The following is a 110,503-nucleotide window of genomic DNA, read 5'->3' as shown; positions in this document are numbered from 1 at the left end:
GACGACAAGCGCGTGATGGACTCCACCGACGCGCTGGAGCTGGCCGAAGTGCCGGGCTCGCTGCTGGTCGTCGGCGGCGGCATTATCGGCCTGGAAATGGCCACCGTGTACAGCGCGCTGGGCAGCAAGGTCACCGTGGTCGAGTTCATGGACCAGCTGATGCCGGGCGCCGACAAGGACCTGGTCAAGCCGCTGGCCGACCGCCTGAAGAAGCAGGGCATCGAAGTCCACCTGAAGACCAAGGCCTCCGGCGTCACCGCCGATGCCAAGGGCATCACCGTGACCTTCGACGCCGCCGAGGAAGGCCAGTCGCCGGCCCTGGCGCAGGGCACCTTCGATCGCGTGCTGGTGGCCGTGGGTCGCTCGCCGAACGGCAAGAAGATCGATGCCGAGAAGGCCGGCGTGCAGGTCACCGACCGCGGCTTCATCCCGGTCGACCGCCAGATGCGCACCAACGTGCCGCACATCTTTGCCATCGGCGACATCGTCGGCAACCCGATGCTGGCCCACAAGGCCACGCACGAGGGCAAGCTGGCTGCCGAAGTGGCCGCTGGCCACAAGAAGGAATGGGTCGCCCGCGTGATTCCGTCGGTGGCTTACACCAACCCGGAAATCGCCTGGGTCGGCGTGACCGAAACCGAAGCCAAGGCCAAGGGCCTGAAGGTCGGCGTGGCCAAGTTCCCGTGGGCCGCCAGTGGCCGCGCGATCGGCATCGGCCGCACCGAGGGCTTCACCAAGCTGATCTTCGACGAAGAGACCCACCGCATCATCGGTGGTGCGATCGTCGGCGTGCACGCCGGTGACCTGCTGGCCGAGATCGGCCTGGCCATCGAGATGGGTGCCGAAGCTGAAGACATCGGCCACACCATCCATGCCCACCCGACGCTGAGCGAATCGGTGGCGATGGCCTCGGAAATCTACGACGGCACGATCACCGATTTGTACATGCCGAAGAAGAAGTAAGGCGCTTGGCCGTGGTAGCGCCGGGCCATGCCCGGCGGACTTGCCACGTCAACCGAAGAACCCGGCGAAAGCCGGGTTTTCTCTTGCCCGCCATCGTCGTATGACCCTGTCGATTCTGTCGTACATGGCCTGATGTGGCCCATGGCGACCCTTGCGCTCGGCGCGCGGTAGTGATTTTCATTGGGAGCCCATACGTGGCTCTCAATGCGCAGATAGGGGCATCGCGCTGTCAATCGCGGCGATGGATGTCGTGTACGGCCTCTGGCGCGTCTCGGTATCGCTTGCGGGCGCTTCGGATGGAGCGGCGAACCTCATCGTGGTGAAAGGTTGCTGTTTGATATGGCCGGAAATCAGGAACTATCTTCACCCGCCCAATCATCGGCCAACCGGGGCGACCCCAACCATGACGCATCCGCAATCTCCTCAGACCGGGGAGCTGATTGAAACGTTTAGATACAGCAAGTGGCCGCTTGCACTGATGTACGCATTGGCAGGAATATTTTTTCTGGCAGCTGCATTCCTGCTCGTACTGAAGAATCACGTACCGGTCGATGGCTACAGGACCATCCACATGGGCGTGGCACTTGTGCTGGTGTGTGGACTGGCTGTTCTGGGCCTGACGGTATGGCAGGGAACGCTGCGCAAGGCGCGGTATGAAGTCTATGAGCGCGGGATCACTGAGGTTGTCGGCAGGAAGCGCACCTATATCGCGTTCGCTGAGATGCAGGACCTCTACCTGTTTGGTACAGGCAAGCTGGGAGCGGCGGGGTTTCTTACCGATGTCGCCTACCGCCTCGCACCAACGACAGCCTTCCACTGGGCAAACCAACATCTTGGGCGGCATCTCGAATTCATGCAGCTGGTCTGCCAGCTGCACGTGCGGGAACGCCTCCCGGTGATGATCACGGCATTGAGCTCGGACTCAGTGGTTACCTTCAACTACGTCTCCAGCGCACAGGTCTGGAAAAAGCGCATCCTGGGGAAATACCTTGATGTCACAACCCAGCCCATCCTGCTGACCCGCACCCATATCGAGGTGGGTGGGCGCCGCATTCCAGCTGCAGCGCTGGCCCAGGTCGATATCAACCAGTGGAGCGAGCGCATCACGATCAAGGATGCATCAGGTGCCGTGGCGCTTTCCACGATAGCGAATGGGATCTTCAGTCTGGATCTCTTCCTGGAAACGTTGGCCTGGATCCTTCGAGATGAAAATCGCACCTGACTGAACGGGCAATAAAAAGCGCGGCCCCGATGTTCCGGAGGCCGCGCCAGGAGAGAGAGTGCCGTGGAAGGGGCGGGGGATCAGAACACGAAGCTGACGCCGGCCACCGGGCCCTTGAATTCCTGCTTCAGGCCGATGGTGCCGTCGCTGCCCTTCTTGTCCGCGTCGAGCTTGAACCAGTCGTAGCCAGCGAACACACCGAAGTTCTTCGTGAAGCGGTAATCGACGATGGCGTTGGCGCGGCTCAGGTCGCCCTTGTAGTCATCGAAGCTGCCCCAGCGGGTGTTGAGGTACTGGCCCTGCAGCGTGATCATCCACTTTTCCGACGGGGTGAAGCTCAGGCGCGCACCGACCACCGGCGCCACGCCGTCCGTCTTCTCATTGAGGAACTGGCCTTCGTAGACGGTACCCAGATCGGCGTAGGCCTTGGTGCTGACCTTGGCGTACTCGGCACCCAGCTGCAGGCCGAGGTCGAAGGTATCGGTGTCCACCACCGAGTAGTCATAGACCAGGCTGGCGACCTGGTACTTCAGTTCGCCCTTGACGAAGCTGCCGGATGGCACGTTGACGTCACCGAAGGAGATGTCCTGGCCGAGGGTCTCGCGGCGGTCCTTGTCGTACTTGAAGTAGTTGAACAGCAGGCGCTGGCGGTTGCTGATGCGGAACATGCCGTCGATGCGCGGTTCCCACTCCTTGCCCCCCAGCTTGAAGTCCTCGGAGAAGCCGATGTCCTGGCCGGCGACGTTGGTCTTGCCGCGAAGGGTGTTGTCCGAGTCGATGTTCATCGCACCCAGGCGCAGGGCGAAGCGGTCGTCGCCTTCAGCGGCGTGGGCGGCAGTGGCGAACGAAGCGCCGGCGGCGAGCAGGGAGAGGGCGAGCAGGGTGGGTACGGGGCGCATCGAAGAGTCCTTGCAGTGGTTCATCAGAATGAAGACCACTGTGCCGGACAGGCCCGTCCACCATCCGTGAACGTATGGTCCACGAAGTGTGCACGGTTCAGCGCTGTCGCGACGATGCAAAAAGATGGCCCCGGAGCCGGGCTTCGGGGCCATCGTGGGACCTGCGGGGCGGAGCGTCGACGAGGTTGCTGCAGGCAGGTCGAAAGATCGGACCGGCGCATTCGGCGAAAGTTCCGCGGCCTGCGACCAAAGTTCAATACTGCGCTGCAACATCATACGGACGTCATTGTCCCCTGGGTGGCACGCAAAAATGTAACCGTTACCGCAACTTGCGGCCTCCCGGGATGAACAGGGAGCGGTTGTCTCGCAAATTGTCCCATTGCTATAATTTGGCGGCTCGATGAGGCCCCCCTGCTGTAGTCGCCTCAGCCCTCCACTTGTAACCACGCGGGACGTCCTGTGCTGAACTCCGTTGATGCGGGTCGGCGACTGATGCTGCGCGCCGCGGTCTATCCGCTGGCCGCAGTGGCTGTCCTGGCCCTGGCCTTCCTGCTGGTAGGTCCGAAATATGCCCTCGGCGCGCTGGCGTCCGGTGTGGCCATTTCGGCCGGTGGCTGGGTGGCGGCACGGATGGCACTGGGCGGTGGGGCACTGGCCGCAGGTTCGGCGATGGCTCGCCTGATCATTGCGATCGTGGCCAAGTGGGTGGTGGTTTTCGGCGTCCTGCTGGTGGGGTTCCTGGTCTTCAAGCTGCCTGCATTGGCGCTGTTGGCCGGTATCGCCGTCGGCTTGATGTTCCAGGTCCTGGCGATGGCCAGGCGTTGACAGAATTCAATTAACTGAAGGTTCCGGACACATGGCGGGCGAGGCTCTAACCCCTACCAGCTACATCCAGCATCACCTGCACAACCTGACCGCGCCGGTCGGCAAGGGTGAGGGTATGTTCTGGCATATCCACGTCGATACCTTCCTCACCGCGGTCCTGATGGGCCTGGTGATCGTTGTCGCGTTCTGGTTGGGCACCCGCAAGGCCACCGCCGGCGTGCCGGGCAAGTGGCAGGCCTTCGTCGAGATCTGCCTGGAGTTCGTCGACCGCCAGGCCAAGGACACCTACCACGGCAAGAGCAAGCTGGTCACGCCGATCGCCATCACGATCTTCTTCTGGATCCTGTTGATGAATCTGCTGAAGATGATCCCGGCCGATTTCATCGCCAAGCCGCTGGAATGGGTGGGCGTGCACTACTGGAAGCCGGTCCCGACCGCTGACGTCAATGCCACCCTGGGCATGGCCATCAGCGTGTTCTTCCTGATGCTGTTCTTCGCGCTCAAGTCCAAGGGCCTGGGCGGCTTCATCAAGGAATTCCTGACGGCGCCGTTCGGCAAGTGGATGATGCCGTTCAACCTGATCCTCAACATCGTCGAGTGGCTGAGCAAGCCGATCTCGCTGGCGATGCGACTGTTCGGCAACATGTTCGGCGGCGAAATCGTGTTCCTGCTGATCTGGGTGCTGGGTGGTGCCGGTTTCTTCGGTGCCATTGCCGGTGGTGTGTTCGGCCTCGGCTGGATGCTGTTCCACCTGCTGGTGATCCCGCTGCAGGCCTTCATCTTCATGATGCTGTCGATCGTGTACCTGAGCCTGTCGGAAGACGCTCACTGAGTTTCAAGCTTCAACGCGTTTCAACCTTCATCCGTTTCATCACCCTTAGCAACTTAAGTTCCTGGAGATAACCATGTACTTCGCCGTCCTGACCAACTTCGCGCAGATTCAGAGCTCCACCGCCCTTGCCGTCGGCATCATGATCGGCCTGGCCGCGCTGGGCGCCGGTCTGGGTCTGGCCATCATGGCTGGTAAGTTCCTGGAGTCGGCCGCCCGCCAGCCGGAACTGATCCCGGTCCTGCAGGTCCGCATGTTCATCACCGCCGGCCTGATCGACGCCGCGTTCATCATCTCGGTCGCCGTCGGCCTGCTGCTGGCCTTCGCCAACCCGCTGTCGGCTGCCTTCGCTGGCGCCGTCACCAAGGCTCTGGCCGGCTGATACAGCGGTTTGAGACGACCGGGTGCTGATGCACCCGGTTTCGGATGAAGGCCGGATGCGCCGCTACGGCGGCGCGTCCACCCCGAAACCAGCGATCGAGCTAACCATGAATATCAATTTCACCCTTCTTGCGCAGGCGCTGGCCTTCGCTGGTCTGATCTGGATCATCGCGACCAAGATCTGGCCGCCGCTGATGAACGCGATCGAAGAGCGCCAGCAGAAGATTGCTGAAGGCCTCGCTGCTGCCGACCGCAGCCAGAAAGATCTGGCCCAGGCGCAGGAGAAGGTCAACGAAGCGCTGAAGGAAGCACGTACCAAGGCCAACGAGATCATCGATCAGGCCCACGCACGTGCCAACCAGATCGTTGATGCTGCCCGTAACGAAGCGATCACCGAAGCCACCCGTCAGAAGGAACTGGCCCAGGCTGAAATCGACGCCGCCGCCAACCGTGCCCGTGAAGATCTGCGCAAGCAGGTGTCTGCGCTGGCCGTGACCGGTGCCGAAAAGCTGCTCAAGCGCGAAATCGACGCCAACGCCCACAAGGCGCTGCTCGACGAGCTGGCCTCGGAGATCTAAGGATGAGCCAGGCCCTCACGCTTGCCCGCCCGTACGCCCGCGCCGCGTTCGCGACCGCGCGCGACGAAGGCGCGTTCGCGCCGTGGTCGGACGCCCTGGCGTTCTCCGCCCACGTCGCCGCCGATCCGCGCGTGGCGGCCCTGCTCGCCAACCCGGAGCTGGGTCGTGACGACGCCGTCGCCCTGCTGGCGCCGGTGTCCCACGGCGAGACCTACTCGCGCTTCCTGGCCATCCTGGCCGAATCGCATCGTCTGCCGCTGCTGCCGGAAATCTCCGGCATGTTCGACGCCCTGCGCGCCGAAGCCGAGCACGTGGTCAAGGCCACGGTGACCTCGGCTTCCGAGCTGTCGGCCGGAGAGCTGGACGCGATCAAGGTTGCGCTGCGCAAGCGCTTCAACCGCGAGGTCGACGTGACCACCGCGGTCGATGCTTCGCTGATCGGCGGCGCCGTGATCGACGCCGGCGACGTGGTCATCGATGGTTCGCTGAAGGGCAAGCTGGCCCGTCTGCAGACCGCGCTCGCTAACTGAATTCATTTAACGTCCGGCCCCGCTGCCGGCACTAGGACTTGACGATGGCAACCACGCTCAACCCCTCCGAAATCAGCGAACTGATCAAGAACCGCATCGAGAAGGTCAAGCTGGCCGCGGAATCGCGCAACGAAGGCACCGTGACCAGCGTGTCCGACGGCATCGTGCGCATCTTCGGTCTGGCCGACGTGATGCAGGGCGAAATGATCGAACTGCCGAACAACACCTTCGCCCTGGCCCTGAACCTGGAGCGCGACTCGGTCGGCGCCGTGGTCCTGGGTGACTACGAAAACCTGCGCGAAGGCGACGTCGCCAAGACCACCGGCCGCATCCTGGAAGTGCCGGTCGGTCCGGAACTGCTGGGCCGCGTCGTGAACGCGCTGGGCGAGCCGATCGACGGCAAGGGCCCGCTGGGCACCGACCTGACCGCTCCGGTGGAGCGCGTTGCTCCGGGCGTGATCTGGCGCAAGTCGGTCGACCAGCCGGTGCAGACCGGTTACAAGTCGGTCGACTCGATGATCCCGATCGGCCGTGGCCAGCGCGAGCTGATCATCGGTGACCGCCAGACCGGCAAGACCGCGATGGCGATCGATGCGGTGATCAACCAGACGGGCACCGGCATCAAGTGCGTGTACGTTGCGATCGGCCAGAAGGCTTCGACCATCGCCAACATCGTGCGCAAGCTGGAAGAGAACGGCGCGCTGGCCCACACCATCGTGGTGGCCGCGACTGCTTCCGAATCGGCTGCCATGCAGTACATCAGCGCCTACTCGGGCTGCACCATGGGTGAGTACTTCATGGACCGCGGCGAAGACGCGCTGATCGTGTACGACGATCTGTCCAAGCAGGCCGTCGCCTACCGCCAGATCTCGCTGCTGCTGAAGCGCCCGCCGGGCCGTGAAGCCTACCCGGGTGACGTGTTCTACCTGCACTCCCGTCTGCTCGAGCGCGCTGCCCGCGTGTCCGAGGAATACGTCGAGAAGTTCACCGAAGGCAAGGTCACCGGCAAGACCGGTTCGCTGACCGCGCTGCCGATCATCGAAACCCAGGCCGGCGACGTGTCCGCCTTCGTTCCGACCAACGTGATCTCGATCACCGACGGCCAGATCTTCCTGGAAACCGACCTGTTCAACGCCGGCATCCGCCCGGCCGTGAACGCCGGTATCTCGGTGTCGCGCGTCGGTGGCTCGGCCCAGACCAAGATCATCAAGAAGCTGTCGGGCGGCATCCGTATCTCGCTGGCCCAGTACCGCGAGCTGGCTGCGTTCGCGCAGTTCGCCTCGGACCTGGACGAAGCCACCCGCAAGCAGCTGGAGCGTGGCCAGCGCGTCACCGAGCTGATGAAGCAGAAGCAGTACGCGCCGATGTCGATCGCCAACCAGGCGCTGTCGATCTACGCCGTCAACGAGGGTTACCTCGACGACGTGCCGGTCAACAAGCTGCTGGCGTTCGAAGAAGGCCTGCACGCCCACTTCGCCAACACCCAGGGCGAGCTGGTCAGCAAGGTCAACGCCACCGGCGGTTGGGACAACGACATCGAAGGTGCCTTCAAGAAGGGCATCGCCGAGTTCAAGACCACCGGCAGCTGGTAATCGCGGTCCTGTAGAGCGGAGCCTCTGGCTCCGCTGGACCAGATGACAAACGGTTGAACAACGCGGGGCAGCAGCCCCGCGCCACGGGAAACAAGAGATGGCAAGCGGACGCGAAATCAAAACCAAGATCAAGAGCGTGCAGAACACCCGCAAGGTGACGCGCGCCCTGGAAATGGTCTCGGCCTCCAAGATCCGCAAGGCGCAGGATCGGATGAAGACCTCGCGTCCGTACGCGCAGGCGATGAAGCAGGTGATCGGTCACCTGGCCCAGGCCAGCACCGACTACCAGCATCCGTTCCTGGTCGAGCGCGAGCAGGTCAAGCGGGTCGGCTTCATCGTGATCTCCTCCGATCGCGGCCTGGCCGGCGGCCTGAACAACAACCTGTTCCGCAGGATGCTGGGCGAAGCCAAGGCATGGCAGGACAAGGGCGCGGAAGTGGACCTGGTGACCATCGGCCAGAAGGCATCGACCTTCTTCCGCCGCGTGAAGGTCAACATGGTCGGCAGCGTGACCCACATCGGCGACGTGCCGAAGCTGGAATCGCTGATCGGTGTGATCAAGGTCATGCTCGACGCCTTCACCGAAGGCAAGGTCGACCGCGTGTACCTGGTCTACAACCGCTTCGTGAACACCATGACGCAGAAGGCCAGCTTCGATCAGCTGTTGCCGCTGCCGCCGGCTGAGAAGCAGGTCGCTCACCACGACTGGGACTACCTGTACGAACCCGATGCCGCGACCGTGCTCGAGCACGTGATGACGCGTTACATCGAGTCGCTGGTGTACCAGGCACTGCTGGAAAACGTCGCCTCCGAGCATGCCGCACGCATGGTTGCGATGAAGGCGGCGAGCGACAACGCCAACAAGCTGATCGGCGAACTGCAGCTCGTCTACAACAAGGCGCGCCAGGCAGCGATCACCCAGGAAATCTCCGAAATCGTCGGCGGCGCGGCAGCAGTCTGACCGCGTTCGTTCAAAGCACACATTTAGAGGATGCAGCAATGAGTCAGGGCAAGATCGTTCAGATCATCGGCGCGGTCGTCGACGTCGAATTCCCGCGTGAGTCGGTGCCGAAGGTGTACGACGCACTGAAGGTCGACAACACCGAAATCACCCTCGAAGTCCAGCAGCAGCTGGGCGACGGCGTGGTGCGTACCATCGCCCTCGGTTCCACCGACGGCCTGAAGCGCAACCTGGTCGCCACCAACACCGACCGCGGTATCTCGGTGCCGGTCGGCGCTGGCACCCTGGGCCGCATCATGGACGTGCTCGGCCGTCCGATCGACGAAGCCGGCCCGGTGGCCGCCAGCGACAGCTGGGAAATCCACCGTGCGGCCCCGTCGTACGAAGACCAGTCCCCGGCTACCGAGCTGCTGGAAACCGGCATCAAGGTCATCGACCTGATGTGCCCGTTCGCCAAGGGCGGCAAGGTCGGCCTGTTCGGCGGCGCCGGCGTCGGCAAGACCGTCAACATGATGGAACTGATCAACAACATCGCCAAGGCGCACAGCGGTCTGTCCGTGTTCGCCGGCGTGGGTGAGCGTACCCGTGAGGGCAACGACTTCTACCACGAAATGAAGGACTCCAACGTCCTCGACAAGGTGGCGATGGTGTACGGCCAGATGAACGAGCCGCCGGGCAACCGTCTGCGCGTCGCCCTGACCGGCCTGACCATGGCTGAGTACTTCCGCGACGAGAAGGACGAAAACGGCAAGGGCAAGGACGTCCTGCTGTTCGTCGACAACATCTACCGTTACACCCTGGCCGGTACCGAAGTGTCGGCACTGCTGGGCCGTATGCCGTCCGCCGTGGGTTACCAGCCGACCCTGGCCGAGGAAATGGGCGTCCTGCAGGAGCGGATCACCTCGACCAAGAACGGTTCGATCACCTCGATCCAGGCCGTCTACGTTCCCGCGGACGACCTGACCGACCCGTCGCCGGCGACCACCTTCGCCCACCTGGACTCGACCGTCACCCTGTCGCGTTCGATCGCCTCGCTGGGTATCTACCCGGCCGTCGATCCGCTGGATTCCACCAGCCGCCAGATGGACCCGCTGGTCATCGGCCACGAGCACTACGACACCGCCCAGCGCGTCCAGCAGACCCTGCAGAAGTACAAGGAGCTGAAGGACATCATCGCGATCCTGGGCATGGACGAGCTGTCCGAAGAGGACAAGCAGGCCGTGTCGCGCGCCCGTAAGATCGAGCGCTTCTTCAGCCAGCCGTTCCACGTGGCCGAAGTGTTCACCGGTTCGCCGGGCAAGTACGTGCCGCTGAAGGACACCATCCGTGGCTTCAAGGCCATCGTCGATGGCGAGTACGACCACCTGCCGGAGCAGGCGTTCTACATGGTCGGCGGCATCGAAGAAGCGGTCGAGAAGGCCAAGAAGATGGCCGAGAAGGCCTGATCCGGGACGGGCGGGAGCGATCCTGCCCGACCTGACGCCGGCGCCGGGCAACCGCCTGCGCCGGTGGACTCCCACGGTGGCATTGCGCCGCCGCGAACAGCGAAGAGATTTGCATGAGCACGATCCGTTGCGACATCGTCAGCGCCGAGCAGGAAATCTTCCGTGGCGAAGCGACCCTGGTCGTGGCCACCGGTGAGCTGGGCGAACTGGGCATCGCGCCCAAGCACGCGCCGCTGATCACCCGCCTGAAGCCGGGCAAGGTGGTGGTGACCACGCCGAACGGCGAGCAGCTGGATTTCGCCATTTCCGGCGGCATCCTGGAAGTGCAGCCGCAGGTGGTGACCGTGCTGGCCGACACCGCGATCCGCGCGCAGGACATCGACGAAGCCTCGGTCCGCAAGGCCAAGGAAGAAGCCGAGCGCATCCTGGCCAACCGCGGCGAAGCGATGGAAGTGGCTGAAGCCCAGCAGAAGCTGGCCGAAGCCGTCGTCCAGCTGCAGGCGCTGGAGCGCCTGCGCAAGAACCTCAAGCACTGAGGTTTCTCGCGCTGCATCCACGAGAACGCCGGCCCTGTGCCGGCGTTTTTGTTTGTGCGGGGTAGAGTGCCGGCTGGGTAGAGTCGACTGTCAGTCGACTATCGCGCGCAGCGCGGGATTTCCGCAGTCTGATGGAAGAGCAGTCGACCAACAGTCGACTCTACCGATCCCGATCCCGATCCCGATCCCAGCGCCGTATCAGCGGTAGACCATGCAGCGCATCAGCAGGAAGGAAACGCACGCCAGCCCGCCTTCCACCAGCGGCTTGGCCAGCCAGGTGTACTGCAGGCCCAGCGCGTGGTCGACCAGGCTCACCAGCAACGTGCTTGTCGCGGTCAGCAGCAGCCACAGCCCGAAGAAGCGTGAAAATCGACGCCAGCCAAGGCGCGCGTCACCTGCGTTGGCAAAGGTGTAACGGCCGTTGAGCCAGAAGCCCAGCAGCATCCCGGCCAGGCGTCCGGCAATGTTGGCAGGCACCACCGGCAGGCCCAGCGCGGTCGCGGTGACGAACACCAGCCAGTCGAGCAGCAGCTGCACGAGCCCGATGATGAGATAGGTGCTTCCCTGGCGGACGAGGCCCATCAGTGCGGTGAAGGAGGTGGGATGCACATGTTAACGGCCCACGCTCTAGAATCATCGGCAACGAACCACGGACTGCCGTTTCCATGACCCAACCCCTGCACGTCATCATCCTCGCCGCTGGCGCGGGCAAGCGCATGAAGTCGGTGCTGCCGAAGGTGCTGCAGCCGATCGCCGGCCAGCCGATGCTGGCGCATGTGATCGATGCGGCCCGTGAACTGCAGCCCTCGGCGATCCACGTGGTCTACGGCCATGGTGGTGAAGCGGTGCGCCAGTACTTCGCCGACCAGCCCGACCTGCAATGGGCTGAACAGGCGCAGCAGCTGGGCACCGGCCATGCGGTGGCCCAGGCGATGCCGCAGGTGCCTGACGCCGCGCAGGTGCTTGTGCTGTACGGCGACGTGCCACTGATCCGCGCGCATACCCTGCGCGACCTGCTGGCGCAGCCGGGTCGCCTGGCGGTGCTGGTCGCCGATGTCGATGACCCGACCGGTTATGGCCGCGTGCTGCGCGATGCCGAAGGCAAGGTGGGATCCATTGTCGAGCAGAAGGACGCTACCGACGACCAGCTGCGTGTGCGCACGATCAATACCGGCATCATTGCCGCCGAGTCGACCGCGCTGCGGCGCTGGCTGTCGCAGTTGTCCAACAGCAACGCGCAGGGCGAGTACTACCTGACCGACGTGTTCGCCTTTGCCGCGCACGAGTACACCCCGGCCGAAATGGCACTGGTGGCCGACGCGCAGGAAGCCGAAGGGGCAAACGATCCCTGGCAGCTTGCGCAGCTGGAGCGTGCCTGGCAGCGCCGCGCGGTACGGGCCCTGTGCGCGCAGGGCGCGCGCGTGCGTGACCCGGCACGACTGGATATCCGTGGCACCGTCACCGTGGGCAGCGATGTGCTGATCGATGTCGACGTCGTTCTGGAAGGCCACATCGTGCTCGGCGACGGCGTCACCGTGGGCCCGTTCAACCGGCTGAAGGACGTCAATCTTGGCCCGGGCACCGAAGTACGTGCGCACTGTGATCTGGAAGGCGTGGTCACCGAAGGCGCAGCACTGGTCGGTCCGTTCGCGCGGCTGCGTCCGGGGACCGTGCTCGCCGACGGCGTGCACGTGGGCAACTTCGTCGAGACCAAGAAGGTCACCCTCGGTGTTGGCAGCAAGGCCAACCATCTGACCTACCTGGGCGATGCGGTGATCGGTAGCAAGGTGAACATCGGTGCCGGCACCATCACCTGCAACTACGACGGCGTGAACAAGTCGACCACCACCATCGGCGACAACGCCTTCATCGGTTCCAACAGTTCGCTGGTAGCACCGGTGACCATTGGCGACAGCGCGACGATTGCCGCCGGTTCGGTCATCACCCGCGACGCCCCGGATGGCAAGCTGACACTTGCACGTGCACGACAGGAAACCATCGATGGCTGGAAGCGCCCGCTCAAGAAGTCCTGAGCCACGCATCCCGCATGCCGACGAACTCGGCATGCTGCCGGCAATTGAACAACGTGCCGGTGAACTGCTGAAGGGTCACCAGGCCTACCCGGTGTTTGCCGGGCATGGTCTGGACCTGCCGACGCTGCAGGATGGCCTTCAACGTGGCCAGTTGTGGGTGGTGGATGCGGCTGACGGTGGTATCGCGGGTTACCTGCTGGCCGGTGAACTCTGCGGTGAATTCCATGTGCTGCAGATGGACGTGGATCCCACGCACGCGCGGCGTGGCCACGGCCGCGCTTTGCTGCGCCATGCCTTGGCGCAGGCGAGGGCGGGGGGTTACGCGGCCGCGGTGCTGACCACGCTGTCCGATGTGCCGTGGAATGCGGCCTTCTATGCCAGCGAAGGATTCGACGTAGTGCCCGAGGCGCAGTGGAACGATGGCCTGCGCGCGGTGATGGCCGAAGAGGCTGCGCTCGGGTTCCCGATGCACCTGCGGGTGGCGATGCGGCAGGTTTGGTAGGTGCCGACCTTGGTCGGCACATCCGCGCATGGCGTGGACCTACCCGCTCAACCCACCGGCAACAGGATCGACACGCACAACCCGCCATCGCCGCGATTCTGCAGTGATACCCGGCCGCCATGCGCTTCCACGATCTCGCGGGTCAAGGCCAAGCCCAGCCCGGTGCCATTGCGCTTGGTCGAATAGAACGGCATCAGCGCATTCTGCAGCACCTGCTCGTTCATGCCCTTGCCGCGATCCAGTACGTCCAGGCGCAGCCACTGCGGCAGCCGCGTGAGTTGCACCTGTACGTCGTCGTTGGGCGGTTCTGCTTCGGCGCAGGCTTCGTGCGCGTTCTTCAACAGGTTCAGCAGTGCCTGCCCGAACTGGGCGATGTCGATGCGGCTGCTCAGTTCCTCGTCCGGCTCACGTTCCATGCCGAATGGGATCTGCTGGCGCAGGCTGGACAGGAAGGGGGCCCAGTGCACGGTCTGCAACTGCGGTTGCGGCAGCTTGGCAAAGCGCGCATAGCCGCGGATGAAGCCTTCCAGGTGGCGTGCGCGATCCTCGATGGTGGTGAAGATCTCCGGCAGCCGGTCAAAGCGCTCACGCTGCACCAGCACACCGCCGGAATGGGCGAGCGATGCGATCGGCGCCAGTGAGTTGTTGAGCTCGTGGCTGATCACCCGGATCACCTTCTTCCAGGTCTGCACTTCCTGGCGGCGCAGCTCGGCGGTCAGCAGACGCACCAGCAGCAGGTCATGCGGTCGGCCGTTGAGCTGGAAGGCGCGCCGCGACAGGTGGTAGACCTGCTCGTCGTCCTCGTCGCCATCCTCTCCCTCGGCATGCACCGCGAACAGGCTGTCGCCACCGCGGGCGATGGCATCGCGCAGCTCCACCGGCACCTGTTCCAGCACGTCCTCCAGGCGCTGGCCTTCCAGCTTCCAGCCGCCATGCAGCAGCTTGCGCGCAGCCAGATTGGAGAACACCACGCGGGCGATGCCATCACCGCCCGAGGCGATCAGCAGCATCGCCACCGGCGTGTTCTGCACCATCGTGTCCAGCAGAAGTTCGCGTTGCACCAGGCCCTGCCGCTGTGCACGCAGCACATCGCCCAGTTCGCGGTGTGCCTGCACCAGGTCGCCGAGCTCGTCATTGCCGGGCCAGTGCACGCCGAAGTTGTATTCGCCGTCGCGATAGCTGCTGGTGGTGCCCGCCAGGGCCCGCATCAGTGACCGCACCGGGGCGGTAGCGCGACGCAGGGTCCACCACATCAGCGACAGCAGGATCAACGCCGACACCGTGGTCACCACCCAGCCATGGTCCATCCAGTAGGCCAGCAGCCACGGCAACGCGGCGGCCAGCGCCAGCACCGGCAGCAGGCGCAGGAACAGGCGGAAAGTGAACGAGCGCCGCTTCATTCGCGCGGGATACCGTGGCGGTCCATGCGCCGGTACAGCGCCTGGCGGCTCAGGCCGAGTTCGGCGGCGGCCTGGGCGATGACGCCATGGTTGCGCGCCAGTACCTCTTCGATGCGGGCGCGGTCGGGGTCATTGCCCGCACTGGGGGCCGGGCGCGGTGCTGCGGCTGCGCGCGGCAGATTGAGATCGGCCACTTCAATGCGGTTGCCGGTGGCCAGCAGTTCGGCGCGCTGGATCACGTTGCGCAGTTCGCGCACGTTGCCTGGCCACGGGTGCCGCTGCAGGGCGGCGGTGGCGGCGCTGGACAGGGGCTTGCCAGCTGTCAGGAAGCGCTCGGCCAGCGGCACGATGTCGCCCGGACGTTCGGCCAGCGGCGGCAGCACCAGTTCCACCGTGTTGAGGCGGTAATAGAGGTCTTCGCGGAAGGTGCCGTCGCGGATCATTGCCGGCAGGTCGGCATTGGTCGCGCTGACCACGCGGACCTTGACCTGGCGTTCGCGGTTGGAGCCCAGGCGCTCGAAGCGGCCGGTTTCCAGCACACGCAGCAGCTTCATCTGCCCGCCCAGCGACAGGTTGCCGATCTCATCCAGGAACAGGGTGCCACCATCGGCGGCCTCGAACTTGCCTTCGCGCGCCTTGTTGGCGCCGGTATACGCACCGGCCTCGGCACCGAACAGTTCGGCCTCGATCAGTTCCGAAGGCAGCGCGCCACAGTTGACCGCCACGAATGGACCCTTGGCCACCAGGGAATTGGCCTGGATGATCTGCGCGATCTTCTCCTTGCCGGCACCGTTCGCGCCGGTGATCAGTACCGGCAGTTCCGAGCGTGCGACCTGGCAGGCGAGAGCGATGACGCGCTCGCTGGCGGGGTCGGCGAAGACCGCGCCGCACAGGTCGTACTTCTCTTCCAGCGCATTGCGCTGGCGCAGTTCACGGCTGCGGCGCCGGTCCAGTTCGCGGCGCGCCTCGGACAGTTCCAGCAGGTTGTTGACCGTGGTCATCAGCTTGCGGTCGTCCCAGGGCTTGGCCAGGTAGTCGGCCGCACCGGCCTTGACCAGATCCACCGCGCTGCTGAGGTGGGTCCAGGCGGTCAGCAGGATCACCGGCAGATCGGGATGGCGCGCGCGGATCTGCGCGAACAGGGCCTCGCCTTCTTCGCCGGAGGTGGTGTCCTCGCTGAAGTTCATGTCCTGGATCACCAGGTCGACCGGCTGCGACTCCAGCAGGGCCAGCCCTTCGGACGGGCTCTGCGCCTGCAGGGTGTCGATGTCGTGCAGGGAGAACAGCACGTCCAGCGCGGTACCCACGCTGGCGTTGTCGTCGATGATCAGGATCGCAGGCATCAAGCGGTTCTGCAGAAAGGGATGGGCGGCGCCGTTGGAGCCGTTCGTGTCCACGCACCGGGAGAGCCCGGCGCCACCCATCAAGCATAGCCAAACCCGTGGCTGTGCAGGAGCGGCCCTCGCTCAGCGCCGGGGAGGCGCCGGGGGCCGTGGCGGCGCAGGTGGCGGCGGCACCTCCAGCGCCTGGCGCCAGGCTGCGGCGTCGACCGCCACCGTCAGTTCGCGCTTGTCGCGGCGCAGCAACAGATAGGCGGTGGCTGCGTTGGAATGACGCAGGGCCTCGGCAAGGTGTTCGACCCGGCGCACCGCCGTGTCGTCCACGCGCAGGATGCGATCGCCACTGCGCACGCCGAAGCGCATTTCCGGGCTGGCGGCCTCCACGCGCACCTGGCCCTCCGTTGAGCGCAAGGACAACCGCGCGGCATCCTGGCGCCACTCCAGTGTCTGCGCACTGCCACCGCCGGCCAGCGCCGGCAATGGCAGGAGCAGCATCAGGCACATCGCGCGGGCACGCATCTCACGCGCCCCGCGTGGCGACCGCAGGCGGCACCGCTGCCGCACGCCGCGCCGGCCCGAACACGGCGATCTGGCCCAGCACCCACAGCAGCAGTGCACCCAGCGGCAGGTAGTACAGCGGCATGCGCGGCAGCTCGTACAGGTTCATCAGCGCCAGGTTGATGGCGTAGGCCGCCAGCATGCCCAGCACGATGCCCAGCGTGGCCAGCAGGAAGTTCTCGGTCTGGAAGTAGCGCAGGATCTGCCCGCGGGTCGCGCCCAGCGCACGGCGGATGCCGATCTGCTTGCTGCGCTGCTGCACCCAGAAGCTGGCCAGGCCGATGATGCCCAGCGCGGTGACCACCAGCAGCGAGATGCTGACGGTGATCAGCAGGCCGACCATCGCGCGGTCGTTCTTGAAGAAGTCCTTGCGCTGGTCTTCATAGGTCAGCTTGTCGCGCATCAGCCGGTTGGGGTCGTTGCGTTCCAGCGCGGCGGCACCGGCATCGAGTACTTCCTTGCGGCGTTCCGGCGAAGTGCGCAGCACATACGTGCCACCTTCGTCGAAGGTGCGCCGCATGGGCAGCAGCATCGAGTTGGTCCAGTTGTCATTCCAGCCGTTGGGCGTGCTGAGCGTGTCGACGATGCCGACCACATGCAGCGGCTGCTTGCCCATGTAGTAGGTCTTGCCCAGCGCACTGCCATTGGGTTCCATCTTGGCGGCGGTGGCCTGGGTGAGGATGACCGGGATCGCGTTCTCCTTTGCGCCGCCCTTGCTGGCGTCTTCGAAGTTCTGGTACTCGTCGGGCAGGAAATCGCGGCCTGCGATCAGGTTGATGCCCATCGTGGCCAGCCCGTTCTCGGACAGGGTGTACATCGAGGCGTTGGTGGTCGGCCGTTCCTGGTCGATCACACGCGAAATGCTGCTGCTGGAGGAGCCGTTGCGGAAGGGGACCTGGTTGATGATGGTGACGTTGCTGACGCCGGGAATCGCGCGCAGCGATGCCAGGTCCTCGCGGGTGCGGGCCATGGCGTCGGTCTGCTTGCCGATGCCGCTGACGCGCAGCATGACCAGTTCGCTCTCGGCGATGCCGCTGGGCATGCTGATCTTCTCCACGCGCTGGCTGACCAGGAACAGCGCGTTGCAGACGATGGCGCAGGTCAGTGCGACTTCCAGCACGATCAGGGCAGCGGCGGTCTTGTGCCGGCGCAGCGTGCTGAGGATGGGGCGGATGTCCATGGGAGTCCTCGTTCGGGTGCTTACTGCGACTTGAGCTGGATGGCCGGGGTGACCTGCATGGCGCGCCAGGCGGGCAGGAACCCGGCGGCAAGACTGGCGAGCAGGGTCAGGCCCAGCGCGAGCAGCAGCATGTTGCCGTCCAGGTGGGCCAGCTTTGCGTATTCCACCGGTTGCTGGCGCACCGCGAACAGGCCAAGCAGGGCCAGACCGATACCCAGCACGCCACCGACAACGCCGACCGCACCGGCTTCCACCAGGCACTGCAGGAAGATCTGGCCACGGCTGGCACCGAGGGCGCGGCGCACGCCGATCTCACCACTGCGGCGCAGGAACTTGGCCAGCAGCAGGCCCACCGTGTTGACCAGGCAGACACCCAGGAAGCCCAGCGCCAGCCACAGCTGCAGGCGCACATCGCTGGGGACCGCGCCATTGAAGTCCAGCCATTCCATCACGGTGCGCAGGCGCACGTTCGGCGGATGCTTGAAGCGGCCGGCCTCGCGCTGCTGGGTCGAATAGTTCTCCAGGTAGCGGCGGTAGTCGGCGGCCTTGGCCGGGTCCATCTCCACCCAGTACTGCAGCCACGCGCACGGTGCGTTGAGCGAGTAGCTGTTGCCGTCGGGATTCTCGCCGAAGCAGTTCATGTTGCCGTTGTTGCCCAGCTTCAGGTCGAAGGAGGTGGAGATCGGCAGCAGCAGGTCCTCGTTCTTGCCGTAGCTACCCGTGGTCAGGTCGTAGAAGTGCGGCTCCGGACTCCATTCCTTCATCACGCCGACGATGCGGTAGCTCTGCCCTTCCATGCGCAGGTCGCGGCCCACGCTGTTGGCGCCCTGGTACAGCTTGTCATTGAGCGCCTTGGAGATGACCACCACGCGTGCACGGCCTTCATCGTCCTCGCGCGTCCAGGCGCGGCCGTACTGCATGGGCACCTCGAACATCGGGAAGAAGTCGGCCGAGGTCCAGCGGGTGTCGATGCTGAAGGGCTTGAGAGTGCTGTTGTCCGGTTCGATGGTACCGCCGCCGCCGCTCATCAGTGCCTGGCGCTCGCCCTTGGCTTCGCGCAGCAGGGCTTCACCGTCGAAGCGGGTCAGCTGGGTTTCCGGTTCCTCGCCAGCGACATAGGCGCCGGTCGCGGCATCAAGCTGCACATAGAACAGCTGGTCACTCTTGCCGGGAATCGGGTCACCGGACAGCACGTGGAACACGGTCAATGTGGTCATCGAGGCGCCGATGCCTAGCGCGATAGCGATCACCATCAACGCGGTCAGTACCTTGTTGCGGCGGAAGCTGCGCACCGCCAATCGGGCGTAGTAGGCGAACATGGTCGGGCCCTCACTCGTTGACGGCGACAATGTGGCGCGGCGGGGTGGCCAGCACCGGCTCGCGCACCAGGTCGGTCACCTGGCCATCGACGATGTGCACGTTGCGCTGCGCGCGCGCAGCCAGTTCCGGATCGTGGGTGACCATCACGATGGTGGTGCCGGCAGCGTTGATCTCCTCCAGCAGTTCCATCACGCCGCGGGCCATCTGTGTGTCCAGGTTGCCGGTCGGTTCGTCGGCCAGCAGCAGGCGCGGGCTGCCGGCAAGCGCACGCGCGATGGCCGCACGCTGCTGCTGGCCACCCGACAGTTCATTCGGATAATGCTTCATGCGCGAGCCGAGGCCGACCTGGCTCAGCGCCTTCTCGATACGTTCGCGGCGCTCGTTGGCGCTCATCTTCCGATAGCGCAGCGGCACGTCGACGTTGTCGAACAGGTTCAGGTCGGGGATCAGGTTGAAGCCCTGGAAGATGAAACCGATCTTCTGGTTGCGCAGGCGGCTGCGGGCATCATCGCCCAGCGTGCTCACGTCCTGGCCGTCAAGCATGTAGGTGCCGCTGGTGAAGGTTTCCAGCAGGCCGGCGATATTGAGGAAGGTGGTCTTGCCGGAGCCTGACGGGCCGGTGACGGCGACGAACTCACCTTCCTTGACCTGCAGTTCCAGCGAGCGCAGTGCGTGGGTTTCCACCTGTTCGGTGCGGAAGACCTTGGCGACCGAACGCATTTCGAGCATGTACATGGGGTGTCCTCTCTCCAGGATTCAGGTATCAGGTATCAGTTGACGGAGACGCGTTCGGCGTCCTTGAACAGGTCGCTGCCAGAGACCACGATGCGGTCGCCCGGCTGCACACCCGACTTGATTTCCACTTCGCCCAGGCTGCTGACGCCCAGTTCCACCGGACGCCGCACCGCAGTGCGGCCGTCCATTACGTAGGCGATGCCGTTGCCCTGTTCGACGAACGGGCCGCGCTCGACCTTGAGTACGTCCTTGCGGGTATCGAGCAGCACGCGTACCGACATCCGCTGGCTCTGGCGCAGGCCTTCCGGCTGCGCGCTGGCGAAGCGCACGCGGGCGTTGACCTCGCCGTTGACCACTTCCGGCGACACCGCACTGATCTCGCCCGGGAACGGCTTGCCGTTGCCGCCGGTCAGCTGTGCCGGCATGCCGATCGCCAGGTCGCGGGCGAAGCTTTCCGGCACCTTGATCTCGACCTCGAACTTGGACAGGTCGACCACGCCCAGCACGGGCGCATTGGCGGCCAGGTTGGTGGACTGGACGGCCTGCACCTGGCCGACCTGGCCGTCGAACGGTGCGCGCAGGGTCAGCGCGTCCACCTGGCGCTGCACCTCGGCCACCACCGCCTTCTGGCGGTCGGCCAGCAGGCGCTTGTTGCGGGCGTCCAGGTCCGCGCCCTGGCTCTGCAGGCGGGCATCGGTGGTGGCGTTGGCCAGGGTGATGTCGGCCTTCTTCAGCGAGTCCTTGGCCTTGGCCAGATCGATCTGCGGTACTGCACCGCCGTCGTAACCGCGCTGGTAGCGCTGCAGGTCGCGGTCGGCGGCCTGGCGCTCGATGGTGGCCTGGTCGGTTTCCTTGCGCGACTTGGCGCGGGCCAGAGTGGCGTCCAGCGCGGCGCGGCTGGCCTCGGCTTCCAGGCCGGCCAGGGTGGCCTGCTCCTGGGCCAGCTTGCTGCGCAGTTCCGGGCTGTCGATGACCGCCAGCTCCTGGTCCTTCTTGACCACGTCACCGGCAACGACTTTCAGGTCCACGGTACCGGCCGAGATGGCGTACAGGATCGGGCTGTTGGCGGCAATCACCCGACCGTCAGCGGCGATGTCGCGGACCAGGTCACCGCGCTTCACTTCGGCGATGCGCACGCGGCTGCTGTCGTAGGAGCGGCTGGCGTTGGACCAGGCGTACACGGCCCAGCCGATGCCGGCCAGCAGCGCGATGGCGCCCAGTGCCGGCCAGCGGTAACGCTGCCAGTTGGCGCGGGTGGTGCCGGCCGGGGCGGAGGAAACGATCTGGTCCTGTGCGGAGGTGTCGCGGATCATCGGGTGCGTGCCTGACGGTGGTAGTGGGTACCAAGCACGTAGCGTGCCAACTTTATTTCCTTGTGGGTCAATGGGTTGGGAGTCGCCCTGAAGTGTCCGGGTGTCCGCGGACACCTTTCCGGACACTTTCATTAAGCGGACAGGAGGGGGAGCGCGGGCCCGCAGGCTAGAATGCGGCGATCGTCTTCAAGGAAACGCGTGACATGTGTGGAATCGTGGGTGCGATCGCTGATCGCGACGTAGTGCCGGTGCTGATCGAAGGCCTGAAGCGCCTTGAGTACCGTGGTTACGATTCCTCGGGCATCGCGGTGATCGACCATGCCGAACGGCCGGATGTGCGCCGCGTGCGTCGTACCGGCCGTGTGTCGGAAATGGCCACTGCGGCCGAGGCCGAGGGCTTCAATGCAGTGCTGGGCATCGGCCACACCCGCTGGGCCACCCACGGTGGTGTCACCGAGGCCAACGCGCATCCGCACATCAGCCACGGCGTGGCGCTGGTGCACAACGGCATCATCGAAAATCACGAGGAGCAGCGCGAGAAGCTGCGTGCGCTGGGTTACACCTTCGAGTCGCAGACCGACACCGAAGTCATCGCGCACCTGATCCATCACCACCTGAAGGACGGCGACGACCTGCTGGTGGCGCTGCAGCATACGGTGAAGGAGCTGACCGGTGCCTACGCACTGGCCGTGGTCAGCCGCGCGGAGCCGGAACGCTTCGTCTGCGCGCGCATGGGCTGCCCGCTGCTGATCGGCCTGGGCGAGGGCGAGAACTTCGTGGCGTCCGACGTTTCGGCGGTGATCTCGGCCACCCGCAAGGTGATCTTCCTGGAAGAGGGCGACACCGCCGAGATCCGCCGCGACGGTGTGCGCATCTTCGACGAGCACGACCAGCCGATCGAGCGCGAGGTGCACCTGTCCGACGTATCGCTGGCATCGCTGGAGCTGGGCCCGTACCGCCACTTCATGCAGAAGGAAATCCACGAGCAGCCGCGCGCGCTGGGCGACACCATCGAGGCAGCGATCGATGCCGGTGGTTTCCCGGCCGAACTGTTCGGCAAGAATGCCGAAGCGGTGCTGTCCGGCATCGAAGGCGTGCAGATCATCGCCTGCGGCACCAGCTATTACGCCGGCCTGACCGCGCGCTACTGGATCGAAGCCATCGCCGGGCTGCCGTGCAGCGTGGAGATTGCCAGCGAGTACCGCTACCGCGCCGCGTATGCCAACCCGAAGCACCTGATCGTCACCATCTCCCAGTCCGGCGAAACGCTGGATACGATGGAAGCGCTGAAGTACGCCAAGTCGCTTGGCCACAAGCACACGCTGTCGATCTGCAACGTGCCGGAAAGCGCGATTCCGCGCGCCAGTGAGCTGGTCTGCTACACCCGCGCCGGCGCCGAGATCGGCGTGGCGTCGACCAAGGCCTTCACCACCCAGCTGGCCGCACTGTTCCAGCTGACCGTGGTGCTGGGAAAGCTGCATGGCCGCATCGACGCGGCGCAGGAAGCGGACTACCTGGAGCAGCTGCGCTTCCTGCCGGGCAGCGTGCAGCACGCGCTGAACATGGAGCCGCAGATCGCCGCCTGGGCCGAGCGTTTCGCCCGCAAGAGCAGCGCGCTGTTCCTGGGGCGTGGCCTGCATTACCCGATCGCGCTGGAAGGCGCGCTCAAGCTGAAGGAGATCTCCTACATCCACGCTGAGGCCTATCCGGCGGGCGAGCTGAAGCATGGCCCGCTGGCGCTGGTGGACGAGGACATGCCTGTAGTGGTGATCGCGCCCAACGACAGCCTGCTGGAGAAGGTGAAGTCGAACATGCAGGAAGTGCGCGCGCGCGGCGGCGAGCTGTTCGTGTTCGCCGACCAGGACAGCAACTTCAACGAGTCCGAAGGCGTGCATGTGATCCGCACGCCGCGCCATGCCGGCGTGCTCAGCCCCATCGTGCACACCATCCCGGTGCAGCTGCTGGCGTACCACACCGCACTGGCACGTGGCACCGACGTGGACAAGCCGCGCAACCTGGCCAAGAGCGTGACGGTGGAGTAACTCCGGGCAGATCCGCTGGCATCGCAGACGAGGGCGGCCCGATGGGTCGCCCTTTTTTCATGCCGGCATGGCATTCTCTGCACCCGAATCGGCGCATCACGGAGGATGCCTGTGCCACGCTGCAGTGCGGCGATCCATGCAATGCAGAGCGCAGCAGGCGAACCCGGAGGCGTCCGCATGTCCCGGCCGGGCCATGCCGGGAACCCATTTCACTGCTGGCAGTCCACACCCGCAACGGGTGTGCGTAGCCATGTCCATTCCGCGCGTGATGGCGCGCATTACAGGGGCTGTAGATGAAGAAGCTGCATGGAGTCGCGTTGGCAATGGCAATCAGTGCGCTGTCCGGTTGCGCGACTGTGCCTATGACCGAGAAGAGCGTGGTTGATACGGCGAAGACCTTCCCGGCACCGCAGGACGGCAAGTCCGGTGTGTATGTGTTCCGCAACAGCTTCGTCGGCAAGGCACTGAAAAAAGACGTCCTGATCGACGGAGAGTGCTTGGGCGAAACCGCCGACAAGGTGTTCTTCTATACCCAGGTCACGGGTGACAAGGAGCATGTGATCTCCACTGAGTCGGAGTTCTCGCCCAACGACATCAAGCTATTTACCGAAGCCGGTCGCAACTACTTCATCCAGCAGTCGATCAAGATGGGCGTTTTCGTAGGCGGCGCCAAGTTGACGGTGGTGCCGGAAGCTGAAGGCCGCAGCCAGGTGATGCAACTGAAAATGGCCCAGAACGGTCGTTGCTCGAAGTAGGGGAAGGTGGCCGGCGGGGCGAGATGCTCCGCCGGCCGGACCACAAGTGGGACAGCCACCGGGTGTTCTGTCCGCCGTCGGCAGCAGGCAATCAATCTTTAATGCGCGACATCGCCTGTATTCAGCGGCGGTTTCAGCCGCGGTGCCATTCTCTGGATCGTCAGTTGGTTCCCACGACGAACTGTCCTATCGATGCCGGTAGTGACCGATGGTCGCAGTCGTAGAATCGATTTGACCGAGGGCCGGGTTGAGCGGTTGAACCCACCTCGTTCGCGTTGCAGCACGTCGTCTGCCGATCCATTTCCACCGGCAGCCGGGTGCGCCAGACGTGCGCTGAAAGGTCTGTTCCCGGGGAGGGGGCGTATCGGAAGAGCACACTTTTTTGACTTCAGTGACCTGCACCAGGAAACAAGAATGAACGTCCGCGAACTCCTGCAATCCAAGAAAGAGGCTGTCATCACCATCGACGCCGAAGACACCATCGGTGCCGCCGCCCACAAGATGAGCGCGAACAAGATCGCTGCGCTGGTGGTGATGAAGGACGATGCCCCGGTCGGCATCATTTCCGAGAAGGACATCGTGCGCACCCTGGCCGACGACGGCCCGCAGGCCGGCCGCCGGGTGATTTCCAGCCTGCCGTCCACCGGCCTGGAAGGCATTGCGCCGGAAGCGACCCTGAAGCAGGCCATGTCGCTGATGACATACTCGCGGCGCCGTCATCTGATGGTCACCGAAGGCACCCGACTGGTTGGCATCCTCAGCCTGGGTGACATCGTGAAGAACCTGCTGGGCGAGCTGGAGCTGGAAAAGGCCGTACTGCAGGACATCTACATGGCCGCCCACTGAGGGCTGGACCCTTGGATGCAGAGAAGCCGGGCATTGCCCGGCTTCTTCGTTCACGGCTTCGGTGATATCAGAAAGTGACCTTCACCGAATCGGCGCTGTAGTTCGCCGGACCGTGATAGACCACTTCGATGTTGTTGCCATCCGGGTCGAGCACGAACGCGCCGTAGTAGCCCGGGTGGTAAGGGCGTTCACCCGGCGCGCCGTTGTCGGTGCCGCCGGCGGCGATCGCGGCGGTATGGAAGGCATCGACGGTGGCGCTGTCGCGTGCCTGGAAGGCCAGATGGTGGCGCCCGGTCAGCTGGCCGGCGGCGGCCTCGCTGCTGGCGCTGGAAATGAACAGCTCATCGGCCCAGAAGTAATCCTCGCCTTCGCCGGCGATCGGGATGCCGATCGTATCGAACACCGCCTGGTAGAAGCGCCGGCTGGCTGCCAGGTCACGCACCACCAGCTGCAGATGGTCGATCAAGCGCCCGCGGTGCAGTTCCATCGTTTCCATACGAACCTCGCAAAAAAGGGGACGGAGGGGATTAAGTCGCTTCCAGCCAATAGTGCCAGAAACGACTTAATCCCCTCCGTCCCCTTTTTGGGTCAGACGTTGGCGATGATCTCGACCCAGTAGCCGTCCGGGTCCTTGATGAAGGCCAGGTTCTTCATGCGGCCGTCGGTCAGGCGCTTCTGGAAGGTCACGCCCAGGTCCTCGAAGCGCTGGCAGGCGGCTTCGATGTCCGGCACGGACACGCAGATGTGGCCGAAGCCGCGCGGGTCGCTGTTGCCGTCGTGGTAGACCGCGCCGTCCTGGGTTTCGGTGCCGTGGTTATGGGTCAGTTCCAGCACGCCCGGCAGGCCGGCCATCCACACGCGGCGCTGGCTGTCGTCTTCCGGCACCACCGCGCCGGCCTGCACGTAGGCCAGGAAGTACAGGCTGAACTGGGCTTCGGCGAAGTCGCGCTTGTCGATCAGCTGGTAGCCGAGCACGCGGGTGTAGAAGTCCAGCGAGGCGGTGATGTCCTTCACCCGCAGCATGGTGTGGTTGAACACGAAGCCGGTGGTCTCGGCCGGGGCCTGGGCGGCGACGCCGGGGACATCGCGCAGGGCGGGAATGGTCATGGGGGAGGTCCTTCAGACAGGGCCGTTGCTGGCCGGATGGGGCCATTCTACCGGCCGTCACCTGACGGCACCGCGACGTACAATGGGCGGATCGCACCGTTCCGTTCTGAGCATTGCCCGCCATGTCGCAGCGTGAATGGGTGGCTGCCGCCATCCGCAAGATCGAAGCCGATTTCAACCGTTCCGCCGATACCCACCTTATCCCGCTGGCGCTGCCCGGGTTCGCGGGCATCGATGTGTACTTGAAGGATGAATCGAGCCATCCCACCGGCAGCCTCAAGCACCGGCTGGCGCGCTCGCTGTTCCTGTATGCGTTGACCAACGGCTGGCTGCGCGAAGGACGGCCGGTGATCGAGGCCTCCAGCGGCTCGACCGCCGTCTCCGAAGCCTATTTCGCGCGTCTGCTCGGCCTGCCGTTCATTGCGGTGATCCCGGCGACCACTTCGCCGGAAAAGATCGCCGCGATCGAGTTCCACGGGGGCCGCTGTCACCTGGTCGAGCGTGCCTGTGAACTCAACGGTGAATCGGAGAAGCTGGCCCGCGAAACCGGCGGCCACTTCATGGACCAGTTCACCTATGCCGAGCGCGCTACCGACTGGCGCGCCAACAACAACATCGCCGAATCCATCTTCAAGCAGATGGCCGAGGAGCCCAGCCCGGTTCCGGAGTGGATCGTGTGCAGCCCCGGTACCGGCGGTACCGCAGCGACGCTGGGCCGCTATGTCAGCTACCGCCGGCATGACACCCGCATCCTGTGCGCGGACCCGGAAGTGTCGGTGTTCTTTGATGGCTACCAGGCTGCCGTGGCCGGCGAGCAGGACTGGCGGGGCCTGACCTGCAGCGGTGGTTCGCGCGTGGAAGGCATCGGCCGGCCGCGGGTGGAGCCGAGCTTCATCCCGACCAGCGTCGATGCAATGGTGAAGGTGCCCGATGCACTGAGCCTGGCCGCGATGCGCCATGTCAGCCGCCAGCTCGGTCGACGCGTGGGTGGCTCCACCGGCACCAACTTCATCGGTGTGCTGCAGGCCGCGCAGTGGATGCGAGACGCGGGCCACCAGGGCAGCATTGTCAGCATCCTGTGCGACAGTGGCGAGCGCTACGCGCAGAGCTATTACGACCCGGCGTGGTACGCGCGCCAGGGCATCGATGTCGACGGCGCCGATGCACAGCTGGCAGCGGCGGTGGCTGGGCAGGGACTGCCCGAACTGCCGTGGTGCAGCCTGGAAGCGTTGTAGCCGGCAGGCGTTTCCGCCGGGCCATGCCCGGCGAGCGCAGCGGTGTGTCGTACCCCGATCAATACCCCGCCGCGGTGAACGCATCCAGCACTGCATCTCGCAGCGCATCGGGCAAGGCCTCGATGTCCATCGCGCGATCATCCAGATGCAGGCTTGGGTCCAGAATGCTGGCACGGCCCTGGGCCAGCGCCTGCAGCCACAGCAGCACGCAGATCACGAACTCGCGCTCATGGCCCAGCCGTAGCTGGCTGGCGCCACGTTCGATCACCTCGAACGGGTACCACTCCTGGGCATCGTTGAAGGTGCCGCCCTGCTGCAGCACTGCCTGCAGTTGATGCAGGTGACGCGGGGCGTCGTCGCCGGCATCGCACAATGCGGCGATCCAGGTCAGTTCGGCCGGGCTGGCGGACAATGCCAGTGACCGGGCCGGTGAGGCGGATGCAACTGCAGCCAGACCTTCCATGTAGGGCCTCGTTCGGTGCGTACCGCTGCGGACTCCCCCGCAGCCAGAGCTTCGATGCGTGACCGTAAGGCCGATGTGAATGCCGCGCCCCCTTGTCAGCCACGCCTGCCAGCGCCATATCTACCAAGCTGCCCGCCCGCCGGGCCCGTTCCCTGGAGATCTGCCGTGACCGTTGCCAACCCCCTGCTCGATTTTTCCGGCCTGCCGCGCTTCGAGGCGATCCGCCCCGAGCACGTGGCGCCGGCGCTGGACGTGCTGCTGGCCGAGGCCGAAGCCGCCGTCAGCGCGGCCGAGCAGGTGCAGCCGGTGCGCTGGGAGACCTTTGTGGCCCCGCTGGATGACGCCACCGAGCGCCTGTGGCGCGCCTGGGGCCTGGTCGGCCACCTGCAGGGCGTGGTCAACACCCCGGAACTGCGCGAGGCCTACAACAGCAACCTGCCGCGGGTGACCCGCTTCGCCAGCGCGCTCAGCCAGAACCTGGCGTTGTACCGGCAGTACCAGACGCTGGCCGCCAGCACCGAGGCGGCGCGCTTCGACGAGGCCCAGCGCAAGGTGCTGGACAACACGCTGCGTGACTTCCGCCTCGGCGGCGCCGAGCTGGCGCCGGAGGCGCAGCAGCGCTTCGCGGCGATCAAGGAAGAACTGTCGGCGCTGTCGGCGAAGTTCTCGCAGAACGTTCTTGACGCTACCGATGCCTGGTCGCTGATCGTCGAGGACGAAGCGCGATTGAAGGGCCTGCCGGAAGACGTGAAGGCCGCCGCGCATGCCGCAGCACAGAAGGACGGCAAGTCTGGCTGGAAACTGACCCTGCAGATGCCGTGCTACCTGCCGGTGCAGACCTGGGGTGAGGACCGCGACCTGCGCGAGATCCTGTACCGTGCCAGCGCACAGCGTGCGTCCGAATTCGGCGATGACACGCTGGACAACAGCGGCAACATCGACCGCATCCTCGCCCTGCGCGCGGAACTCGCCGCACTGCTCGGCTTCGGTTCGTATGGTGATTATTCGGTGGCGACCAAGATGGCGCAGGACCCGGCCGAGGTGCTCGGTTTCCTGCGTGACCTGGCCTCGCGCGCCAAGCCGTTCGCGGCCAAGGATCGTGCTGAACTGGAACAGTTCGCACGCGAGCAACTCGGTATCGACAGCCTGCAGGCCTGGGACCTGGCATTCGCTGCCGATCGCCTGAAGCAGGCGCGTTACAGCTATTCCGAACAGGAAGTGAAGCAGTACTTCACCGAACCGAAGGTGCTGGGCGGCCTGTTCTCGGTGATCGAGCAGCTGTACGGCCTGCGCGTGCAGGAGGACAGCGCGCCGGTGTGGCACGAGGATGTGCGCTTCTTCCGCCTGGTCGATGCGCAGGGTGCGCTGGTGGGCCAGTTCTACCTGGACCTGTACGCGCGCGAAGGCAAGCGCGGTGGCGCGTGGATGGATGATTGCCGTAACCGCCGCGAGCGTGCCGACGGCAGCGTGCAGACGCCGCTGGTCTACCTGGTGTGCAACTTCGGCCGTGGTGCCAACGGCAAGCCGGCGACCTTCAGCCACAACGAAGTAACCACGTTGTTCCATGAGATGGGCCACGGCCTGCACCAGCTGCTGACCCGCATCGGCGAACTGGGTGTGGCCGGCATCAACGGCGTGGAATGGGACGCGGTGGAGCTGCCCAGCCAGTTCATGGAGAACTTCTGCTGGGAATGGGACCACCTGCAGGGCATGACCGCGCATGTTGAAACGGGTGAGCCGCTGCCGCGCGCGCTGTACGAGCGCATGCTGGCTGCACGCAACTTCCACAGCGGCATGGCCACCGTTCGCCAGCTGGAGTTCGGTCTCTTCGACATGCTGCTGCACAGCCAGTTCGAACCGGCACAGGACAGCGTGCTGGCACTGCTCGACCGCGTGCGTGCGGAAGTGGCAGTGAACCATCCGCCGGTCTGGAATCGCTTCCCGCATCAGTTCAGCCACATCTTCGCCGGCGGCTACGCAGCCGGTTACTACAGCTACAAGTGGGCCGAGGTGCTGAGCGCCGATGCCTATGCGGCGTTCGAGGAGGCGCCGCAGGCGCTGGCTGAAACCGGCGCGCGCTTCCGCGAAGAGATCCTGTCGCGCGGTGGCAGCCGCCCGGCGGCGGAGAACTTCAAGGCCTTCCGCGGCCGCGCACCGCAGATCGACGCGCTGCTGCGCCACTCGGGCATGGCGTAAAGTGTTTGGTAGGTGCCAACCTTGGTTGGCACGTTACCGCGATCCACGCATGGCGTGGATCTACCGGAATGTTCGGACATGGCGTAACGCCTTGGTAGGCGCCAACCTTGGTTGGCGAAAAGCCCAGGCCAACCAAGGTTGGCCTCTACCGGGCGTCGCGCCTTGGGGTCATTCGGCGTAGATCATCTTCCTGGTCATGCCGCCGTCCACGATGAAGTCCTGGCCGGTGGTGAAACCGGACAGCGACGACAGCAGGTACACCGCCAGTGCACCGATGTCTTCGGGGCGGCCGACCCGGCCGACCGGGTGTTGCGCATGGTCGATGGCTGAGTATTCCGGCGCGTGGCGCCGTGAGGGTGCCTGCCACGCAGTGGTGCCGATCCAGCCGGGGCTGATGCTGTTCACCCGCACCGCCGGGCCGGCGCTGATCGCAAGTGCATGGGTGAAGGCCACCAGCCCACCCTTGGCTGCCGCGTAGGCTTCGCTGTGTGCTTCGGATTGCCAGGCGCGGGTGGAGGCGATGTTGATGATCGCACCGGCGGCGCTGGCGATCAGTGCTGGCAACGTGTGCTTGCTGCACAGGAATGCACCGTGCAGTGACGACAGCCGGCGCTGCCACTCGTCCCAGTCCATATCCTGCAACTCTGTGCCGTGTGGACCGGCGATGCCCGCGTTGTTCACCAGTCCGTCGATACGGCCGAAACGCTGCAGGGCCACGGCGATGAAGTCGCGCACGCTCGCTTCGTCGGTGATGTCCAGGCGCTGGAACGCGGCATCCTCGCCGCGCTGCCATTCCGCCAGACACGCTTCTCCGGCCTCCACGTCCAGGTCGCCGATCAGCACGCGTCCACCGGCACCAAGTACGGCCTGGGCAATACCACGGCCGATGCCGTTGGCACCGCCGGTGACCAGCACAACCTTGCCCGACAGTGGCGCGGCCGGCCATGCGGCGATCGGCGGCACCGTGCTCACGTCAGGTCTTCGCCGCGCAGGCGGCGATGCCAGCCGTCCACACCGATGCGGTCCAGGGTCTGGATGTTGCGCTCGACGATCACGTCCGGGTCCGGATAGACATCCACCGCGCGTGCCACGCTGTCTTCGCGCAGCAGGTGCAGGGTGGGGAAGGGTGCGCGGTTGGTGTAGTTGCTGGCGTCGTCCGCGGCCACTCCATCGAACTGGTAGTCCGGGTGGAAGCTGGCCACCTGCAGGATGCCCTGCAGGTCCAGTGCCTCGATCGCCGCATCGGCGTTGTCGAGGAAATCGTTGTAGTCGAGGAAATCGGTCAGCACCTGCGGATGCACGATCAGCGTCGTGTCGATCTGCTCGGCCGGCGTATCGCGCAGCAGCACCAGCTCCTCGGCCAGCTGTTCAACCAGCGCTTCCGGCGTGGTCGCATCGCTGAGCACGATGCGGACCTGGTCCTTCACGTACACCGCCTTGGCGAACGGGCACAGGTTCAGGCCGATGACGATGCGCTCCAGCCACAGGCGGGTGGCGGCGATCGGGTCATCGGTGGGCAGGTGGGAATCGGTCATGGCGGGCACGTGGGCTGGCGGGGCCGCCATTGTAGGCAGTGTGCCGGTGCTGCGCTGTCCACTGTGCAGGAACTGGACAGTGGCGAAGCTGGAAATTCCTGAAGATTCAAACCGTTGCGCGTTACCGATGGATGGCCGATTGCCAGTCCGGGGCGACGGGCGTGGAATGGATGCACGACACAGGAGGACACCCATGACTGCATCTTCCCCGTGGCTGCCGGACGCCCTCTGGGCCGGCGCCTTCTTTGATGGCCACTGGCAGGCTGCCCCGCAACGGCACCCGGTGATTGAACCGGCCACTGGCCGGGAGCTGGGCGAGATCGGCCTGGCCGACCCGGCGCAGATCGCGCGTTCGGCGGCTGCCGCGGCACAGGCGCAGCAGGCTTGGGCGGCGGCGCCCTACGAACAGCGTGCCGACGTGCTGCGCAAGGCCGCGCGTCTGGCCGAAGAGAACATCGACACCCTGGTCGAGTGGCTGGTGCGCGAAAGCGGCTCGACCCGCCTGAAGGCCGGCTTCGAGGCCAAGGTGACGATCAAGGCGCTGCACGAGGCCGCCGCACTGCCGTCGCGCAGCACGGGTGAGATCCTGCCCTCCGAGCCGGGCAAGCTGAATCTGGCGCGGCGCCGCCCGCTGGGTGTGGTCGGGGTCATTTCGCCGTTCAACTTCCCGCTCTACCTGGCGATGCGTGCGGTGGCCCCGGCGATCGCGCTGGGCAACGCTGTGGTTCTCAAGCCGGACCCGCGTACGGCAGTGTGTGGTGGCGCGGTGATCGCGCGCTTGTTCGAGCAGGCCGGCCTGCCGGCGGGCGTGCTGCACATGCTGCCGGGTGACGGTGCGGCCGGGGCCGCGCTGACCAGTGACCCGCACGTGGCGATGATCCAGTTCACCGGTTCCACCGCCGCCGGGCGCAAGGTGGGCGAAGCGGCGGGCAAGCACCTGAAAAAGGTTTCGCTGGAGTTGGGTGGCAAGAATTCGTTGATCATCCTGGACGATGCGGACCTGGACCTGGCGGTGGCCAACACCGCGTGGGGCGTCTACCTGCACCAGGGCCAGATCTGCATGGCGACCGGCCGCGTGCTGGTGCACCGGAAGATCCACGACACGTTCCTGCAGAAACTGGTGGCCAAGGCCAACGCGCTGAAGGTAGGCGACCCGGCACGTGAGGACGTGGCGATCGGCCCGCTGATCAATGCTGGCCAGCGCGACCATGCTGCACGCGTGGTCGAGCAGGCGGTGCAGGCCGGTGCCACGCTGGAAGCGGGCGGCACGCACCGGGAGCTGTTCTTCGCACCCACCGTGCTCGGCAACGTTGCGGCCGACAATCCGGCCTTCAGCGAGGAAATCTTCGCGCCGGTAGCGGTGGTGGTGCCGTTCGACGATGACGACGAAGCCGTGCGCCTGGCCAACGACAGCGAGTACGGGCTGTCGATGGCGATCGTGTCCAGCAACGTCGGCCGCGCGCTGAAGATCGGCGAGCGCCTGCGTACCGGTCTGCTGCACATCAACGACCAGACCGTGAATGACGAGGTGATCAACCCCTTCGGCGGCGTCGGCGCGTCCGGCAACGGCACCAGCATCGGTGGCCCGGCCAACGGCGAGGAGTTCACCCAGTGGCAGTGGTTGACCGTCAAGGGCGAAGCGCCCGCTTACCCGATCTGATCGAAGGAGCCATCACGATGAACGACAACAACGCAACGCGTGAGATCACCGCCGCCGTGGTACGCGGCAAGGAGCAGCCCTTCGTCATCGAGCAGGCGACGCTGCGCGGTCCGCAGGACGACGAGGTGCTGGTGAAGGTGGTGGCCACCGGCCTGTGCCATACCGACCTGATCGTGCGCGATCAGTACTATCCGGTGCCGCTGCCGGCGGTGCTGGGCCATGAGGGGGCGGGCATCGTCGAAGCGGTTGGCCCGAACGTGCGCGACCTCAAGGCGGGGGATCACGTGGTGCTGACCTACGGCGCCTGTGGTCACTGCAATCCCTGCCGGGGGGGACACGGTGCTTACTGCAGGGATTTCTTCGCCCTGAACTTCGGTGGCGATGATGGCCACGGCCATACCGCGATCACCGATGCGCAGGGCCAGCCGCTGCACGATCATTTCTTCGCCCAATCCTCGTTTGCCACCTACGCGCTGGCCCGCGAGATCAATGCGATCAAGGTGCCTGATGACGCACCACTGGAACTGCTGGGCCCGCTGGGGTGCGGCATCCAGACCGGTGCCGGTGCGGTGCTCAACTCGCTGCAGGTGCGGTCGGGCAGCAGCTTTGCAAGCTATGGTGCCGGTGCGGTGGGCCTGAGCGCGGTGATGGCGGCCAGGGTGGCCGGGGCCACCACCATCATTGCCATCGACGTGGTGCCTTCGCGCCTGGAGCTTGCTCTGGAGCTGGGGGCCACCCACGTGGTCAACAGCCGGGAGACCGATGTGGTCGAGGCGGTGCGTGCGATCACGGGTGGGGGTGCTGACTTCGCGCTGGAATCGACCGGTCGTCCGGACGTGCTGTCCGCTGGCGTCGAGGCGCTGGGTGGGCTGGGCATGATGGGCGTGGTCGGTGCGCCGAAGCTGGGCACCACCGCCAGTTTCGATGTGAACAACCTGCTGCTCGGCGGTCGCAGCATCCGCGGCATCGTCGAGGGCGACAGTGTGCCGCAGGTGTTCATTCCGCAGCTGGTGACCCTGTTCCAGCAGGGACGCTTCCCGTTCGACAAACTGGTGAAGTTCTATCCGCTGGAACAGATCAACCAGGCGGCCGAAGACAGCACCCGTGGCATCACCCTGAAGCCGGTGCTGCGCATCGCGGCGTAGTTTCCCTTGTTGGTAGTGCCGGCCGCTGGCCTGCATGGGGCAGATCCGTTTTCCATAACGGCTCTGCCCCTTTGTTTGAACGCGTCTTGAAACGGAAACGCTCCGTTGCCGAGACGTAACATGGCGTTGCCGCTGGCGGGTGTACGCTGCGTCCATGATGGCCACGACAGTCGGGCAGCAACAACTGGTGGCGGCACGTGCCGCTTTCGCCGACGGCGATGCGCGCTCATTGGGCGTGTTGCCGCTGCCGCTGCAGCAGTCATGGCTGCGTTCGCGCGCGGCGGGCCTGCAGCCGGGGCAGGAGCCGGACTATCGGCCGCTGCTGGGCGATGGCCGCCATCTGTCCCATCCCGATGACCGGCGCCTGGCGCGTTGCGTGCAGCCGGAGCTGGAACAGCTCTGGGCGGCCTTCGGTGGGCGTGGCTGGACGATGTTCTGCGCCAACCGCGACGGCCTGGTGATCGCGCAGCAGGCCCACGGGCTGGAAGATGCTCCCTTGCTGCGGCCGATCCAGGTCGGGCGACAGCTGGGCGAGACCGAGATCGGCACCACCGCGCCAGCGGTCAGCCTGGCCGACGATGTGCCGGCACTGGTGCGCGGCAACGAACACTACCTGCAGCGGTTCGCGCCGGTGTTCTGCCTGAGCGAGCCACTGCACGATCTCGACGGTCGGGTCTGCGGAGTGATCGACATCACCGGTCTTGGCGAGCGCGATCCCGCGCTGCTGCAGGGCTATTTCCGGCAGGCTGCGCTGGCCAGCGAAAATCGCTTGTTCCACAGCCTCACTGACGTGCACCTGCTGGCCGTGCAACATGATCCGCGCTGGCTGGCGTCACCGCTGCAGGGGCTGCTGGCGGTGCAGGAGGATGGCCAGCTGCGTGCAGCCAACCGCGTTGCACGGCGTCTGCTGGGCCTGCCACGGCGCGGGCCGTTGCCGCTGCTGGGTCTGGAAGCGCTGTTTGCCGGTGCCAGTGCGGCGCAACGGCGTCGGCTGCTGCAACCGGGCGCAGCGCATCGGGTCCGGCTGGGCGAGGGCAGTGCGGTCTACCTGCAGCGTCTGCAGGGGCCGCGGGGCGCGGCGCACCGGTCTACTGTGCGGAGCACCCCGGCAGATCCAGGCGCGCCGCTGCTGCGTGACCAGCAGCGTGAGGCCGCGCGTCGCGCGGCCCTGGCCGCTGACGGCAACCTCAGCCTGGCCGCACGCCAGTTGGGAATCTCGCGTACCACGCTGTACAAGCTGCTGCGCGATTGACCGCGTAGTCCACCGGGCAGGGCCCGGCGGGGGCATCAGTCGCGGAAGTTGTTGAACTGCAGCGGCAGTTCGAACTTGCCGGCCTTGAGCACGGCGATGGCGTCCTGCAGATCGTCGCGCTTCTTGCCCTGCACGCGCAGCTTGTCGCCGTTGATCTGGCTTTCCACCTTCAGCTTGGCGTCCTTCAGTGCCGCCGCGATCTTCTTGGCGATCTTCTGCTCGATGCCCTGCTTGACGGTGATCTTCTGCCGGGCCTGGGCCAGGTTGGTTTCGATGTCGCCGAACTCCAGGCTGAGCACGTCGATGCCGCGCGCGGCCAGGCGTGCGCGCAGGATGTCGTTCATCTGCTTGAGCTGGAACTCGGTCGGCGCCGTCTGGTTGATGACATCGCCATCGCGTTCGAACTTGGCGTCCACGCCCTTGAAGTCGAAGCGGGTGGCCAGTTCGCGGTTGGCCTGGTCGATGGCGTTGGTCAGCTCGTGGGTGTCGACTTCGGACACGACGTCGAAGGAAGGCATGGGCGATGCTCCGCAGGATTCAGTGGTGGCCATTCTATCGCGCCGGCCCGCATGCCCGCTTTCTGTAGAGTCGAGCCAAGCTCGACTCGCTCCCTCCCTTGTAGCGCCGAGCCATGCTCGGCGGCTTTGTGAAGAGCAGTCGAGCAAGCTCGACTCTACAAAACGGCCAGTCGAGCAAGCTCGACTCTACAAACCGGTGCTGTCGGCGATAATGGGCCATGAACGTGCAACGCTCCCCTTCGCGTGCGGTGGCCTGGATGGTCGCTGCGGTCGCCTGTTTCTCGCTGATGGACGCTGGCATGAAGCAGCTGTCGGCCAGCTATCCGACCTTGGAAGTGACCTTCCTGCGCGGCGCGGCCTCGTTGCCGTTCGTGCTGGTCTGGGTGCTGGCCAGCGCCGGCCCGCGCTCGCTGATCCCGCGTCGCTGGGGGCTGCACCTGCTGCGTGGCGCGCTGGGCATGGCGATGATCGGCTGCTTCGTGTTCGCCCTGCGCGACCTGCCGCTGTCCACCGCCTACACCATCTATTTCGTCGCCCCGCTGCTGATCGCCGCATTGTCGGTGCCGCTGCTGGGCGAGCGGGTCGGGCCACGGCGCTGGGTGGCCATCGGCATCGGCCTGGTCGGCGTGCTGGTGGTGCTGCGGCCGGGCGTGGACGGCTTCATTTCGGTGCCGGGGCTGATGGTGCTGGCCGCGGCCACCGCGTATGCCGTGGCGGCGATCACGGTCAGCCTGCTGACCCGCACCGATACCTCACAGTCGATGGTGGTCTGGTTCCTGGTGATCATGGCCATCGGCGCCGGCCTGCTGGCGATTCCGGGCTGGGTGCCGCTGCAGCTGGCGCATGCGCCGCTGATCGCCGGCATGGGACTGGCTGGGGCGCTGGGCCAGATCGCCCTGACCAAGGCCTTCCAGCTGGGCGAGGCGTCGATGATCGCGCCGTTGGAGTACAGCGGCCTGGTGTGGGTGATCGGCTGGGACCTGGCCTTCTGGGGCCAGCTGCCGGACAGCTATACCTGGGTGGGCGCGGCGATCATCGTCGCCTCGGGGCTGTACCTGCTGCACCGTGAGCGGGTGAACCGGCAGGAACCGCCGAAGCCGCTGGATCATCCGTAGAGTCGAGCTTGCTTGTATGTTCCTCCCGGCTCCTACGCGGTATGTAGGAGCCAGGGTGGAGGGACCGTCAAGCATGCATCTGCGGATACTAGCCGACAGACGAGTCGAGCGATCCCCATCCCGCACACGAACGTCGATAAAGGATCGTACGGCCCCCAAAGGGGATCGTCGATGTAGGCAAGCTAACGTCGGTGCGGTACCACCCCAGCCCCTTAAAGATAGCTGGGAGCCGTACAAATGTCTGATTCTCTCGATATTGGCGTGGACGTGGACTCCAAGGAGTTCGTACCGGCAGTGGCCGACCGCAAGGCCGGCGACAGGATCGCCAACACCCGGGCCGGCATAGCCCAGTGGCTCAACACCTTGCCCCAGCGATGCCGGATTGGCATGGAGGCGACGGGGCGGTACTACGAGTTGTTGGCTCGGATGGCTGGCCAGGCAGGCCACGTTGTCTATGTGATCAATCCACGTCTGATCAAGCACTACGGCCGGGCGACGGGCTCGCGTGGCAAGACGGACGCCATGGACGCCGAAGCGATCGCCCGGTACGTGAAGAAGGAGAACGATCGCCTGCGTGAATACGTACCGCGTACCGACGAGCAGCAGCAGATGCACGATTTGCTGCGCAAGCGGCAGACGCTGGTAAAGACACGCGCGCGCCTGGAGCAATCCTTCGGGGTAAGCAAAAGTGCCCCCGGGGAGCTGTCAGATCTGTTCTGCGCTCTGGCTGGGACGCTGTCCGAGCTGGAAAGCGAACTGCAGCGCTTGGGTCGCGATGGAGAGCATGGCACGCTCTACAAGCGCCTGTTGACCATCCCTGGTATCGGCCCCGCCGTCGCCGCTCACCTGATTTACTACATGACGCGCTGGCCGTTGGCCAACGCCAACGCGTGGATCGCCTGCACCGGCCTGGATCCCCGGCCCAACGAGTCTGGCGGCAGAACGGGACGGCGTCGGCTGTCCAAACAGGGCGCGCCAGTGCTGCGCCAGATGCTCTACATGGCCGCCATGGGGCTCAAGCGGTGTCGTCGGGGGCAACCGCTCTACGACGAGCTGTCAAAACGCGGTCACCCCAGCACCGCCGTCTTCAACATCCTGGCCAGAAAGCTGGCCAGGATCGCCTGGGGTGTCTTCAAAAGCGGCCGGGACTTCGATCCGGCGATGCTGAAGGTGGGTCAAGCCTGCTTCCAGCAGGCTTGACCACGAACATAGGATCTCGACTGCTTCGGTGGCCGGACGAAAAGCAGTCGAGCAAGCTCGACTCTACCGACCCCCACCGTCATCCCCGGTACACGCTGCTTAGAACCAAAAGGAATAACATTCTGGCCCATGGCGCGGGCGCGCGACCGCCTGCGCTGGTAGGCTGCACGCCCCCTTCCGTCACCCAGCCGGTGAGCCACGCCCGTGATCGAGTTCCAGCGCCTGCACAAATCCTATGCCGTTGCCGGCCGCGCAGTCAGCGCGCTGCAGCCGCTGGACCTGACCATCGAGGCCGGTGAGGTATTCGGCATCATCGGCCATTCCGGCGCCGGCAAGTCGACCCTGATCCGCATGATCAACCGCCTGGAAGAGCCCAGCGGTGGTCGCCTGCTGATCGGTGGCGAGGATGTCACCGCACTGGATGCGGACGGCCTGCGCGCGCTGCGCCGGCGCATCGGCATGATCTTCCAGCACTTCAACCTGTTGTCTTCGCGCACGGTGGCCGGCAACGTTGCCTTCCCGCTGGAGCTGGCGGGCACGCCGAAGGCAGAGATCGATGCACGCGTGGCCGAGCTGCTGCAGACCGTGGGCCTGGAGGCGCACGCGCAGAAGTACCCGGCACAGCTGTCCGGTGGGCAGAAGCAGCGCGTCGGCATCGCCCGTGCGCTGGCGACCCGCCCGCAGATCCTGCTGTGCGACGAGGCCACCAGTGCGCTGGATCCGCAGACCACGGCCTCGGTGCTGTCGCTGCTGTCGAAGATCAACCGCGAGCTGGGCCTGACCATCGTGCTGATCACCCACGAGATGGATGTGATCCGCCGTGTCTGCGACCGTGTCGCCGTGCTCGACGCCGGCCAGATGGTCGAGACCGGGCCGGTCACCCGGGTGTTCCTGCATCCGCAGCACCCGACCACGCGCCGTTTCGTCAGCGAATCGGAGCACGTGGATGAAGGCGCGCTGCATCGTGATTTCGATGCCGTCGGTGGCCGCATCGTGCGGCTGACCTTCCTCGGCGGAGACACCTACGAACCCCTGCTCGGCAGTGTCGCGCGGGAGACCGGGGTCGACTACAACATCCTGTCCGGCCGTATCGACCGGATCAAGGACACCCCGTATGGCCAGCTGGTGGTCGCCCTGGTGGGCGGTGACCAGTCCGCCGCGCAGGCCGCGTTCGTCGCCGCCGGCGTGCATGTTGAGGAACTGCGTCGATGATCATCGCTACTGCCGGCGGCTTCTTCCGCCACCTGGATGCGGGCAAGTGGGCCGACATCGGCCAGGCCACCATCGACACCCTGCTGATGCTGCTGGGTTCGCTGCCGCTGACCCTGGCCATCGGCCTGCCCCTGGGCGTTCTGCTGTACCTGTTCGGCGCACCGCAGATGAAGCGCCGTCCGTTCGCCTACGGCGTGCTGGCGTTGGTGGTGAACCTGCTGCGTTCAGTGCCTTTCATCATCCTGATGATCGTGCTGATTCCGGTCACGCTGTTCCTGATGGGGACGTCGCTGGGCGTGCGGGGTGCGATCGTGCCGCTGGTGATAGGCGCAGCACCGTTCTATGCGCGCCTGGTCGAGACCGCGCTGCGTGAAGTCGACCGGGGCGTGATCGAGGCGACCCAGTCGATGGGTGCCACCACCTGGCAGCTGGTCACCCGCGTGCTGCTGCCCGAGGCGCGCCCCGGCCTGATCGCCGGTGCGACGGTCACCACCGTGGCGCTGATTGGTTTCACCGCAATGGGCGGTGCGATCGGCTCCGGCGGCCTCGGCGACCTGGCGTTCCGCGATGGCTACCAGCGCTCGCACACCGACGTGGCCCTGGTCACCGTGGTCCTGCTGCTGATCCTGGTGCAGTTGCTGCAGATGCTCGGCGACCGCCTGGTCGCGCATTACAGCCGCAAATGACGAGGCGCCGGGGCGCTGCCCCCGGCGTCGCCCGGTGCATCGCGGCAGCCGGCCAGCGGCCGGCTCTACCCCATTGCCTGGAAACGGTAGTGCCGGCCGCTGGCCGGCAATCCCACCTGCAATCAACGCACGTTCGGTACTTCGTAGCCCAGCTTGCCGACCTGCTCCGGGTGCTGCGGCACGCGCTTGAGCTTGTCGGTGTTCACGCCGTACTCGTCACGCAGGCGCTCGGCCAGCTCCTTGTACAGGGCTTTGTCCATGTCCGGCGTACGCGAGAAGATCCAGGCCATTTCGCGGCCCGGGTAGCCGATCAGCGCCCACGAGTAATCCGGCGCTACTTCCAGCACCCTCGAATGCGTAGGCACGACACGGTAGAACCAGGTGCGCCAGCCGTGGTTGCCGCTGTCCGGGTCGACGCTGGCGCGGGCACGCACTTCCTGCAGCGGTTCGCCGAAGCCATCACGGTAGCGGTAGGTGATGCCGACCTTGTGCGCATCGCGCAACTCGTACTCGTTGACGCTGGCGACATGGCCACGTTCGATGAAGTTCGGCACGCGGCCGATCACATACCAGGTGCCCATGAAGCGCTTCAGGTCGATCGGTGCGTCCAGGGCAGCCGCACCAGAGGCGCTGCTACGGGGCGACGGCGGCTCACTGGCGGCCACGGCGGGGCCGGCCAGGGAAAGGGCCAGCAGCGCGGCGCAGAGCGGGCGGATCGAAGTCATGCGGGAGCGGGCTCCAGTGGGCTTGCACGCGCATGGTCGACTGTGTGCACGCGATCCGTCAATGGTGTCGCAACCTGTGAGAAGGGGGGTGCCCATGCTGTGTTGCATTGTCCACCGGAGAAGCCCCATGAACGCACGTTCCGTCCGCCGCTCTGCAACTGAACGCGTCATTCTCGAGCGTGCCGACCCGCGCCTGCTGCGCAGCGTGCAGCAGCTGGCCCTGGCCGGTATGGCGCTGGTACTGGTCTGGCCGGCCGCGCGCGGCAGCAGTGCCTGGCTGGGCTGGCTACCCATGTGGCTGGTGGGCATGCCGCTGGTGGCCTGGTGGGCGTTGCTGCGCTTTCCGTTGCCGCGCCTGTCGTGGCTGCGGCTGGCGCGTCGTACCGGTGGACAGGCGCGTCGCCGTAGCGGCGGGGCGGCGCGAGGCCGTCGCGGCTCCACCGCCGCGGCCTGACCTTCGACACGGGGGCGCCCGCGGCGATCCATGCTAGCGTTCCACGGCTTATGACTGCCTGGAGCTGCAATGTCTCGACTCGCTTCCGCCTGCCTGCTGGCCGGCATGATGACCGCTGCCTCGGTGGGGACCGCCGTGGCCGCTGAAGACACCGATCGCTACGCCTGGCTCGAAGACGTCACCGGCGACAAGCCGCTGACCTGGGTCAAGGAACAGAACGCCAAGTCCGAGGCGCGCCTGGCGCAGACCCCGGCCTTCAAGCAGATGGAGACCAGCATCCGCGAGGTGCTCGACTCCGATGCCAAGATCCCCGGCGTGCAGAAGATCGGCGACTACTACTACAACTTCTGGAAGGACCAGCAGCACGAGCGCGGCCTGTGGCGGCGCACCACCCTGGCCGAGTACCGCAAGGCCTCGCCGCAGTGGGAAACCGTGCTCGACCTGGATGCGCTGAACAAGGCCGAGGGTGAGAACTGGGTCTGGCACGGCGCCGATTGCCTGCGCCCGGATTACAGCCGCTGCCTGATCGCGCTGTCGCGCGGTGGCGCCGACGCCGACGTCACCCGTGAGTTCGACCTGGCCAACAAGACCTGGATCAAGGATGGCTTCTTCCGTCCCGAGTCCAAGGGCGGCCTCAACTGGGTCGACCGCGACACCGTGTTCGTCTACACCGACTTCGGTGCGGGCTCGATGACCACCTCCGGCTACCCGCGCGTGGCCAAGCTGTGGAAGCGCGGCACGCCGATGACCTCGGCCACCGTGGTGTACGAAGGCAAGCCGGAAGACATGTACATCGCGGCGATGCACGATGACACCCCGGGCTTCGAGCGCAACCTGGTCAGCCGCACGCTGGCGTTCTACAACAACGAGCTCTACCTGCGTGGCGACGATGGCACGCTGACCAAGATCGACGCGCCGAATTCGGCCGAGAAGGGCCTGCACAAGCAGTGGCTGACCCTGGAACTGCGCGATCCGTGGACCGTGGGCGGCAAGACCTACGCGTCCGGTTCGCTGCTGGCGACGAAGCTGGACGACTTCCTGGCCGGCAAGCGCGACTTCGAGGTGCTGTTCACCCCGACCGCGACCACCTCGCTGGCCAGCGCCACCTGGACCAAGAGCCACCTGGTGCTGAACGTGCTGGATGACGTCAAGAACCGCCTGTCGGTGCTGACCCCGGGCGCCGATGGCTGGCAGACCAGCCGCTTCGTCGGCGCGCCGGCCTTTGGCACGCTGGCCGTGGGCGCAGTGGACAGCAACGACAGCGATGCGGTGTGGCTGACCGCCACCGACTACCTGACCCCGACCACGCTGGCTCTGGCCGAGATCGGCCAGGCGCCGGAAACGTTGAAGACCATGCCGGCCTTCTTCGATGCCAAGGGCAAGGTGATCGAGCAGCACTTCGCCACCAGCAAGGACGGCACCCGCGTGCCGTACTTCGTGGTGCATGACAAGGCGATGAAGCTGGACGGCTCCAACCCGACCCTGCTGTACGGCTATGGTGGCTTCGAGATCTCGCTGACCCCGAATTACTCCGGTGGCATGGGCCGCGCCTGGCTGGAGAAGGGCGGTGTGTACGTGGTCGCCAACATCCGTGGTGGTGGCGAGTACGGCCCGCGCTGGCACCAGGCAGCGCTGAAGCAGAACCGTCACAAGGCCTATGAAGACATGGCTGCGGTGGCGCGCGATCTGGTCAAGCGCAAGATCACCAGCGCCAAGCACCTGGGCGTGCAGGGTGGCAGCAACGGTGGCCTGCTGACCGGCAACATGCTGACCCAGTACCCGGAACTGTTCGGTGCAGTGGTGGTGCAGGTGCCGCTGCTGGACATGAAGCGCTACAGCCACCTGTTGGCCGGTGCCTCGTGGATGGCCGAATACGGCAACCCGGACACCAGCGACTGGGAGTTCATCAAGACCTTCTCGCCGTACCATCTGTTCAACGAGAAGAAGAACTACCCGCCGGTGCTGTTCACTACCTCCACCCGCGATGACCGCGTGCACCCGGGCCATGCCCGCAAGATGGCGGCGAAGATGATCGACGCCGGCAAGGACGTGACCTACTACGAGAACATCGAAGGTGGCCACGGCGGCGCAGCCAACAACGCGCAGGCCGCACACATGTCCGCACTGGCCTACAGCTTCCTGTGGGAGCGGTTGGGCGGCAAGTAAGCAGAACGGAAAACGCCGCCCCAGGGCGGCGTTTTTCGTTGGGTTCACGTATCCACGCATGGCGTGGATCTACCTACGTATCGTGCGCTGGGTCAGTAGATCCACGCCATGCGTGGATGCCGTTCGCGCAGATCGATCAGGCGCCCCAGCTCTTCAACCCGCGTGCAATCCGCGCCACCGCCTCCTGCAGCCGCGGCACTTCCTGGGTATAGGCCAGGCGCACATGCTGGTTGGCGCGATGGAAACCGAAATCCAGCCCCGGGGTGAACGCCACGTGCTCGGTTTCCAGGAAGTGCGCGCAGAACGCCTGCGCGTCGTCAGTGAACGCGCTGACATCGGCGTACAGGTAGAACGCGCCCTGCGGCTCGACCTCGATGCGGAAACCCAGCTCGCGCAACGCGGGCAGCAGGAAATCACGGCGCTGGCGGAACGCCTCGCGGCGCTGTTCGAAGATCGCCATCGATTCTTCGCTGAAGCAGGCGAGTGCGGCATGCTGGGCGATGCTCGACGCGCTGATGTACAGGTTCTGCGCCAGCTTCTCCAGGTCCGGCACCGCCGCCGGCGGCGCCACCAGCCAACCCAGCCGCCAGCCGGTCATGCCGAAATACTTGGAGAAGCTGTTCAGCACGAACGCGCTGTCATCCACCTGCAGCACGCTGGGTGCATCCAGGCCGTAGGTCAGGCCGTGGTAGATCTCGTCCACCACCAGATGGCCGCCACGCGCGTGCAGGGCCTGCGACAGTGCCGCCAGTTCGTCGGCAGACAGCACGGTGCCGGTCGGATTGGCGGGGGAGGCCACCAGTGCGCCGACGCTGTCGGCATTCCAGTGCTGTTCCACCAGCGATGGCGTGAGCTGGTAGGCGGTGTCCGGGCCGACCGGCACCAGTTGCGCACCGCCTTCCACCAGGCGCAGGAAATGACGGTTGCAGGGATATCCGGGGTCGGCCAGCAGCCAGTGGCGGCCCGGATCGACCAGCAGGCTGCTGGCCAGCAGCAGCGCACCGGAGCCGCCGGGAGTGACCAGGATGCGTTCGGGATCGATATCCAGCCCGTAGTGGCTGCGATAGAAGCCACTGATCGCCTGGCGCAGGGCCGGCAGGCCACGTGCGGCGGTGTAGCGGGTATGGCCGGCGGCCAATGCGGCCTGGCCGGCACGCACGACCGGTTCGGCCGTGGTGAAGTCCGGTTCGCCGATTTCCAGGTGGATCACATCGTGGCCCGCCTGTTCCAGCGCCTGCGCGCGGGCCAGCAGGGACATCACGTGGAACGGAGCGATTTCATGGCTGCGCCGGCTGTAGCCCGGCGTGTGGGGCAGGGTACTCATGTGCCCATGGTACGCCGGGCGGCAAGGGTGCGCCGCAGCGGTGGTAGAGTCGAGCTTGCTCGACTGCGGTTGCGGTCAGTCGAGCAAGCTCGACTCTACCTATGCCACGGACGCCATTGCGTAACCGCACCAGGACCCCTATCTCATGAAATCCACCCTCTGCCTGTTGCTTGCGAGCCTGATGACCACCACTGCCACCGCCGCCACGCCGCCCGTTCCGCCGGATGCCGCCAAGCATCCGCATGTGGTCAAGGCGCCGTTCGGCGCGACCCGCAACGACGACTATTACTGGCTGCGCGACGACAAGCGCGAGAACAAGGACATGCTGGCCTATCTGCAGGCCGAGAATGCCTATGCCGACCAGTTGCTGGCGCCGCTGAAGCCGCTGGAAGACACCCTGTACAAGGAGATCGTCGGCCGCATCAAGCAGGACGATTCCAGTGTGCCGGCGCGCGAGCGCGGCTACTGGTACTACAGCCGCTTCGAGACCGGCCAGGACTACCCGATCCACGCACGCCGCAAGGGCGGCATGGATGCCGCCGAGGAAATCCTGCTGGACGTCAACACGATGGCCGCCGGCAAGGGCTACTTCAGCGTCGGCTCGATGGAAGTCAGCCAGGACAACCAGCTGCTGGCCTGGGCCGATGACGATGTCGGTCGCCGCCAGTACACCATCCGCTTCAAGGACCTGGCCACCGGCAAGGTGCTGCCCGATGTGATCACCGGCAGCTCCGGTGACCTGGTCTGGGCCGACGACAACCGCACCGTGCTGTACGTCGAGAACGATCCGGAAACGCTGTTGACCGTGCGCGTGAAGAAGCACGTGCTGGGCACCCCGGCCAGCGCCGACACCGTCGTCTACGAAGAGAAGGACGACAGCTTCTACATGGGTATCGGCCGTACCCGCGATGATCGCTTCATCACCATCGGCGTGCACAGCACCGTGTCCTCGGAAGAGCGCTACGCGCCGGCCAGCGACCCGACCACGTTCACCGTACTGGCGCCGCGCCAGCGCGATGTGGAGTACGACGCTGACCACTACGACGGCCGCTGGGTGATCCGCACCAACGACGGTGCGAAGAACTTCAAGCTGGTCACCGCACCGACCGATGCGACCTCGCGCGCACAGTGGAAGGACTGGATCGCGCATGACGATGCGGTTTTCATCGAAGGCTTCGAGCTGTTCGATGCGTACACCGCCATCGCCGAACGTTCCGAGGGCCTGGAACGCATCCGCCTGCTGTTCAAGGATGGCCGCAGCGACTACGTGAAGGCCGATGAGCCGGCGTACTCGATGGGCCTGGGCGACAACACCGAGGCCGATACGCCGTGGCTGCGCTACGTCTACACCTCGATGACCACCCCCACCACCGTGTTCGAGCTGAACACCGCCACCGGTGAGCGCCGTCAGCTGAAGGTGCAGCCGGTGATCGGCTATGACGCGTCGAAGTACGAAACCGATCGTGTCTGGATCACCGCGCGCGATGGCGTGAAGGTGCCGGTGTCGCTGGTCTACCGCAAGGGCTACCAGAAGGATGGCAAGGGCGCGCTGTTCCAGTACGCCTATGGCAGCTACGGCATGTCGATGGATCCGTACTTCAACCAGACCGCGGTGAGCCTGCTCGATCGTGGCGTGGTGTATGCCATCGCCCATATCCGTGGCGGCCAGGAGATGGGCCGCGACTGGTACGAGAACGGCAAACTGCTGCACAAGCAGAACACCTTCAACGACTTCATCGACGTCACCCGCGGCCTGGTCGCACAGGGCTGGGCGGCGAAGGATCGCGTCGCCGCGTCCGGCGGCAGCGCCGGTGGCCTGCTGATGGGCGCCGTGGCCAACCAGGCGCCGCAGGACTACCGGGTGATGGTGGCGCAGGTACCGTTTGTCGACGTGGTCACCACCATGCTCGACCCGACCATTCCGCTGACCACCAACGAATACGACGAGTGGGGCAACCCCGAGCAGAAGCAGTATTACGACTACATGCTGTCCTACTCGCCCTACGACAACGTGAAGCAGCAGGCGTACCCGGCGCTGTTCGTGGGCACCGGCCTGTGGGATTCGCAGGTGCAGTACTGGGAGCCGGCCAAGTGGGTGGCCAAGCTGCGTGACGACAACACCGGCCATTACCCGATCCTGTTCCGCACCAACATGGAAGCCGGCCACGGCGGCAAGTCGGGGCGCTTCCAGCGCTACCGTGAACTGTCCGAGTCGTACGCGTTCGTGCTGCAGCAGCTGGGCATCGCCCAGCCGTAATGGTGCAGGGGTGCCGGGCGTTGCCTGGCATCCCGAACCGGTATCCTTGCGGCCATGAGCCAGCCCGACCCCTCCGCACCCCGCGATGCTGCCACGCCACCGCGCGTGGTGCGTTTCCGCTGGGCGTGGTGGCTGCTGGCCTACGTCAGCCTGGGCACCGGTATCGTCGGAATCTTCGTGCCGGGCCTTCCCACCACCGTATTCATCCTGATCTCGGCCTGGGCTGCCTCGCGTGGTTCCGAGCGCCTGCACAACTGGCTGCTGCAGCACCCGCGCTTCGGCCCGGCCATTGCAAACTGGCAGGCACACGGGGCGGTCAGCCGCTACGGCAAGTGGATGGCCACGATCACCATGGCAGTGTGCGCCGGCATCATGCTGTGGTGCGTGCCGATCGCCTGGGTGAAGTGGTTCTCGATCGGCAGCATGACCGTGGTGGCGATCTGGCTGTGGACCCGGCCGCTGCCGCCGCCTGCAGATTGAACGCCTGCGGTGGTGCCGGCCGCTGGCCGGCAACCCGATCCCCTGCACCAACCGCTCAGCCGCCAATGGCTATACTCGGGGCATGAAGATCCCCCATCGAAACGCCATCCTGATTCCGCTGGCAGCGGCCTCGCTGCTGCTCCTCGCCGCTTGCGGCAACAAGGGCCCGCTGGTACTGCCGCAGAAGCCGGTGCCGGTGGAAGAAACCGTCGAACCGGTTGCCGAGCCCGCTACTGAAGCGACCCCGGCGGAGACCCAGGGCAGCGCCACGCCGGCCACGACCGTGGACCCGGCTGCACCGACCACGCAACCGGCGCCTGCACCTGCGAAGAAGGTGGGCGGCGGGAATGAGTAAGGCCAGTTCCAAGGCGCTGCGCTTCAGCAAGATGCATGGCGCGGGCAATGATTTCGTAGTGATCGACCTGCGTGACGGCACTGCGCCGCCCACGCCTGAACTGGCCGCGCGCCTGGCCGACCGCCACACCGGCGTCGGCTGCGATCAGATCCTGACTATCGAAGCGCCGCGCGCGGAAGGCTCGGTGGCGTCGTACCGCATCTGGAATGCCGACGGTTCCAACTCCGAGCAGTGCGGCAACGGCGCGCGCTGCATCGCGGCCTGGCTGGTGCGTGAGGGCAGTGCGCAGGGGGATCAGTTCGTCATCGACAGCCCGCTGGCCAGTCATGCGGTGAAGGCCCTGGGCGATGGCCAGTTCGCTGTGACCATGGGCGTGCCTGCGTTCGAGCCGGTCAACGTGCCGCTGGTGGGCTTCGCCCATGCACGCGAGGAGTACCTGCTGCCGTTGCAGGGCGAGAGCATACGCTTCGCCGCGGTGTCGATGGGCAATCCGCATGCGGTGATCGAAGTGGGCCTGATCGATGCAGCACCGGTCGAGCGCGTCGGTTCGCTGCTGCAGCAGCATGCCTCGTTCCCGCGCTCGGTGAACGTGGGTTTTGCCCAGGTGATGGGCCCGGCGCATGCACGTCTGCGTGTGAATGAACGTGGCGTCGGCGAAACCCTGGCCTGCGGCAGCGGCGCCTGCGCCGCTGCGGTGACCCTGATGCAGCGTGGCCGCCTGCAGCGCGATGCGCGCATCAGCCTGCCCGGGGGTGACCTGCGCATCCAGTGGCCGGGCGATGGCCAGCCGGTGGTGATGGCCGGCCCGACCGCATTCGTCTTCGAAGGGGAGTGGATCGCATGACCGAAACCGTCGACAAGCTCGGGGCCCATGAAGTCGCTGCGTGGTTGCGGCGACATCCCGGCTTCCTCAAGCAGTTCCCGGACCTGGCCCTGACCCTGGTGGTGCCACGCGACGACGGCCCGACCGCGTCGCTGGCCAGCTACCAGCTGGAAGTGCTGCGCGAGAAGAACCGCGAGCTGGCACGACGGTTGGCCGATCTGGGTGCCACCGCCCAGGTCAATGAACGCCTGGCAGTGCGCACGCATCAGCTGACCCTGGCGCTGATGAAGCAGGACAACGCCGCCGACACCCTGCGTGCGATGGCTGCCTCGCTGCAGGAAGATTTCGCCGGCGACCTGGTGCGATTGGTGGTGCACACACCGGTGGCCGGGCTGGAACAGGCCGACTGGCTGCAGGTGATCGCCGCCGATGATGCGCAGCTGGGCCCGTTCCGCGACTGCCTGAACGACGGCGAGCCGATCTGCGGGCGCCTGCAGCCGGAAAAGAATGCCGTGCTGTACGGCGTGCGCAGCGAAGAAGTGCAGACCACCGCGCTGCTGCCGTTGCCGGGCGTGGGCCTGATTGCTGTGGGCAGCCACGACCCGAACCGCTTCTACCCGGGCATGGGCACGCTGTTCCTGCGCATGATGGGCGATGCGTTGGCCACCGGCCTGAAGCGCTTCCCGGGCTGAGCAGGACACGACGATGAGCGCGGTACAGGCCTTCCTGCAGCATCTGCAGGTAGAGCGGCGGATGTCGGCGCATACGCTCGATGCCTACCGCCGTGACCTGGACGCGTTGTCGGTCTGGGCCGAGCCGCGCGGTGTTGCGGTGGACGCACTCGATGCCGAGGCGCTGCGCCAGTTCGTTGCCGATGAGCACCGCAGAGGCCTGTCGGCCAAGAGCCTGCAGCGCCGCTTGTCGGCGTGCCGCAGCTTCTACGCCTGGCTGTTGAAGCATGGACGCATCGAGGTCAGCCCGGCGGCGACGCTGAAGGCGCCACGCGCACCGCGCCGGTTGCCGCAGGTGCTTGACGCCGACGAAGCCGTGCAGCTGGTCGAGCTGGAGCCGGAAGGCGAACTCGGCCGCCGTGACCGCGCGCTGCTGGAACTGTTCTATTCCTCCGGCCTGCGCCTGAGCGAAGTCTGCGCGCTGACCTGGCGTGACCTGGATTTCGACAGCGGCCTGGTCAACGTGCTGGGCAAGGGCAACCGCCAGCGTCGCGTACCGTTCGGCCGGCCGGCACGCGAAGCGCTGCAGGCGTGGCGTGCGGAAAGTGGCGGCGGCCCGGCCTCGCCGGTGTTTCCCGGTCGCAACGGACCGATCAGCCAACGCGCGGTGCAGATCCGCATCCGCCAGCTGGCGCAGCGCCAGGGCCTGTTCAAGCACGTGCACCCGCACATGCTGCGTCACAGTTTCGCCAGCCACATCCTGGAATCGTCCGGTGACCTGCGTGGCGTGCAGGAACTGCTTGGCCATGCCGACATCGCCACCACGCAGATCTACACCCACCTCGATTTCCAGCACCTGGCCAAGGTCTACGACGCCGCGCATCCACGTGCGAAGCGCCGCAGCAAGGACGACAAGGCTGAATAGCGCGCCCTTGATCTGGATCAGGGCAGGGCGGGCGCTATCGGCGCATCGTGGCCGCAGGCCACGAGGACACCGCCACCATGGCGAAGCCCATACCGTTGCATCCCAAACACCCCGAGCGCATCTGTTGGGGCTGCGACCGCTACTGCGCGGCTGACGCCCTGGCCTGCGGCAATGGCTCCGGCCGCACCCAGCATCCGATCGAGACGCAGGGTGAAGACTGGTACCTCGCCTGGGGCATCGAGCCGAATCCGGATCGGCCGTCGCAGGCAAAACGCTGAACGGCAGGTGTTCCACGTTCGGGCGGCGGGGTCCGCGCGCATTGCGATGCGCTCGTCAGAAAGACGCCCTCCTGTCGATGGGGCGCGGCCAAGCGCTGAACGGCAGCCATCCGCACAGGCTTGATCGCACCCGGCGCTGTCCCCATGTCCCGGGAACAGCTATCGGAGGCCGCATGGACCCCAGTCAGAATCCCAACGTTTTCCACGCCACCACCATCGTCTGCGTCCGTCGCGGCGAGCACGTGGCCATTGCCGGCGACGGCCAGGTCACGCTGGGCCACACCGTGATGAAGGGCAATGCACGCAAGGTGCGCCGTCTCGGTCGTGATGGCCAGGTGCTGGCCGGCTTCGCCGGTGCCGCCGCCGATGCCTTCACCCTGTTCGAGCTGTTCGAGGCCAAGCTGGAAAAGCACGGCCAGCTGCAGCGCGCTGCGGTCGAGCTGGCCAAGGATTGGCGCACCGAGCGCCGCCTCGGCAAGCTCGAAGCCCTGCTGGCGGTGGCCGACAAGGAAACCTCGCTGATCATCAGCGGCACCGGCGATGTGATCGAGCCGGAGGACGGCATCATCGCCATCGGTTCCGGTGGTTCCTATGCACTGTCGGCCGCGCGCGCGCTGATGGCGCACACCGAACTGGATGCGCGCACCATTGCCAGCGAAGCGATCGGCATTGCCGGCGACATCTGCATCTACACCAACCGCAACGTGGTGGTCGAGGAGCTGTGAGGGGCGTGCCGGCCGCTGGCCGGCAACCTCATGATCCCCCGCACGCGTGCCTGGTTGCCGGCCAGTGGCCGGCACTACCGACAATGAATCCGTGAGCACATCCATGTCGAAGATCGAAGTTTCCTCCGCCACCATGACCCCGCGCGAGATCGTGCAGGAACTGGACCGGCATATCGTGGGCCAGCACGACGCCAAGCGCGCCGTGGCCATTGCCCTGCGCAACCGCTGGCGCCGCATGCAGCTGGTGCCGGAGCTGCGCAATGAAGTGATGCCGAAGAACATCCTGATGATCGGCCCGACCGGCGTCGGCAAGACCGAGATCGCGCGCCGCCTGGCCACGCTGGCCAACGCACCGTTCGTCAAGGTTGAAGCCACCCGCTTCACCGAAGTCGGCTACGTCGGCAAGGACGTCGAGCAGATCATCCGCGACCTGGCCGATACCGCGGTCAAGCTGTACCGCGAACAGGCCAAGGTGCGCGTGCGTACCCAGGCCGAGGAGCGCGCCGAAGACCGCATCCTCGATGCGCTGCTGCCGCGCCGCAGCGGTGGCATCGGTTTCGATCCGGAAGTCGCCCGCAACGAGCCGTCGGCGCAGGACAACGAGACCCGCATCAAGTTCCGCAAGATGCTGCGCAACGGTGAGCTGGACGAACGCGAGATCGAGCTCGATCTGGCCGCCAATGTCAGCATGGACATCATGACCCCGCCGGGCATGGAGGAAATGGGCCAGCAGCTGAAGTCGATGTTCGCCAACCTCGGCGGCGGCGCCAAGGCGCACAAGCGCACGCTGACCATCAAGGCCGCGCGTCCGCTGCTGATCGAGGAAGAGGCCGGCAAGCTGGTCAACGAAGACGACATCCGCACGGCGGCGATCGAGGCCTGCGAGCAGCACGGCATCGTCTTCATCGACGAGATCGACAAGGTTGCCAAGCGTGGTGACAACGTGGGTGGTGGCGACGTCTCGCGCGAAGGCGTGCAGCGCGACCTGCTGCCGCTGGTGGAAGGCTCCAACGTGTCCACCAAGTACGGCACGATCAAGACCGACCACATCCTGTTCATTGCTTCGGGCGCGTTCCACCTGGCCAAGCCCAGCGATCTGATTCCGGAGCTGCAGGGCCGCTTCCCGATCCGCGTGGAGCTGGGTGCGCTGAGCAAGGGTGATTTCGTGCGCATCCTGACCGAGCCGAAGGCCGCGCTGACCAAGCAGTACGAAGCGCTGCTGGCCACCGAAGGCGTCAAGGTCAGCTTCACTGCCGACGCCATCGATCGTCTGGCCGAGATCGCCTTCCAGGTGAACGAGCGCCAGGAGAACATCGGTGCCCGTCGCCTGCACACCGTACTGGAGCGCCTGTTGGATTCGCTCAGCTACGAGGCACCGGACCGCGACGGCGAAACCCTGGCCATCGACAGCGCTTATGTCGATGCGCACCTGGGTGAGCTGGTGCAGGACCCGGACCTGAGCCGCTACATCCTGTAACGCCCGACGCTGCAAAGCATGAGGCCGCAGAAAGGCGGCCTTCTGCTTTGGCAGTCAGCGCGAGTGCCGTGTGCGGTAGGCCTGCAGCACCTGGTCGATCACCGCACTGGTGCGGGCGGCGCTGATGCCGTTGGATGGTGAGTGGCCGCTGCCGCGCAGCTCATCCACCAGAGTGGCGATCAACGGCTGCTGGATCGACGGCGGGTTCGGGATGTCGAACGCCTGCACGCCCGCTTCCGTCTCCAGAACCACTGGAACGTCCTCGAAGGTGGCAAAGCGCAGTTGTCCGCGATCGCCGGTGATTTCGATTTCATCCTGGCGGCGGAACGCGCAGAAACTCCATTGCGCGATGCCGTGCGCCCCCGTCCCGGTGCGGAAGCACATCGAAACGCTGTCCTCGGCGGCGTAGGCGCCGGTCAACGAGCTGGCCAGGCCACGCACATCGCTCAGCGGCCCCAGCAGATGATCCAGCAGGTCCAGGGTGTGCGAGCCCAGATCGACGAACAGCCCGCCGCCGGCGATCGCCGGGTTGGTCCGCCAGAAGTCCGGCGATGCAGCGTTCGCCGAATGCGGCCGGTGCAGGGTGGCGTGCACGCTGCGCGGCGTGCCGATCGTGCCGCTGTCCAGCAGCTGCTTCACCTGCGCGAAGCGGGGCAGGGCGCGGCGGTAGTAGGCCACGAACACCGGCACGCCGCTGCGCGCGCTGGCCTCCAGCACGCGTTCGCATTCCGCGTGATCCATGGCCATCGGCTTTTCTATGTAGACCGGCTTGCCCGCGGCAATCGCCTGCAACGCGTAGTGCATGTGCGTGGAGGGCGGCGTCGCAACGTAGATCGCGTTCACTTCCGGGTCGGCGATGAGTGCATCGGCGTCGGCGTACCAGCGGGGAATCGCATGGCGCCGCGCATAATCCTCGGCCAACGCCGCATTGCGGCGCATGACCGCCGCCACCCGTGAGCCCGGCGTGTTGGCCAGGGCCGGCCCGCTCTTCTTCTCGGTGACGCTGCCGCAGCCGATGAAGCCCCATACCACGTTGTCCAGGATCATCACGATGCGTCCAGAAAAGGGAAGGTCCGCCGGGTTCAACCCAACAGTGAGCGTAATCGATCACCGGCGGAGGCGGAGACATCGGCGCCGGTGGGCAGGAAGCAACGAAGCTGCCACTGCCGGGTCCGGATCGCGTCCTTTGCGGCCGGCGTGCTCCACGGCGGATAGACACGGAGGGCGCGCTTTCCGCCCTCGCCATCGCGCGACATCACGCCGCGCTCGATCAGCAGGTCACGACTGAAGATGAACTGCCCGCGCTGTGTTCCGTCGAAGACCGCGATCACCACGAAGTGCACAGCATCGGCTGCATCCAATGGAGCGATATCAGAACCGGGGGCGGGGCGCTTCCACAGGGTTACGAACTGGCCGGTCTTGGTGGGGGTGATCTTCGCGACGCGGAACACGATGCTGTGACCCTCAAGGGCAAAGCGGCAGGCACCGTACTCTGCGCTTTCCGCTTCCTCCACGATCGGTCCGGTCAACTGCAGCCCTGCGGGCAGGTAGAGATCGTGCAGTGCCGCAGTGGCGGCAGCAATGCCGCTCATGCTTCCGGCAGCGGCTCGGGCACCGTTCCGGGCACGAACACGCCTTCTTTCACGTAGGCGGCCAGGGTCATGTCCAGCGCAAGCATGCCGTCACGCTTGAGATCCATCAGTTCCGGTTCGACCATCGCGCCATGCAGTACGCCCAGTACAGTGGCGTGCAGCATGCGCGCGGCGATCTTCGGGTCCGCGCCTTCGCGCAGCTGGCCCAGGTCCTGGGCCCGGCGCAGGGCGCGCTCCATCCGGTCCAGCGCGTCGCGGAAGCCGGCCTGCTGCATTTCGGTCAGCACCTTGGTATCGGCCGAGGCGTCGCTGCGCAGCATGATCTCCATGGTCTTGCGCAGGCGTTCGTCCTCGGACAGCTCGATGAACGAGTGGATCATCACTGCGCGCAGGTCGTGCACCGGTGTGTCGCGCTGGTCGGTGGAGGTGCGCTCCAGTTCCTGCATGAAGGGCAGGTGCACCCGTTCGACGATCGCGGCCAGCACCTCGCTCTTGTTCTTGAAGTGCCAGTACACCGCGCCACGGGTATAGCCGGCGCGGGCACCGATCATCTCCAGCGTGGTACGGGCCACGCCGTGTTCATGGAGGCAGGCTTCGGCGGCGTCAAGGATGCCTTCCCGGGTTGCCTGGGTGTCCTCTTTGGTCTTGCGGGCCATGGGTGTGGGTACGAGTGCGGGTGAAACGTGGCTGAATTGTACCGGTTTACAAACAAACAAGCATGTATGTATATTTCGCACCCATCATTCCCGTCGTGTGCGTGGCAGGCCCGTCCGGCTCCCACTCCACCCGGGTGGGCGCTGTTCGCACGGTCTTCACCTTCGCTGGTGGAGGGTCCGCCGTATCAGCGCTGGCTGAGACCCTTTCCTTCAAGAGCCTTTCCGTCATGTTGCTGAGCCGAATCCGACCCTTTGCACTGTCGCTGGCAATCGCCGCGACCGTGGCTGCCTGCGGCGGCCAACCCCAGGCCCCCGAACAGGGCCCGGGTGACGTCACCGTGGTCACGCTGAAGTCCGAGACCGTGGGCCTCACCCGCGAGCTGCCGGGCCGTACCAACGCCTTCCTGGTCGCCGAAGTGCGTCCGCAGGTCAACGGCATCGTCGCCAAGCGCCTGTTCACCGAGGGCGGCATGGTCAAGGCCGGCGAGCCGCTGTACCAGATCGAGGACGCCAGCTACCGCGCACAGGCCAACAGTGCCCGTGCCCAGCTGGCGCGTGCCGAGGCCACCGCCAACGCCGCGCGCCTGAGCGCCAAGCGCATCACCGAGCTGGCCAAGGTTGATGCGGTCAGCCAGCAGGACCTGGAAAACGCGGTGGCCGCGCAGAAGCAGGCCGAGGCTGACGTCGGCGCCGCCAAGGCCTCGCTGGATGCGGCCAACGTCACTCTGGGCTACGCCCGCATCACCGCGCCGATCAGCGGCCGCATCGGCAAGTCCAGCGTCACCCAGGGTGCGCTGGTCAGCGCCGGCCAGGCCAATGCGCTGGCCACCGTGCAGCAGCTGGACCCGATCTATGTCGACCTGACCCAGTCCTCGGCCGAGCTGCTGCAGCTTCGCCGTGAGCTGGCCGCGGGCCGCCTGCAGGACAACCAGACGCTGCCGGTCAGCATCCTGATGGAAGACGGCAGCACCTTCGAGCACAAGGGCACGCTGGAGTTCTCCGAAGTCAGCGTCGACCCGGCCACTGGCAGCTTCGGCCTGCGCGTGAAGGTGGACAATCCGGACGGCCTGCTGATGCCGGGCACGTACGTGCGCGCGGTGATCGGCGGCGGCGTGCGCAGCGATGCAGTGCTGGTGCCGATGGCCGGCATCGCCCGCGATCCGAAGGGTGACACCTCCGCGATGGTGGTCGACAAGGACAACAAGGTCGAAGTGCGCCCGGTCAAGGTCAGCCGCACGGTCGGCGACAAGTGGCTGGTCGAGGACGGTCTGAAGGCCGGCGACAAGGTCATTGTCGAAGGCCTGCAGAAGATCGGCCCCGGCATGCCGGTCAAGGCCACCGAGAAGGGCGCTGCTCCGGCCAAGCCGGCAGCGGCCGCCCAGCCTGCCGCTCCGGCCGGCGACGCGAAGTAAGCGGAGAACCCCATGGCACGCTTTTTCATCGATCGACCCATCTTTGCATGGGTGATCGCCATCATCATCATGCTCGCCGGCGGCCTGGCCCTGTTCAAGCTGCCGGTCTCGATGTACCCCAACGTCGCACCGCCGGCGGTGGAAATCAGCGCCACCTACCCGGGTGCATCGGCCAAGGTGGTCGAGGACTCGGTGACGCAGATCATCGAGCAGAACATGAAGGGCCTTGATGGCCTGATCTATTTCTCCTCCAACAGCTCGTCCAACGGCCAGGCCACCATCACCCTGACCTTCGAGAGCGGCACCAACCCGGACATCGCCCAGGTGCAGGTGCAGAACAAGCTGCAGCTGGCCATGCCGCTGCTGCCGCAGGAAGTGCAGCGGCAGGGCATCAACGTGGCCAAGTCCAGCTCGGGCTTCCTGAACGTCATTGCGTTCGTGTCCGAGAACGGCAGCATGGACGCCAACGACATCGCCGACTACGTCGGTTCCAATGTCGTCGACCGTCTGAGCCGCGTGCCGGGCGTCGGCAACATCCAGGTGTTCGGTGGCAAGTACGCCATGCGCATCTGGCTGGACCCGAACAAGCTGCATACCTATGGCCTGTCGGTTGCGGAAGTGACCGCAGCAGTCAAGGCACAGAACGCCCAGGTGGCCATCGGCCAGCTCGGCGGCGCGCCGTCGATCAAGGGCCAGCAGCTCAACGCCACCATCAATGCGCAGTCGCGCCTGCAGACCCCGGAACAGTTCCGCAACATCATCGTGCGCGGTGCGCAGGACGGTGCCGAGCTGCGCCTGGGCGATGTCGCCCGTGTCGAACTGGGTGCAGAGTCCTACGACTTCGTCACCCGCTACAACGGCCAGCCGGCCAGCGGCCTGGCGGTCACCCTGGCCACCGGCGCCAACGCGCTGGATACCGCGGCCGGCGTGGATGCCGCGCTGCAGGACATGAAGAGCTTCTTCCCGGCCGGCCTGAAGGCCGAGATCCCGTACGACACCACCCCGTTCGTGCGCGTGTCGATCAAGGGCGTGGTGCAGACCCTGATCGAAGCGATCGTGCTGGTGTTCGTGGTGATGTACCTGTTCCTGCAGAACTTCCGCGCCACCCTGATCCCGACCATCGCCGTGCCGGTGGTGCTGCTGGGTACCTTCGGCGTGCTGGCGATGCTGGGCTTCTCGGTGAACATGCTGACCATGTTCGCGATGGTGCTGGCGATCGGCCTGCTGGTGGACGATGCCATCGTGGTGGTGGAGAACGTCGAGCGCATCATGTCCGAGGAAGGACTGTCGCCGCTTGAGGCCACCCGCAAGTCGATGGGCCAGATCACCGGCGCGCTGGTGGGTATCGGCCTGGTGCTGTCGGCGGTGTTCGTGCCGATGGCCTTCATGAGCGGCTCCACCGGCGTGATCTACCGCCAGTTCTCGGCCACGATCGTTTCGGCGATGGCGCTGTCGGTGCTGGTCGCGATCGTGCTGACCCCGGCGCTGTGCGCGACCATGCTCAAGCCGCTGAAGAAGGGTGAGCACCACGTCGCACACAAGGGCTGGTCCGGTCGTTTCTTCAACGGTTTCAACCGCGGCTTCGACCGCACCAGCGAAAGCTACCAGCGCGGCGTGCGCGGCATCATCCACCGTCCGTGGCGCTTCATGGGTATCGTGGCGGCACTGTTCGTGCTGATGGGCGTGCTGTTCGTGCGCCTGCCCAGCTCGTTCCTGCCCAACGAAGACCAGGGCGTGCTGATGGCGCTGGTGCAGGCGCCGGTCGGTGCCACCCAGGAACGTACGCTGGAATCGATCGCGGCACTGGAAAACCACTTCCTGCAGAACGAGAAGGATGCGGTGGACTCGGTGTTTTCGGTGCAGGGCTTCAGCTTCGCCGGTATGGGCCAGAACGCGGGCATGGCATTCGTCAAGCTGAAGGACTGGAGCGAGCGTGACGCCGACAATGGCGTGATGCCGATCACCGGTCGCGCGATGGCGGCACTGGGCCAGATCAAGGATGCCTTCATCTTCGCCTTCCCGCCGCCGGCCATTCCGGAACTGGGTACCGCGTCGGGCTACACCTTCTTCCTGAAGGACAACAGCGGCCAGGGCCACGAGGCACTGGTGGCCGCGCGCAACCAGCTGCTGGGCCTCGCCGCCGGCAGCAAGAAGCTGGCCAACGTGCGCCCGAACGGCCAGGAAGACACCCCGCAGTTCCGCATCGACATCGATGCGGCCAAGGCGACCTCGCTGGGGCTGTCGATCGACCAGATCAACGGTACCTTGGCCGCCGCATGGGGCAGCTCGTACATCGACGACTTCGTCGATCGTGGCCGCGTCAAGCGTGTGTTCGTGCAGGCCGACCAGCCGTTCCGCATGGTGCCGGAGGACTTCGATCTGTGGTCCGTGAAGAACGACAAGGGCGAGATGGTGCCGTTCAGCGCGTTCGCCACCAAGCACTGGGACTACGGTTCGCCGCGTCTTGAGCGCTACAACGGTGTGTCGGCGATGGAAATCCAGGGCGAACCGGCCCCGGGTGTCGCGTCCGGTGATGCCATGGCCGAGATCGAACAGCTGGCCAAGCAGCTGCCGGCGGGCTTCGGCATCGAGTGGACGGCGATGTCCTACCAGGAACGCCAGGCCGGCTCGCAGACGCCGCTGCTCTACACGCTGTCGCTGATGATCGTGTTCCTGTGCCTGGCCGCGATGTATGAAAGCTGGAGCGTGCCGACCGCGGTGCTGCTGGCGGCCCCGCTGGGTATCCTCGGCGCGGTGCTGGCCAATACCTTCAAGGGCCTGGAACGCGACATCTACTTCCAGGTGGCGATGCTGACCACGGTGGGCCTGACCAGCAAGAACGCGATCCTGATCGTCGAGTTCGCCAAGGAAAACCTGGAGAAGGGGGCCAGCCTGATCGAGTCGATCATGCACGCCGTGCGCGACCGCTTGCGCCCGATCGTGATGACCTCGCTGGCCTTCGGCATGGGCGTGGTGCCGCTGGCAATCTCCACCGGTGCCGGCTCCGGTGCCAAGCAGGCGATCGGCACCGGTGTGCTCGGCGGCATGATCGTCGGCACCGTGCTCGGCGTGTTCTTCGTGCCGCTGTTCTTCGTGGTGGTGCAGCGCGTGTTCAAGCGCAAGTCCACGACGTGACCTGAAACGGTAGTGCCGGCCGCTGGCCGGCACCTACTGCCCGCGTGATGTGAATCCAACGAGGTTGCCGGCCAGCGGCCGGCACTACCTCCTGCCATCCGGCAGTACCGATGGAAGTCATTCCCATGAAAAGTGCATCCCTGTTCCTTTCCATTGCCGCCGCGCTCGCGCTCGCCGGCTGCTCCACCCTGGTGCCGAAGAACACCGCCGTTGCTCCGGCCATTCCGGCGCAGTGGCCGGCCGAGGCCGCGCAGGGCGAGGTGGCCGATGTCGCCGCCGTCGGCTGGCGCGACTTCTTCACCGATGCGCGCCTGCAGCAGGTGATCGACCAGTCGCTGCAGAACAACCGCGACCTGCGCGTGGCCGTACTCAACGTTGAACGCGCGCGCGGCCAGTACCGCGTACAGCGCGCCGACCGTGTGCCCGGCGTGGCAGTCACCGGCCAGATGGACCGCCGTGGTACCGACGCCGGTGTCACCGAGCAGTTCACCGCCGGTGTTGGCGTAGCCGAGTTCGAGCTGGATCTGTTCGGCCGCGTGCGCAATCTCAGTGAAGCGGCGCTGCAGCAGTACTTCGCCGTGGCCGCCAACCGCCGCAACGCGCAGCTGAGCCTGGTGGCCGAGACCGCCACGGCGTGGCTGACCTACGGGGCTGATGCGCAGCGGCTGAAGATCGCCGATGCCACGCTGAAGACCTACGAGGATTCGCTGCGCCTGGCCGAGGCCCGCCACGAGCGTGGTGGCAGTTCGGCGCTGGAGCTGACCCAGACCCGTACCCTGGTCGAGACCGCACGTACGGATGCTGCACGCCTGCGTGGCCAGCTGGCCCAGGACCGCAATGCGCTGGCGCTGCTGGCCGGTGGCCAGCTGGATCCGGCACTGCTGCCGGACAGCATCGAACCGCAGCTGCTGGCACTGGCACCGCCGCCGGCCGGCCTGCCCAGCGACGTGTTGCTGCAGCGCCCGGACATCATGGCCGCCGAACATCAGCTGCTGGCGGCCAACGCCAACATCGGTGCGGCACGCGCGGCGTTCTTCCCGAGCATCTCGCTGACCGGCAGCATCGGTAGTGGTTCGAGCGAATTGTCCAACCTGTTCGACAGTGGCACCCGCGTGTGGAGCTTCCTGCCGAAGATCACGCTGCCGATCTTCCAGGGCGGCAAGCTGCGCGCCAATCTGGCCATCGCCAATGCGGACCGTGACATTGCGCTGGCGCAGTACGAGAAGTCGATCCAGGTGGGCTTCCGCGAAACCGCCGATGCGCTGGCGTTGAACGTCAGTCTGGATGAGCAGGTGAGTTCACAGCAGCGCCTGGTGGAAGCGGCCGAACAGGCCAACCGCCTGTCGCAGGCACGCTACGACGCTGGCCTGGACAGCTTCGTGACCCTGCTTGATGCGCGCCGTACCGCCTACAACGCGCAGCAGACCCAGCTGCAGGCGCAGCTGGCCCAGCAGGCCAACCGCATCACCCTGTACAAGGTGCTGGGCGGCGGCTGGCACGAGCGCGGGTAAGCAGTGCTTCTGGTAGGTGCCAACCTTGGTTGGCACGGATGCGTCAGCGCAGGCGGCTGGCCCTGTGCCAACCAAGGTTGGCACCTACCTGGAGATCGAGGGTAATGCCGGCCGCGGGCCGGCATTGTCATTTCAGGAGCTGCTACACCGCTTCATCGTCGCGCCGCGCTGCATGGCAGGCGCGCACACGCGCCAGCGCGTCGCCAGCTTCGCGCGCCATCTGCTCGTACTCGCGCCGGATCTCTTCCAGCCGCTCCTCGTCCAGTTCTTCCAGATCCAACAGTTCGTTGTTGGCTTCGGCCGTCGCGCGGATCAGCTCGTCCAGCTTGATCTGCATCGCGGCGGTATCTGCGTTCTGCGTGTGCTGGATCAGGAACACCATCAGGAAGGTGATGATGGTGGTACCGGTGTTGATCACCAGCTGCCAGGTGTCGTTGAAACCGAATACCGGGCCACTGATGCCCCAGATCACCACGATCGCTACCGCGGCCAGGAAGGTCCACGGCGAGCCGGTGGCGGCCGCGGCCTTCTTGGCGATCGTATTGAACAGGTTGCGTGCTTTCATCGTCGTCGTCCCACTCAGGTGACGAGGATGATCGGCAGCGGCTCGTGCAGGGGCTGTGCAGCTCAGGCGCGCAGGCGCGGGGCGTCCTGCAGGCGCACCGGGCTGGTCTGGTAGACGTGCTGCCAGCAACGGTCGACGAATTCGCGGGCCTGGGCTTCGCTCAGGCGCGGCATGATCTGCAGGGCGTACTGGGTCTGGAACATCTCGTCGCGCTGCGCATTGCTGGCGCGCGGCTGGGTGATCAGCGAATCACAGGCGAACTTGATCCACGGTACGTAGGAGCCGAACGAGTTGTGCGGTAGGGCGCCGTCGGCATGCTGGCGGCGCCAGTGGTCAAGCTCGGCGTCAACGTTGATGACCGGGGGAATGGTGGGAACTTCGGCGTGCATGTCGATCCAATCGGTTGAAGTGGATGGGAGTGGGGGTTCATCGCAGTGTGGCGCATGCGCCGGTGCATGCCGTGTCAGCGCGGCGTGGAGCCGGCGTTGCGATTGCCTATCAATTGCGCATGCTCGACCGCGCCGAGGTCTTCGGCGATGTCGGCCATCGCGTTGCACAAGCGCTCATGGTCGAGCGGGTGGCCGCGCACCAGTTCCAGCTGCAGGCCCTGGTAGGCAGTCCAGAACAGTGCTCCACGCTGATGCAGCGCGTACTGCTGCTGCAGGCGCTTGCGGATGGCGTCGAGGATCGGGTCGGGCGTGGGGCGTACGGCGTGCGCGCACATGGCTGGCTCCGCCGGGGAAGGAAGCCCCGGTAACCCCACCCTAGGCGCGGCAGCGGGGTGGAGTGTTACCGCAGCGTGTGCACGCAGCGCAGCTGACTGTGCACAGGTTCACGGCATTGGCCGCAAACGCTGCCGGCACTAGGGCGTGCCGGCACTGAAGCGTTCATTAAGCGGGTTCAACAGCACACTGCGTGGTGATCATTCACCGATGTCTTCGTTCCAGATCTCCGGGTGTTGCGCAATGAAGCCGCCCAGCAGGTCCACGCATTCCTGGCTGTCCAGGTCGATCACGTTGACGCCGTTCTCGCGCAGCCAGTCGATGCCACCCTGGAAGGTGCGCGATTCGCCCACCACCACGGTGCCGATGTTGAACTGGCGCACCAGGCCCGAGCAGTACCAGCACGGCGCCAGGGTGGTGACCATGATGGTGTCCTGGTAGCGGCGCTGGCGGCCGGCCTTGCGGAACGCATCGGTCTCGCCGTGCACCGACGGGTCGCCTTCCTGCACCCGGCGGTTGTGGCCGCAGCCGAGCAGGCGGCCGTCGTTGTGGTACAGCGCCGCGCCGATCGGCACGCCGCCCTCGGCCAGGCCCTGGCGGGCTTCGGCGATGGCGGTCTGCAGCAGGGCCTGGTAGTCGGGCGTGGTGATCATGCGGGGCTCCGGTAAGTCGTGGCCCGCCATGATACGGGCAGGGGGTGCCGCTGGCCCCCGGCGGTGCGATAATCGGGGCCATGAGCGAATCCCCCTACAAAGCCGGTACCACCCATTTCGGGTTCCGCGACGTCGCCGCCAAGGACAAGCAGAAGCTGGTCGGCCAGGTGTTCACCTCGGTCGCGCGCAACTACGACCTGATGAACGACCTGATGAGCCTGGGCGTGCACCGGGCGTGGAAGCGCTACTACGTGGCGACCGCGCAGGTGAAGCCGGGCGACCGTGTGCTCGACCTGGCCGGCGGCACCGGCGATATCGCCGCCCTGCTGAAGGAGCGCGTTGGCGCCGAGGGCTCGGTGGTGCTGGGCGACATCAACGCCGGCATGTTGTCGGTCGGCCGTGACCGCCTGACCAACCGCGGCCTGGTGCTCGGCCTGGACTACGTGCAGTGCAATGCCGAAGCCCTGCCGTTCCCGGACAACAGCTTCGATCTGGTCACCATCGCCTTCGGCCTGCGCAACGTGACCGACAAGGACGCTGGCCTGCGCGAGATGTACCGCGTGCTGAAGGTGGGCGGCCAGGCCCGCGTGCTGGAATTCTCCGAAGTCACCGCCGACTGGTTCAAGCCGATCTACGACTTCCACTCGTTCAAGATCCTGCCCAAGCTGGGCAAGCTGTTCGCCAACGATTCGGACAGCTACCAGTACCTGGCCGAGAGCATCCGCAAGCACCCGCCGCAGGATGAGCTGAAGGCGATGATGGGGCAGGCCGGCTTCGAGCGCTGCCACTACAAGAACCTGACCGGCGGCATCGTTTCGATCCACTCCGGCTACAAGCTGTAGTTCCTGCTCTGGTAGGTGCCAACCTTGGTTGGCACACGCCTGCACCGGGCGCTGACACATCCGTGCCAACCAAGGTTGGCACCTACCGGTAGAGGCCAACCTTGGTTGGCATGCGCCCGAGGCGCAGCGCAGCCCCGGCCGCCCGTACCGCGTCCGCCGCCATTCCGGTAGAGGCCAACCTTGGTTGGCATGCGCCCGAGGCGCAGCGTAGCCCCGGCCGCCCGTACCGCGTCCGCCGCCATTCCGGTAGAAGCCAACCTTGGTTGGCATGCGCCGCAGGCGCAGGATCGGCCCCGGCCGCCATTACCCCGCACCGCGCAACGCCTGCGGAGCCGGAGGGAGTTACCATTGGGGGTCTGATCCCCGTAACGGTCCCGATTCATGCGTAATCCGCTGATGCTCCTTCCGCTGGCCGTGGCCCTGGCCGCCGGCTGCTCCCAGGAGGCGGCCGCGCCCGCCGCCGCCCCGACTGCCGCCAAGGCCCCCGCCGCCCCCGTGAACGCCGAGAACCGCAGCCACGACGAAAGCTCGTACGCCGAGCCGGACAAGGTCGTCATCAAGGACATCGCGCTGGACCTGAAGCTGGACTTCGACCAGAAGCAGATCGGCGGCACCGCCACCTACACCCTGGAATGGAAGCAGAAGGATGCCAAGCAGCTGGTGCTCGACACCCGCGAGCTGACCGTGTCCAAGGTCGAGGCCGTCGCCGCCGATGGCGCGCGCAGCCCGCTGAAGTTCGAGCTGGCCGCCGCTGACAAGGTGTTCGGCAGCAAGCTGACCATCGAGGCCCCGGAACAGCCGGCCAAGGTGGAAGTGACCTACCACACCGCGCCGACCGCATCGGGCCTGCAGTGGCTGGCACCGTCGATGACCGAGGGCAAGAAGCTGCCCTTCATGTTCAGCCAGTCGCAGGCCATCCACGCCCGTTCGTGGGTGCCGCTGCAGGATACCCCGAGCGTGCGTTTCACCTACAGCGCGCACGTGGTCTCGCGCCCGGACGTGATGGTGCTGATGAGCGCCGACAACGATCCGAAGGCCGCGCGTGACGGTGACTACACCTTCAAGATGCCGCAGCCGATTCCGTCCTACCTGCTGGCCATCGCTGCCGGTGACCTGGTGTTCGAGCCGATCTCCGGCCGCTCCGGCGTCTGGGCCGAGCCGACCATGGTCAACAAGGCCGCCAAGGAATTCGAAGACACCGAGAAGATGATCGGTGCCGCCGAGAAGCTGTACGGCGAGTACCGCTGGGGCCGCTACGACATGCTGGTGCTGCCGCCGTCGTTCCCGTTCGGTGGCATGGAGAACCCGCGCCTGACCTTCGCCACCCCGACTGTGATCGTCGGTGACAAGTCGCTGGTCTCGCTGGTCGCCCACGAACTGGCGCACAGCTGGTCGGGCAACCTGGTGACCAACGCCAGCTGGAAGGACATCTGGCTCAATGAAGGCTTCACCACCTACGTCCAGGGCCGCATCACCGAAGCTCTGTACGGCAAGGAAATGGCCGAGATGGAGAAGCAGATCGACCAGACCGACCTGCTGGCCGAAGTGAAGGACATGAGCCCGGCTGACCAGGCGCTGGCGCTGCCGCCGCTGAACCAGCGTGACCCCGACGAAGCCCTCAGCCAGGTCGCCTACGTCAAGGGTTCGTGGTTCCTGGAATTCCTGGAGCAGCGCTTCGGCCGCGAGACCTTCGATCCGTTCCTGCGTGGCTGGTTCGATGACCACGCCTTCCAGAGCGCGAACACCGACCAGTTCGTCGAGTACCTGAAAAAGAACCTGCTGCCGAAGAATCCGTCGGCAGTGACCGATGCCGAACTGAAGGCGTGGCTGGACGAGCCGGGCATCCCGGCGTTCGCGGCCAAGGCGCAGTCGCGCAACTTCAGCAGCGTCGATACCGCGCGCATCGCGTTTGCCAGCGCCGGCACCGTGCCGAGCAGCCAGGTCATCGCCGACTGGAGCACGCAGGAATGGGTGCGCTTCATCGACGGCCTGGGCGCGACCCAGCCGCTGGACAAGCTGGCCACGCTGGACAAGGCCTTCCACTTCACCGGCACCCCGAATGGCGAGATCGCCATGCGCTGGTACCCGCTGGCGATCCGCAGCGGCTACGAGCAGGCCAATGAAGGCGCGGCCGCCTTCATCGAGCGCGTCGGCCGTCGCAAGCTGATCCTGCCGATCTACGCCGAACTGGTGAAGACGCCGAAGGGGCTGGAGCTGGCCAAGCAGGCCTTCGAAAAGGCCAAGCCGGGCTACCACCCGATCACCACCGCCTCGGTCCAGGACATGCTGGCCAAGGCCGAAGCCAAGTAAGAAAACGCGCCGGGCATCCCCCGGCGCTTTTTTTGTAGAGTCGAGCTTGCTCGACTGGCTCTTCAACAGCAGTCGAGCAAGCTCGACTCTACAGATATGCGAAAACACGAAGGACCTCCGCCATGAAACGACTGATCCTGCTCACCGCCTGCACCCTGGCCCTGGCTGCCTGCAGCAACCCCGAGGAAGAGCGCAAGGCGCAGGAAGCCGCCGCGGCCGCCGTGCAGGCACAGAAGGAAGCCAAGGCCGAAGACGTGGCCAAGCAGTACGACATGGCCGTGGCCGCACAGGACTGGGAGCGTGCGCGCCTGCATGGCGCCTCGCTGCTGGACCAGTACAAGGACACCGCCGCCGCCGAGCGCATCGCCGCAGGCTTCGACGAGGTCAAGGCCAAGGGCGATGCCGCGCGCGACCTGCGCCGCATGCAGGCGCTGTGGCAGTACAACCAGATCCCGGTGGGCAACAAGGGCAACCAGGTCTCGGCGCAGATCTACAGCAAGGAACGGGTGGACGTGGATGGCAGCGGTGCCAAGCCGGTGCAGCTGGTGTTCCGCGATCATCCGGAGTGGAAGCGGCATGCCTACCTGGTGCTGCAGGCCGGCGATTTCCGTTGCCCGCAGTGCACGGTGAAGGTGACCGTGGACGACGGCAAGCCGATTTCCATGGCGGCCTGGCGCCCGAAGACCGATGAAGCCATCGCCCTGTTCATCACCGACCAGAAAGCACTGTGGAAGCTGGCAGCCAAGGGCAAGTCGATCAGCATCGAGTTCCCGGTCAAGGCCGGCGGCACGCGTACTGCCGTGTTCGAAACCGGTGGTGTCGACGCCAGCCGCATGCCGCAGTGGTGGCAGTGATGGTCGCGACGGGCAGCGCAGTGCACGCGCTGTCCGCGATCCGGCACTGGGTGTTCGACATGGACGGTACGCTGACCGTCGCCGTGCATGATTTCGCCGCGATCCGCCGCGCACTGCAGATCGTCGCGGAGGAAGACATCCTCGACCATATCGCAGCGCTGCCGGATGCGCCGGCGCAGGCCAAGCGCGAGTGGCTGCTGGATCACGAACGTGCGCTGGCCGAGGAGGCACTGCCGGCGCCGGGCGCGGTGAAGCTGCTGCGCGCGCTGGCGGCGGCGGGCTGCCGGCTGGGCATCCTGACCCGCAACGATCATGCGCTGGCGAAGCTGACCCTGGACGCGATCGGGGTCGGGGAACTGTTCGACGATGCCGACATCATAGGCCGCGATGAAGCGGTGCCCAAGCCGTCGCCGGATGGCCTGCAGCAGCATCTTCGACGCTGGGGAATCGGGGCTGCGGAGGCGGTGATGGTCGGAGACCACGCCTATGACCTGGAGTGCGGGCGCGCCGCGGGCGCCCATACCGTGCTGGTCAACCTGCCGGAGAACCCGTGGCCAGGCAGTGCCGACTGGCATTTCGCTGATTGCCGTGCACTGTTGGCGGCCTGGCAGCAGAAGGGGTAGTGCCGGCCGCTGGCCGGCAGTGTCGACCAAGGTCGACACCTACCGGATCACCCGTGGCCGGACCGCGCCGGCTGGCATTTCGCCGATTGCCGCGACCTGTTGGCCGCCTGGCAGCAGAGGGGGTAGTGCCGGCCGCTGGCCGGCAGTGTCGACCAAGGTCGACACCTACCAAGGCACAGCGTGTCGACCAAGGTCGACACCCACCGAGCAGTTGCGCGGGCAGTTCGGTTTACGCGCCCAGCGCGTAACCGAACTGCTGCTTGAACTGCTCGTTGAACTCGTCAAAGGTGAAGCGCTGGTTCTGCGTGCCCGGGTGCTCCACCTTCAGCGCGCCCATCAGGTTGCCCATGCGGCCGATGGTCAGCCAGTCGTAGCCCTTCTGGATGCCGTAGATCAGGCCGGCGCGGAAGGCGTCGCCACAGCCGGTCGGGTCGACCACGCGGCGTTCGTGCGCCGGCGGGATGTCGTAGCTCTTTTCCGGGGTGTGGATGACCGCGCCCTTCGGGCCACGGGTGGTGATGTAGGCCTTGACCCGGCTGACGATCTCCTTCTCGTCCCAACCGGTGCGTTCCTGCAGCAGGTTCGACTCGTAGTCGTTGACCACCACGTAGTCGGCCTGCTCGATGAACGCGCGCAGCTCCGGGCCGTTGAACAGCGGCATGGCCTGGCCCGGGTCGAAGATGAACGGAATGCCGTCTTCGTGGAATTCCTGCGCGTTCTGGATCATGCCTTCGCGGCCGTCCGGGCCGACCAGGCCCAGGGTCACGCCCGGTACGCCACGCACGTGGTTTTCGTAGGAGCGCATCATCGCGCCCGGGTGGAAGGCGGTGATCTGGTTGTTGTCGTGGTCGGTGGTGATGAACGCCTGCGGGGTGAACAGCTCATCGATCACGCGCACGCGCGACAGGTCGATGCCCAGGCCGTCGAAGTATTCGCGGTACGGACCGAAGTCCGAACCCACGGTGCCCATCGGGATCGGCTGGCCGCCCAGCAGGTGCAGGTTGTAGGCGATGTTGCCGGCGCAGCCGCCGAACTCGCGGCGCATGCGCGGCACCAGGAAGGACACGTTCAGGATGTGCACCTTGTCCGGCAGGATGTGATTCTTGAACTGGTCCGGGAACACCATGATGGTGTCGAAGGCAAGAGAACCACAGATCAGAGCGGACATCGATGTAAGCCTATGCGGTGAATTTTGGGGTGGGCCGGCCCGGTTCGGCGGGCAAGCAAACGGCGCCCTTGGGCGCCCGACGGCGCAAAGGTTACCCGCTGGTGCCGCTCAGGGCCAGAACCGGGTGAGACCCGATCAGGCCGAAAGCCTGTGAAGACGCGGGTTCAGCTAGTTTTTTCCTTGCTCGGCGGCAGGCGGGTTGCTAGGCTTGTCGGCCTCGATTTCTGCCCATTTTTTCGCCATCCCGCGGCGGGCACGACACCCCTCAGGACTCCTTCCTCAGATGTTCAAGAAACTCCGTGGCATGTTCTCCAACGACCTGTCCATCGACCTGGGCACGGCCAACACCCTCATCTACGTGCGCGGGCAGGGGATCGTGCTGAACGAGCCGTCGGTCGTGGCCGTGCGCCAGGACCGTGCCATTGGTGGTACCCGCTCGGTGGCAGCCGTAGGCGCCGAAGCCAAGCAGATGCTTGGCCGTACCCCGGGCCACATCACCACCATCCGCCCGATGAAGGACGGCGTCATCGCCGACTTCACCTACACCGAGGCGATGCTCAAGCACTTCATCAAGAAGGTGCACAAGTCGCGCGTGCTGCGCCCGAGCCCGCGCGTGCTGGTCTGCGTGCCGGCCGGCTCGACCCAGGTCGAGCGCCGCGCGATCAAGGAATCGGCCGAGGAAGCCGGTGCCCGTGATGTGTTCCTTATCGAAGAGCCGATGGCCGCCGCGATCGGCGCCGGCATGCCGGTCACCGAAGCCCGTGGTTCGATGGTCATCGATATCGGCGGCGGCACCACCGAGGTGGCGGTGATCTCGCTCAACGGCATCGTCTATTCGGCCTCGGTCCGCATCGGCGGCGACCGCTTCGACGAGTCGATCACCAACTACGTGCGCCGCAACCACGGCATGCTGATCGGTGAAGCCACCGCCGAGCGCATCAAGGTCGAGCTGGGCTGCGCCTACCCGCAGGCGGAAGTGATCGAGATGGAAATCTCCGGCCGCAACCTCGCCGAGGGCGTGCCGAAGATGATCAAGATCAGCTCCAACGAGGTGCTCGAGGCCCTGCACGAGCCGCTGTCGGGCATCGTCAGCGCGGTCAAGCTGGCGCTGGAGCAGACCCCGCCGGAACTGTGCGCCGACGTCGCCGAGCGCGGCATCGTGCTGACCGGTGGTGGCGCCCTGCTGCGTGACCTGGACCGCCTGATTTCCGAGGAAACCGGCCTGCACGTGCAGGTGGCGGACGATCCGCTGACCTGCGTGGCCCGCGGCGGTGGCCGTGCGCTGGAGCTGGTCGACATGCACGGCAACGAGTTCTTTGCGCCGGAATAAGCCGTCCCGGCTGCCTGCGCCCGCAGCGCCCCTCCGGGGTGCGGCCCACCATGAGGGTAGGCCGGCACCGGCGGGGCGTCCGCGTGTTTCCCTTCCGCCTTCTGCCAGTTGAATCGTTGCCGTGCCGCCCTACGCCGGACCTCCCGTTGCTTCCCGATCCGGTGATGCCGCCAGCCCGCTGCGTCTGCTGGCTTATCTCGCACTGGCCATCACCCTGATCGTGCTTGACGACCAGGCCGGCTGGCTTGCGCAGCTGCGCGGGCAGGCCAACAGCCTGGTGCAGCCGGTATGGGCACTGGCGGGACTGCCGGGCAAGCTCGGCAACCAGGTCAAGGACTCGGCGGCCAGCCACGGCCAGCTGGTCAACGAGAACCGTGAACTGCGCAACCAGCTGCTGCTGGCCAACGCCCGCCTGACCCGCCTGCAGACCGCCGCGTTGGACAACGCCCAGCTGCGTGAACTGCTGAACGTGGCCGAGCGCAGTGGCCTGGACGTGCAGCTGGCGCCGATCCTGGACATCGACCTGGATCCGGTGAAGCAGCGCCTGGTGCTCGACGCCGGCAGCCGCGAAGGCGTGCACGTCGGCCAGGCGGTGATCGATGCCGGCGGTCTGATGGGCCAGGTGATCAGCGTCACTGGCGGTACCTCTACCGTGCTGCTGCTGACCGACCCCGACCATGCCGTGCCGGTGACGGTGGCCCGCAACGGCGTTCGCCTGATCGTCTACGGCCGCGGCGACAAGCTGGAACTGCGCGACATCCCGCTCAGCGCCGGCGTGGAGGTGGGCGATGAGATCGTCACCTCCGGCCTCGGTGGCCGCTTCCCGGCCGGGTTCCCGGTCGGCACCATCACCGGCCTGCGCCCGGACGACACGCACGCCTTCCTGGTCGGCGAACTGAAGCCGGCGGCGCAGCTGGACCGCGGCCGCGACGTGCTGCTGCTGCGCCCGGGCGCGGCAATTCGCTTGCCTGCGGCCAGCGAATTGCCGCCGACTGCACCTTCGGTGCAACCGGCCCCCGCATCCTCCCTTACCCCCGCGCCTTCAGCGCGCCCCCCTCAACAAGAGGGGGGCTCTCCACCCGATGCTGGGTCGGCGACGGTAGTGCCGGCCGCTGGCCTGCAACCGACTCCGTCTTCGACGAAGCCGGTTGCCCCCGCATCCTCCCTTGACCCCGCGCCGTCGGCGCGCCCCCTTGAGCCGACTGCACCTTCGGCGCAACCGGCCCGCGCATCCTCCCTTACCCCCGCGCCTTCAGCGCGCCCCCCTCAACAAGAGGGGGGCTCTCCACCCGATGCTGGGTCGGCGACGGTAGTGCCGGCCGCTGGCCGGCAACCGACCGCGCCGGAGGCCCAGCGATGAGCCGCCTGCGCGACAACCCGTGGGTGCTGCCGGCCAGCCTGGTGGTGGCGCTGCTGCTGGGCCTGCTGCCGTTGCCGGCGCTGCTGCAGCCGCTGCGCCCGTATTGGCTGGCGCTGGTGCTGGCCTATTGGGTGATTGAAGCGCCTGAGCGTGTCGGCCTGGGCGTCGCTTTCGCCAGTGGCGTGATCGCCGATCTGCTGTACGGCGGTGTACTCGGCGAACAGGCGCTGCGGCTGGTGATGCTGGCCTTCATCCTGCAGCGCTTCCGCGCCCGCATCCGCTTCTTCCCGATGTCCCAGCAGATGCTGGCCATCGGCGGCCTGCTGTTCAACGACCGCATCGTCAGCGCGCTGGTCCACATCGTGGTGGATGAGCCGACCCTGCCGTGGTCGTACTGGTGGGCGCCGCTGCTGGGCATGGGCCTGTGGCCGCTGGTGTTCGTGCTGCTGGACGCGGTGCGCTTCGGCAAGCGCGGGCGCTGAGCCATGATTCCGCGCCGCCAGGTCAAGAATCCGCATGCCGAAGCCGAACAGTTCCGCCGCCGCGCGGCGCTGGGCTTCCTGGGTGTGCTGGTCTGCCTGCTGGGCCTGGGCGGCTGGTACTTCAAGCTGCAGGTGCTGGACCACGACGTCTACGCCACGCGCTCGGAAGCCAACCGCATCAAGCCGCGGCCGGTGGTGCCCGGGCGCGGCATGATCTACGACCGCAACGGCCGCCTGCTGGCCGAGAACGTGCCGGCCTTCCGCCTGGACGTGACCCCGGACAAGGTCAAGGACATGGACGCCACCCTGGAAGGGCTGGCGAAGATCATCAGCATCAGCCCGGAAGAACTGGAAGCGTTCAACAAGTCGCGCAAGGCGCGCCGCAAGTTCCTGCCGGTCACGCTGAAGCTGCGCATGAGCGACGAGGAGATGGCGCGCTTTGCCGTCGACCGCTGGCGCTTCCCCGGCGTCGAGCTGGAACCCTACCTGACCCGTCGCTATCCCTATGGCGATCTGTTCGCGCACATCATCGGTTACGTCGGCCGCGTCGATGACAAGGACCTGGAAATCCTCGGCGAGGGCAATGCCGCGCTGACCCACATCGGCAAGTCCGGCCTGGAGCGTTATTACGAGCAGCAGTTGCGCGGCAAGGTCGGCTACGAGCAGGTCGAGACCAACGTGCAGGGCCGTGCGATCCGGACCATCGGCCGCGTTGCCGCGCAGTCCGGCGCCGACCTGCGGCTGTCGATCGACGCCGACCTGCAGCGCGCCATGGTGGCCGCCTTCGGCGACCAGGAAGGCTCGGCAGTGGCGATGGACCCGCGCACCGGCGAAGTACTGGCGATGGTCAGCCTGCCGTCCTACGACCCCAACCTGTTCGTCAACGGCATCTCGCATGCCGATTTCAAGGCGTTGAACGAAAACCCGTCGCGGCCGCAGTTCAACCGCCTGGTGCTCGGTGGCGTCGCCCCCGGTTCCACGCTGAAACCGCTGATCGGCCTGGCCGGCCTCGATTCGGGCGTGCGCCGCCCGGAAGACAAGGTGTTGTCCACCGGCATGTTCTACCTGCCGGGCACCTCGCGCGGCTGGGGTGACGCCCACCGTGGCGGCCACGGCTGGACCGACCTGCGCAAGTCCATCGCCGAATCGGTCAATACCTATTACTACAAGCTGGCGCTGGACCTGGGTATCGAGCGCTTCGACCATTACATGGAGTACTACGGCTTCGGCCAGCCGACCGGCATCGACCTCACCGGCGAGATCGGCGGCATCCTGCCGTCGCCGGCCTACAAGCGGAAGAGCCGCAAGGAAGCCTGGTACCCCGGTGATACGGTCAACATCAGCATCGGCCAGGGCGACTGGAAGGTCACCCCGCTGCAGCTGGCGCGCGGCGTCAGCGGTCTGGCCGACGGCCAGCTGCGCACCCCGCATCTGGTCATCCAGCAGCGCGACGGTTTCGACAGCGACTGGTCGGCGATGCCGGCTGGCGAGAGCAAGCCGGTCAGCCCCAACCCCAACAACGTGCAGGCCGTGCGCGAGGGCATGATGGCGACCATGCGGCCCGGCGGCAGCGGCTGGCGCGTGGCGGTCGGTGCGCCGTACGTGATGGCCGGCAAGACCGGTACCGCGCAGGTCATCAGCCGCAAGGGCACGGCGGCGGTGAATCCCAAGAGCCTGCCGATGCACCTGCGCCACCGCGCGCTGTTCGTCGGCTTCGCGCCGGTCGAGAACCCGGTGATCGCGATCGCGGTGGCCGTGGAAGGCGGTGGCTATGGTGGTTCGGCCGCTGCACCGATCGCGCGCAAGGTGTTCGACGCCTACCTGCTGGGCAAGATGCCCGAAGGCATGCAGCCGTTGGACAGCGAGCGCGGCACCACTGCCATCGGCGCCACCGCGTTCGACAACGAAGACGCCGGCGCGCGCCAGGCCGGCGACCTTGCCGCTGCGCAGCTGGGTGAACATCCGGTGCTGGTCGGCGTGCCTGCGCCGGAACCTGTACCCGCACCGCAGCCGGGTACGCCGGCCGCCGCCGCGCTGCCCGCCACGCCGCGCCCGACTCCCGCGGAGCCCGCACGATGAGAGTGTTCCTGCGCTGGGCTGGCGACATGCTGCGCCGCTTCTTCAGCACGCTGGACTGGGTGCTGTGCCTGGCCCTCGGCGCGCTGATGGTGATCGGCCTGGCCACCTTGAAGAGCGCCGGTGGCGACGGCCTGGTGATGGCCCAGGGCGCGCGCTTCGCAGTGGGCATGGCGGCGCTGTGGGGCATCTCACGGGTACCGATCCTGCGCATCCGCTCGGCCACGCCGATGATCTACGCGATCTCGATGATTCCGTTGCTGGCGGTGTTCGTGCTGGGCACCGGCAAATACGGCCGGCAGTGGCTGGACCTGAAATTCTTCTACCTGCAGCCGGCCGAGCTGCTCAAGGTCAGCCTGCCGATGATGGTGGCCTGGTACCTGCACAAGATGCCGTTGCCACCGCGCTTCAATACCGTGCTCGTGTCCCTGGTCATCATCGGCGTACCGACCGGCCTGGTGATGCTGCAGCCGGACTTCGGTACCGGTGTGCTGATCGCCGCCAGCGGCGTGTTCGTGCTGCTGTTGGCAGGCCTGCCGTGGTGGTGGGTCGGGCTGGGCGTGGGTGGCGTGGCTGCGGTCGCGCCGGTGGCCTGGTTCTGGCTGCTGCGGCCGTACCAGAAGGACCGCATCATGATGTTCCTGGACCCGGAGATGGATGCGCTGGGTGCTGGCTGGAACATCATCCAGTCGAAGATCGCGATCGGTTCCGGCGGCTTCGATGGCAAGGGCTGGGGCGAGGGCTCGCAGTCGCATCTGAACTTCATTCCCGAGCAGACCACCGACTTCGCGTTCTCGGTGCTGAGCGAGGAATTCGGCTGGATCGGCGTGGCCACCGTGCTGGCGCTGTATCTGGTGGTGATCGGGCGCTGCCTGTGGATTGCCAGCCAGTCGCGCGATTCCTATTCGCGCCTGCTGGCCGGCGCCACCGGCCTGGCGTTCTTCGTCTACGTGCTGGTGAACGGCGGGATGATCTCGGGTCTGCTGCCGGTGGTGGGCGTGCCGATGCCGCTGATCAGCTATGGCGGTACCTCGGCGGTCTCGCTGCTGGCCGGCTTCGGGTTGGTGATGGCCGTGCGTAGCCACAATCCAGTGCACGGCGGCTACGGGTAACAACGGCCGCGCCTTTCATCGCGCTTCCATATGCTCGATTGCTTCTCGCTGTTCTGTAGAGTCGAGCCGTGCTCGACTGCTTCTGCAGCATGAAAGGCAGTCGAGCACGGCTCGACTCTACAAACGCAGAAGCACCCTGACAGCTTCACGCAAGCGCGCGTTGCTACCGTGGCCAGCGTGGACTGGAAACGAATGCTTGGCGGCTGCCGTGAGGCGGTGCGCACGATCGACCTGCCGTTGCTGGTCGCGTTGTTGATCCTGATGGGCGCGGGGCTGGCGGTGCTGCACAGCGTTTCCGGTCCGGTCACCGGGCAGGCGGCGCGCTTCGCCGGTGGCCTGCTGGCGATGTGGCTGCTGTCGCGTGTTTCGCTGCTGCGCCTGCGCGCGTGGACACCGGCGCTGTACGCGCTGTCGATGCTGCCGCTGATGGCGGTGTATGTGATCGGCACCGGCAAGTACGGGCAGCGCTGGCTCAACCTCGGCGTCTTCTACCTGCAGCCCTCCGAGCTGCTCAAGCTCAGCCTGCCGTTGATGATGGCCTGGTACCTGCACCGGCAACCGCTGCCACCGTCACCACGCACGGTACTGACGGCCGCAGTGCTGATCGGCGTTCCCGCCGTGCTGATCCTGATGCAGCCCAACCTCGGCACCGCCACGCTGGTCACCGCCAGCGGCGTGTTCGCGTTGTTGCTGGCGGGCCTGCACTGGGGCTGGGTGGCGACGGGTGCGGCAGGGCTGGCGGTGGCCGCGCCACTGGCCTGGCTCGGCGTGTTGCGGCAGTACCAGAAGGATCGCGTACTGACCTTCCTAGACCCGGCAGCAGACCCGCTCGGCACCGGCTGGAACATCCTGCAGTCGCGCATCGCGATCGGTTCCGGTGGTTGGCAGGGACGTGGCTGGGGGCAGGGCACCCAGGCCACGCTGGATTTCCTGCCCGAGTACACCACCGACTTCGCGTTTTCGGTGCTGGCCGAGGAATTCGGCTGGATCGGTGTGGCGACGCTGTTCGCGCTGTACCTGTTCGTGGTCGGGCGTTGCCTGTGGATCGCAGTGCACGCGCGCGACACCCATGCGCGGTTGCTGGCCGGCAGCCTGGGGCTGGCGTTCTTCGTCTACGTATTGGTGAACGGTGGAATGATTTCCGGCCTGCTGCCGGTGGTGGGCATTCCAATGCCGTTGATCAGTTATGGCGGGACATCAGCGGTCTCGTTGCTGGCCGGCATCGGCCTGGTGATGGCGGTACGTGGGCACCGCCCCGTGCACGGGGGATAGGGTTTCCAGCCAACGGCGCAGCCCCTCGTGGGTGGTCGTGTAACGCGGCTCATGTGTGGGGCGGGCGCGGTGGGTTCGCGGGACACGCCGTAAACCCGTCCTTGGGGGCTCGATGGCGCCATCCATGGCGCCAACGGTCCCGCGAACCCACCGCGCCCGCCCCCTGACAGTTTTCGGGCGTGTCCACCCACGGAAAAGAAAAAGAAGATCAAAAGCAAAACCAGCTTGGCCGCCCGCTTCATTGCTTCCTGTAGAGCCGAAGGCAGCGGCAGGAGCCGCTGCCAACGTCGCCCATGGCGACGGCCCGAAGGGTGCCGGTCAGGACGACCGGCATAGCCATGCTCGGCTCACGAGCAAGCGCAGCACCGCGACCCGCTTTTGATCTTCTCTTTATTTCCGTGGGTGGACGAACACGGAACCTGTCCGTGGCCGGGTAGATGGGCTGCGCAGGGGCGTGAGCCGCATGGATGCGGCGACCGAGCTTACATGGATGTACTTGCAGCGGCCCCTGTGCAGCCCATCTACCTGGCCTCACCCGTGAACTGCATTTCGCGGCCACCCACGAGGGGCTGCGCCGTTGGCTGGAAACTTCCTGACTCTGCGCAACGCCCGTTGTGGAAGCGTTCTCACAACGATGCACGGCAGCACGCCCACTGACCAAAGTCCGGAAAAAACGTTAGCTGGTTCACACTTTTACAGCGCGTTGATCCTGATCAATGGACTTGTCGTAATCGGCCTGCACAATGGCGGCCCGTTCGGCACGGCGCGCCGTCAATCGTTGCAGCGCGAGGGGGCGTCGGGCGGGAAGCAGTACTGATCCAACGGGTACAGGGAGCGCGGAGCACTGCCACTGGGGAGCGGCAGCCGCGCGGGTACCGACCGGATCCGGTCGCCGGTTGCGTCTGCGGGGATGGGGACGCAACCGGCAACCTCTATCTGAATGGGGAAGTGTGATCACGACGTCTTCACATTTCCCGCTGCTCGCAGGCAAATCGTTGTGATTCATGGTGTTAGGGGTTTTAATTCATCCATGACCTGCTAACCTGCGACGATGATTCGACGCACTCTGGCCTGCATGCTCACCCTCGGCCTGGTCGCCTGCGCGACCCAGCCGAAGTCCCCACCGTCTTCGCCCCAGGCCAGCAGTACGCCGCGCCAGCCCGCCGCCAAGGCCCATGGCCCGGCCGAGGCCGCGCCCGAAGCCGCTGCCGCCACCGCGCCGCCGGTCGATCTCACCCCGGTGCCGTTCGAGGTCGCACGGGCCCGCTTCATTGCCGATACCGCCAAGCGCTATGGCCTGAAGCCGGAGCAGATCAGCAGCGTGCTCGACCAGGCGCAGGTGCGCCAGCCGATCATCGCCGCGATGTCGCGCCCGGCCGAACGGGTCAAGCCGTGGAACGAGTACCGGCCGATGTTCATCAGCAAGGCGCGCATCGATGGCGGCCGCGCGTTCCTGGCCCAGCATCGCACCGAACTGGATCGCGTCCAGCAGCGCACCGGTGTGCCGGCCGAAGTGATCGTGGCGATCATCGGCGTGGAAACCAGCTACGGGAAGAATGCCGGCAGCCACCGCGTGCTCGATGCGCTGTACACGCTGGCCTTCTATTACCCGCGCAGCGGCGACCCGGCCAAGCTGGAACGCGAAGTGCGCCGCGAGCTGTTCTTCCGCGATGAGCTGGCCAAGCTGTTCGAGCTGGGCCGCGAAGAGAACCTGGACATCACCACGCTCAAGGGCAGCTATGCCGGCGCGATGGGCATGGGCCAGTTCATGCCGTCCAGCTACCTCGATTACGCGGTGGACGGTAACGGCGACGGCCGTCGCGACCTGTTCACCAGCTACGACGACGTGTTCTCGTCCATTGCCAACTACTTCGTGAAGAAGGGTGGCTGGGTGCGTGGCGGGCAGGTGGCCGTGCCGGCCACGTTGGCGCCGGGCCGCGAGGAATTCAATCCGACCGAATGGATGCCGACCTGGTCGCTGGCCGACCTGGCGAAGCGTGGCTACCAGCCCAGCGCTGCGGTGCAGCCGGGCGCCACCGCCACGCCGATCACGCTTGAAGGCAGCACCGGCAAGCAGTACTGGCTGGGCTTCCAGAACTACTACGCGATCACCCGCTACAACCTCTCGAAGATGTACGCGATGGCCGTGTTCCAGTTGTCCCAGGCCATCGCCGGACAGGAGCTGCCCCCGGCATGAACATCAGATGGCTGGTCCCAGGCTTGATCGTCCTCGCGCTGGCTGCCTGCAGCAGCGCGCCGAAGAAGTCGGCCACGGCCGGCCATGGTGGCAAGTCCGGCGGCACCCTGGTGCAGGGGCGCGGCTCGCGCCCGGCACACTGCCCGGAAGGATCGCCCTATGCGGCGGCCAAGGAAGACCTGAGCACCCGCGGCAACTACACCGCCGGTGGCCTGTACAAGCCGGGCGTGCGTGACAGCACGCCGGACTACATTCCCAACGTGGCCTGCATCCCCGAGCCGGAAGTGACCGCGGAAGAACGCTCGGCGATCGGCAACAAGACGCCGTACGTGGTGCTGGGCAAGTCGTACAAAGTGCTCGACGACACTCGCAACTATGTCGAACGCGGCACCGCGTCGTACTACGGCGCCAAGTTCCACGGCCGCCTGACCTCCAACCGCGAGGTCTACGACATGTACCAGTTCACCGCTGCGCACAAGACGCTGCCGCTGCCCAGCTTCGCCCGCGTGACCAACCTCGACAACGGTGAGTCGGTGATCGTGCGCGTCAACGATCGCGGTCCGTTCCATGATGGCCGCGTGGTCGATCTCAGCTATGCCGCCGCTGTGCGCCTGGGCATCACCCAGCGCGGCACCGGCAACGTGGAAGTGCGCGCGCTGCAGCCGGGTGAGGGCAACCTGCTGGCGCAGAAGCCGTCGCGCCGCGAGCGTCGTGCTGCGGAGGCGGCCGCCGCCAGCGCTGTAGCCAGTGCGCGCCCGGCACCGGCCGCGCGTGCCGCCGCCGACAGCGACATCGATCGCCTGGTCAAGGGGCTGCCGGCCGATGGCATGCCGGCGCGTGGCCAGCCGGCCACCACCCAGGGCGTGGCCAGCACCGTGCCGGATGTGGCGGTCAGCAGCCTGCCGCCGAGTGCTCCGCCGGTGCGCAGCACCACATACGCGCCGGCTCCGGCGGTCGTTGCCAGCACCACGCCGCGCGCCGCTGCGCAGGCACCGGTCCGCACCGCCGCCGCTACCCCCAGCCTGTCGCAGCAGGTGGTGGGCGCAGTCATGGTGCAGGTTGCCAGCTTCTCCAACCGTGACAACGCCAACCGCGCGATGGGCCAGCTCAACGCCGCCGGCATCGTCGGTGCCACCATCAGTGACATCGCCGCCGGTGGCCGTACGCTGTTCCGCCTGCGCGTTCCCGCCAGCGACCATGCCAGTGCCGCGGAACTTGTCGGCCGCATCGCCGGTCTGGGGCTGGGTTCGCCGCAGATCGTCAAGGATTGATCCACCCGGGCCGGTGCTGCCGGCCCATGCTGCCCCGGCCTTACAATGGCCGCTACGTTCCACCCTCCATTCCCGGCCGTCCCCTGGAGCCTGCTGTCCAATGAATTTCCGTTCCGCCGCCACCGCCCTGGCCGCCACCCTGGTGGTGGGCCTGGCTTCCGCCCAGACGCCGCTGCCGACTCCGGCCACGCCGGCGCCTGCCGCCGCCGCTGCCGCCCCGGCCACCGTCGCCACTCCGCCGGCGCCGGCGCCGAGCGTGTCCAAGGCCTGGGTGCTGATGGATTACGCCACCGGCCAGGTGCTGGCCGGTGAAAACATCAACGAACAGCTGGCTCCGGCCAGCATCACCAAGGTGATGACGTCCTACGTGATCGCCGCCGAGGTCAAGAACGGCAAGGTCCGTGCGGATGACCAGGTGATGATGAGTGAACGCGCCTGGCGCGAAGGTGGCGCGGGTACCGATGGCAGCTACAGCGGTTTCCCGGTCAACCAGACCGCACGCCTGGAAGACATGGAAAAGGGCATGGCGATCCAGTCCGGCAACGACGCCGCGATCGCCCTGGCCGAACATGTGGCTGGCAGCGAGGAAGCCTTTGCGTCGCTGATGAACAGCTATGCCGCGAAGATCGGCATGAAGAATTCGCACTTCGTCAACGCCCATGGCCTGACTGCGCAGGGCCACCACAGCACCGCCTACGACCTGGCGCTGCTGGGCCGCGCGATGGTGCGCGATTACCCGGAAACCTACGCGTACAACAAGATCAAGGAATTCCAGGTCGGCAACATCAAGCAGCCGAACCGCAACCTGCTGTTGTGGCGCGATGGCAGCGTGGACGGCATCAAGACCGGCCACACCTCGGAAGCCGGCTACTGCCTGATGAGCTCGGCCCAGCGCGGCGACCAGCGCCTGATCGCCGTGGTGCTGGGCGGCCAGTCGGAAAAGCAGCGTGCCGATGACAGCCTGGCCCTGCTGAACTGGGGTTTCCGCTTCTTCGAGACCCACCGCCTGTACGAGCCGGGCAAGGCCGTGGCCGAGCACAAGGTCTGGAAGGGCACCACCGACAAGGTGCAGCTGGGCGTGGCCCAGCCGATGCTGGTGAGCGTGCCGCGCGGCCGCTACAACGACCTGAAGCCGAGCATCGACGTGCCCAAGACCCTGGAAGCACCGTTCACCGCCGGCCAGCAGATCGGCACCGTGAAGGTGATGCTGGATGGCAAGCTGGTGGCCGAAGCGCCGCTGGTGGCGGTGGCTGCCGTCGAACAGGCCGGCTTCTTCAAGCGCCTGTGGGACAGCTTCTGGATGTGGTGGGAATCGGAATGATCCACGCCCCGGCGTGGTGAAGGAAAAGGCCGGCAAATGCCGGCCTTTTCTGTTTCGGGATGCCGCTTGCGCATGAATCCTGCCGGATGTGGGTAGTGCCGACCGCTGGCCGGCTCCTCATGAACCCATCCGGATATGCCGGCCCCGGTGTGCCGACCAACGGTCGGCACCTACCTACAGCGAGCGGCTGATGGTGAAGCTGCCGAACACCGGCGCTTCGCGCTGGCCGTTGAACTCGCGCGTGCTGTGGTAACGCGCCGCAGCGAACTTCCAGCGTCCGTACATCACCGCCACGCCATAGCCGCCGTAGGCCACCACATGGCGCTTGTCCACACTGTGGCTGTTGCGGAACGTGTTGCCATCCAGCGTGATGTCACGGATCACCCAGGCGGCGTCCGAGGTCGCGAACAGGTGCCAGGACCAGCCATTGGTACGGCCGCCGCGGGTCGGCGCAGTGTTCTCACCGGCCGGGCGCAACGGCGTGCTGCCGAAGTCGTCCGGCAGCTTCCAGCCGAAGCGCACTTCACCGCCAAGGTTGGCCTTGGTTTCCAGGTTGCCGATCGATCCGCCGTAGTGGCTGATCGCGTCCCAACCCCAGCCGTCGGCATTGACGCTGGCATCGCCCGGCCAGCGGCGCATGCGCTCATGGGTCAGCATGAACAGGGGCTCGTTGTGCAGCTGGTTGTCCCAGCCCTTGAATTTCTCGTCGCCCAGTACTTCGTGCACCGCATTCTGCACCTGCTTGCCCTGTGCCCACGGGCCAACCACGCCCAGCGTCAGCTGGGTGGTCTGCAGGCGGTCGCCGCTGCGCGCATTGAAACCGAAGTTTGCGATCAGTACGCCGGCGTAAGGGCGGTCGTCCTCGATCAGGTCCCTGCGGCTGAAATCGGTCGGGGTGAAGATGCCCTGGCCGATGCTGAAGATCATGTTCTGCTGTTCGAACTTGCCCGGATGCAGCCCTTCCAGGTACTGGTTCACCCAGCGGGCCATGCGTGGCAGGCAGGGGTCGTCGGTGTAATCGACCAGATTGGGCGAGACCAGGGTCAACAGTGCACCATTGGTATAGCCCTGGTCCTGGTGGCGGCCGCCGAACAGGTCGTTGTCAACGCGGAAATTGACCTGCGGAGGGTGGTCGCGCATCGCGTCCGGGCCACATTGTTCGGCCGCCTGGGCGGCGAGGGGGAGGGCAGCAGCCAGCAGGCCGGACAGCCCGAGGGCTGCAAGGCGGCGTTGGGAAGGGGGGCTCATGTGGAGGTTTTTTCTGTCTGTCGTTATATGCCGCGACACGGTACTCGTGCGGGCGTGATGGAACGAGCGCGTTCGAATCACTTGTCTGTTCCGAAAACGACATTGTCTCGTGAAGACAATCCTGCACTGTCCTGCGGCGCCCCAAGGGGCAATGGCCAATGCTGAACGGCTGTTCAGCTGCAACGCAGCGACTCACCGGTGCACTGTTTGACGTTGATGAATACTCTTGGGTTTGTTGGCCTGCGGCCCGATAATGGGGGCATGGAAATCAAGTCCGACAACCCCGACCACGGCTTCCAGTTCCCCGGCCAGTTCGAGCTCAGTGCCATGGGCCCGGCCAACCGCGGCCTGGAACATGAGCTTCCCCGCCTGCTGCTGGCTGCCGGCATCGATGTGGTGAATGAACGCATCAGCTGGAAGCATTCCTCCAACGGCAAGTACGTGTCCGTGCGCATCGTGTTCAAGGCCGAGAGCCGCGAACAGTACGACCTGGCGCACCAGGCACTGCGCGACCACCCGGAAGTGAAGTGGACGCTGTAGCCGACAGCTGCCCGGCCGAAGCCGCCCCGGAAGACCGCGCGCCGCGCCCGGCGCTGGTCCGCGACCTCGGCCGCCAGGCCTATGAACCGGTGTGGCGCGCCATGCAGCGCTTCACCGACCAGCGCAGCGAGGCCGACGCCGATGAGCTGTGGGTGGTCGAGCACGACCCGGTATTCACCCTGGGCCAGGCCGGCAAGGACGAGCATGTGCTGGCGCCGGGCGAGATCCCGGTGCTGCACGTGGACCGCGGCGGCCAGGTGACCTATCACGGCCCCGGCCAGCTGGTGGTCTATCCGCTGCTGCGCCTGCCACGGCTGGGCATCGGTGTGCGCGACTACGTGTGCCGCATCGAGCAGGCCATCATCGATACCCTGGCCGAGTGGAACATCGGCGCCGAACGCCGCGAGGGCGCCCCGGGCGTCTACGTCGGTGGCGCCAAGATCGCCGCGCTCGGCATCCGCGTGCGCCGCGGCTGTACCTTCCATGGCCTGGCCTTCAACGTGGCCATGGACCTGGAACCTTTCCACCGTATCAACCCCTGTGGCTATCAGGGGTTGCAGGTGACCTCGGTAGTAGACTTGGGCGGGCCCTCCGGGATGGAGGCCGTCAAGCCGGTGCTGCTGGACCACCTGGCCCGCCAGTTCGGCCTGCTGCTGCAGCCCACGCCCGAACTGCCTGATCTTTCTGCGGCCGCCTGACCGCCCCCCGGAACTGCCATGACTGAAACCACCGCCCGTTCCATTCCCCTGCAGATCGTGCAGGGCGACTCTCCGTCCGCCGCGCCGTTGCAGGCCGGGGTCAAGCAGCTGGGCGGTGACAAGATCAACCGCTCGCCGGTGCAGTTCGCCGACGCGCCGGTGCTGCGCAAGCCGTCCTGGATCCGCGTGCGCATTCCCTCGGGCAATGCGGTGCAGAACCTGAAGGCCAAGCTGCGCGAGAACCGCCTGGTGACGGTGTGCGAGGAAGCCAGCTGCCCGAACATCCACGAGTGCTTCGGCCACGGCACGGCAACGTTCATGATCCTCGGCGAGGTCTGCACCCGCCGCTGCTCGTTCTGCGACGTCGCCCACGGCCGCCCGAAGCCGCCGGATGCCAACGAACCGGCCAGCCTCGGCCAGACCGTGGCCGACATGGGGCTGAAGTACGTGGTGGTGACCAGCGTCGACCGAGATGACCTGCGCGACGGCGGTGCCCAGCACTTCGTCGACTGCATCAGTGCCATCCGCGCGAAGTCGCCGGGCACCCGCATCGAAGTGCTGACCCCGGACTTCCGCGGCAAGGGCCGCATGGAGCGCGCGCTGGAGATCCTGGCGCAGAACCCGCCGGACGTGTTCAACCACAACATCGAAACCGTGCCGGACCTGTACCGCAACGTGCGCCCGGGTGCGGACTACCAGTGGTCGCTGAACCTGCTGAAGAACTTCAAGGCGCAGCACCCGGACGTGCCGACCAAGAGCGGCATCATGCTGGGCCTGGGCGAAGAGTTCGAGCAGATCAAGGCCACCATGCGCGACCTGCGCGCGCACGACGTGGACATGATCACCATCGGCCAGTACCTGCAGCCGACCGCGCATCACCACCCGGTGCTGAAGTACTGGACCCCCGAGGACTACAAGGCGCTGGAAGACTACGGCTACGAGCTGGGCTTCAGCCACGTGGCCTCCGGCCCGATGGTGCGCTCGTCGTACCACGCCGACGTGCAGGCCAAGGGCGCCGGCGTCTCCTGACGCCCCAGGCGGGCGCGGCCCGCCGCCTTCGGTGGGTGCGAACCTTGGTTCGCACGCCTTTGCCTGCTGTAGAGCCGAGCCCATGCTCGGCTGCTTGCTGGTGGCCTGCCGAGCAAGGGCTCGGTCACGCCTTCGCCTGCATTCACAATTTGCTACACCGGCCCGGCTAGGCTGGTTTTCCACCGAGCGCGGCCGGGTGACAAACCCGGCAACTTTCGGCACTGTCGTGGTGTCTTAACACCCCGCAGTCTCCCCCTTGGCAAGGCGCCTCCGAGCACGTCAATGAAATTCAAAGCCCCCGCATTCCTGATGGCCCTGGCGCTGGTCGCGCCGCTGGCGCTGGCGGCCAAGGCCGATTCGCCGGCATTGCCCGCTGCGGCAACCGCCGATCAGGTGACCACCTCCAAGCTGGTGTACGGCCTGCTGTCCGACAGCCGTTACGCCTATCGTCCGCGTGCGCTGGACGAGGCCACCTCCAAGGACGTGTTCAAGCGCTACCTGGAGACGCTGGACGGCGGCAAGCAGTACTTCACCCAGGCCGACGTGGCGCGCTTCGCGCCGTTCGAAGCCAACATTTCCTCGGCCATCCGTGGCGGCGAGCTGGAGCCGGCGTTCCAGGTGTTCGCGGTCTACAAGCAGCGCGTCGGCGAACGCGTGGCCTATGCGCGCAAGCTGCTCAAGCAGGAGCCGGACTTCACCACCGACGAGCGTTTCGAATACGACCGCAAGAAGGTGCCGTGGGCGGCCAGCAGCGCTGAACTGGATGAGCTGTGGCGCAAGTCGGTCAAGAACGACTGGCTGCGCCTGAAGCTGGCCGGCAAGAAGCCGGACGACATCCGCAAGACGCTGGACAAGCGCTACGCGACGCTGGAGAAGTCGGTCAATGAACTGAAGGGCGAAGACGTCTTCCAGTTCTTCATGAACTCGTACACCAGCGCCGTTGACCCGCACACGGATTACTTCACGCCGCGCACCGCCGAGAACTTCAACCAGGCGATGTCGCTGTCGCTGGAAGGCATCGGTGCGCAGCTGCAGCGCCAGGACGACGTGGTGGTGATCCGCGAGATCATCGCCGGTGGTCCGGCCGCCGTGGATGGCACGCTGAAGCCGGGTGACCGTATCGTCGGCGTCGGCCAGGGCAAGTCCGGCCTGGTCGAGGACGTGATCGGCTGGCGCATCGACGACGTCGTGGCCAAGATCCGCGGCGCCAAGGATACCCAGGTCAAGCTGGAGTTCATCCCGGCTGCTGAGGGCGCCGACGGCAAGCACCACACTCTGGTGCTGACCCGCCAGAAGGTGCGCCTGGCCGAACAGGCCGCCAAGGGCGAGACCATGACCATTCCGGCCGCCAATGGCGAGCCGGCGCGCAAGGTCGGCGTGATCAAGCTGCCGACCTTCTACCAGGACTTCGAAGGCCGTCGCCGCAACGCGGCCGACTACGCCTCGGCCACCCGCGACGTGGCCAAGCTGCTGGCCGGCTTCAAGAACGACAAGCTGGACGGCGTGGTGCTGGACCTGCGCAACAACGGTGGTGGTTCGCTGGATGAAGCCATTGAACTGACCGGTCTGTTCATCGAGCAGGGCCCGGTGGTGCAGGTGCGCGAGTCCGGTGGCCGCGTCACCGTCAACAGCGACCGCAACCAGGGCGTGGCATGGGATGGCCCGCTGGCAGTGCTGATCAACCGCGGTTCGGCCTCGGCCTCCGAGATTTTCGCCGGCGCCATCCAGGACTACGGTCGTGGCCTGGTGATCGGTGAAACCAGCTTCGGCAAGGGCACCGTGCAGAACATCGTCGACCTGGACCGTTGGCCGAGTGGCGAGACCCAGCGCTTCGGCCAGGTGAAGCTGACCATCGCCCAGTTCTTCCGCATCAGCGGCAGCAGCACCCAGCACAAGGGTGTGGTGCCGGACCTGGCCTTCCCGGCCAGCGTCGATGCCACCGAGTTCGGCGAGAGTACCTACGACAACGCGCTGCCGTGGACCCGCATCGCTGCCGTGCCGCACACCCAGTACGGCAACTTCGCGCCGCTGCTGCCGAAGCTGGAAACCCGCCATGACGCGCGCATCGCCGCCGACAAGGAATTCCAGTGGTGGAACGAGGACGTGCAGCAGTTCCGCACCGAGGCCGCGAAGAAGTACATCTCGCTCAACGAGGCCACCCGCCGCGCCGAGCGTGAGCGCCAGGACACCCAGCGCAAGGAGCGCCAGGCGATGCGCAAGGAGCTGGGCCTGGCCCTGGACCCGCTGGCCGATGACAGCAACGACGACGGCCTGACTGGCAACGAGCGCGACATCGTCAAGGATGCCGCCCGCGAGAAGGCTGCCGAGAAGCGTCCGGACCCGCTGCTGCGCGAGTCGGCCTCGATCCTGGCCGATGCGGTGAACCTGCTGGCCAATGACCGCCCGCTGTCGGCGCAGGTGCTGCCGCAGTCGACCGGCGCTGGTCGCTGGGCGGACTGAGCCGGCGACGGCATGTGATACCCGAGGGGCCGGCATTGCCGGCCCCTTTCTGTCTGGGGACCTCGTTCACGGTAGCGCCGGGCCATGCCCGGCGAGCGAAGTGCCACAAACGACTTAATCCCCTCCGTCCCCTTTTCTGTGCATGAACCGGCAGCAACGGGGTGGCTCGGTCACGCCGGTTTCAACCTGCCGCACACGGCCGCAGGGCTACCCTTGGCGGTACCGTCCTCGCAGGAGTACCCATGCGGGCCTCCCGTCTTTCCAGTGCTGCCGTGGCGCTCGCCAGCGCCCTGATCCTGTCGGCCTGTGGTGGCCGCGCCGCCGACAGTACGTTGCTGCGCGAATCCTTTGATTCCGGCGACACCTTCTCGCGTACCGTCGATGGCCGCCCCGGTGACGCCTGCGAGGCCGCGCGGCGCACCCTGCTCAGCCAGGGCTACGCCATCGCCCGCTCCGACGAAGCGCAGGTGGAAGGCAACAAGAACTTCCAGCCACGCGAGGACGACCACGAGCAGCTGGTGCTGCGCATCTCCTGCGCGCCGCGTGGCAGCCAGACGCTGGTATTCGTCAGCGCAGTGCAGGACCGCTACGCGCTGAAGAAGAGCCCGACGTCGGCCAGCGTGGGCGTTGGTGCGCTGGGCTCGGTGTCGCTGCCGTTCGGCAGCAATGACGACTCGCTGGTGAAAGTGGCCAGCAGCACCGTCACCGAAGCCGGGTTCTATCAGCGCTTCTTCCAGCGCCTGCAACAGTACCTGCCGGCGGATGCTGGCAAACCCGCACCGCCTGCGCTCGCACCGCCCGAGCCTGCATCGTCCGAGCCCGCACCGGCCCGCAGCACGGATCAAGGGTGATCGTGCGCGGCACGTTGATGGGCGTGGCACTCCTGCTGATGCCCGCGCTGGGCATTGCGTCCGCAACGCCGGACTGCACGCAGGGCCTGCTGCAGCGGCTGGGATGGCGCTTTGACGAGGTCACGGCCGGTGCACCACAGGTGCACGGCGGCCCGGTGTGTACAGGTGCCTCGCTGGCTGAAGCACAGGCGGCAGGCGATCTGCGCGTGGGGTGGCTGGCCGGAATGTCCGCTGCAGCACGCCAGGCGTTGCTGCAACAGTTGCTGGACGATCCGGCCACGGTTTGTGCCTATGCGTTCCAGCTGGGCGCAGCCACGCAACGTGCGGCCTCGGCACTGCAGGACAATCCCACCTTCCGCTTCTCCGGCCCGCAGCTGGGCTGGATCGGCTTCGGCCTGCAGGGCCCACGCGCGCAAGGCTGGCAGCGCACACGCAGTTTCGGTCGTGGCTTCGTGCCGAGCGCGGGTAACAGTCATGCACTGGAGGCGTTCTACAGCGGTGCCGTGCGTGCCGAATGCGGGGTCGGCCGCCAGGTCGCGCAGCTGGCCACGCAACGAGAGCTTTATGGTGATGCCGCGTTCGATACGGAGTTCGCAGCGGATGAACTGTCGATCGGCACCTTCCTCGCCCTGCACGAGACCGACAGCATCCTGCTCGGTGCCCACGCGGGTGATTTCTTCGCTGATGGCAAGGCGGTGCGCACCTCGGCGATGGGACGGCAGGCCTTCGTTGGCGTGCCCGGCTTCATCGAGCACGTGTACGACAAGGGCACGCTGGACGACCTGAGCAACCAGGCCGAGAACTTCGTCGTGGTCGAGGTGGGCGAGGGCGCCGCGCAGGCACTGGCTGCGCATGGCGGCCTGGCCTGGTACGACCAGCGCAATGCCGAACTGTGGGCACTGGCGCAGGACATCCCGCGCATCGGCCAGCGTTACTTCGAGCGCCTGCTGTTCGAGCGCGATCCCAACCTACGTGCACGGCTGGAACCGCGCTACCACGACACGCTGGCACGCATGGACCAGCTGCTGGACGATCCGTTCTACCAGCAGTTCGTGATCTATGTGCATCCACGCGGTATACGTCCCATCGGCTACCACATCGCCCGCCTGCTCGATCGCAACCCGCGAACGCCGTTTTCGATCGACCTGGCGGTGCACAATCTGCATACCACGCTCTACCGGCGTTGGCGCGAGGCGCAGCTGCGCCACTGCGCGGCTACCGGCAGGCCAGGCAGCCTGACCCTAGACCCCAACTGAAGGTGAAACAATGGATATTGCAATGATCGGCCTCGGCCGCATGGGCGCCAACATGGCCCAGCGCCTGCATCGCGGCGGCCACCGCGTGGTTGGCTACGACCCGGGCGAGGGTGCCCGCCAGCGCGCTGCCGAGGCCGGCCTGGAAGTGGTTGATTCGCTGGCCGCCGCGGTTGCCGCGCTGCCGGTTCCGCGCGTGGTGTGGCTGATGGTGCCGGCCGGCGAAACCGTCGACCAGACCCTGGGCCAGCTGACCCCGCACCTGGCCGAGGGTGACATCGTCATCGATGGCGGCAACTCCAACTACCAGGACTCGATCCGTCGCGCCAAGGCACTGGCCGAAGACGATCTGGGCTACGTCGACTGCGGCACCAGTGGTGGCGTGTGGGGCCTGCAGGAGGGCTACAGCCTGATGGTCGGTGGCGAAGCGTCGGTGGTGGAGCAGATCGCACCGCTGCTGCGCACGCTGGCACCGGCCGAAGATCGTGGCTGGGGTCGTGTCGGCCCGTCCGGCGCTGGCCACTTCACCAAGATGGTCCACAACGGCATCGAGTACGGAATGATGCAGGCCTACGCCGAAGGCTTCGCGCTGATGGAGCGCAAGCGGGAAATGGAACTGGACCTGGCCCAGGTCGCCGAAGTCTGGCGCCACGGCAGCGTGGTGCGTTCGTGGCTGCTGGACCTGAGCACCGAAGCCCTAAAGCGCAATCCGTCGTTGGATGGCATTGCACCGTACGTGGAAGACTCCGGCGAAGGCCGCTGGACGGTTGCCGAAGCGATCGCACTGGATGTACCGGCACCGGTGATCACCCTGTCGCTGCTGGAACGCCTGCGCTCGCGCGAATCGAATTCGTTCACCGACCGCCTGCTGTCGGCGATGCGCAACGAGTTCGGCGGCCACGCCATCAAGAAATCGTAAGCACCGCGGTGGGGTCGGAGCCCTTCGGCGTTGCCGAAGGGCTCCGACCCCATGAAGCCAGTCGAGCATGGCTCGACTCTACAAAAGCCGTCTCCGATGGTTTCCACGTCGATGTGTCGACCAAGGTCGACACCTACCGTCGGGCGCGGGAATCTGTCGAAGGCGGGGTGGGTCCGGTTGCGGGGGCGTGAGCGCCATGGATGGCGCGACCGAGCCTACAGGGACGTATTTACGGCGTCCCCCGCAACCGGACCCACCCCGCCATCACACGGATAGCTTGCCTTTGACGTTGACGTTGCCGTCGATTCGGCAGGTGCAGGGCGCAGCCCTGCCGATCACCCCAACGCGATTCGCCGCCCTTCGCGCGCGCTGTCCATGCCGGCCTGCAGCAACCGCATCAGCTGCAGTGCCTGCACCGCACTGACCGTCGGCTCGCCATCGCCGTGCATCGCCGCCGCGAACTGCGAATACAGCCGCCGGTAGTCGCCCGGCAGGTTGTCCACGGTACTGCGCTGCACATTGTCCTCAGCATCGCAGCGCACCAGCTCGCCGTGCCGTGGGTCGATGCCCCAGCCTGGCGCCCCTGGCGCAACACCGCGCCGCAGCTGTGCCTCCTGCACGTCCAGCCCATGCTTGATCCAGCTGCCACGGCTGCCATGCACACTGAAGTGCGGCGTGGGGGCTGCAACCAGCGAACCGGCATGCACGATCGCGCGATGCCGCGGGTAGTGCAGCACCGCGTGGAAGTAATCGATGCCGCTGCCACCTTCGCGCTGCACGGCCAGATCGGCATCGATGGCCTCGGGCCAGCCGAACAGCACCAGCATCTGGTCCAGCAGGTGCGGTCCGAGGTCGTACCACAGGCCGCTGCCCGGTCCGTCCTGCTCGCGCCAGCGGTCGCGCACCTGCGGCCGGTAGCGGTCGAAGTGCGCATGGCACTCGGCCACGTCACCGAGCGCGCCTTCGGCCAGCAGCGCCTGCAGGGTGAGGAAGTCGGCATCGAAGCGCCGGTTCTGGAACACGGTCGCGATGCGTCCGGCATCACGTGCCGCAGCCAGCACCGCTTCGGCTTCAGCGACATCCAGCGCGAACGGCTTGTCGACCAGCACATGCTTGCCCGCGGCCAACGCCGCGATCGCCAGCGGTGCGTGTTGTGCGTTCGGAGTGGCGATCACCACCGCGTCCACCGCCGGGTCGTCGAACACCTCCTGCGGCGTGGCGCGCACGTGCACGTCGCTGAACGCGCGCAGCAACGTGTCGCGCTGCGAACTGACGATGCTGTGCAGCACCAGCCCGGGCGTGTGCTGGATCAGCGGCGCATGGAAGACGCGGCCGGCGAGGCCGTAGCCGATCAGGGCCAGTTGCAGGTCGGGGCGCATGAGACGGCTCCGGCAATGGGGAAGGGCAGGGTAAACGACACCTGCGTACAGGCCAAAACTGAACCGTTGCCGTTGGAATCGCCTCGATTCACAGCGGCATGACCGCAACGCCACGCCTGCTCTACGGCGGCTTGTCCAGACTGGCAGCACATCCCGAAGGAGTACGACACGATGAGCAATACCACCCGCACGCTGATTGCTTCCGCCCTGACCCTGGGCCTGGCGCTGTCCTCCTCGGCTGCCTTCGCCAAGGACCCGGCCGCGAAGAGCCCGCCGACCAGCACCCATCCGGCAACCCATGCTGATCGCCATGACTCCAACGAGCCGGTGACCGATACCTGGATCACCACCAAGGTGAAGGCCGATCTGCTGGCCAGCAGCAACGTTCCGGGCACTGAAATCAAGGTGGAAACCGTGAACGGCGTGGTCAGCCTGAGTGGTGCCGTGGCCACCCAGGCCGAGAAGGACAAGGCGGTCACCACCGCCAAGGGCATCAAGGGCGTGACCCGCGTCGATGCCGCTGCATTGAAGGTCAGCGCTGCTGCCAAGCGCTGACCCCGGAGGGCGCCCCGCATGGGGCGCCCGCTGCCTGGGTAGAGTCGAGCTTGCTCGACTGCCCTTTGGGTTGCAGCCGAGCACGTCCCGGCTCTATCGTGGGTTTCCGCAACCCGTTCAGCCAACCAGGCTGGAAACTCCAGAGTTGTGACCGCCTGCGCTATATTGCCCGTTCCGCCGCAGCCGGGCCGGTATCGGCCTACGCTCCGCGGCTGTGCTGACGAGGAACTATGGCGCTGGTTTTCAGTGATGACATCTGGGACCGTTGGCGGTTGCCGGCCCTGGCGCTGGCCGCCGCCGCGATCATCGTGGTGCCGTGGTTGACCCTGCGCCAACTGCAGCAGGACAGCGAAGATGCGATGGCCTGGGTCAATCATACCCAGGCCGTGGGTGTGGCCCTGCAGCAGCTGCAGGCTGATGTACGCGATGTCGAATCGGCTGCGCTGACCCTGTCCAAGGGTGTGGATGCGCCTGGCCTGCGCGAGCGCATGGCCAAAGCCAATGATCTTCCCGGTCGCCTGGCTGAACTGGGCCGGATGACCCGCGACAATCCTGAGCAGCTGATCCGCATCGGCCGTATCGAGTCGATGCTGGAAGGGCGCATGGCGCTTGCCCGCGAACTGGCAAAGTCCGAACCCAACAGTGATCAGCGCGAGCTGGTGCAGGACCTGAGCACGCGCTATCCGATCCGTGGCCTGGTGGAGGAACTGCAGGCGAGCGAGCAGACGCTGCTGACACAGCGCGCCGAGCAGGCCGCACGCCAGCGCAAGCAGACCGAGCTGGTGTCGTGGAGTTCGCTGGTGATCCAGCTGGCGCTGCTTGGCCTGGTGCTGTGGCTGCTGCAGCGGCAGATCGGTCGCCGCCTGCATGCCGAACGACAGTCGCTGCGTTCGGCCGCGCGTGCAGCCTCGGTGCTGCAGACCGTGCGTGAGCCGATCGTGCTGCTCGACCGCGACCTGCGTGTGCAGCTGCACAACCCTGCCTTCGCCGAGCTGTACGGGCTGCAGGATGAACGCGCCGATGGCCTGTTGCTGGACACTGTCGGCGACGGTGCATGGAAAGACCCCGTGATGCGCCAGCGACTGTCCGATGTGCTGTTGCGCGGCCGCGAACTGTGGGACTTCGAGCATGAACAGCGCGCCGCCGATGGCATGGTGCGCTACATGCTGCTCAACGCGCGGCGCATGCCGCTGCCGGACACCGACGACGAAGTGGTGTTGCTCACGGTCAGCGACGTCACCGTGCAGCGTGCCGTGCAGCTGCGGGTGGAGGAACTGAACCGCCAGCTGGAAGGCAAGGTTGCGCAGGTGTCCGAGGTCAACAGGGAACTGGAAGCCTTCAGCTACTCGGTGTCGCACGACCTGCGTGCACCACTGCGCCACGTGGCCGGTTTCTCCGACAAGCTGTCGCGCCATCTGGGCGACGCCGCCGATGACAAGAGCCGCCATTACCTGGAGGTGATCTCCAGTTCGGCGCGGCGCATGGCGGCACTGATCGACGACCTGCTGGTCTACTCGCGGCTGGGCCGCGCGGCAATGCGCCAGCAGGCGGTGGACATGCAGTCGCTGGTGGCCGATACCCGCGCCATGCTCGATTCCAACCTGCAGGCCGAGGCCGAGAACAGCGGCCATGCGCACCACGTGGAGTGGAGCATCGCGCCGCTGCCGATCGTCGTGGGCGATGAGAACATGATCCGCCAGGTCTGGCTGAACCTGCTCGGCAACGCGGTGAAGTACTCGGGCAACCGCGAACCAGCGAAGATCCGCGTGGACTACCAGCCGCAGCCTGACGGCGGTCATCAGTTCACGGTCAGCGACAATGGTGCAGGCTTTGACATGGCCTACGCCGGCAAGCTGTTTGGTGTCTTCCAGCGCCTGCACAAGGCCAGCGACTACCCGGGTACCGGCATCGGCCTGGCCAGCGTGCGCCGCGTGCTCACCCGTCATGGCGGCCGTATCTGGGCCGAGGCTGAACCGGACGTCGGCGCCACCTTCCACTTCTACCTGCCTCCCGCGATCGATGCGGACAAACAAGGGCCTTCTGCATGACCACTCTGCGCACCATTCTTCTCGCCGAAGACAGCCCGGCTGATGCCGAAATGGCGATCGACGCCCTGGAAGAGGCGCGTCTGGCCAACCCCATCGTGCACGTCGAGGATGGCGTGGAAGTGATGGACTACCTGTTGCGCCGTGGTGCCTTCGCCAACCGCGAGGAAGGCCTGCCGGCGGTGCTGCTGCTGGACATCAAGATGCCGCGCATGGATGGCCTGGAGGTGCTGCGGCAGATCCGCGAGCACGAAGAGCTCAAGCGCCTGCCGGTGGTGATCCTGTCGTCCTCGCGCGAGGAAAGCGACCTGGCCCGCAGCTGGGACATGGGCGTGAACGCCTATGTGGTCAAGCCGGTGGACGTGGACCAGTTCTTCGGCGCGGTGCAGACCCTGGGCAAGTTCTGGGCGTTGATCAACCAGGCACCGGAACTCGAGTGAGCCCATGCCCCTGACCGGTCCCGCCCTGGGGGCGCTGCGCATCCTGCTGGTGGAGGACTCACCGGAAGATGCCGAGCTGATGTCCGAACAGATGCTCGACGCGGGCCTGGAGGCCCGTTTCGAGCGCGTCGAAAGCGAGGCCGAACTGCGCCAGGCACTGGTCGCGTTCCAGCCGGACATCGTGCTGTCCGACCTGAGCATGCCGGGGTTCTCCGGTGATGACGCGCTGCGCATCGTGCGCGAGACCTCACCGGAAGTGCCCTTCATCTTCGTCTCCGGCACCATGGGTGAGGAGAATGCGGTGGCGGCGCTGCAGAAGGGCGCCAACGATTACATCATCAAGCACCTGCCGGCGCGCCTGCCGTCGGCGGTGGCGCGTGCGATCCGCGATGCACGCAGCGCCATAGAGCGCGCGCGGGTGGAAACCGAACTGATGCGCGCGCAGCGCCTGGAAAGCCTGTCGCTGCTTGCCGCCGGCCTCAGCCACGACCTGCGCAACATCCTGCAGCCGCTGCTGATCATGCCGGACCTGCTGAAGGCGCGCACCGAGGATCCGCAGCTGCACCATCTGGCCGATGTCATCGCCGAGTGCGGCCGCCGTGGCCACGAGATGGCCGAGTCGATGCTGTCGTTCGTGCGCGGCTCGCGCAAGCCGAGCGAGCGCATCGAGATCGATGGCCTGTTCGATGCGGTGGCGCTGCTGTTGCGCAGCAACGTGCCCGATGCGGTGCGCCTGGAGTTGCAGGTGCAGGACGAAGGTCTGGTGGTCGACGCCAACTACACCGAACTGCAGCAGGTGATGCTGAACCTGGCGCTCAACGCGATTCAGGCGATGCCCAACGGCGGGCGCCTGAGCCTGACTGCCAGCCATGCCGGCGAGCGCGATGGCGTGGACTGGATGCAGATCTGCGTGGCCGATGAAGGCATCGGCATGGATGCGGACACGCTGTCGCACCTGTTCAATCCGTTCTTCACCACCAAGGCCGATGGCACCGGCCTGGGGCTGATTTCCTGCAAGCGCATCGTTGAAGGCGCCGGTGGCAGCATCCACGTCAACAGCCAGCCGGGGCAGGGCACCTGCTTCGAGCTGCGCCTGCCGATGCATGAGGCCATCGATGGCAGCGAGCCGATCGAGCAGCTGGTGGCGCTGGGCAGTGGCCAGTCGATCCTGGTGGTTGACGGCGAAGCCACGCGCCTGTCGCTGCTCGGTAATGCGCTGTCCAGCCAGGGCTATCAGCTGCAGCTGGCATCCGATGGTCCGGCGGCGCTGCGCTGGATGCAGCAGGAGGCGTTGCCGGCACTGGTGATCGCCGATGCCGGTTCCAAGCTGCTGCCGGCCAGCCAGCTGCTGGGCGAGATGGCTGTACTGGGCTATCGCGGCCCGGCGCTGGTGCTGGAAGACGCAACGGTGGATGTATCGGCCGATGCATTCCCCGCTGGCGTGGAAGTGCACGTGCTGCGCAAGCCGCTGCAGATGCAGCAGGTGTTCCGCGCGGTGGCCGAAGCGCTGGGCTGATGCCGCGGTAGTGCCGGCCGCTGGCCGGCATCGCCGTGCGATGGGATCACTGCGGTTGCCGGCCAGCGGCCGGCACTACCAGTCCCCGGTTTCCCTGGAGATGCGTGGCTGGTATTGGCCGCTGCCGATGCAGCAGGTCTTCCGCGCGGTGGCCGAAGCGCTGGGCTGACGCCCCGGTAGTGCCGGCCGCTGGCCGGCATTCCCGTGCGATGGGATCACTGCGGTTGCCGGCCAGCGGCCGGCACTACCGGTCCCCGGTTTCCCTGGAGATGCGTGGCTGGTATTGGCCGCTGCCGATGCAGCAGGTGTTCCGCGCGGTGGCTGAAGCGCTGGGCTGACGCCGCGGTAGTGCCGGCCGCTGGCCGGCATCGCCGTGCGATGGGATCACTGCGGTTGCCGGCCAGCGGCCGGCACTACCGGTCCCCGGTTTCCCTGGAGATGCGTGGCTGGTATTGGCCGCTGCCGATGCAGCAGGTGTTCCGCGCGGTGGCCGAAGCGCTGGGCTGATGCCCCGGTAGTGCCGGCCGCTGGCCGGCATTCCCGTGCAGTGGGATCACTGCGGTTGCCGGCCAGCGGCCGGCACTACCGGTCCCCGGTTTCCCTGGAGATGCGTGGCTGGTGTTGGCCGCTGCCGATGCAGCAGGTGTTCCGCGCGGTGGCCGAAGCGCTGGGCTGACGCCGCGGTAGTGCCGGCCGCTGGCCGGCATTCCCGTGCGGTGGGATCACTGCGGTTGCCGGCCAGCGGCCGGCACTACCGGTCCCCGGTTTCCCTGGAGATGCGTGGCTGGTATTGGCCGCTGCCGATGCAGCAGGTGTTCCGCGCGGTGGCTGAAGCGCTGGGCTGATGCCGCGGTAGTGCCGGCCGCTGGCCGGCATTCCCGTGCGGTGGGATCACTGCGGTTGCCGGCCAGCGGCCGGCACTACCGGTCCAGGGTTTCCCAGGGGAACCGCGGCAGCGCGTCCACCGCCTGTTCCAGCCGCCGCGACCAGTTCTGGTGAATATCGGCATACAACGCCGAATCCGCGCCCAGCCGCAGCTGCTGGCCGATGCGCAGTTCGCCATCGCGCAGCAGCGCCAGGTCGATCGGCAGGCCCACCGACAGGTTGGAGCGGATGGTGGAGTCCAGCGAGACGATGGCCGTACGCGCGGCATCCTCCAGGTGTGTGGCCGGGCTGAGGATGCGGTCGAGGATAGGTTTGCCGTACTTGGACTCACCGATCTGCAGGTACGGCGTCTCCGGCGAAGCAGCGATGGCGTTGCCGAGCGGGTAGATCATGTACAGCCCGGGACGCTCGCCGGCGATCTGGCCGCCGAAGATCAGCGTGGCCTGGGTGTTGACCCCGTCATGGCCGTGTTCGCTGTGGCTGCTGTGCACCTGGCTGTCCACCAGCAGCTGGCCGACGTACTCGGCGGCTTCGAACAGATGGGCCATGTCGCGCAGGTTGGGCGTGCGCCGTTCGCCGGCATCGCGCCCCAGGCGCGACACCAGCAGCTGGGTGGTGGCCAGGTTGCCAGCCGCCATCAGCACGTAGGCTGCCTGGCCGGGGTACTCGAACACGTGCAGCTTGCGGTGCACGCGCACATCGTCCAGCGAGGCATTGGTCCGGGTGTCGGCGGCGAAGACCAGGCCCTCGTCCACCTCGATTCCAACGCAATAGGTCATGTCGGTGCCCTATCATGTGCGTCCCGGATTGTAGGCAGGCCGCCGTGACGACGGCATGTCCACGCCCCCCCCAAGTGCCGTCACCTGAACCGCATGACCACCGTGCTCCTGAGCCTGGGCAGCAACGTCCAGCCCCGTCGCTACCTCCACGCCGCGGTGGCGGCCCTGCGCGAGCGCTTCGGCGCGCTGCAGGTGTCGCCCGCCTACCGTACCGCCGCGGTCGGCTTCGATGGCCCGGCCTTCCTCAACAATGCGGTGGCGATCGAAACCGACCTGCCGCTGCAGGAACTGGACGAGTGGCTGCATGCGCTGGAAGACGCGCACGGGCGTGACCGCAGTGGGCCGCGCTTCTCCGATCGGACCTTGGACATCGACGTAGTGTTCTACGGGGATCTGGTGGTGGAAGGTCCCGGCCACCTGCGCATTCCGCGCCCGGAGCTGAAGCACGCCTTCGTGCTGAAGCCGCTGGCCGACATCGCACCGGGCTTCATCGACCCGGTCAGCGGGTTGGACCTGGCAACGCTGTGGAGTGCGCACACGCAGTTTGGCGAGGCGTTCGAGGTCGTGGACCTGGAATGAGGGTGGTTGCCGGCCAGCGGCCGGCACTACCGCTCGCGCCGGCTGCTGGCCGGCAACATTTCAACTGACCGTACGCCCACCATCCACGCGCAGGGTGTGGCCGGTGACGAAGCTGGCTTCGGCCACCAGCCAGTAGACCGCCTCGGCGATCTCCTCGACCGTGCCGATCCGTGCCAGCGGCGTGCGTGCCAGCAGCGCCTCGCGGGCGAAATCGTCCTTGCCCTGTTCCGGCCACAGGATCGCCCCCGGCGCTACCGCATTGACCCGCACTTTCGGCGCCAGCTCCAGCGCCAGCGAGCGGGTGGCCATCTCCAGCGCGGCCTTGGCCATGGTGTAGGCGATGTGGTCGCGCATCGGGTCGGTGCCGTGCAGGTCGGTCAGGTTGACGATGCAGCCCTGCTGGCGGCGCAGGTAGGGCGCCGCCGCCTGTGACAGCAGCAGCGGCGCGCGCGCATTGACCGCATACAGCTCGTCCATCGCCTCGGCGGTGACCTGGCCGAGCGGGGTGGGGAAGAAGTTGGAGGCGTTGTTGACCAGTGCATCCAGTCGCCCGAAGTGGGTGACGGCCTGCTCCACCAGGTCGGCCAGGGCGTCGGCGTCGCGCAGGTCGGCCTGCAGGGCCAGCACGCTGCCCGGGCGCACGTTGTCGAAATCGAACGCGGCCTGCTGCAGCTCCGCGCTGGAGGTGTTGGCGTGCAGCACCACCGACCAGCCACAGGCATGGAACTGGCGGGCGATGGCTGCACCGATCCGGCGCGCGCTGCCGGTGATCAGGACCACGGGGTGGGTGTCGCTCATCGAGGGTCCTCCAAGGCTCGGCTATCCTGTGCACCATTGTCACCGCATTCGAAGACGCCATGCAGCCCACCTTCCCCCTGCCCGAAGCCGATGCCCTGGCCCACAGCGACCAGCTGGCCGCCGCCCTGCGCGCCGAAATCCTTGCGCAGGGCGGGGCGATGCCGTTCTCGCGCTTCATGGAACTGTGCCTGTACACCCCCGGCTGGGGCTATTACAGCGCCGGCGCCAGCAAGTTCGGTGGCAGCGGTGACTTCACCACCGCGCCCGAGCTCGGCAGCCTGTTCGCGGGCGGCGTGGCCAACGCGCTGGCGCCGGTGTTCGCCCAGCTGGGTGCGCAGGCGCGGATGCTGGAACTGGGCGGTGGTACCGGCGCCTTCGCCGAAGCGGTGCTGCTGCGCCTGGCCGAGCTCGACGCGCTGCCGTCGCGCTACGCCATCCTCGAACCCAGCGCCGACCTGCGCGAGCGCCAGCAGCAGCGCCTGCAGCAGAACCTGCCGGCCGAGCTGGCCGCGCGCGTGGACTGGGTCGACCGCCCGTTCGAGGAGGACTGGGAGGGCGTGGTGTTTGCCAACGAGGTGATCGACGCGCTGCCGACCCCGCGCTTCCTGATCCGGGATGGCGAGGTCTACGAGGAAACCGTCGAGCTGGATGCCGAAGGCAACTTCATCCGCGGCGCGCAGCCGGCCGACATCCTGCTCAATGGCGCGGTACGCCACATCGAGCGCTACCTGGAAAAGCCCTTCGCCGAGGGCTACCGCTCCGAAGTGCTGCCGCAGCTGCCGTACTGGCTGCAGGCGGTCGCCGGTGGCCTGCAGCGTGGCGCGATGCTGTTCGTCGACTACGGTTACAACCGCGGCGAGTTCTACCAGCACGACCGCGACGATGGCACCGTGCGTGCGTTCTACCGCCACCACGTGCACAACGACGTGCACCGCTGGCCGGGCCTGCAGGACATCACGGCGTCGGTGGATTTCACGGCGATGGCCGAGGCCGGCATGCACGGCGGTTTCGAGCTGGCCGGTTACTGCAGCCAGGCCAGTTTCCTGCTTGGCAACGGCCTGGACCAGGTGCTGCTGCTGGCCGAGGAACGCACCGATGAAGTGGGGCGCATCCAGCTGCGCGACCAGGTGAAGAAGTTGACCCTGCCGACGGAGATGGGCGAGCGCTTCCAGGCCATCGGCCTGCAGCGCGGCGTCGATTTCGAGCCGGCGTTCGAGCTGGGTGACCTGAGCTGGCGCCTGTGAACCACGCGTTGCCGGTGATCAAGCCACTGCGGCGGCCCCGGTTGTGGGCCATGCTGTGGGCGGCGGCAGTACTGCTGGTGATCGTGGTCTGCCTGATCCCACCACCGCCGATTCCGTTGCCGGAAAACAGCGACAAGGGCGAACACTTCCTCGCCTATTTCATCCTGGCCGGCAGCGCGGTGCAGCTGTTCCGTCGCGGCTGCCCTCTGCTGTGGGTGGGCGTGGGCCTGGTGCTGATGGGCATCGGCATCGAGTTCGCGCAGGGCGCGCTGACCAGCAACCGCATGGCCGACCCGATGGATGCGCTGGCCAACACCATTGGCGTGCTGGCCGGCATGGCCACCGCACTGACCCCGATGCGCGACCTGCTGCTGCGCTGGCGCGGGTAAAGGCGTGCCAACCAAGGTTGGCACCTACCGGTAGATCCACGCCATGCGCGGATGGAATTCGTAGATCCACGCCATGCGTGGATGGAATCAGTAGATCCACGCCATGCGTGGATGGAATCAGTAGATCCACGCCATGCGTGGATGGAATTTCAGTAGATCCACGCCATGCGTGGCCATGCGTGGATGAACTGCCCGGGGTGCCGACCAAGGTCGGCACCCACCAGGACAGACCTGCAGTCATTTCCCCAGCGTGACCTCATCCAGCACCCACATCGCCGGGCGCGTGTCGCCGGTGAAGTTGATGCACAGATCACCCGTGCCCTGGGTGTCCTTCGGCAGCGTCGCACGCAGGGTCACGAAGCCATCGGCATCCGGCTTGGCCGGCAGCGGTACCTCAGCCAGCACCTTGCCGCTGCAGTCGCCGCGACGCACCAGCATCTCCCCATGCGCGCGCTTGGCCTTCTCGAAGCGACGCTTGGGCTCGTCGTGGGCCAGCTGGAAGTAGTACGGAATACGGCCCGCGCGGACTTCCACGCTGCCGACGCCGTCCAGCTGTGCCTGTGGCCAGCGCCAGCACGGCTGGAAGATGTCCACGTTGAACACCGCACGCGTTCCCTCGCGCGGGCCATCGTCTTCCAGGCGCAGCACCAGGCCCTTCTTGCCCACGCAGCTGAGCAGTTCATCACTGCGGCGGCTGAGCAGCGATTGCGCAGTGAAGTCCGCGACCGTCGGCTTCGCGGCCAGCATCTGGCCCTGGTAGAACGCAGCGGCCTGCACGGTGGCGGGCAGTTGCGCCGTCAGCGGCTGCTGGTACAGCGGCGACTGCGCGGTCACCGGCTGGCCATCGGTGCTGTAACGCACTTCATAGCCCAGCGGATTGGCCAGCGACACGGTCACGGTGTTCTTCGCGCGATCATCGGTGTAGTCCACGCCCACTTCGAACGGGGTCTGCGCGTAGGCCAGGCCCCAGGCACGGTAGCGCTGCAGCTGCGCCGGCAGGCGTGCGAGGAAATCGCGGAAGTCGCGATGTTCCGGCGTGCTCCAACCGGTCTCGGCCACAGCGGCCAGGCGCGGGAACAGGTTGTGCTGCAGGCGCGCATAGCTGCGCGTGTGCTCGGTGAACATGTTGGCCTGCAGGCCGAGAATGTGCCCGCGCTTGTCTGCGGCCAGTTCGGCCGGCACCGGCTCGAAGTTGTAGAGCTTGCCGAGATTGACCTGGCTCGGACGGCCCGGCGGTTCGTTCGGCGAGGCAGTCTGCAGGTAATCCAGGTACAGGTAGCCGACCGGCGACATGATCACGTCATGCCCGGCGCTGGCCGCAGCCAGGCCACCTTCGGTGCCCTGCCACGACATCACCGTGGCCTGCGGCGGCAGGCCCCCTTCGAGGATCTCATCCCAGCCGATCAGGCGCCGGTCGTGCTCCTCCAGGAACGTCTCCAGGCGCTTGATGATGTGGCTCTGCATGGCCATTTCATCCTTGATGCCCAGCGCATGCATGCGCTCCTGCACCTGCTTCGAAGCTTCCCACTGGTCCTTGACCGCCTCGTCGCCACCCACGTGCACGTACTTGGCGGGGAACAGTTCGATCACTTCTTCCAGCACGTTCTCGAGGAAGGTCACCGTGCTGTCTTCGACGTTGAACAGGTTCGGGAACACGCCCCATTCGCTGAGCGGCTTCAGTGGTGTATCGATGGTGCCCAGTTCGGGATAAGCGGCGATCGCAGCGGTCGCATGGCCGGGCACGTCGATTTCCGGAATCACCTGGATATGCAGTTTGGCGGCGTAGGCGATCACTTCGCGGATCTGGTCCTGCGTGTAGAAGCCGCAGTACGGATGCTCCTGGCCGCTGACCGGATCGATGCCACCGTCGCCGGCCGGCAGGCGGCAGCTGCCCACTTCGGTCAGCTTCGGGTAGCGCTTGATCTCCATGCGCCAGCCCTGGTCATCGGTCAGGTGCCAGTGGAAGGTGTTGAGCTTGTGCGCAGCCATTGCGTCGAGCACGCGCTTGATCTCGTCCAGGCTCTGGAAATGCCGCGCCGAGTCGAGCATGAAGCCGCGCCAGCTGAAGCGTGGCGCATCCTGGATCTGCACCGCTGGCAGCACCCCATTGCTGCCGCCGGTGGCGAGCTGGGCGAGGGTGGTCGCGCCATAGAACAGGCCGGTTTCGTTGCCGGCCTGGATCAGCACGCCCTGCGCGGTGCTCTCCAGCGTGTAGCTTTCGCCGCTGTCGCGGAAGGTGGGCACGATCTGGAAACGGATGCTGCCGGCCCTGGCTGCAGCCTTGCCTTTGGCCAGGACCAGGCGCGGCCCACCACTGCGGGCCAGCAGGTCGGCGAACTGGGCGGCGACGCGCTGCGCGACTTCGCCTTCGGCCTGCAGCACGGTGTCGGCGCGAACGGTGATGCCGCTGCCCTGGCCGGCCTGCACATTGCTGGGGGCGGGAATCAGCATCAGGCTGCCGGCGCGCAGCTGCGGGCCGGGTGCTTCAGCGGCAGGCGTGGGATCGGCGGCGAGTGCCGGCAGTGCCGGCAGCAGGGCGAGCAGGCTGCCCAGCAGCACTGCGCTGCGCATCCGGGCGCGGGAAGGCTTGACCATCGGAACGACTCCTTGGAACGGTGCGATGAACGCTATACATGAAAAACGCCGGGCCCGGAATGACCCAGGCCCGGCGTGCGTGCACGACTCGGCGATGTTGCCGCCGCTGGATCAGTACTTGAAGCGGAAGTTGAGGTAGTACTGGCGACCGTTGCTGTAGAACGAGGTCGGGATGGCCGCGGTCTGGTAGTACTTGTAGGTCGGGTTGTTGAGGTTGAGCGCATCGAAGCTGATGCTCAGCCAGTCGGTGGCCTTGTAGCTCAGCGACGCCGACAGGGTGCCGAAGTCATCCTGGTAGTACGGGTTGGCGCCGGACAGGCCGATCAGGAACGACGAACGGCGGGTGTAGCTGACGCGTGCACCGAAGGTATCGTTCTCGAAGTAGGCACCGACGTTGTAGGTGTTCTTCGAAGTACCCAGCAGGTTGTCGCTGCCATCGGCCCAGGTGTGGTCGGTGCTGCCATCGGCGTAGGTGTAGTTGGCATTGACACCGAAGTACTCGCCGATCGGCTGCTCATAGGCCACTTCGATACCGCGCACCTTGCCGTCGGCATTGCGCGGGCGGGAGATGTTGTACTCCTCGAGACGGTTGGTCAGCTCGCTGAACAGCATTTCCTTCTCGGTGCTGAAGGCGACGTAGTCCTTCAGGCGCATCGAGTAGGCACCGATCGACAACATGCCGCGCGGCATGAAATACCACTCCAGGTTGGCGTCGAAGTTGGTCGACACCACCGGCTTCAACTTCGGATTGCCGCCACCGCCGGTCCGGTTCAGGTCCGAACCGTACGACGAGGCACCCAGTGCCGAGAAGTCCGGCAGGGTCTGGGTCTGCGAGGCGGCCACGCGCAGTACCAGGTCGTCACGCAGGTCGTACTTGAAGTTGGCGCTCGGCAGCACACGGTTGTGCTTGTTCTCGAATGCTTCGCGGGTCCACGCGCCAAACAGGCTGCTCACGTCCGGCACGGTCGAACCGGTGGCGGCGGCGTAGGTATCGATATCCTGCTTGATGTTGACGTAGCGCAGGCCGACGTTGCCGCTCCAGCGGTCGCCGCTGAAGTTGCCCTGTACGTAGGCAGCGAAGTTCTTCTCGGACACCGTCCACTCGGCGCCGTAGTTGTGGCGGCCGGTCGGGCCGTCATTGCCGGACAGCCAGGTGGAGTTGTTGGTCACTGCTTCCTTCAGTGCGCCCGGGGTGAAGTACCACAGGTCACGCGGGAAGCTGCCACCGATGCCGTTGGCGAAGCCACCGGGGAAGTTGGCGGTGGCGCCGTTCTTCAGCGCATTCCAGATCGCGCCCGGGGTTGCGCCTTCCGGCGACTTGGCCTCGCGCTTGTGGTCGCCGAAGCGGGCGCCGAAATCAATCGAGTTCAGTACGCCAGCGTCGGCGAAGTACTGGTTGAAATCGAGCGTGGCCCACTTTTCCTTGTCGATCGCGGTGACCTGCTGGTTGCCCCAGGTGCCGAAGTCGGTCACGCCGCTCGGGCCGATGTTGCCCCCGACGTTCCAGTCGATCGGCGAGCCGTTGCCGTGGGTCGCCCAGGTGGCGCCGCCACCACGGGCCAGGTTGACTTCGGCGATGTACTGGCGCGGCGTTTCGCCGGTGCCCTTGGTGCTGCCAGCCTGGAATTTCATGCCCAGGTTGTCGCTGATCTGCCAGTCGGCATCGAAGGTGATGTAGTTGGTCTTGGCCTTCGACTCGCGGTAGATCATGTCGTACACCGCGTAGTCGCGGTCGGCCTGGCCGGCGAAGGTGGCGTTGGACAGCACGCCATCCTTGATGACGTAACCCGGATTCGGGGCCTGGCCCGGAATCAGGATCTTGTTGCCATTGGCATCTTCAACGGTGCGGTCATTGAGGATGCGGCCACCCCACAGCATGAAGTTGCGGTTGTAGTTGTTCGCCTTCAGTTCCGAGCTGAAGCCTTCCAGGCCCAGGGTCAGGTTGTCCATCGGCTTGAACTGCAGCGACACCAGGCCGCCCTTGCGCTCGCGGGTCTGTTCGAACAGGGTCGAGCCGAGCAGGCCCGGGGCATAGACGCCGGCCAGGTCCGGGTTGGACTTGGCCACGGTGCCATTCGGATCGATCTGGAAGAAACCGCCCGGGATTTCCTGCGCTTCGCGGCGCAGCTCGCGCTTCTGGCTGAAGGCCTGCACCATCACGCCGAAGTTGCCTTCGTCGTTCTTGTAGTTGAACAGTGCCGACAGCTGCGGGTCGTTGGACTTGGCCTGGTCCGAACGCACCATGCCGATGGAGCCTTCCGCAGTGAGCTGCTTGGAGAATTCCAGCGGCTTGCGGGTGAGGATGTTGACGGTACCGGTGGTGCCACCGTCCTGCAGCTTGGCCTGCGAGGACTTGTTCACTTCCACCGAGCGCACCAGTTCCGACGGCAGCAACGAGTAGCTCACGCTGCGGCCGACGTTGTTGCCCTGGCTGAGCACGAACCAGTCGGCGGTGCCGACGGTGTGGCCGTTGATCAGGGTCTGGGTCAGGCTCGGGCTGGTACCACGCAGGCTGACGCGGTCGGCTTCGTCGAAGCCGCCTTCGTCGGCGCTGGACGAGCTGATGTTCACGCCCGGCAGGCGCTGCAGGGTGTCGGCGACGTTGTGCGCGGGCAGCTTGCCCACGTCTTCGGCGGTGACCACTTCCACGCGCGCATTGGCTTCGCGCTTGGTGTCCAGCGATTTTTCCATCGACCCACGGATGCCGGTGACCTGCACGGTATCCAGGTCGGTGGCGGTCTGGGCGGCCTGCTGCGCATGTGCACTGAAGGCGATGCAGCTGACGATGGCGGCCGAAAGCAGGGTCTTGCGGGTGTTCATGATGTCTCTCCTCATCACTCGATTGGATGCCGGCGGCGGTGTTCGATTACGGTTGCGATGACATGCGCGGGGCGGCGGCGAAGTCCCGTGCGTTGGCGTGCCACGTACTGCGTGCTGCGATTGCGTTGAAGCCTGTTGCGGTGTCAGGCGGCCGACTGCTGCTGCAGGTACCAGCTGGCAGCGCCGACCACGCCCAGCTGGCCGTGCTCGACGACCTTCACCGGGATGCGTGCCAGCGCTTCGCCCATCGGCCCCTTCTGCAGGTAGCGTTCGACGAAGGTGCTGGCGTGCAGGTATTCGCGGATCTGCGGCAGGATGCCGCCGGCCAGGTAGACACCACCATGGGCGCCGTAGAACAGCGCCATGTCGCCGATGGTGCTGCCGAGCAGGCCGCAGAACACATCCAGCGCCTGGCGCGCATGTGCATCGCTGTCGGCCATGGCCGCAGCGGTGACCGCGTCGGGGCTGGCCAGGGTCGGCGCCTGGCCCTGCAGTGCGCACACCGCGCGGTACAGGTTCATCAGGCCCGGGCCGGAGATCGCGTGTTCGATCGACACGTGCGCGCGGTCGCGCTGCATGTGGCGGACGATGGCCATTTCCAGTTCGGTGCTGGCGGCCAGGGTCGGTTGCCCGGCTTCGGTCGGGAGTACCACCGGGCCGTGCGCGGTGGGGATCCACAGCGCGGCGCCGAGGCCGGTGCCGGGGCCGACCACCAGGGTCGGGCCGCGGGCGGCGGTTTCCGGTCCGCACAGGTGCAGCACGCCACTGGCGTCAACCTGCGCGGCGGCGTAGGCCACGGCTTCGAAGTCGTTGACGATGTAGACCCGCTGCAGGCCGACGTCGGCTTCCACCTGGCGCGCCGACAGCGGCCACGGCAGGTTGGCGGTGATCACCGTGCCGTCCTCGCGGGCGTAGCCGGCACTGGCGACCACGCAATGCGTGGGCCGCGGGCCTTCGCCGAGGAAGTCGGACAGGATCGCGCTGAGGCCGGCATGGTCGGCGTTGCGGTACTTGCGGTACTCCAGCACCTGCACCGGATGGGCGGCATCACCGCTGGCCTGGACCCGGGCCACGCGCACATGGGTGCCACCGACGTCGGCGGCCAGGAACGTCGGCGCGACTCGGGACAGGACATGGGCCGGGGCGGGGTGGCTGGCGGTCACGCGGGCTCCTGCTGCAGGTGGGGTCGGCCCCGGGATCGGGGGCGGCGATTGGGGCGGAGTCTGTAACCCCGCTGACAACGATGTCAACGAGTTCGTGACACTTTCGTTGCTGCATCGCAACGAATGCGACATGCAGTAAACGTTTACATGGCGTGAGTGCGGCTTTCACGTGGGAACCGTTGCCGCACATGGGCCAAGGCCTCCGGCGCATTCAGCACGATGCGTTGCGATCGGGTTGCGCAGTGCAGCACGAGGTTCACAGGGCTGCGCGTGGAAGTTGACAAACCGCGGCTGTCCATCGAAAGAATGTGACAACGTTGTTCCCAGCCACTCTCCGACGCCGCGTTCTGCGGCCGTCGCCGCAGGAGCCCTCCTGATGTCCGCCGTCCCCGCTGCAAGCGCGCGCCCGAACGTGGCCACCTCCATCGCAATCGTTGGCGTGTTGTTCTTCCTGATCGGCTTCTTCACCTGGCTCAACGGCCCGCTGATCACCTTCGTCAAGCTCGCCTTCGAACTCAGCGAGGTCGGCGCCTTCCTGGTGCTGATGGTGTTCTACCTGTCCTACTTCTTCCTGGCCCTGCCGGCGTCGTGGATCCTGCGCCGCACCGGCATGAAGAAGGGCCTCAGCCTGAGCCTGCTGGTGATGGCCGGTGGTGCTGCGTTGTTCGGTGAGTTCGCCACCCAGCGCTGGTACCCGGGCGCGCTTGGCGGCCTGTTCGTGATCGGCAGCGGCCTGGCCCTGCTGCAGACTGCGATCAACCCCTACATCTCCATCCTCGGCCCGATCGAGACGGCGGCACGCCGCATCGCGCTGATGGGCATCTGCAACAAGATCGCCGGCATGCTGGCGCCGGTGCTGATCGGCACGCTGGTGCTGCACGGCATCGGTGACCTCGATGCACAGGTGCAGGCCGCAGATGCGGTCACAAAGGCCGCGCTGCTGAACGAATTTGCCGCCAAGATCCACACCCCGTACCTGGCGATGGCTGCGCTGCTGGTGGTGCTGGCGGTGGCCGTGCTGTTCTCGCCGCTGCCGGAAATCAAGTCGTCCGAAGCCAACGCCACGCCGGCGGCTGCCGGTGCCGCCGAGCGCCGCAGCATCTTCCAGTTCCCGCACCTGTGGCTGGGCGTGCTGTGCCTGTTCGTCTACGTGGGCGTGGAGGTGATGGCCGGTGATGCGATTGGTACTTACGGGCATGGCTTCGACCTGCCGCTGGACCAGACCAAGTTGTTCACCTCGCTTACCCTTGGCGCGATGCTGGTGGGCTACGTGGTCGGCCTGCTGCTGATCCCCAAGGTCGTTTCGCAGTCGCGCTACCTGACCATTTCGGCGGTGCTGGGCGTGGTGTTCTGCCTGGGCGCCTGGGCCACCCACGGCTATGTATCGGTGGCCTTCGTGGCCCTGCTGGGCTTCGCCAACGCCATGATGTGGCCGGCGATCTTCCCGCTGGCGATCCGCGGCCTGGGCCGCTTCACCGAAACCGGCTCGGCCCTGCTGGTGATGGGCATTGCCGGTGGCGCGATCATTCCGCAGCTGTTCGCCGTGCTCAAGCAGCACATCGACTTCCAGCTGGTGTTCGTGTTGCTGATGGTGCCGTGCTACCTGTACATCCTGTTCTACTCGGTGGTCGGCCACCGCGCCGGCCTGCCGCAGGACAAGGCCTGATCGGCGATGATGGACGGCAGCCAACCCCAGGGAAAACCCATGCGCAGAGCGACCATCAAGGACGTTGCGGAAAAGGCCAAGGTCTCGCTGAAGACGGTCTCGCGGGTGATCAACAACGAGCCTTCGGTGATGCAGGCCACCCGTGCGCGGGTGCTGCGTGCCATCGCTGAACTCGATTACGAACCCGATCCATCCGCGCGCAACCTGCGCAGCGGCACCACCTTCGTGATCGGGCTGGTCTACGACAACCCGAACCCGTACCACATCATCGGCGTGCAGAACGGCGTGCTGGCCGCGTGCCGCGAGACCGGTTTCGGCCTGCAGATCCATCCCTGCGATTCCAGCTCGCCGCTGCTGGCCGATGAGCTGGCCGACTGGGTGCAGCGTTCGCGCCTGGCCGGGTTGGTGCTGACCGCACCGATGTCCGAGCGCCGCGACCTGATCCAGGCACTGACCGCGCGCGGCATCAAGCTGGTGCGCATCATTGCCGCCACCGAAGACCCGGCCGATGGTGCCTGCGTATTCGTCGACGACCGCGAGGCCGCCTACGAGATCACCGAGCACCTGATCCAGCTGGGTCACCAGCGCATCGGCTTCCTCTGGGGCGGCATCTCGCACCGCTCCTCGGGCGAGCGTTATGCCGGTTACGAAGCCGCGCTGAAGGACTACGGCATGACCGTGGACAAGCACCTGGTGGTGCAGGGCGACTACACCTTCGACGATGGTTTCCGTGGCGCACGCCGCCTGCTGGCGCTGCGCGAGCCGCCCACGGCCATCTTCGGTTCCAACGACGAAATCGCCGCCGGTGTGCTGGCCGCCGCCAAGTCGGCCGGCATGAACGTGCCGTATGACCTGTCCATCGCCGGTTTCGAGGACAGCCCGTTCTCGCGCCAGTCGTGGCCGCCGCTGACCACCGCCAAGCAGGCCACCGAAGACATCGCCCGCCACGCCGCGCGCCTGCTGATCGCACAGCTGCGCAGCGACGCCTATGACGATGCGCCGGCACCGCTGCACAACCAGGGCTTCGTGCCGCAGCTGGTGGTGCGCGGTTCGACCGCGCCGATGCGCCCGGCCGGCGCACGCCCCCTTCCTTCCGATCCTGCCTGAGCCTGCCATGTCGCTGTCAGACCCCACGTCCACCCTGATGTTCGCCGAGGCCGCTGAAGCGGCCGACGTGGTCGCGCGCCAGTTCTCGCGCAACCACGCAACCATGGAAACCCTGGCCGCCAGCCTGCGTGCGGCGCCGCCGCCGTTCGTGGTCACCTGCGCACGCGGCAGCTCCGACCATGCCGCCACCTATGGCAAGTACCTGCTGGAAACCCAGCTGGGCCTGGTGGTCGCATCGGCTTCGCCGTCGGTGGGTTCGGTCTATGCCGCACCGCTGCAGCTGCGTGGCGCGCTGTTCATCGTCATCTCGCA

104 protein-coding genes (2 of these 104 running past the window's edge) are annotated in these 110,503 nt (G+C 66.3%); 72 read left to right on the top strand and 32 right to left on the bottom strand.

Features of this window, described 5'->3' with window-relative positions; translation table 11 throughout:
• Window positions 1–963, top strand: the 3' portion of a protein-coding gene (gene lpdA / locus ACZK5G_RS19585) for a dihydrolipoyl dehydrogenase (RefSeq protein WP_478464473.1). Its footprint begins 846 nt before the window's first position; 963 of the gene's 1,809 nt are visible here — the last part of the coding sequence; the start codon falls outside the window, past its left edge; its stop codon occupies window positions 961–963.
• 241 nt (window positions 964–1,204) lie between these two features.
• Window positions 1,205–2,185, top strand: coding sequence for a hypothetical protein (locus ACZK5G_RS19580; protein ID WP_478464471.1), 981 nt, complete (start codon window positions 1,205–1,207; stop codon window positions 2,183–2,185).
• 80 nt (window positions 2,186–2,265) lie between these two features.
• Here ACZK5G_RS19580 and ACZK5G_RS19575 read toward each other — a convergent pair whose 3' ends face one another.
• On the bottom strand, window positions 2,266–3,084 hold the full coding sequence (locus tag ACZK5G_RS19575) for a hypothetical protein (protein ID WP_010481314.1): 819 nt from the start codon (window positions 3,082–3,084) through the stop codon (window positions 2,266–2,268).
• Between the two features lie 459 nt (window positions 3,085–3,543).
• Between ACZK5G_RS19575 and ACZK5G_RS19570 the strand changes: the two genes are divergently transcribed.
• From ACZK5G_RS19570 to ACZK5G_RS19530, 9 genes are all read left to right on the top strand, one after another.
• Complete coding sequence (locus ACZK5G_RS19570; protein WP_006394654.1) at window positions 3,544–3,909, top strand: hypothetical protein; 366 nt, start codon at window positions 3,544–3,546, stop codon at window positions 3,907–3,909.
• A 31-nt stretch (window positions 3,910–3,940) separates the two neighbouring features.
• Window positions 3,941–4,741: a F0F1 ATP synthase subunit A gene (atpB, locus tag ACZK5G_RS19565; protein WP_010481316.1), complete on the top strand. Its 801-nt coding sequence runs from the start codon at window positions 3,941–3,943 to the stop codon at window positions 4,739–4,741.
• A gap of 73 nt (window positions 4,742–4,814) precedes the next feature.
• On the top strand, window positions 4,815–5,120 hold the full coding sequence (gene atpE, locus ACZK5G_RS19560; RefSeq protein ID WP_005411133.1) for a F0F1 ATP synthase subunit C: 306 nt from the start codon (window positions 4,815–4,817) through the stop codon (window positions 5,118–5,120).
• Window positions 5,121–5,226: 106 nt separating this feature from the next.
• Window positions 5,227–5,697, top strand: coding sequence for a F0F1 ATP synthase subunit B (locus ACZK5G_RS19555; protein WP_005419512.1), 471 nt, complete (start codon window positions 5,227–5,229; stop codon window positions 5,695–5,697).
• Between the two features lie 2 nt (window positions 5,698–5,699).
• Window positions 5,700–6,227, top strand: coding sequence for a F0F1 ATP synthase subunit delta (locus tag ACZK5G_RS19550; RefSeq protein WP_032129048.1), 528 nt, complete (start codon window positions 5,700–5,702; stop codon window positions 6,225–6,227).
• Window positions 6,228–6,271: 44 nt separating this feature from the next.
• Complete coding sequence (atpA, locus tag ACZK5G_RS19545; protein ID WP_478464469.1) at window positions 6,272–7,819, top strand: F0F1 ATP synthase subunit alpha; 1,548 nt, start codon at window positions 6,272–6,274, stop codon at window positions 7,817–7,819.
• Between the two features lie 97 nt (window positions 7,820–7,916).
• On the top strand, window positions 7,917–8,780 hold the full coding sequence (atpG, locus tag ACZK5G_RS19540) for a F0F1 ATP synthase subunit gamma (RefSeq protein WP_032129046.1): 864 nt from the start codon (window positions 7,917–7,919) through the stop codon (window positions 8,778–8,780).
• Window positions 8,781–8,818: 38 nt separating this feature from the next.
• Window positions 8,819–10,225 carry a F0F1 ATP synthase subunit beta gene (atpD, locus tag ACZK5G_RS19535; protein WP_032129045.1) on the top strand — a complete coding sequence of 469 codons (1,407 nt, stop codon included), beginning with the start codon at window positions 8,819–8,821 and terminating at the stop codon, window positions 10,223–10,225.
• A 113-nt stretch (window positions 10,226–10,338) separates the two neighbouring features.
• Window positions 10,339–10,761: a F0F1 ATP synthase subunit epsilon gene (locus ACZK5G_RS19530; RefSeq protein WP_005419509.1), complete on the top strand. Its 423-nt coding sequence runs from the start codon at window positions 10,339–10,341 to the stop codon at window positions 10,759–10,761.
• Between the two features lie 198 nt (window positions 10,762–10,959).
• Here ACZK5G_RS19530 and ACZK5G_RS19525 read toward each other — a convergent pair whose 3' ends face one another.
• A complete protein-coding gene (locus ACZK5G_RS19525) occupies window positions 10,960–11,343 on the bottom strand; it encodes a GtrA family protein (protein ID WP_478464467.1) in 384 nt (127 codons plus the stop codon).
• 83 nt (window positions 11,344–11,426) lie between these two features.
• Here ACZK5G_RS19525 and glmU point away from each other — a divergent pair, with 83 nt between their 5' ends.
• Window positions 11,427–12,794 carry a bifunctional UDP-N-acetylglucosamine diphosphorylase/glucosamine-1-phosphate N-acetyltransferase GlmU gene (gene glmU / locus ACZK5G_RS19520; protein WP_478464466.1) on the top strand — a complete coding sequence of 456 codons (1,368 nt, stop codon included), beginning with the start codon at window positions 11,427–11,429 and terminating at the stop codon, window positions 12,792–12,794.
• Entirely contained in the window at window positions 12,763–13,296 is a 534-nt protein-coding gene (locus ACZK5G_RS19515) for a GNAT family N-acetyltransferase (protein ID WP_478464464.1), read from the top strand. The genes glmU and ACZK5G_RS19515 overlap by 32 nt, the downstream gene beginning before the upstream one ends.
• Before the next feature lie 47 nt (window positions 13,297–13,343).
• Here the strand turns inward: ACZK5G_RS19515 and ACZK5G_RS19510 are convergent, their stop codons facing one another.
• The 7 genes from ACZK5G_RS19510 to ACZK5G_RS19480 form a co-directional block, all read right to left on the bottom strand.
• Entirely contained in the window at window positions 13,344–14,696 is a 1,353-nt protein-coding gene (locus ACZK5G_RS19510; protein WP_049399192.1) for a sensor histidine kinase, read from the bottom strand.
• Window positions 14,693–16,039, bottom strand: coding sequence for a sigma-54-dependent transcriptional regulator (locus ACZK5G_RS19505; protein ID WP_346485708.1), 1,347 nt, complete (start codon window positions 16,037–16,039; stop codon window positions 14,693–14,695). Before ACZK5G_RS19505 ends, ACZK5G_RS19510 begins: the two co-directional genes overlap by 4 nt.
• Before the next feature lie 123 nt (window positions 16,040–16,162).
• Window positions 16,163–16,540, bottom strand: a complete 378-nt coding sequence (locus ACZK5G_RS19500; RefSeq protein ID WP_182267888.1) for a PDZ domain-containing protein — start codon at window positions 16,538–16,540, stop codon at window positions 16,163–16,165.
• 16 nt (window positions 16,541–16,556) lie between these two features.
• Window positions 16,557–17,774, bottom strand: a complete 1,218-nt coding sequence (locus ACZK5G_RS19495; RefSeq protein WP_049399196.1) for an ABC transporter permease — start codon at window positions 17,772–17,774, stop codon at window positions 16,557–16,559.
• A gap of 20 nt (window positions 17,775–17,794) precedes the next feature.
• The gene (locus ACZK5G_RS19490) at window positions 17,795–19,093 is read right to left on the bottom strand and encodes an ABC transporter permease (RefSeq protein WP_478464462.1); all 1,299 of its coding nucleotides are present in this window, start codon (window positions 19,091–19,093) and stop codon (window positions 17,795–17,797) included.
• A gap of 10 nt (window positions 19,094–19,103) precedes the next feature.
• Window positions 19,104–19,829, bottom strand: a complete 726-nt coding sequence (locus ACZK5G_RS19485; protein ID WP_032129038.1) for an ABC transporter ATP-binding protein — start codon at window positions 19,827–19,829, stop codon at window positions 19,104–19,106.
• A gap of 35 nt (window positions 19,830–19,864) precedes the next feature.
• Window positions 19,865–21,142: an efflux RND transporter periplasmic adaptor subunit gene (locus tag ACZK5G_RS19480; RefSeq protein ID WP_049399200.1), complete on the bottom strand. Its 1,278-nt coding sequence runs from the start codon at window positions 21,140–21,142 to the stop codon at window positions 19,865–19,867.
• Window positions 21,143–21,345: 203 nt separating this feature from the next.
• Between ACZK5G_RS19480 and glmS the strand changes: the two genes are divergently transcribed.
• The 3 genes from glmS to ACZK5G_RS19465 all read left to right on the top strand — a co-directional run bounded on the left by glmS (window position 21,346) and on the right by ACZK5G_RS19465 (window position 24,785).
• The gene (gene glmS / locus ACZK5G_RS19475; protein ID WP_049399202.1) at window positions 21,346–23,184 is read left to right on the top strand and encodes a glutamine--fructose-6-phosphate transaminase (isomerizing); all 1,839 of its coding nucleotides are present in this window, start codon (window positions 21,346–21,348) and stop codon (window positions 23,182–23,184) included.
• Window positions 23,185–23,477: 293 nt separating this feature from the next.
• Window positions 23,478–23,939 carry a DUF2846 domain-containing protein gene (locus tag ACZK5G_RS19470; protein WP_049399205.1) on the top strand — a complete coding sequence of 154 codons (462 nt, stop codon included), beginning with the start codon at window positions 23,478–23,480 and terminating at the stop codon, window positions 23,937–23,939.
• Window positions 23,940–24,353: 414 nt separating this feature from the next.
• Window positions 24,354–24,785 (top strand): CBS domain-containing protein, encoded by a 432-nt coding sequence (locus ACZK5G_RS19465; RefSeq protein ID WP_010481344.1) that lies wholly within the window; start codon window positions 24,354–24,356, stop codon window positions 24,783–24,785.
• Window positions 24,786–24,852: 67 nt separating this feature from the next.
• Here ACZK5G_RS19465 and ACZK5G_RS19460 read toward each other — a convergent pair whose 3' ends face one another.
• Window positions 24,853–25,281, bottom strand: coding sequence for a VOC family protein (locus tag ACZK5G_RS19460; RefSeq protein ID WP_478464459.1), 429 nt, complete (start codon window positions 25,279–25,281; stop codon window positions 24,853–24,855).
• Between the two features lie 92 nt (window positions 25,282–25,373).
• Window positions 25,374–25,892 (bottom strand): lactoylglutathione lyase, encoded by a 519-nt coding sequence (gene gloA / locus ACZK5G_RS19455; RefSeq protein ID WP_478464457.1) that lies wholly within the window; start codon window positions 25,890–25,892, stop codon window positions 25,374–25,376.
• A 122-nt stretch (window positions 25,893–26,014) separates the two neighbouring features.
• On the opposite strand from gloA, the gene ACZK5G_RS19450 reads away from it, so the two are divergent.
• A complete protein-coding gene (locus ACZK5G_RS19450) occupies window positions 26,015–27,127 on the top strand; it encodes a PLP-dependent cysteine synthase family protein (RefSeq protein ID WP_478464456.1) in 1,113 nt (370 codons plus the stop codon).
• Window positions 27,128–27,185: 58 nt separating this feature from the next.
• Here the strand turns inward: ACZK5G_RS19450 and ACZK5G_RS19445 are convergent, their stop codons facing one another.
• A complete protein-coding gene (locus ACZK5G_RS19445; protein ID WP_049460886.1) occupies window positions 27,186–27,590 on the bottom strand; it encodes a hypothetical protein in 405 nt (134 codons plus the stop codon).
• A 165-nt stretch (window positions 27,591–27,755) separates the two neighbouring features.
• Between ACZK5G_RS19445 and ACZK5G_RS19440 the strand changes: the two genes are divergently transcribed.
• Window positions 27,756–29,786: a M3 family metallopeptidase gene (locus ACZK5G_RS19440; RefSeq protein WP_317216862.1), complete on the top strand. Its 2,031-nt coding sequence runs from the start codon at window positions 27,756–27,758 to the stop codon at window positions 29,784–29,786.
• 168 nt (window positions 29,787–29,954) lie between these two features.
• Here ACZK5G_RS19440 and ACZK5G_RS19435 read toward each other — a convergent pair whose 3' ends face one another.
• Window positions 29,955–30,758 (bottom strand): SDR family oxidoreductase, encoded by an 804-nt coding sequence (locus ACZK5G_RS19435; RefSeq protein ID WP_336686347.1) that lies wholly within the window; start codon window positions 30,756–30,758, stop codon window positions 29,955–29,957.
• On the bottom strand, window positions 30,755–31,321 hold the full coding sequence (locus ACZK5G_RS19430; protein WP_032129027.1) for a DUF1415 domain-containing protein: 567 nt from the start codon (window positions 31,319–31,321) through the stop codon (window positions 30,755–30,757). The genes ACZK5G_RS19435 and ACZK5G_RS19430 overlap by 4 nt, the downstream gene beginning before the upstream one ends.
• A gap of 193 nt (window positions 31,322–31,514) precedes the next feature.
• On the opposite strand from ACZK5G_RS19430, the gene ACZK5G_RS19425 reads away from it, so the two are divergent.
• The 3 genes from ACZK5G_RS19425 (at window position 31,515) to ACZK5G_RS19415 (ending at window position 35,378) form a co-directional block, all read left to right on the top strand.
• The gene (locus ACZK5G_RS19425) at window positions 31,515–32,981 is read left to right on the top strand and encodes a benzaldehyde dehydrogenase (protein WP_032129026.1); all 1,467 of its coding nucleotides are present in this window, start codon (window positions 31,515–31,517) and stop codon (window positions 32,979–32,981) included.
• Between the two features lie 17 nt (window positions 32,982–32,998).
• A complete protein-coding gene (locus ACZK5G_RS19420; protein WP_032129025.1) occupies window positions 32,999–34,126 on the top strand; it encodes an NAD(P)-dependent alcohol dehydrogenase in 1,128 nt (375 codons plus the stop codon).
• Window positions 34,127–34,280: 154 nt separating this feature from the next.
• Window positions 34,281–35,378, top strand: coding sequence for a helix-turn-helix domain-containing protein (locus ACZK5G_RS19415; protein WP_478464454.1), 1,098 nt, complete (start codon window positions 34,281–34,283; stop codon window positions 35,376–35,378).
• A 35-nt stretch (window positions 35,379–35,413) separates the two neighbouring features.
• On the opposite strand, the gene ACZK5G_RS19410 is transcribed toward ACZK5G_RS19415, so the two are convergent.
• On the bottom strand, window positions 35,414–35,896 hold the full coding sequence (locus tag ACZK5G_RS19410) for a YajQ family cyclic di-GMP-binding protein (RefSeq protein ID WP_006471121.1): 483 nt from the start codon (window positions 35,894–35,896) through the stop codon (window positions 35,414–35,416).
• 218 nt (window positions 35,897–36,114) lie between these two features.
• On the opposite strand from ACZK5G_RS19410, the gene ACZK5G_RS19405 reads away from it, so the two are divergent.
• From ACZK5G_RS19405 to ACZK5G_RS19390, 4 genes are all read left to right on the top strand, one after another.
• On the top strand, window positions 36,115–37,011 hold the full coding sequence (locus ACZK5G_RS19405) for a DMT family transporter (RefSeq protein WP_478464453.1): 897 nt from the start codon (window positions 36,115–36,117) through the stop codon (window positions 37,009–37,011).
• A 237-nt stretch (window positions 37,012–37,248) separates the two neighbouring features.
• Window positions 37,249–38,211 (top strand): IS110 family transposase, encoded by a 963-nt coding sequence (locus ACZK5G_RS19400; protein WP_132808894.1) that lies wholly within the window; start codon window positions 37,249–37,251, stop codon window positions 38,209–38,211.
• A 204-nt stretch (window positions 38,212–38,415) separates the two neighbouring features.
• The gene (locus tag ACZK5G_RS19395) at window positions 38,416–39,423 is read left to right on the top strand and encodes a methionine ABC transporter ATP-binding protein (protein WP_032129022.1); all 1,008 of its coding nucleotides are present in this window, start codon (window positions 38,416–38,418) and stop codon (window positions 39,421–39,423) included.
• Window positions 39,420–40,109, top strand: a complete 690-nt coding sequence (locus tag ACZK5G_RS19390; protein WP_049399224.1) for a methionine ABC transporter permease — start codon at window positions 39,420–39,422, stop codon at window positions 40,107–40,109. The genes ACZK5G_RS19395 and ACZK5G_RS19390 overlap by 4 nt, the downstream gene beginning before the upstream one ends.
• A 122-nt stretch (window positions 40,110–40,231) precedes the next feature.
• Here the strand turns inward: ACZK5G_RS19390 and ACZK5G_RS19385 are convergent, their stop codons facing one another.
• A complete protein-coding gene (locus ACZK5G_RS19385) occupies window positions 40,232–40,834 on the bottom strand; it encodes a lipocalin family protein (protein ID WP_478464451.1) in 603 nt (200 codons plus the stop codon).
• Window positions 40,835–40,961: 127 nt separating this feature from the next.
• Here ACZK5G_RS19385 and ACZK5G_RS19380 point away from each other — a divergent pair, with 127 nt between their 5' ends.
• Window positions 40,962–41,288, top strand: a complete 327-nt coding sequence (locus ACZK5G_RS19380; RefSeq protein ID WP_049399225.1) for a hypothetical protein — start codon at window positions 40,962–40,964, stop codon at window positions 41,286–41,288.
• 69 nt (window positions 41,289–41,357) lie between these two features.
• The gene (locus ACZK5G_RS19375; RefSeq protein ID WP_049421401.1) at window positions 41,358–43,454 is read left to right on the top strand and encodes a prolyl oligopeptidase family serine peptidase; all 2,097 of its coding nucleotides are present in this window, start codon (window positions 41,358–41,360) and stop codon (window positions 43,452–43,454) included.
• 136 nt (window positions 43,455–43,590) lie between these two features.
• On the opposite strand, the gene ACZK5G_RS19370 is transcribed toward ACZK5G_RS19375, so the two are convergent.
• On the bottom strand, window positions 43,591–44,778 hold the full coding sequence (locus tag ACZK5G_RS19370) for a pyridoxal phosphate-dependent aminotransferase (RefSeq protein WP_180838453.1): 1,188 nt from the start codon (window positions 44,776–44,778) through the stop codon (window positions 43,591–43,593).
• A 145-nt stretch (window positions 44,779–44,923) separates the two neighbouring features.
• Here ACZK5G_RS19370 and ACZK5G_RS19365 point away from each other — a divergent pair, with 145 nt between their 5' ends.
• The 9 genes from ACZK5G_RS19365 to hslU all read left to right on the top strand — a co-directional run bounded on the left by ACZK5G_RS19365 (window position 44,924) and on the right by hslU (window position 52,769).
• Window positions 44,924–47,035, top strand: coding sequence for a S9 family peptidase (locus ACZK5G_RS19365; RefSeq protein WP_049399231.1), 2,112 nt, complete (start codon window positions 44,924–44,926; stop codon window positions 47,033–47,035).
• Between the two features lie 54 nt (window positions 47,036–47,089).
• Window positions 47,090–47,515, top strand: a complete 426-nt coding sequence (locus ACZK5G_RS19360) for a YbaN family protein (RefSeq protein WP_106469167.1) — start codon at window positions 47,090–47,092, stop codon at window positions 47,513–47,515.
• 82 nt (window positions 47,516–47,597) lie between these two features.
• Entirely contained in the window at window positions 47,598–47,870 is a 273-nt protein-coding gene (lptM, locus tag ACZK5G_RS19355) for an LPS translocon maturation chaperone LptM (protein WP_032129015.1), read from the top strand.
• The gene (gene dapF, locus ACZK5G_RS19350; protein WP_478464449.1) at window positions 47,863–48,714 is read left to right on the top strand and encodes a diaminopimelate epimerase; all 852 of its coding nucleotides are present in this window, start codon (window positions 47,863–47,865) and stop codon (window positions 48,712–48,714) included. The genes lptM and dapF overlap by 8 nt, the downstream gene beginning before the upstream one ends.
• On the top strand, window positions 48,711–49,385 hold the full coding sequence (locus ACZK5G_RS19345) for a DUF484 family protein (RefSeq protein WP_125893427.1): 675 nt from the start codon (window positions 48,711–48,713) through the stop codon (window positions 49,383–49,385). The genes dapF and ACZK5G_RS19345 overlap by 4 nt, the downstream gene beginning before the upstream one ends.
• A gap of 13 nt (window positions 49,386–49,398) precedes the next feature.
• Entirely contained in the window at window positions 49,399–50,289 is an 891-nt protein-coding gene (xerC, locus tag ACZK5G_RS19340; protein WP_032129012.1) for a tyrosine recombinase XerC, read from the top strand.
• Between the two features lie 77 nt (window positions 50,290–50,366).
• Window positions 50,367–50,567, top strand: a complete 201-nt coding sequence (locus ACZK5G_RS19335) for a DUF3079 domain-containing protein (RefSeq protein ID WP_032129030.1) — start codon at window positions 50,367–50,369, stop codon at window positions 50,565–50,567.
• Window positions 50,568–50,740: 173 nt separating this feature from the next.
• A complete protein-coding gene (gene hslV, locus ACZK5G_RS19330; RefSeq protein WP_005411093.1) occupies window positions 50,741–51,292 on the top strand; it encodes an ATP-dependent protease subunit HslV in 552 nt (183 codons plus the stop codon).
• Between the two features lie 103 nt (window positions 51,293–51,395).
• Window positions 51,396–52,769 carry an ATP-dependent protease ATPase subunit HslU gene (gene hslU / locus ACZK5G_RS19325; RefSeq protein ID WP_014038532.1) on the top strand — a complete coding sequence of 458 codons (1,374 nt, stop codon included), beginning with the start codon at window positions 51,396–51,398 and terminating at the stop codon, window positions 52,767–52,769.
• Window positions 52,770–52,823: 54 nt separating this feature from the next.
• Here the strand turns inward: hslU and ACZK5G_RS19320 are convergent, their stop codons facing one another.
• Genes ACZK5G_RS19320 through smeT form a run of 3 tightly spaced genes read right to left on the bottom strand, consistent with a single transcriptional unit; the run spans window position 52,824 to window position 55,017 of the window.
• Entirely contained in the window at window positions 52,824–53,816 is a 993-nt protein-coding gene (locus ACZK5G_RS19320) for a Gfo/Idh/MocA family protein (RefSeq protein WP_478464448.1), read from the bottom strand.
• Between the two features lie 35 nt (window positions 53,817–53,851).
• Complete coding sequence (locus ACZK5G_RS19315; RefSeq protein WP_478464447.1) at window positions 53,852–54,361, bottom strand: MepB family protein; 510 nt, start codon at window positions 54,359–54,361, stop codon at window positions 53,852–53,854.
• Entirely contained in the window at window positions 54,358–55,017 is a 660-nt protein-coding gene (smeT, locus tag ACZK5G_RS19310) for an efflux transporter SmeDEF transcriptional repressor SmeT (RefSeq protein WP_478464445.1), read from the bottom strand. The genes ACZK5G_RS19315 and smeT overlap by 4 nt, the downstream gene beginning before the upstream one ends.
• 227 nt (window positions 55,018–55,244) lie before the next feature.
• On the opposite strand from smeT, the gene smeD reads away from it, so the two are divergent.
• The 3 genes from smeD to smeF all read left to right on the top strand — a co-directional run bounded on the left by smeD (window position 55,245) and on the right by smeF (window position 61,075).
• Entirely contained in the window at window positions 55,245–56,429 is a 1,185-nt protein-coding gene (gene smeD, locus ACZK5G_RS19305; protein WP_032129008.1) for a multidrug efflux RND transporter periplasmic adaptor subunit SmeD, read from the top strand.
• Window positions 56,430–56,441: 12 nt separating this feature from the next.
• Complete coding sequence (smeE, locus tag ACZK5G_RS19300) at window positions 56,442–59,564, top strand: multidrug efflux RND transporter permease subunit SmeE (RefSeq protein ID WP_049399247.1); 3,123 nt, start codon at window positions 56,442–56,444, stop codon at window positions 59,562–59,564.
• Window positions 59,565–59,674: 110 nt separating this feature from the next.
• Window positions 59,675–61,075, top strand: a complete 1,401-nt coding sequence (smeF, locus tag ACZK5G_RS19295; protein ID WP_125893439.1) for a multidrug efflux RND transporter outer membrane subunit SmeF — start codon at window positions 59,675–59,677, stop codon at window positions 61,073–61,075.
• Window positions 61,076–61,217: 142 nt separating this feature from the next.
• On the opposite strand, the gene ACZK5G_RS19290 is transcribed toward smeF, so the two are convergent.
• The 4 genes from ACZK5G_RS19290 to ACZK5G_RS19275 form a co-directional block, all read right to left on the bottom strand.
• A complete protein-coding gene (locus tag ACZK5G_RS19290; RefSeq protein WP_032129005.1) occupies window positions 61,218–61,640 on the bottom strand; it encodes a low affinity iron permease family protein in 423 nt (140 codons plus the stop codon).
• 62 nt (window positions 61,641–61,702) lie between these two features.
• The gene (locus ACZK5G_RS19285) at window positions 61,703–62,029 is read right to left on the bottom strand and encodes a hypothetical protein (RefSeq protein ID WP_014038526.1); all 327 of its coding nucleotides are present in this window, start codon (window positions 62,027–62,029) and stop codon (window positions 61,703–61,705) included.
• Between the two features lie 74 nt (window positions 62,030–62,103).
• Entirely contained in the window at window positions 62,104–62,364 is a 261-nt protein-coding gene (locus tag ACZK5G_RS19280; protein WP_423162484.1) for a hypothetical protein, read from the bottom strand.
• A 198-nt stretch (window positions 62,365–62,562) separates the two neighbouring features.
• Window positions 62,563–63,015 (bottom strand): nucleoside deaminase, encoded by a 453-nt coding sequence (locus ACZK5G_RS19275; protein ID WP_005411083.1) that lies wholly within the window; start codon window positions 63,013–63,015, stop codon window positions 62,563–62,565.
• Window positions 63,016–63,095: 80 nt separating this feature from the next.
• Between ACZK5G_RS19275 and ubiE the strand changes: the two genes are divergently transcribed.
• The 4 genes from ubiE (at window position 63,096) to ACZK5G_RS19255 (ending at window position 67,644) form a co-directional block, all read left to right on the top strand.
• A complete protein-coding gene (gene ubiE / locus ACZK5G_RS19270) occupies window positions 63,096–63,857 on the top strand; it encodes a bifunctional demethylmenaquinone methyltransferase/2-methoxy-6-polyprenyl-1,4-benzoquinol methylase UbiE (protein ID WP_005411082.1) in 762 nt (253 codons plus the stop codon).
• Between the two features lie 381 nt (window positions 63,858–64,238).
• On the top strand, window positions 64,239–66,167 hold the full coding sequence (locus ACZK5G_RS19265) for a M1 family metallopeptidase (RefSeq protein ID WP_478464444.1): 1,929 nt from the start codon (window positions 64,239–64,241) through the stop codon (window positions 66,165–66,167).
• Between the two features lie 122 nt (window positions 66,168–66,289).
• Entirely contained in the window at window positions 66,290–67,021 is a 732-nt protein-coding gene (locus ACZK5G_RS19260) for a hypothetical protein (protein ID WP_197615763.1), read from the top strand.
• Window positions 67,021–67,644, top strand: coding sequence for an HAD family hydrolase (locus ACZK5G_RS19255; protein ID WP_478464443.1), 624 nt, complete (start codon window positions 67,021–67,023; stop codon window positions 67,642–67,644). Before ACZK5G_RS19260 ends, ACZK5G_RS19255 begins: the two co-directional genes overlap by 1 nt.
• A 229-nt stretch (window positions 67,645–67,873) precedes the next feature.
• Here the strand turns inward: ACZK5G_RS19255 and ACZK5G_RS19250 are convergent, their stop codons facing one another.
• Window positions 67,874–68,812, bottom strand: a complete 939-nt coding sequence (locus ACZK5G_RS19250) for a carbohydrate kinase family protein (RefSeq protein ID WP_014038522.1) — start codon at window positions 68,810–68,812, stop codon at window positions 67,874–67,876.
• A gap of 283 nt (window positions 68,813–69,095) precedes the next feature.
• Between ACZK5G_RS19250 and ACZK5G_RS19245 the strand changes: the two genes are divergently transcribed.
• From ACZK5G_RS19245 to ACZK5G_RS19205, 9 genes are all read left to right on the top strand, one after another.
• Window positions 69,096–70,142 carry a rod shape-determining protein gene (locus tag ACZK5G_RS19245; RefSeq protein ID WP_005419402.1) on the top strand — a complete coding sequence of 349 codons (1,047 nt, stop codon included), beginning with the start codon at window positions 69,096–69,098 and terminating at the stop codon, window positions 70,140–70,142.
• A 121-nt stretch (window positions 70,143–70,263) separates the two neighbouring features.
• Window positions 70,264–71,502 carry a rod shape-determining protein MreC gene (mreC, locus tag ACZK5G_RS19240; protein WP_478464441.1) on the top strand — a complete coding sequence of 413 codons (1,239 nt, stop codon included), beginning with the start codon at window positions 70,264–70,266 and terminating at the stop codon, window positions 71,500–71,502.
• Window positions 71,499–71,984, top strand: coding sequence for a rod shape-determining protein MreD (gene mreD, locus ACZK5G_RS19235; RefSeq protein WP_049463232.1), 486 nt, complete (start codon window positions 71,499–71,501; stop codon window positions 71,982–71,984). The genes mreC and mreD overlap by 4 nt, the downstream gene beginning before the upstream one ends.
• 3 nt (window positions 71,985–71,987) lie before the next feature.
• The gene (mrdA, locus tag ACZK5G_RS19230; protein WP_277778304.1) at window positions 71,988–74,063 is read left to right on the top strand and encodes a penicillin-binding protein 2; all 2,076 of its coding nucleotides are present in this window, start codon (window positions 71,988–71,990) and stop codon (window positions 74,061–74,063) included.
• Window positions 74,060–75,172: a rod shape-determining protein RodA gene (gene rodA / locus ACZK5G_RS19225; RefSeq protein WP_032130317.1), complete on the top strand. Its 1,113-nt coding sequence runs from the start codon at window positions 74,060–74,062 to the stop codon at window positions 75,170–75,172. The genes mrdA and rodA (ACZK5G_RS19225) overlap by 4 nt, the downstream gene beginning before the upstream one ends.
• A gap of 192 nt (window positions 75,173–75,364) precedes the next feature.
• Window positions 75,365–76,444, top strand: a complete 1,080-nt coding sequence (gene rodA / locus ACZK5G_RS19220) for a rod shape-determining protein RodA (RefSeq protein WP_478466538.1) — start codon at window positions 75,365–75,367, stop codon at window positions 76,442–76,444.
• Between the two features lie 1,051 nt (window positions 76,445–77,495).
• Complete coding sequence (gene mltB, locus ACZK5G_RS19215; RefSeq protein ID WP_478464439.1) at window positions 77,496–78,641, top strand: lytic murein transglycosylase B; 1,146 nt, start codon at window positions 77,496–77,498, stop codon at window positions 78,639–78,641.
• On the top strand, window positions 78,638–79,912 hold the full coding sequence (locus tag ACZK5G_RS19210; RefSeq protein WP_478464438.1) for a septal ring lytic transglycosylase RlpA family protein: 1,275 nt from the start codon (window positions 78,638–78,640) through the stop codon (window positions 79,910–79,912). The genes mltB and ACZK5G_RS19210 overlap by 4 nt, the downstream gene beginning before the upstream one ends.
• 100 nt (window positions 79,913–80,012) lie before the next feature.
• On the top strand, window positions 80,013–81,233 hold the full coding sequence (locus ACZK5G_RS19205; RefSeq protein ID WP_032130313.1) for a D-alanyl-D-alanine carboxypeptidase family protein: 1,221 nt from the start codon (window positions 80,013–80,015) through the stop codon (window positions 81,231–81,233).
• 174 nt (window positions 81,234–81,407) lie between these two features.
• Here the strand turns inward: ACZK5G_RS19205 and ACZK5G_RS19200 are convergent, their stop codons facing one another.
• Complete coding sequence (locus ACZK5G_RS19200) at window positions 81,408–82,481, bottom strand: lipid A deacylase LpxR family protein (RefSeq protein WP_478464437.1); 1,074 nt, start codon at window positions 82,479–82,481, stop codon at window positions 81,408–81,410.
• Window positions 82,482–82,742: 261 nt separating this feature from the next.
• On the opposite strand from ACZK5G_RS19200, the gene ACZK5G_RS19195 reads away from it, so the two are divergent.
• From ACZK5G_RS19195 to gnd, 7 genes are all read left to right on the top strand, one after another.
• Window positions 82,743–83,021, top strand: coding sequence for a YbeD family protein (locus tag ACZK5G_RS19195; protein ID WP_005411067.1), 279 nt, complete (start codon window positions 82,743–82,745; stop codon window positions 83,019–83,021).
• The gene (gene lipB, locus ACZK5G_RS19190) at window positions 83,009–83,719 is read left to right on the top strand and encodes a lipoyl(octanoyl) transferase LipB (protein WP_032130311.1); all 711 of its coding nucleotides are present in this window, start codon (window positions 83,009–83,011) and stop codon (window positions 83,717–83,719) included. Before ACZK5G_RS19195 ends, lipB begins: the two co-directional genes overlap by 13 nt.
• Window positions 83,720–83,737: 18 nt before the next feature.
• Window positions 83,738–84,748, top strand: a complete 1,011-nt coding sequence (gene lipA, locus ACZK5G_RS19185; RefSeq protein WP_049421379.1) for a lipoyl synthase — start codon at window positions 83,738–83,740, stop codon at window positions 84,746–84,748.
• Window positions 84,749–85,030: 282 nt separating this feature from the next.
• Window positions 85,031–87,208: a carboxy terminal-processing peptidase gene (locus ACZK5G_RS19180; protein WP_032130309.1), complete on the top strand. Its 2,178-nt coding sequence runs from the start codon at window positions 85,031–85,033 to the stop codon at window positions 87,206–87,208.
• A gap of 242 nt (window positions 87,209–87,450) precedes the next feature.
• Window positions 87,451–88,059, top strand: a complete 609-nt coding sequence (locus tag ACZK5G_RS19175; RefSeq protein WP_478464435.1) for a DUF2242 domain-containing protein — start codon at window positions 87,451–87,453, stop codon at window positions 88,057–88,059.
• A 17-nt stretch (window positions 88,060–88,076) separates the two neighbouring features.
• Entirely contained in the window at window positions 88,077–89,315 is a 1,239-nt protein-coding gene (locus ACZK5G_RS19170) for a hypothetical protein (protein ID WP_478466536.1), read from the top strand.
• Between the two features lie 10 nt (window positions 89,316–89,325).
• Window positions 89,326–90,231, top strand: coding sequence for a phosphogluconate dehydrogenase (NAD(+)-dependent, decarboxylating) (gnd, locus tag ACZK5G_RS19165; RefSeq protein ID WP_478464433.1), 906 nt, complete (start codon window positions 89,326–89,328; stop codon window positions 90,229–90,231).
• 335 nt (window positions 90,232–90,566) lie between these two features.
• Here the strand turns inward: gnd and ACZK5G_RS19160 are convergent, their stop codons facing one another.
• Window positions 90,567–91,610 (bottom strand): oxidoreductase, encoded by a 1,044-nt coding sequence (locus ACZK5G_RS19160; RefSeq protein ID WP_293794433.1) that lies wholly within the window; start codon window positions 91,608–91,610, stop codon window positions 90,567–90,569.
• A gap of 171 nt (window positions 91,611–91,781) precedes the next feature.
• Between ACZK5G_RS19160 and ACZK5G_RS19155 the strand changes: the two genes are divergently transcribed.
• The 7 genes from ACZK5G_RS19155 to ACZK5G_RS19125 all read left to right on the top strand — a co-directional run bounded on the left by ACZK5G_RS19155 (window position 91,782) and on the right by ACZK5G_RS19125 (window position 96,673).
• Window positions 91,782–92,165: a BON domain-containing protein gene (locus ACZK5G_RS19155; RefSeq protein WP_006470382.1), complete on the top strand. Its 384-nt coding sequence runs from the start codon at window positions 91,782–91,784 to the stop codon at window positions 92,163–92,165.
• A 230-nt stretch (window positions 92,166–92,395) separates the two neighbouring features.
• Entirely contained in the window at window positions 92,396–94,213 is a 1,818-nt protein-coding gene (locus ACZK5G_RS19150) for a sensor histidine kinase (RefSeq protein ID WP_164081145.1), read from the top strand.
• Window positions 94,210–94,650, top strand: a complete 441-nt coding sequence (locus ACZK5G_RS19145) for a response regulator (protein ID WP_005411057.1) — start codon at window positions 94,210–94,212, stop codon at window positions 94,648–94,650. The genes ACZK5G_RS19150 and ACZK5G_RS19145 overlap by 4 nt, the downstream gene beginning before the upstream one ends.
• A 4-nt stretch (window positions 94,651–94,654) precedes the next feature.
• The gene (locus ACZK5G_RS19140; protein ID WP_125893459.1) at window positions 94,655–96,166 is read left to right on the top strand and encodes a hybrid sensor histidine kinase/response regulator; all 1,512 of its coding nucleotides are present in this window, start codon (window positions 94,655–94,657) and stop codon (window positions 96,164–96,166) included.
• A 40-nt stretch (window positions 96,167–96,206) separates the two neighbouring features.
• A complete protein-coding gene (locus tag ACZK5G_RS19135) occupies window positions 96,207–96,335 on the top strand; it encodes a hypothetical protein (RefSeq protein ID WP_262975181.1) in 129 nt (42 codons plus the stop codon).
• 40 nt (window positions 96,336–96,375) lie between these two features.
• Window positions 96,376–96,504: a hypothetical protein gene (locus ACZK5G_RS19130; protein ID WP_262975182.1), complete on the top strand. Its 129-nt coding sequence runs from the start codon at window positions 96,376–96,378 to the stop codon at window positions 96,502–96,504.
• A 40-nt stretch (window positions 96,505–96,544) separates the two neighbouring features.
• Window positions 96,545–96,673: a hypothetical protein gene (locus ACZK5G_RS19125; RefSeq protein ID WP_262975182.1), complete on the top strand. Its 129-nt coding sequence runs from the start codon at window positions 96,545–96,547 to the stop codon at window positions 96,671–96,673.
• A 413-nt stretch (window positions 96,674–97,086) separates the two neighbouring features.
• Here the strand turns inward: ACZK5G_RS19125 and ACZK5G_RS19120 are convergent, their stop codons facing one another.
• Window positions 97,087–97,830 (bottom strand): proteasome-type protease, encoded by a 744-nt coding sequence (locus ACZK5G_RS19120; RefSeq protein WP_049421375.1) that lies wholly within the window; start codon window positions 97,828–97,830, stop codon window positions 97,087–97,089.
• A gap of 93 nt (window positions 97,831–97,923) precedes the next feature.
• Here ACZK5G_RS19120 and folK point away from each other — a divergent pair, with 93 nt between their 5' ends.
• On the top strand, window positions 97,924–98,409 hold the full coding sequence (gene folK / locus ACZK5G_RS19115; RefSeq protein WP_478464431.1) for a 2-amino-4-hydroxy-6-hydroxymethyldihydropteridine diphosphokinase: 486 nt from the start codon (window positions 97,924–97,926) through the stop codon (window positions 98,407–98,409).
• A gap of 60 nt (window positions 98,410–98,469) precedes the next feature.
• On the opposite strand, the gene ACZK5G_RS19110 is transcribed toward folK, so the two are convergent.
• Window positions 98,470–99,207: a pteridine reductase gene (locus tag ACZK5G_RS19110; RefSeq protein WP_024957037.1), complete on the bottom strand. Its 738-nt coding sequence runs from the start codon at window positions 99,205–99,207 to the stop codon at window positions 98,470–98,472.
• A 59-nt stretch (window positions 99,208–99,266) separates the two neighbouring features.
• Between ACZK5G_RS19110 and ACZK5G_RS19105 the strand changes: the two genes are divergently transcribed.
• Window positions 99,267–100,451, top strand: a complete 1,185-nt coding sequence (locus tag ACZK5G_RS19105) for a class I SAM-dependent methyltransferase (protein ID WP_336685949.1) — start codon at window positions 99,267–99,269, stop codon at window positions 100,449–100,451.
• Window positions 100,448–100,840, top strand: a complete 393-nt coding sequence (locus ACZK5G_RS19100; RefSeq protein WP_478464429.1) for a VanZ family protein — start codon at window positions 100,448–100,450, stop codon at window positions 100,838–100,840. The genes ACZK5G_RS19105 and ACZK5G_RS19100 overlap by 4 nt, the downstream gene beginning before the upstream one ends.
• Window positions 100,841–101,077: 237 nt before the next feature.
• On the opposite strand, the gene ACZK5G_RS19095 is transcribed toward ACZK5G_RS19100, so the two are convergent.
• The 3 genes from ACZK5G_RS19095 to ACZK5G_RS19085 form a co-directional block, all read right to left on the bottom strand.
• Window positions 101,078–103,435 (bottom strand): beta-N-acetylhexosaminidase, encoded by a 2,358-nt coding sequence (locus ACZK5G_RS19095; RefSeq protein ID WP_478464427.1) that lies wholly within the window; start codon window positions 103,433–103,435, stop codon window positions 101,078–101,080.
• A gap of 111 nt (window positions 103,436–103,546) precedes the next feature.
• The gene (locus ACZK5G_RS19090; RefSeq protein ID WP_005414491.1) at window positions 103,547–106,255 is read right to left on the bottom strand and encodes a TonB-dependent receptor; all 2,709 of its coding nucleotides are present in this window, start codon (window positions 106,253–106,255) and stop codon (window positions 103,547–103,549) included.
• A 143-nt stretch (window positions 106,256–106,398) separates the two neighbouring features.
• Entirely contained in the window at window positions 106,399–107,418 is a 1,020-nt protein-coding gene (locus ACZK5G_RS19085) for a glucokinase family protein (protein ID WP_049400483.1), read from the bottom strand.
• Window positions 107,419–107,794: 376 nt separating this feature from the next.
• Between ACZK5G_RS19085 and ACZK5G_RS19080 the strand changes: the two genes are divergently transcribed.
• The 3 genes in view from ACZK5G_RS19080 to ACZK5G_RS19070 are tightly spaced (at most 39 nt apart) and all read left to right on the top strand, a layout consistent with a single transcriptional unit that may run on beyond the window.
• Entirely contained in the window at window positions 107,795–109,084 is a 1,290-nt protein-coding gene (locus ACZK5G_RS19080; RefSeq protein ID WP_478464424.1) for a sugar MFS transporter, read from the top strand.
• A gap of 39 nt (window positions 109,085–109,123) precedes the next feature.
• Window positions 109,124–110,191: a LacI family DNA-binding transcriptional regulator gene (locus tag ACZK5G_RS19075; protein WP_006391719.1), complete on the top strand. Its 1,068-nt coding sequence runs from the start codon at window positions 109,124–109,126 to the stop codon at window positions 110,189–110,191.
• Between the two features lie 7 nt (window positions 110,192–110,198).
• Window positions 110,199–110,503: the 5' end (the start) of an SIS domain-containing protein gene (locus ACZK5G_RS19070; RefSeq protein WP_049400482.1), read on the top strand. The gene runs 724 nt beyond the window's last position; only the first 305 of its 1,029 coding nucleotides appear in the window; the start codon lies at window positions 110,199–110,201; its stop codon lies off the right edge, out of view.

The sequence above is a fragment of the Stenotrophomonas sp. 62841_Sma genome (genome assembly GCF_056482945.1).
The sequence above is the reverse complement of the archived record's forward strand: the minus strand, read 5'-3'. Positions and strand labels throughout refer to the sequence as shown.

What these genes read in the sequence shown, in the direction of transcription:
- ACZK5G_RS19160 (WP_293794433.1), bottom strand. Translation starts at nt 91,610, where the DNA reads ATGCGCCCCGACCTGCAACTGGCCCTGATCGGCTACGGCCTCGCCGGC.
- ACZK5G_RS19335 (WP_032129030.1), top strand. Translation starts at nt 50,367, where the DNA reads ATGGCGAAGCCCATACCGTTGCATCCCAAACACCCCGAGCGCATCTGT.
- ACZK5G_RS19080 (WP_478464424.1), top strand. Translation starts at nt 107,795, where the DNA reads ATGTCCGCCGTCCCCGCTGCAAGCGCGCGCCCGAACGTGGCCACCTCC.
- folK (WP_478464431.1), top strand. Translation starts at nt 97,924, where the DNA reads ATGACCACCGTGCTCCTGAGCCTGGGCAGCAACGTCCAGCCCCGTCGC.
- ACZK5G_RS19370 (WP_180838453.1), bottom strand. Translation starts at nt 44,778, where the DNA reads ATGAGTACCCTGCCCCACACGCCGGGCTACAGCCGGCGCAGCCATGAA.
- mltB (WP_478464439.1), top strand. Translation starts at nt 77,496, where the DNA reads ATGATTCGACGCACTCTGGCCTGCATGCTCACCCTCGGCCTGGTCGCC.
- smeE (WP_049399247.1), top strand. Translation starts at nt 56,442, where the DNA reads ATGGCACGCTTTTTCATCGATCGACCCATCTTTGCATGGGTGATCGCC.
- ACZK5G_RS19510 (WP_049399192.1), bottom strand. Translation starts at nt 14,696, where the DNA reads ATGAAGCGGCGCTCGTTCACTTTCCGCCTGTTCCTGCGCCTGCTGCCG.
- atpB (WP_010481316.1), top strand. Translation starts at nt 3,941, where the DNA reads ATGGCGGGCGAGGCTCTAACCCCTACCAGCTACATCCAGCATCACCTG.
- hslU (WP_014038532.1), top strand. Translation starts at nt 51,396, where the DNA reads ATGTCGAAGATCGAAGTTTCCTCCGCCACCATGACCCCGCGCGAGATC.
- ACZK5G_RS19460 (WP_478464459.1), bottom strand. Translation starts at nt 25,281, where the DNA reads ATGGAAACGATGGAACTGCACCGCGGGCGCTTGATCGACCATCTGCAG.
- lptM (WP_032129015.1), top strand. Translation starts at nt 47,598, where the DNA reads ATGAAGATCCCCCATCGAAACGCCATCCTGATTCCGCTGGCAGCGGCC.
- ACZK5G_RS19135 (WP_262975181.1), top strand. Translation starts at nt 96,207, where the DNA reads ATGGGATCACTGCGGTTGCCGGCCAGCGGCCGGCACTACCAGTCCCCG.
- ACZK5G_RS19170 (WP_478466536.1), top strand. Translation starts at nt 88,077, where the DNA reads ATGGGCGTGGCACTCCTGCTGATGCCCGCGCTGGGCATTGCGTCCGCA.
- ACZK5G_RS19285 (WP_014038526.1), bottom strand. Translation starts at nt 62,029, where the DNA reads ATGCACGCCGAAGTTCCCACCATTCCCCCGGTCATCAACGTTGACGCC.
- ACZK5G_RS19445 (WP_049460886.1), bottom strand. Translation starts at nt 27,590, where the DNA reads ATGGAAGGTCTGGCTGCAGTTGCATCCGCCTCACCGGCCCGGTCACTG.
- ACZK5G_RS19105 (WP_336685949.1), top strand. Translation starts at nt 99,267, where the DNA reads ATGCAGCCCACCTTCCCCCTGCCCGAAGCCGATGCCCTGGCCCACAGC.
- ACZK5G_RS19075 (WP_006391719.1), top strand. Translation starts at nt 109,124, where the DNA reads ATGCGCAGAGCGACCATCAAGGACGTTGCGGAAAAGGCCAAGGTCTCG.
- ACZK5G_RS19250 (WP_014038522.1), bottom strand. Translation starts at nt 68,812, where the DNA reads ATGTCCGCTCTGATCTGTGGTTCTCTTGCCTTCGACACCATCATGGTG.
- ACZK5G_RS19125 (WP_262975182.1), top strand. Translation starts at nt 96,545, where the DNA reads ATGGGATCACTGCGGTTGCCGGCCAGCGGCCGGCACTACCGGTCCCCG.
- ACZK5G_RS19480 (WP_049399200.1), bottom strand. Translation starts at nt 21,142, where the DNA reads ATGATCCGCGACACCTCCGCACAGGACCAGATCGTTTCCTCCGCCCCG.
- ACZK5G_RS19210 (WP_478464438.1), top strand. Translation starts at nt 78,638, where the DNA reads ATGAACATCAGATGGCTGGTCCCAGGCTTGATCGTCCTCGCGCTGGCT.
- ACZK5G_RS19345 (WP_125893427.1), top strand. Translation starts at nt 48,711, where the DNA reads ATGACCGAAACCGTCGACAAGCTCGGGGCCCATGAAGTCGCTGCGTGG.
- smeF (WP_125893439.1), top strand. Translation starts at nt 59,675, where the DNA reads ATGGAAGTCATTCCCATGAAAAGTGCATCCCTGTTCCTTTCCATTGCC.
- ACZK5G_RS19265 (WP_478464444.1), top strand. Translation starts at nt 64,239, where the DNA reads ATGCGTAATCCGCTGATGCTCCTTCCGCTGGCCGTGGCCCTGGCCGCC.
- ACZK5G_RS19175 (WP_478464435.1), top strand. Translation starts at nt 87,451, where the DNA reads ATGCGGGCCTCCCGTCTTTCCAGTGCTGCCGTGGCGCTCGCCAGCGCC.
- ACZK5G_RS19260 (WP_197615763.1), top strand. Translation starts at nt 66,290, where the DNA reads ATGAAACGACTGATCCTGCTCACCGCCTGCACCCTGGCCCTGGCTGCC.
- rodA (WP_478466538.1), top strand. Translation starts at nt 75,365, where the DNA reads ATGCTTGGCGGCTGCCGTGAGGCGGTGCGCACGATCGACCTGCCGTTG.
- ACZK5G_RS19280 (WP_423162484.1), bottom strand. Translation starts at nt 62,364, where the DNA reads ATGTGCGCGCACGCCGTACGCCCCACGCCCGACCCGATCCTCGACGCC.
- ACZK5G_RS19200 (WP_478464437.1), bottom strand. Translation starts at nt 82,481, where the DNA reads ATGAGCCCCCCTTCCCAACGCCGCCTTGCAGCCCTCGGGCTGTCCGGC.
- glmS (WP_049399202.1), top strand. Translation starts at nt 21,346, where the DNA reads ATGTGTGGAATCGTGGGTGCGATCGCTGATCGCGACGTAGTGCCGGTG.
- atpA (WP_478464469.1), top strand. Translation starts at nt 6,272, where the DNA reads ATGGCAACCACGCTCAACCCCTCCGAAATCAGCGAACTGATCAAGAAC.
- ACZK5G_RS19555 (WP_005419512.1), top strand. Translation starts at nt 5,227, where the DNA reads ATGAATATCAATTTCACCCTTCTTGCGCAGGCGCTGGCCTTCGCTGGT.
- xerC (WP_032129012.1), top strand. Translation starts at nt 49,399, where the DNA reads ATGAGCGCGGTACAGGCCTTCCTGCAGCATCTGCAGGTAGAGCGGCGG.
- mreD (WP_049463232.1), top strand. Translation starts at nt 71,499, where the DNA reads ATGAGCCGCCTGCGCGACAACCCGTGGGTGCTGCCGGCCAGCCTGGTG.
- ACZK5G_RS19505 (WP_346485708.1), bottom strand. Translation starts at nt 16,039, where the DNA reads ATGCCTGCGATCCTGATCATCGACGACAACGCCAGCGTGGGTACCGCG.
- ACZK5G_RS19290 (WP_032129005.1), bottom strand. Translation starts at nt 61,640, where the DNA reads ATGAAAGCACGCAACCTGTTCAATACGATCGCCAAGAAGGCCGCGGCC.
- ACZK5G_RS19375 (WP_049421401.1), top strand. Translation starts at nt 41,358, where the DNA reads ATGTCTCGACTCGCTTCCGCCTGCCTGCTGGCCGGCATGATGACCGCT.
- ACZK5G_RS19470 (WP_049399205.1), top strand. Translation starts at nt 23,478, where the DNA reads ATGAAGAAGCTGCATGGAGTCGCGTTGGCAATGGCAATCAGTGCGCTG.
- smeD (WP_032129008.1), top strand. Translation starts at nt 55,245, where the DNA reads ATGTTGCTGAGCCGAATCCGACCCTTTGCACTGTCGCTGGCAATCGCC.
- ACZK5G_RS19275 (WP_005411083.1), bottom strand. Translation starts at nt 63,015, where the DNA reads ATGATCACCACGCCCGACTACCAGGCCCTGCTGCAGACCGCCATCGCC.
- gnd (WP_478464433.1), top strand. Translation starts at nt 89,326, where the DNA reads ATGGATATTGCAATGATCGGCCTCGGCCGCATGGGCGCCAACATGGCC.
- ACZK5G_RS19515 (WP_478464464.1), top strand. Translation starts at nt 12,763, where the DNA reads ATGGCTGGAAGCGCCCGCTCAAGAAGTCCTGAGCCACGCATCCCGCAT.
- ACZK5G_RS19425 (WP_032129026.1), top strand. Translation starts at nt 31,515, where the DNA reads ATGACTGCATCTTCCCCGTGGCTGCCGGACGCCCTCTGGGCCGGCGCC.
- ACZK5G_RS19415 (WP_478464454.1), top strand. Translation starts at nt 34,281, where the DNA reads ATGATGGCCACGACAGTCGGGCAGCAACAACTGGTGGCGGCACGTGCC.
- gloA (WP_478464457.1), bottom strand. Translation starts at nt 25,892, where the DNA reads ATGACCATTCCCGCCCTGCGCGATGTCCCCGGCGTCGCCGCCCAGGCC.
- ACZK5G_RS19550 (WP_032129048.1), top strand. Translation starts at nt 5,700, where the DNA reads ATGAGCCAGGCCCTCACGCTTGCCCGCCCGTACGCCCGCGCCGCGTTC.
- ACZK5G_RS19095 (WP_478464427.1), bottom strand. Translation starts at nt 103,435, where the DNA reads ATGGTCAAGCCTTCCCGCGCCCGGATGCGCAGCGCAGTGCTGCTGGGC.
- ACZK5G_RS19495 (WP_049399196.1), bottom strand. Translation starts at nt 17,774, where the DNA reads ATGGACATCCGCCCCATCCTCAGCACGCTGCGCCGGCACAAGACCGCC.
- ACZK5G_RS19575 (WP_010481314.1), bottom strand. Translation starts at nt 3,084, where the DNA reads ATGCGCCCCGTACCCACCCTGCTCGCCCTCTCCCTGCTCGCCGCCGGC.
- ACZK5G_RS19385 (WP_478464451.1), bottom strand. Translation starts at nt 40,834, where the DNA reads ATGACTTCGATCCGCCCGCTCTGCGCCGCGCTGCTGGCCCTTTCCCTG.
- ACZK5G_RS19150 (WP_164081145.1), top strand. Translation starts at nt 92,396, where the DNA reads ATGGCGCTGGTTTTCAGTGATGACATCTGGGACCGTTGGCGGTTGCCG.
- ACZK5G_RS19380 (WP_049399225.1), top strand. Translation starts at nt 40,962, where the DNA reads ATGAACGCACGTTCCGTCCGCCGCTCTGCAACTGAACGCGTCATTCTC.
- ACZK5G_RS19180 (WP_032130309.1), top strand. Translation starts at nt 85,031, where the DNA reads ATGAAATTCAAAGCCCCCGCATTCCTGATGGCCCTGGCGCTGGTCGCG.
- ACZK5G_RS19530 (WP_005419509.1), top strand. Translation starts at nt 10,339, where the DNA reads ATGAGCACGATCCGTTGCGACATCGTCAGCGCCGAGCAGGAAATCTTC.
- glmU (WP_478464466.1), top strand. Translation starts at nt 11,427, where the DNA reads ATGACCCAACCCCTGCACGTCATCATCCTCGCCGCTGGCGCGGGCAAG.
- ACZK5G_RS19410 (WP_006471121.1), bottom strand. Translation starts at nt 35,896, where the DNA reads ATGCCTTCCTTCGACGTCGTGTCCGAAGTCGACACCCACGAGCTGACC.
- ACZK5G_RS19490 (WP_478464462.1), bottom strand. Translation starts at nt 19,093, where the DNA reads ATGTTCGCCTACTACGCCCGATTGGCGGTGCGCAGCTTCCGCCGCAAC.
- ACZK5G_RS19255 (WP_478464443.1), top strand. Translation starts at nt 67,021, where the DNA reads ATGGTCGCGACGGGCAGCGCAGTGCACGCGCTGTCCGCGATCCGGCAC.
- smeT (WP_478464445.1), bottom strand. Translation starts at nt 55,017, where the DNA reads ATGGCCCGCAAGACCAAAGAGGACACCCAGGCAACCCGGGAAGGCATC.
- ACZK5G_RS19315 (WP_478464447.1), bottom strand. Translation starts at nt 54,361, where the DNA reads ATGAGCGGCATTGCTGCCGCCACTGCGGCACTGCACGATCTCTACCTG.
- ACZK5G_RS19390 (WP_049399224.1), top strand. Translation starts at nt 39,420, where the DNA reads ATGATCATCGCTACTGCCGGCGGCTTCTTCCGCCACCTGGATGCGGGC.
- atpE (WP_005411133.1), top strand. Translation starts at nt 4,815, where the DNA reads ATGTACTTCGCCGTCCTGACCAACTTCGCGCAGATTCAGAGCTCCACC.
- ACZK5G_RS19450 (WP_478464456.1), top strand. Translation starts at nt 26,015, where the DNA reads ATGTCGCAGCGTGAATGGGTGGCTGCCGCCATCCGCAAGATCGAAGCC.
- atpG (WP_032129046.1), top strand. Translation starts at nt 7,917, where the DNA reads ATGGCAAGCGGACGCGAAATCAAAACCAAGATCAAGAGCGTGCAGAAC.
- ACZK5G_RS19320 (WP_478464448.1), bottom strand. Translation starts at nt 53,816, where the DNA reads ATGATCCTGGACAACGTGGTATGGGGCTTCATCGGCTGCGGCAGCGTC.
- dapF (WP_478464449.1), top strand. Translation starts at nt 47,863, where the DNA reads ATGAGTAAGGCCAGTTCCAAGGCGCTGCGCTTCAGCAAGATGCATGGC.
- ACZK5G_RS19090 (WP_005414491.1), bottom strand. Translation starts at nt 106,255, where the DNA reads ATGAACACCCGCAAGACCCTGCTTTCGGCCGCCATCGTCAGCTGCATC.
- ACZK5G_RS19110 (WP_024957037.1), bottom strand. Translation starts at nt 99,207, where the DNA reads ATGAGCGACACCCACCCCGTGGTCCTGATCACCGGCAGCGCGCGCCGG.
- ACZK5G_RS19405 (WP_478464453.1), top strand. Translation starts at nt 36,115, where the DNA reads ATGAACGTGCAACGCTCCCCTTCGCGTGCGGTGGCCTGGATGGTCGCT.
- ACZK5G_RS19140 (WP_125893459.1), top strand. Translation starts at nt 94,655, where the DNA reads ATGCCCCTGACCGGTCCCGCCCTGGGGGCGCTGCGCATCCTGCTGGTG.
- ACZK5G_RS19580 (WP_478464471.1), top strand. Translation starts at nt 1,205, where the DNA reads ATGGATGTCGTGTACGGCCTCTGGCGCGTCTCGGTATCGCTTGCGGGC.
- ACZK5G_RS19465 (WP_010481344.1), top strand. Translation starts at nt 24,354, where the DNA reads ATGAACGTCCGCGAACTCCTGCAATCCAAGAAAGAGGCTGTCATCACC.
- ACZK5G_RS19145 (WP_005411057.1), top strand. Translation starts at nt 94,210, where the DNA reads ATGACCACTCTGCGCACCATTCTTCTCGCCGAAGACAGCCCGGCTGAT.
- ACZK5G_RS19365 (WP_049399231.1), top strand. Translation starts at nt 44,924, where the DNA reads ATGAAATCCACCCTCTGCCTGTTGCTTGCGAGCCTGATGACCACCACT.
- ACZK5G_RS19120 (WP_049421375.1), bottom strand. Translation starts at nt 97,830, where the DNA reads ATGACCTATTGCGTTGGAATCGAGGTGGACGAGGGCCTGGTCTTCGCC.
- lipA (WP_049421379.1), top strand. Translation starts at nt 83,738, where the DNA reads ATGACTGAAACCACCGCCCGTTCCATTCCCCTGCAGATCGTGCAGGGC.
- ACZK5G_RS19205 (WP_032130313.1), top strand. Translation starts at nt 80,013, where the DNA reads ATGAATTTCCGTTCCGCCGCCACCGCCCTGGCCGCCACCCTGGTGGTG.
- ACZK5G_RS19195 (WP_005411067.1), top strand. Translation starts at nt 82,743, where the DNA reads ATGGAAATCAAGTCCGACAACCCCGACCACGGCTTCCAGTTCCCCGGC.
- ACZK5G_RS19155 (WP_006470382.1), top strand. Translation starts at nt 91,782, where the DNA reads ATGAGCAATACCACCCGCACGCTGATTGCTTCCGCCCTGACCCTGGGC.
- ubiE (WP_005411082.1), top strand. Translation starts at nt 63,096, where the DNA reads ATGAGCGAATCCCCCTACAAAGCCGGTACCACCCATTTCGGGTTCCGC.
- hslV (WP_005411093.1), top strand. Translation starts at nt 50,741, where the DNA reads ATGGACCCCAGTCAGAATCCCAACGTTTTCCACGCCACCACCATCGTC.
- ACZK5G_RS19360 (WP_106469167.1), top strand. Translation starts at nt 47,090, where the DNA reads ATGAGCCAGCCCGACCCCTCCGCACCCCGCGATGCTGCCACGCCACCG.
- ACZK5G_RS19485 (WP_032129038.1), bottom strand. Translation starts at nt 19,829, where the DNA reads ATGTACATGCTCGAAATGCGTTCGGTCGCCAAGGTCTTCCGCACCGAA.
- ACZK5G_RS19245 (WP_005419402.1), top strand. Translation starts at nt 69,096, where the DNA reads ATGTTCAAGAAACTCCGTGGCATGTTCTCCAACGACCTGTCCATCGAC.
- ACZK5G_RS19500 (WP_182267888.1), bottom strand. Translation starts at nt 16,540, where the DNA reads ATGTGCCTGATGCTGCTCCTGCCATTGCCGGCGCTGGCCGGCGGTGGC.
- ACZK5G_RS19130 (WP_262975182.1), top strand. Translation starts at nt 96,376, where the DNA reads ATGGGATCACTGCGGTTGCCGGCCAGCGGCCGGCACTACCGGTCCCCG.
- ACZK5G_RS19400 (WP_132808894.1), top strand. Translation starts at nt 37,249, where the DNA reads ATGTCTGATTCTCTCGATATTGGCGTGGACGTGGACTCCAAGGAGTTC.
- mrdA (WP_277778304.1), top strand. Translation starts at nt 71,988, where the DNA reads ATGATTCCGCGCCGCCAGGTCAAGAATCCGCATGCCGAAGCCGAACAG.
- atpD (WP_032129045.1), top strand. Translation starts at nt 8,819, where the DNA reads ATGAGTCAGGGCAAGATCGTTCAGATCATCGGCGCGGTCGTCGACGTC.
- rodA (WP_032130317.1), top strand. Translation starts at nt 74,060, where the DNA reads ATGAGAGTGTTCCTGCGCTGGGCTGGCGACATGCTGCGCCGCTTCTTC.
- ACZK5G_RS19420 (WP_032129025.1), top strand. Translation starts at nt 32,999, where the DNA reads ATGAACGACAACAACGCAACGCGTGAGATCACCGCCGCCGTGGTACGC.
- ACZK5G_RS19430 (WP_032129027.1), bottom strand. Translation starts at nt 31,321, where the DNA reads ATGACCGATTCCCACCTGCCCACCGATGACCCGATCGCCGCCACCCGC.
- ACZK5G_RS19525 (WP_478464467.1), bottom strand. Translation starts at nt 11,343, where the DNA reads ATGGGCCTCGTCCGCCAGGGAAGCACCTATCTCATCATCGGGCTCGTG.